This window comes from Thiocapsa sp. (genome assembly GCF_022340925.1).
Lineage (GTDB): Bacteria > Pseudomonadota > Gammaproteobacteria > Chromatiales > Chromatiaceae > Thiocapsa.
Map to the genome: position 1 here is coordinate 1 of NZ_JAJDNA010000100.1, position 97,637 is coordinate 97,637.

Here is a 97,637-nt window from a genome sequence, read left to right on the forward strand (position 1 = left end):
GGGCGCGCGGCTCGGGGCGATGGTTTCCAACTGTGCGCTCGATTTTCGCGACGCCCTCCAGCGCTCGGCAGCGTGCAGTGATGGGGGCAGGTGAATGCGCGGTCTTGAGAGCCTGGCAGCCGCCAGGGAGCTTGGTCGAAATGTTCTCGGGGATGCGTTGACGCTTCGCCTGTTCTGCGGGCTGTTGGCGTTTGACGTTGCTTACATCGGCGTCGTTGCCGCCAAGGCGCTCGGGTTGGTCTGGTTCCATTCCGGCATCGGGAACGCGATTATCGCCGGCCAGCTCGTGCTCCTTGCGCTGCTCCTGCTATCCGGCTGGTGGCATGCGCGCAACGCGGCCCTTGCCAGTCTCTCGCTGGTCGCCGTCCTGATGGCGGTGGAGAAGATCTTCAAATTTCACCGCTTTTTAAAAGGCCATTCGGTCGACCCGCACGCGCCGAGCGGTTTGGGTGCCGCAGCGAGCGGACAGCTGATCGGCTTGTCCGCTTATCTGCTCGTCTTCGGCGGCGTCATCGTCGCGGCCCTCGCAATCGGTTGGCACCGAAGCGATCGGGCCGGACGCGCCTCCATCCTGCTTGTGGGCACCGGCTTCGCCGTCATGGCCGGGACCTCGATCGTCGCTGATGCGATCGGCTCCGTGCTCAGGACCCTGCTCGGTATGGATCGCGATGCGCTCTCTCGCGCCGAGCAGGGACTCGAGCTCTTTGCGGTCTCGGCGTTGCTGGCGCTCGCGGTCGGTGTGGTTCGCGTCGGCTGGCGGGAATAGCGGGTGCGGCATGCCATGCGCCCCGCCAGGTCCGTCGTCTAGAACTCCGGGCGCCATTCGGGGTGGCGATGGGGTTCAGGCTCGTGCGCTGTTGGGTGCGCCCAACGCCCGTCGAGGCGCAGGACATCCCGCCGCTGCGAGCCAGTAGTCCGCTCGGGGCAGACCGCATCCGGGTTCTGTCCGCACTAGACAGAGTGTTCGTTCAGCCACTTGCCGATGGCGGGGGTGACCTCTTTCTGGGCCTTGCCGCTGACATAGATGCCGATGTGTCCGCCGGGGAAGGCGAGCTCGGTATAGTCCTGGCTTTCGGTCAGATCCTTCAGGGCCTTCGATGCGTCGGGCGGAACCAGGTGGTCCTGCATGGCATAGATGTTGAGCACGGGACAGGTGATCCTCTTGAGGTCGACCGCTTGACCGCCCAGCATCACCCCCCCGTTGATGAAGCCATTGCGCTGGTAGAAGTCCTTGATGAACTGACGGAAGGTCTCGCCGGCCTGGTCCGGGCTGTCGAAGATCCACTTCTCCATCCGCAGGAAGTTCTTGACCTTGTCCGGGTCGTCGAGCAGGTCGACCATGTTGACGTATTTCTGCCCGGTGAGGCTGAACGGCTTCAGCGAGAGGAAGGTCCAGTTCAGCAGCTCGCCGGGGATGTTGCCCATGGTGTCGACGGCGAGGTCGATGTCGACGTTCTGCACCCAGGCCGACAGGAGATTGTCCGGGGTCTTGAAGTCCACCGGGGTGACCATGGTGACGAGATTCTTGACCTTGTCCTGGTGCATTGCGGTGTACATGAGACCGAATGCTCCACCCTGGCAGATGCCGAGGAGGTTGATCTTCTCGATCCCATGTGCATCGAGGATATGGTCCACACAGCGGTCGAGGTAGCCGTTGATGTAGTCGTCGAGCGTGATCGCCCGGTCGGCCTGATCCGGATAGCCCCAGTCGATGAGATACACGTCCTGGCCGGTGGCCAATAGACCCTTGATCGTGGAGCGGTCCTCCTGGATGTCGGTCATGTAGGGCCGATTGACCAATGCGTAGACGATCAGGAGTGGTACGGGCTCGGCGGTGGCACCCTCGGGCGTGTCATAGCGATAGAGGACCAGCTTGTCCTCGCTGTAGACCGCATGCTTCGGACTGACGCCGGTGTCGATCGTCTGGGCATTGAGCAGGTTCTCCATGCCCTGGCCCAGCTTACGGGAATAGTCCAGCATCTCTTGGGCGAGCTTGTCGGGCCTGATATCGATTGGGATCACGATTGGGTTCCTCGTGGTGTGCGTCAGGGATGCGCCGGCCCTCGGGCGGCTGGTGTCAGTCGGTCCTGGTTGTCTTGGCGGCGGCCTTCTTCCGCACCTGTGCCTTGGCTGACGGCGCGGCGGCCTTGATCGTGGGCGGCAGCGTAGTCGGCACGGTGGCCGCAAGGGCTGCGACCTGCTTTTCGAGCGCCTGGAGAGTGTGGCGGAGCTGCTTGTTCTCGCGCCGCGTCTCCTGCAGACGATCCTGCAGGGTCCGCAGCTCGCTGCGACTCGGCATGTTCAGGGCGCCGAGGTTCTCGTCGACCATCACGGCCATCCGCCGTTTCAAGGCCATCTGGGCGTTCACCAGGTGCCCATGGATCTTGGCATATTCGGGTGTTGCGACCTCTTCCGCGTAGACCGCCTCGCAGGACATGACCCAGTGATCGTAAAGTGAGCGGGCCGAGTCGATGCTCTTGCCGCTGTCGATGACACCCTGGATGTAGCTGCCCATGCGTTCGACGGACTTGACTCCGAGGCGGGCGTAGAAGCCGGAGTATTCCTGCAGGGCCTGTTGGTAGTCGATCGCCGCGCGGATCAGCTCCTGATACTGACTCTGCTCTTCCCGGGTGTAACCCAGCCCCGGCGCCGACAGGACGCGATTGAGGTGCTCGTGCGGCATGTTGCGCAGGGCGTCGCCGGGCATGGGCGACATCGACGACATCATCCGCTGCCAGTTGTCGAGCGGCATCTCCCAGAAGGACATGATCTGCTGCATGACGTTGTCGCCACCATCCAGCGAACCGGAAAAGCGCTGCCGGATGTCTTCCAGCGCCTGGGTCCAGAATGCCATGCCGTCACTCGCGTAGGCATCGTCGCGTGCGCCGGTGGCGAAGGCTTCCCCGAAGCGGAAGAAGACCTTGCCTTGTTCCATTAGCTTGTCCATGAAGGTCCTGGAAGAATCCGAGACCGCCGGCGAGAGCGCCTTCCACCAGTTGTCGACCGCGCTTTCCCATGGGTTGGTGAGCTTGCCTTCGTCCCCCTCCAAGCCCATCGCCTGCCGGCTCATCTGGGACCAGGTCTCCCAGTACTTGCGCTGCAGGTCGAGCCAACTGTCATCGAAAAAGCCTTCTTCAGCCATGGTCTTGCCCCCTTTGGATCGCATCGCCGCACACGGTATCATGTCGATTTGTGCACTGCAACAAAGCGGCGTAGAATCACCGTGCTCATTACAAGGCGAGCCGGGCGTCCACAGCGCACCGCCGGGTCGCGTGATCGGCCAGCCTTTGCCACTGGGCTTCCACCGCAAACACACGGGCATGCACACCATGAGCGAAAACATCGTGATCGTTGACGCGGGCCGCACAGCGGTCGGCACCTTCGGCGGCAGTCTGTCTTCCCTCCCGGCAACCGAATTCGGGGCCGCCCTGCTCAAGGCCTTGATGGCGCGGACCGGCATCGCTCCTGACCAGGTCGACGAGGTCATCCTGGGTCAGGTTCTGACCGCCGGCGTCGGCCAGAACCCGGCGCGCCAGACGACCCTGAACGCGGGCCTCCCTCACGCGGTCCCGGCCATGACCATCAACAAGGTCTGCGGGAGCGGACTCAAGGCGGTTCATCTGGCGATGCAGGCGATCGCCTGCGGCGATGCGGATATCGTGATTGCGGGTGGCCAGGAAAGCATGAGCCAGTCCTCACATGTCCTTCCGCGCTCGCGTGAGGGGCAACGGATGGGAGATTGGCCGATGAAGGACACCATGATCGTCGATGGTCTCTGGGATGCCTTCAATCAGTGCCACATGGGCGTGACCGCGGAGAATATCGCCAAGCAATACGCCTTGAGCCGCGAGGCCCAGGATGCCTTCGCGGCGGCGTCCCAGCAGAAGACCGAAGCGGCCATCAAGTCGGGCCGCTTCGCCGACGAGATCATCCCCATCAGTGTCCCCCAGCGCAAGGGCGAGCCGGTGGTCTTCGATCAGGATGAGTTCCCGCGCCCCGGCACCACGCCGGAGACACTCGCCAAGCTGCGCCCGGCGTTCGACAAGGCGGGGACGGTGACCGCCGGCAATGCCTCCGGCATCAATGACGGGGCGGCGATGGTGGTGGTCACGAAGGAGTCCAAGGCGAAGGAGCTCGGTCTCAAGCCGATGGCACGCCTGGTTGCCTTCGCGAGCGCCGGCGTGGATCCCGCCATCATGGGTACAGGGCCGATCCCGGCCTCGACAAAGTGTCTCGAGAAGGCCGGTTGGACGCCCGAGGAGCTGGACCTGATCGAGGCCAACGAGGCCTTTGCGGCGCAGGCGATGTCGGTCAACCAGGAGATGGGCTGGGAGCTGAGCAAGGTCAACGTGAACGGCGGCGCCATCTCGATCGGTCATCCGATCGGTGCGTCCGGTGCCCGTGTGTTGGTGACCCTGCTCTATGAGATGCAGAAGCGGGATGCCAGGAAGGGGCTGGCGACCCTCTGTATCGGCGGCGGCCAAGGGGTTGCTCTCGCGGTCGAGCGGGTCTGAGCAGCGGGCCCTGCCAGGCTCGGCGCGGGAGCGCCGGGCCCGCGCGTGGTGCCCCCGTTGGCTGGGGTACACTTATCCAGACCGAAGGACGAATCGGCCCAGCTGCCCATGAAAGACCAGCGCATCATCAAGAAGTACCCGAACCGGCGCCTCTACGACACCGAAGTCAGCCGCTACATCACGCTGGCCGACGTGCGCGACCTCGTCATGAGCTGTGCGAGCTTCAAGGTGATCGACACGGCAAACGACCAAGACATCACCCGGTCGATCCTGTTGCAGATCATGCTCGACGAGGAAAGCGGGGGAGAGCCCCTCTTCACCGCCACGATGCTGTCTCAGATCATCCGTTTCTATGGCGGCACCCTTCAGGGCATGTTCGCCCGATATCTCGAAAGCTCCCTGGATCTGTTCTCGAAACAACACCAAGAGCTGGCGCGGTCCTGGGGTGAGACCCCGTTCGATGCCATGAGCCGCATGACCCGGAAGAACGTCCAGCTTTGGACCGAGATCCAGGGCGAATTCATGCGCGCGGCCGGTTTTGCCGTTGGCGGAGACCGCCCCAAGAAGGCCGAGGCGAAGCAGCCCGGTCCGCGGGACAACGACGCGACAGGGCACGACGAATCCATGTGAGGGCACGGTGCGGATCGGCAGCGGTGCACACGCCCCCCGACTGCAACCCGCTTGCCCGCATCGGCTCACCGCGCCAAGCACCCCGCCTGGCGCGCCATGGGTGACTGCCCGCTGGCCCTGGAGTCGGCGGAGGACCCCGGATTGAGGCGCGCCGCGAGGGCCGTTCTCCACCGGCGGTGCCAGGCCGTGGATTGAATGACAGGGGTTGACAGGTCTCTTTCGAGCCATTATTGTGCGCCGCAACAATTGCTGCACCGCACAACAGCCGGAGTAAGACACATGACGACCAATGACACCCTCACCAGCCTCAACGAGATGACCAACAAGACCGCCGAGCGCATGACCAGCCTGGGTGAGCTCAATGTCCGTGCCTTCGAGAAGCTTTCAGCCCGTCAGATGGATGCGATGAGCCTCTACATGGATCACGCCATGCGGGTCATGAAGCTGGCCACCGAATCGAAGGGCTACAACGAATTCTTCAAGGGTCAGGTCGAGGCGGCCAAGGAGCTGAGCGAGCGAATCCTGGCAGAAGGCAAGACCGGTATGCAGGTCGTAAGCGAGGTCCGGGACGAATACCGTACCTGGTTCGAGAAGAACCTGGCCGACCTCAACGCAGACCTGCGCAAGGCCGTTCCGACCGCCTGACCCAGTCGGTTCCTCGAGACACCCTCTCGCCACAGTCCAAGGACGGACTGCCATTCGCAACCCCTCGCAGCGGGATGTAGTAAATCATGGATTGAGACCCAGACGCGAGCAGCGCTCGAACCGATCATGCGTCGATCGCGGGACGCCCGGTCTGAACACGTGGACCGACGAAACCATAATGACCTGGAGGAATAGAGACATGACCCGTATCGCACTTGTCACTGGTGGTATCGGCGGAATTGGGACCTCGATCTGTACGCGTCTTGCAAAGGATGGCTGCACCGTCATCGCGAACCATCACCCATCCGAGGCAGATGCCGCAGCGGCATGGAAGGCGGATCGCGAGGCCGAGGGTTTCAGGATCGACACGATCGCCGGGGATGTCTCCTCGTTCGACGACAGCGCACGGATGATCAAGGAGATCGCCGACCGTCACGGCAACATCGACATTCTCGTCAACTGCGCTGGCATCACGCGCGACAAGACCTTCAAGAAGATGGAGCTGGCGCAGTGGGAGGCGGTGATCCAGGTCAACCTGAACAGCGTCTTCAATGTGACCCGTCAGGTGTGGGAAGGCATGCTGGAACGCGGCTTCGGGCGGATCATCAACATCTCCTCGGTCAACGGGCAGCGCGGTCAGTTCGGCCAGGCGAACTATTCCGCCGCCAAGGCCGGCATGCACGGCTTCACGATGGCCCTCGCCCAAGAGGGCGCAGCAAAGGGCGTGACCGTGAACACTGTCTCGCCCGGCTATGTCGAGACCGCGATGACCTTGGCAATGGACGACACGGTGCGCAACAGCATCATCTCCGGCATCCCGATGCGCCGGATGGCCCAGCCCGACGAGATCGCCGCGGCGATTGCCTTCCTGGCCAGCGACCAAAGCGCCTATATGACTGGCGCGAACCTGCCGGTGAACGGCGGTCTCTTCATGCACTGAGGCGACCGTTGCATCCATGACATCGACGCTGCAGGCTGGCCGAAGGCCATCCCGGCCCAGCGAGGTTCGATGGATACAGTGTCCTCCTCGTCTCTGTCATCATGAGACGTTTGCAGCCCGGCCCCTCGCCGGGCTTTTTTTTGCGGACTTGGGGTGTACTTTTCCGGAGATCCTGTGCTCAGCAATCAAGGTGATGCACACAGGTCTGCTCCGCGCAATGCGACGATCGCGGCCCCTCAACGGCCCTTGCAGAGCACAGGCGGCCGGATCCGCACAGCGCTGTCGGCTGTTTCAGGCCGCCCGCTCCCGGGCGATGGCCCGGTAACCGATGTCACGTCGATAGTAGCAGTCCTGCCAGTGGATCCCCTCGATCGCGCGGTAGGCGAGGGCCTGGGCTTCCGAGACGCTGTTGCCCAAGGCCGTGACACAGAGCACACGGCCGCCGCTGGTCAAGACCGCCGATCCCTCCGGCTTGGTGCCGCCATGGAAGACCTTGGTCCCGGGGGGCAGTTGATTGTCCAACCCGGAGATGGAGCGGCCGACCTCGTATCGATCGGGATAGCCGCCCGCGGCCATCACCACGCCCACTGCGGGTCGAGGATCCCAGGCAGCCGCCGTGCGATCGAGTCGACCCTCGACCGCGGCCAGACAGAGCTCGACGAGGTCTGATTCCAGGCGCATCAGGAGTGGCTGCGTCTCCGGATCCCCCAGCCGGCAGTTGTACTCGAGGACCTTGGGTGTCCCATCGGGTGAGATCATGAGTCCGGCATAGAGAAAGCCGACGTACTGGATGCCCTCGGCGCTGAGTCCGGTGACCGTCGGCTCGATCACCTCGTGCATGATGCGCTCGTGGACGGCCGGGGTCACGATGGGTGCGGGCGAATAGGCGCCCATCCCGCCGGTGTTGGGCCCACGATCGCCATCGTCGCGCGCCTTGTGGTCTTGTGAGGTGGCGAGCGGCAGGATATGCGCGCCGTCGACCATGACCATGAAGCTCGCCTCCTCGCCGGTCAGCCATTCCTCAATGACCAGCCGTTTGCCGGCGCTGCCGAATCGCCTGACGCTCAGCATGTCGAGCACTGCCGCCTCGGCCGCCGCCAGATCCTCTGCCAGGATGACGCCCTTGCCGGCCGCGAGGCCATCGGCCTTGATGACGATCGGGGCACCCACCTGTCGGAGATACTCGAAGGCGGGCGCGGGTTCCGTGAAGACGTCGTAGGCCGCCGTGGGGATCCGATGTCGCGCCAGGAAGTCCTTCGTGAATGCCTTGGAGCCTTCGAGCTGCGCCGCGACCCTGCGCGGGCCGAAGCACCGCAGACCGGCAGCCTCGAAGGCGTCGACGATGCCCGCGACCAGGGGCGCCTCGGGGCCGATGATGGTCAGACCGATCGCCTGGTCGGTCGCGAACCGCACCAGGGCAGGAACATCCTCGGACGCGATCGGCACATTCTCGACATGGGGTTCCTGGGCGGTCCCGCCGTTACCCGGTGCCACGAAGACACGCTCCGCCAGAGGCGACCGCGCGGCCTTCCAGGCAAGGGCATGCTCGCGTCCGCCGCTGCCGACGATCAGGATCTTCATAGGCGCTTGCTTCCTTCAGCCGAACGAGATCACGCCGCGCCGGCTCGACTGGATGAACTGGACGATCTGTTGCGTCTCGGGGCCGGGGTAGTCCTGCTCGGCGCGCACCAGGGCCTGCGGCAGTCGCAGGCCGGAGCGGAAGATCAGGCGATAGGCGCCCTTGATCCGGTCACGCTGCTCCGGGGAGAAGCCGGCCCGGCGCAGGCCCACGACGTTCAGACCAACGATTCGTGCACGGTGACCGTCGGCCAACGCGAACGGCGGCACGTCCTGGGGTACGCCGGTAACCCCGGCGACCATGGCGTATGCCCCGATCCGGCAGAATTGATGAACCGCGACCTGCCCCGAAATGAAGGTGCGGTCCTCGATCTCGACATGACCGGCCAGCGTGGCGGTGTTGGCGAAGATGTTGTGGTCGCCGACGATGCAGTCGTGACCCGCATGCGAGAAGGCCATCCAGTAATTGTGACTGCCGATGCGCGTGCCCGCCTCGGACTTGAGGCCGCAGCTGATGTTGACGCCTTCCTTGAAGTCATTGTGATCGCCGATGACCAGCGGTCGGGCCAGCTCCGGCCGATAGCCGAGATCCTGGGGCGCGGACCCGAGCGTCACCCCATGACAGACCTGGTTGTGGGCCCCCATGTGGGTCAGGGCGAAGATGCGCACGCATGACTCGATCCGACAGCCCTCGCCGATCACGGCCCCGGACTCGATGATCGAGTAGGGCCCGACACTGACCGTCTCGTGCAGGTCGGCGCCCTCTTCGATGATGGCAGTAGGATGGATTGCCATGGTTGACCTTCTGGCGAGACTCATCCGCAACCACGCCTTGCCAGGGCTTGTTGCCCGAGGCGAGGCTGAGCGCACCGCTAAACGACGCCTTACACTCCGGACGCGGCTTCGCCTCAGTGTCTGAAATGACGCATGCCCGTGACAACCATGGCCATGCGGTGCTCGTTGGCCGCGGCGATGACCTCTTCGTCACGGAGGGAGCCGCCGGGCTGGATGACGGCAGTGATGCCGGCCTCGGCGGCCTGATCGATGCCGTCGCGGAAAGGGAAGAAGGCGTCCGAGGCCATGACGGCGCCGGCCAACTTGAGACCGGACTGCTCGGCCTTGATGGCTGCGATTCGGGCCGAGTTGATCCGGCTCATCTGGCCGGCTCCCACACCAATGGTCATGCCGTTGCGTCCGTAAACGATGGCGTTGGATTTGACGAACTTGGCCACCCGCCAGGCGAAGAGGAGGTCGTCCAGCTCCTGCTGACTCGGCTCGCGCTCGCTGACGGTGCGCAGGGACTCGATCAGCCGGAGGTCCGCATCCTGTACCAGGAGCCCCCCGTTGACCCGTTTGAAGTCGAGACGATGCACCAGCTCGCTGTCCCAGGCGCCGCATTCGAGCAGACGGATGTTCTTCTTGGCCGCGACGGCTTCGCCCGCCCCGGGGCTCACGTGAGGCGCAATGATCACCTCGACGAACTGACGCTCGACGACGGCCCTGGCCGTCTCGCCGTCCAGCTCCTGATTGAAGGCGATGATCCCGCCGAAGGCGGATTCGGGGTCGGTGCTGTAGGCGCGCTCGTAGGCCTCGAGCAGGCTCGAGCCGAGGGCGACGCCGCAGGGGTTGGCGTGCTTCACGATCACACACGCCGGCGCTTCCGCGAATTGCTTGATGCATTCCAACGCGGCATCGGTGTCGGCGATGTTGTTGTAGGACAGGTCCTTGCCCTGCAGCTGGCGGGCGGTGGCGACGCTCTTCTCCGAGAGGCTGTGCTCCACGTAGAAGGCGGCGTTCTGGTGCGGGTTCTCGCCGTACCGCATGGACTGCTTGCGGCTGAGCTGCAGGCTCAGTGTTCGCGGGAAGGCCCCGGGCAGATCGACCGCGAGACGCGCACCCAGATGGTTGGCGATGGCCCCATCATAGCGCGCGGTATGCTCAAAGGCCTTCACCGCGAGATCGAAACGCAGGGCATCGCTCACGCCCCCATGCTCGGCGATCTCGGCAGCGACCCTCAGGTAATCGGCCGCATCCACCACGACGGTGACGCTGACATGGTTCTTGGCTGCCGCGCGGAGCAGGGTCGGTCCGCCGATGTCGATATTCTCGATCGCCGTCGCCAGGTCGCAAGACGGGTCGGCGACTGTCTCCTCGAAAGGATAGAGGTTCACCACGACGAGGTCGATCGTCTTGATCTCGTTTTCACGCATGACCCTGTCGTCGACCCCGCGCCGACCCAATATCCCGCCATGGATGCGTGGATGCAGCGTCTTGACCCGGCCCGCCATCATCTCCGGGAAGCCGGTGTAGTCCGAGACCTCGATCACGGCGATCTCATGCTCGGTCAGCATGCGGGCGGTCCCGCCGGTCGAGAGGATCTCGACCCCGCTGTCCGCGAGGCCGCGGGCGAACGCGATCAGGCCGGTCTTGTCGGAGACGCTGATCAGGGCGCGATGAATGGGTTCCATTTGGATCGATCCGGCTCGTCTGATCTGGGGGACTGGGTTCGGGTCAGCGGTCGCGCGCAATCCCATAGCCACGGAGACGTTTTCGCAGGGTCGCCCGCGTCAAGCCGAGCATTTTCGCGGCAAGGCTCAGGTTCCCGTTCGTGTGCTTCAGAACGGTCTCGAACAGCGGGCGCTCGACCTCTTCGATGACGAGCTCGTAGAGATTGCTCACCTGATGCCCCGCCATGTTCTCGAGGTAGAAACCGAGTGCGTCCTGTACGCACTTGCTCAAGGGGTCGGTACGATCGGCCTCGACGACCTTCAGCTCGGTCGACTGCGACGGTTTTACGCTGTCCAATGCGGCTGTCTTCATGCTGCTCGATTCTCCTTTTCGGGGCCTGGGTCGAAGAACGCGGCCACTTGAGACAACTGCTCGGCCACGGTTTCCGTCCGGTTGATCCTTTCTCTAAAAGCTGCCGCACCCGGCAAGTGCCCGCAGTACCAGGCGATGTGCTTCCGGGCAATGCGCAAGCCGTCTTGGGTGCCGTAAAACAGGTATAGCGCCTCGAGGTGCTCGCTCAGGAGCGCCTGGACCCATCGCCTCGGCGGCTGGACCGGGAGGGTCCCCGAAGCAAGATAGGCCGCGACGTCGCGGAAGAGCCAGGGCCGACCCCGGGACGCGCGCCCGATCATAATAGCATCGGCGCCGGTGCAGTCCAGAACCTCTTTCGCCCTCTGGGGGCTTGCGATGTCGCCATTCGCAATGAGAGGAATCGGCACCCTCTCGCGAATCGAGCGCACTGTCTCGTGCTCCGCCGGCACAGCGTAGTTGCAGGCGCGCGTCCGGCCGTGCACGGCCAGCGCGGCGATCCCGCTCTCCCAGGCGATCTGAGCGATGCGCAGTGCGTTGCGGGTCTCCGGCGTCCACCCGGTGCGGATCTTCAGGGTGACTGGGACCTCGACGGCAGCCACGACGGATGCGAGGATTCGCCCGACCAGGACCTCGTCCCTCAGCAGCGCCGATCCAGCGGCCCGATGGCAGACTTTTTTGGCTGGGCAGCCCATGTTGATGTCGACGATGTGGGCCCCGCGCTCGACATGGACCCGGGCCGCCTCGGCCATTGCGATCGGATCCGTGCCGACGATCTGTACCGAGACGGGCCCGCCCTCTCCGCGATAATCGAGACGCCGTATCGATTTCCGGGTGCCCCACAGCGCCGTGTTCGACGACACCATCTCCGCCACGGCAAGGCCCGCGCCCAGGCGCCGACACAGCGTGCGGAAGGGGCGATCACTGATCCCGGCCATCGGCGCGAGGATCAGATTGTTCTCGAACCGGTATGGGCCGATGGTGAAGTGGCATCTCTCTTGCGCAGTCATCGTCGCAGCCCGCTGATGAGGGCCCAGTCCTCTCTCACCCGCGCGGGTGCGAGCAGGACCGCGCCGGCATAGGCGCGGCTGACCGCCTCCACCTGCCCCGCCAGCACCCCGGAGATCGCGAGCCCGCCCCCCGGGCGCAGGGCTCGCGTCAGCCGGGGCGCCAACTCGATCAGCGGTCCGGCCAGGATGTTCGCGACGGTGACATCGACGCTCAGGCCCGGGAGCTCGTCCGGGCGATAGATCGAGATCCGGTCGGCGACCGCGTTGGCAAGAGCGTTGTCGCGGGTCGCCTCCAGGGCCTGGGGATCATGGTCGACCGCGATCGCCGCCGCGGCGCCCAGTCGAAGCGCCGCGATGGCTAGAATCCCGGAGCCGCATCCGTAGTCGAGAACCGTCCTGCCGGCCAGCGGGACATGGTCGAGCCATTCCAGACAGAGAGCCGTGGTGGCATGCTGACCTGTCCCGAAGGCCAACCCCGGATCCAGCATGACCACGCGCGCGTCGCGGTCATCCGGGGCCTGACCGTGCGGGCAGACCCAGAGGCGGCGGCCGAAACGGGTGGGCTTGAAGGTATCGAGCCAGACCCGTTCCCAGGCCTGATCGGCGATCCGCTCGACCGACGGGTTCGTCCCGAGCTCGCGCGCCAGCGCGTCGACCAAGGCCTCGCCGCTTGCGTCCGCCGTGAACAGCGCGGAGACCCTGACCCGCGTCCACAGCGGCGTCTCGCCCGGACCCGGCTCGAGCTGCGGCTCGTCGCCGGCATCCGCGAGGGTAACCGACAGCGCGCCCGCCTCGTCGAGTCTCGAGGCGATCCGCTCGGCTTCGGGCCCGTGTGCCTCGATCGACAGCTGCAGCCAGGGCATCTAAACCGCGTCCGGCATGAGGTGCGATCTGTCCATCTGGGCTCGACCCTGCGTGAGTCCAAGGGCGCCCTGGCGGACGCGGATCAAGTCTGTCATTCGTAGCTCGATACCCGTCGCATCTGGGTTTTGCATTCAGCGAGTTGCGCTTGATCGTGGGCGAGAAGCAGGGCGCGACGAGGAGTGCCAGCGGGCTCTGTCGCGCGGAGTCGCAACGCGGCCATCGGGTGCGAGAGGCATGCATCGCGGCGGACAATCCATATCTGACGGGCATGAGCCGCGTCTTGCCACGGCATTCGCCTGACCCAAGGCTGAGCTCGCCTCAGCGAAATGCATGTCGTCCAGAAGGCGGCTCAGCTCTGCATGCCGAGCTTCTTCTCCAGATAGTGGATGTTGGCGCCGCCGGCCAGGAAGGCGCCGTCGCTCAGGATCGAGCGCTGCAGCTTGATATTGGTGTTGATGCCGTCGATCACGGTCTCACGCAGGGCGTTGCACATCCGGGCGATCGCGGCATCCCGGTCTTCGCCGTGGGTGATGAGCTTGCCGATCATGGAGTCATAGTATCGCGGTACCGTGTAGCCGGAATAGATATGGGTCTCGAGTCGGACGCCGGGACCACCGGGGGCATGAAACTCTGTGATCTTCCCTGGGCTGGGCATGAAGGTCTCGGAGTCCTCGGCATTGATGCGGCACTCGACCGCGTGCCCGCGGATCTGGACGTCGTCCTGGCAGTAGCGTAACGGCTCGCCGGCAGCGATCAGGATCTGCTCCTTGACGATATCGATGCCCGTGATCATCTCCGTGACCGGATGCTCGACCTGCACGCGCGTGTTCATCTCGATGAAATAGAAGCAGCCGTCCTCGTAAAGGAACTCGAATGTGCCGGCACCCCGATAACCGATGGTCCGACAGGCCTCAGCGCAGCGCTCGCCGATCTCGCGCCTTTGTGCCTCGGTGATGCCGGGGGCCGGGGCCTCTTCCAAGACCTTTTGGTGACGGCGCTGCATGGAGCAGTCGCGCTCGCCGAGATGGATCGCATTGCCCAACTGGTCGGCGAGCACCTGGAACTCGATATGCCGCGGGTTCTCCAGATACTTCTCCATGTAGACCATGTCGTTGCTGAAGGCTGCGGCAGCCTCGGCCTTGGTCAGTGAGATGGCATTCAATAAGGTCGCTTCGGAATGGACGACCCGCATCCCACGTCCGCCGCCGCCGCCGGATGCCTTGATGATGACCGGGTAGCCGATCTCGCGCGCGATTGCCAGGGTGCGCTTCTTGTTGTCGTCGAGAGGGCCATCGGAGCCGGGCACGCAGGGGACGCCCGCCGTCCTCATCGCCGTGATGGCGGAGACCTTGTCGCCCATGAGGCGGATCGTCTCGGGTCTGGGCCCGATGAAGATGAAGCCCGAATGCTCGACGCGCTCGGCGAAGTCGGCATTCTCCGAGAGGAAACCGTAGCCGGGATGGACGGCCACGGTGTCCGTCACCTCGGCGGCGCTGATGATGGCCGGTACGTTGAGATAGCTGTGCAGCGAGGACGCCGGACCGATACAGACCGACTCGTCGGCGAGGAGGACATGCTTGAGGTCGCGATCCGCCTCGGAGTGCACCGCGACCGTCTTGATGCCGAGCTCGCGACAGGCGCGCAGAATCCGCAGCGCGATCTCGCCCCGGTTGGCGATCAGGACCTTCTCGATCATTGCAGCCATGGCGGAGGTGTCTTTGTTCAAGGAGGCCGGCGCGACTGGCGGCGCGGCCCGCTGGTTGGGCGGAGCGGTCCGCCTTTATTCGATCACGAACAGCGGCTGATTGTATTCAACCGGTTGGCCGTTCTCGACGAGGATCCGTCTCACCGTTCCACCCTGCTCGCATTCGATCTGGTTGAGGATCTTCATCGCCTCGATGATGCAGAGGGTCTCGCCGGCCTGGACTGTCTGCCCCTCCTCCACGAACGGCTTGGAACCCGGCGAAGGGGCTCGATAGAAGGTCCCAACCATGGGCGAGCGGACGATCTCCCCGTCCATGGCTTCGAGCTCCTCATCCTCGTCAACGGCGCCCGCCGTCGCTGGGCCCGCGACCGGAGCCGCGGCCATGGGTCCCGCCTGAGGCATGTACAGCGGCATCGTCGCGCTGCCTTGCCGGCTGATGCGAACCGACTCCTCTCCCTCGTGGATCTCGATCTCGGCGACGTCGGATTGCTCCAACAGCTCGATCAGCTTTTTGACCTTGCGGATGTCCATACTCAATGGCTCTCGTTCGGTTGGTCTTGCGCCAGGCGGCCAAGCGCGGCGCGCAATGCGAGCCTATATCCCTCGGCGCCGAGCCCGCTGATCACGCCGACGGCGATGTCGGAGAAGTAGGAGTGCGCACGGAATGGCTCGCGGGCGTGGACGTTGGACAGATGGACCTCGATAAAGGGGATCCCGACCGCGAGCAGGGCGTCGCGAAGCGCGACGCTGGTATGCGTGAAGGCGGCGGGGTTCAAGATGATGAAGCGGACCTGCTCGCTCGTGGCCCGCTGGACGGCATCGACCAGCACATGCTCGGCGTTAGTCTGAAGGAACTCCAGCGTCAACCCGGCCGCCCGTGCCATCTCCTCCAGGCTTTGGCGGATATCCGCTAGGGTTGCACGACCGTAGTGTGCCGGCTCCCGGGTACCGAGAAGATTGAGATTGGGTCCGTTCAGAACCAGGATCGCGGCCATCCGGTCAACTCGCTCTATGTCGATCGGCCACCAGAGTAGCCGCCGATCCGATTGGGAATAGCGGAAAATCGCGCCGAATTGTGCGGATTTTACGCGATCATGTCCAGCTAAGAGGCTTCCTCCGACGGCGCTCCGTGCCCCGCTGCGTTGATCAGTCCGCCGAGCTGCCGCTCGAGCTCTGCGGCCGTGATCTCTCCGGTGCGACTGAAGACACGCCGCCCGCGGCGATCGAAGATCACCGTGAAGGGGAGCCCCTCCACCCGGTTACCGAGTCGCCTCGAGAGGGCCACCGCCTCGGGGTTGGCGATCAGGATGGGGTAGTTGACCGGGTATCTGGCGACGAACTCAGCCACGTCCTCGAGGCGGTCCACGGCGATTCCGACAACCTGCACACCGGCCTTGCCGAGCGTCTCCTGCGCGTGAATGAACAACGGCATCTCGCGCACGCAGGGTGGGCACCAGCTTGCCCAGTAATGGATGACCAGGATCTTGCCGGACCAAGCGCCGCTCTGGACCTCGTGTCCTTCGGTGTCGGTCAGCCGAAAGTCGGGCAGAGTCTGGAGTTGGGCGGCGCCTGACAACTCCGCATTTGGCAGGGGCTCGCTCAACCAGCGTTGGCCCAGCACCGCGATTCCGACGCTGATGCCGCCGGCGAGCACCGCCACGGCTCCGACCTTGAGCGGGCTCATGGCGCGGCCCTGCGCAGATGCTCGACGAAGGCATCCGCGGACTTGAAGCCAACCATGCGGTAGCCCTTGAGCTCGCTCCCTGAGGTGTCGAAGAAGAGGATGGCCGGTGGCCCGGGGATGCCGAAGCGACCCTGCATCAGGGCCCGATCCTCGGCGTCGCTGGCGGTCACGTCCGCTTGCAACAGCACGAAGCGGCTCATCTCGGAGATCACCGCCGGATCGCTGAAGGTGTAGCGCTCCAGCTCCTTGCAGGTGACACACCAGTCGGCATAGAAGTCGAGCATGACCGGCTTGCCGATCTCGCCCGCCTTCGCGATCTCCCGATCGAGATCCTCGACCGTCTTGATGCGTGCGAACGTCGCCTCCGCCGCGACCCCGCCCCCGCCGCCGACGGCGAGTCCGCGCAGCGGCTGGACCGTGTCCTTGCCCCCTGCCGCGGCCCCGAGCAGCATCAAGGCGCCATAGATGAGCAGGAAGACCCCGAGGCCCTTCCAGAGCTTGCTCCAGCCACTGCTGTCGGGCGGCAGTTGGGTCAGCGCACCCATGTAGACTGCCGAGCTGATCAGGAGCAGACCCCACAAGACCATGGCGACCGCCGGCGGCAGGATGCGCTCGAGCATGAAGATGGCGACTGCGAGCAGGGCGACGCCGAAGACGGCCTTGACCGCGTCCATCCAAGCTCCAGCGCGCGGCAGCAGCTTGCCCGCCGAGGTGCCGATCACGATCAGGGGTGCGCCCATCCCCATGCTGAGCGCGAACAGCGCGATGCCGCCTAGGACGGCGTCGCCGGTCTGACTGATGTAGATGAGTGCCCCGAACAGAGGCGGCGCAACGCAAGGGCCCACGATGAGTGCAGAGAGCAGACCCATGATGGCCACGCCGATCAAGGTACCGCCCTCCTGTTTGTTGCTGATCTCGGCGAGCTTGGACTGGAGGCGCGATGGCAGCTGCAGGTCGTAGAAACCGAACATGGACAACGCGAGCAGCACGAAGACCATTGCAAAGGCGCTGAGGATCCAGGGGTTCTGGAAGGCCGCCTGCAGGTTGGCGCCGAACAGGCCTGCCAAGACCCCGATCACCGTGTAGGTCAAGGCCATAGCCAGGACGTAGGCGACCGAGAGCATGAAGGCCTTGCGTGTCGTGATGCCGGGTCCCTGTCCGGCGATGATACCGGAGAGGATTGGGATCATGGGGAAGACGCAGGGGGTGAGGGCGAGCAGCAGGCCGAAGCCGAAGAAGGCCGCGATCACCACCCAGATTCCGCTAGTCGCGAGGACCGAGGCGATCCGGTCCTGCTCCGAGACGGGTTCATCGGCGCCGCTCCGGGCGGTTGGGGGGGCTGACCGGACGGCCGCGGCGCCGGCCGTCGGGAGGGCCGTTGTCACCGTTGTCTCGGGCAGGGTCAGCTTGACCCGCCGCGTCTGCGGGGGATAACAGATTCCGATCTCCGCGCAGCCTTGATACTTCGCGACGAGGGTGATCTCGGTTGGCTCACCGGATCCGCGTAGCAGCGGCACGGTCAAGTCGACGCGATCATGGTAGACCTCGACATCGCCGACGCTGCCGTCCGGGAGGATCGAATCTTTCTTGATGTCGCCCGCAGGGCGCTTGAAATCGCCGATTGCGGCCGTTGGGGCGTTCTCCAGTGCTATCTCGAGCAGGTGGCCGTAGAGGTAGGTCTCGGGAGCGATGTCCCAGGTCAACTGGAGCTCGTCGGGGCCGGCGACCTCGGCAGCGAAGCGGAACGCCTCCTCGGCGGGCAGGATGTCGTCATCCGTGCCGAGGCCCAACGTTTGGCCGAATCCCGCCAAGCCGTTGAGGGATTGCTCGCCTTCAATCGCCGACCCGCCGGGGTCCGCCGCCGCGGCGGGCTGAGCGGACTCGTCTGACGCCGTGGATACCTCCGTCAGGGCGGGCAGCTCGAGCAAGATCCGCTGCCGATGCGGGGGATAGCACAGGCCCGCGTCGGCGCAGCCTTGCGAGGTGGCTTCCAGGGTCAGGATGTTCTCGGCCCCGGTCGAACGGGCGACCGGCACGCGAATCTCGACGCTGTCACGATAGATCTGCACCTTGCCGAAGAACTCGTCCTCCTTCGTCTCCGCCGCCGGCAGGCTCGGGGCGCCGGTCGACATACCCGCTGTGTCCGTCTCGAAGCCGAACTTGCTCTGGTACATGTAATAGCCATCGGCAATCTCCCAGCGCACTCGGACCCTGTCGGGTCCGTCGGCCGCGCCGGAGATCCGGAAGGCCTGATCAGGCAAGAGGAATTCATCCTCGGCCATGGCAGGAGCCGATAGGCCGCCGGCGAGAAGCCAGGTCAGGGCCAAGACACCGAACGGGCGGGGTGCGCCGGTCGACCAGGGCCGGCTTCGGCGACGCTTGTTCTGGTCGGCACCCACGTGCATGGTCGCGGGTCGCGGCGTCTCGACTGCGGGCCCGGCGGAGGAGCTTAGTCGTCGTTGTTGGTGCATGTCGTTACCCAGCTCAGATAGTCGGGGAGTCCCTCGGTGATCGGGACCGCGATGATCTCCGGCACCGCGTAGGGATGCAATTGGCGCAGTCGTCCGGTCAGTGCCGCGACGCGCTCGACCGTGGTCTTGATCAAGGCCAAGACCTCGGGATCGCGCTGCATCCGACCTTCCCAGAGGTAGATCGAGGTGATGCCGGGCATCAGGTTGACGCAGGCGGCAAGTCTTTCCTGGATCAGGTGCTCCGCAATCCGGAGCGCGGTGTCCTGATCGGGGCAGGTGCACAGGATCAATCGGTGACTTGGCGTCATGCTAACGGGTCCTTGATCGAATCGCGCCATGAGGATCTCCGAATCGCCGGGGCTGAGCAATCCGCCGCAGCCGGGGCCATCGGGATGCGTCTCGGGCAGGGGCCGTCTCGGATGCGTCCGTCGCCAAACCGATCCGATCGAAGGCCAGACGGCATTTCATCGTGACCAGGGTTGCACTATCCTGCATCCGATGCGGGTTCTTCTACCACCGTGCTCATCGGTCATATCGGCGTCAGCCGACCGACCGAACGACTCCTGGGACCATCGTCGTGCCTGTTTTGCTTCTGCTTGTCGGCCTGCCGTTGCTCGAGCTGTACGTCCTGATCCGGGTCGGCTCCGAGATCGGGGCGTTTCCCACCATTGCCCTCTCCGTCCTCACTGCCGTGATCGGGACCTGGCTGGTCCGACGCCAAGGCTTCGGCCTGCTGCTGCGGGTCCGCGAGATGGCCGACCGAGGCGAGATTCCGGCCCTTGAAATGCTGGATGGTGCGCTCCTCATCGTGGCAGGACTCTTTCTGCTTCTGCCGGGCTTCATGACGGACGCCGCCGGCTTCTTGTTGCTCGTCCCGGCCTTGCGAAAACGGCTCGTCGGGCGGGCCGTCCACGTGATTCCGGCCCGTCCGCATGGCTCCCTCAAAGGGGAAGACCGCCCCCGGATCATCGAGGGCGACTATCGGCGCGAGGATTGACGGCGCGTGTGACCTCAAGCCTCGAGCGGCGATCAGGCCTGGTGGATTGTCCGGATCGAGCCGCGGCCGAGGCGGTGTTGCAGGATCCCGAGTCTTTGGCTCGTGACGCCCCCCAACCGGTTCAAAACGGCGCTCCGCGTGGCGCTCAGCGCTTGACAGGTGATGATTTGGCTCTACTATTAGCACTCGTCTGAGTTGAGTGCTAACAGTCTGGCCAGGCCTGCTCGGGTGCACTTCAAACCTGTCAACTGCACGAGGAGATCCCCTAATGAAGATTCGCCCCCTGCACGACCGCGTCGTTGTCCGTCGTATGGAAGAAGAGCGTACGACCGCCGGCGGCATCGTGATCCCGGATTCTGCGACCGAGAAGCCGATCCAGGGCGAGGTCATCGCCGTCGGCAAAGGCAAGATTCTCGACAATGGAGAGAGCCGTCCGCTCGACGTCAAGGTCGGTGACCGCGTCCTGTTTGGCAAGTATTCCGGCACCGAGGTGAAGCTCGACGGTAACGAGCTCCTGGTGATGCGCGAAGAAGACATCATGGGCGTCGTCGAGGGTTGAGGTCAGCCCCCGCTTTATCTGAGCCACGCAAGCTCTCTCAGAGAACCGTTAAGAATCGAGGTAAGACACCATGAGTGCAAAAGACGTGAAGTTCGGCGGGGATGCCCGCGTTCGCATGATGGAGGGTGTGAACATCCTCGCCAACGCCGTAAAGGTCACGCTGGGACCCAAGGGCCGCAACGTGGTCCTCGAAAAGTCCTTCGGTGCGCCGACCGTGACCAAGGACGGCGTTTCCGTCGCCAAGGAGGTCGAGCTCCAGGACAAATTCGAGAACATGGGGGCGCAGATGGTCAAGGAGGTCGCTTCTCACACCTCCGACGTGGCGGGCGACGGCACCACCACCGCGACCGTTCTTGCCCAGGCCATGGTCCGCGAAGGGCTGAAAGCGGTTGCCGCCGGCATGAACCCGATGGATCTCAAACGCGGGATCGATAAGGCTGTCGAGGCGGCTGTCGAGGAGCTCAAGAACGTCTCCAAGCCGTGCACCGAAAGCAAGGCCATCGCCCAGGTCGGCACCATTTCGGCCAACGCCGACGAGTCGATCGGCCAGATCATCGCCGAGGCGATGGAGAAGGTCGGAAAGGAAGGCGTCATCACCGTCGAGGATGGCACGTCCCTCCACAACGAGCTCGATGTGGTGGAGGGCATGCAGTTCGATCGCGGCTATCTCTCTCCTTACTTCATCAATAACCAGCAGAGCCAGAGCGCCGAGTTGGAAGACCCTTACATTCTGCTACACGACAAGAAGATCTCCAACATCCGTGAGCTGCTGCCCGTGCTGGAGTCTGTCGCCAAGGCCGGGCGTCCGCTGTTGATCGTCGCCGAGGACGTCGAGGGTGAGGCGCTGGCCACGCTGGTCGTCAACACGATCCGCGGCATCGTCAAGGTCTGTGCGGTCAAGGCGCCCGGTTTCGGCGACCGTCGCAAGGCCATGCTGCAGGACATCGCGATCCTCACCGGTGCGACCGTCATCTCCGAGGAGGTCGGCCTGACGCTTGAGAAGGCCAGCCTGAATGATCTGGGTACCGCCAAGAAGGTGCAGATCGGTAAGGACGAGACCACCATCATCGACGGCGCCGGCTCCGAGATGGACATCAAGGCACGCTGCGAGCAGATCCGCGCCCAGGTCGAGGAGACGACCTCCGACTACGATCGGGAGAAGCTCCAAGAGCGCCTGGCCAAGCTCGCCGGCGGTGTGGCCGTCATCAAGGTCGGTGCCGCGACCGAGATGGAGATGAAGGAGAAGAAGGCACGGGTCGAGGATGCCCTGCACGCGACCCGAGCAGCGGTCGAGGAAGGGATCGTTCCCGGCGGCGGTGTTGCCCTCGTGCGCGCCCAGACCGCGATTCAGGCCCTTACCGGCGCCAACCATGACCAGGATGTCGGCATCACGATTGCCCGCCGCGCCATGGAAGAGCCGCTGCGTCAGATCGTCGCCAATGCCGGCTGTGAGCCCTCCGTCATCCTTCATAAGGTGGTCGAGGGATCAGGTAACTTCGGTTACAACGCGGCCAACGGTGAATACGGCGACATGGTCGACATGGGCATCCTTGATCCCACCAAGGTCACCCGCTCGGCGCTCCAGAATGCCGCGTCGGTCGCCGGTCTTATGATCACCACCGAGGCGATGGTCGCCGAGGAGCCCAAGGAGGAGGCCCCGATGCCCGGCGGCGGCGGAATGGGAGGCATGGGCGACATGGGGATGATGTAAGGCCCCGGCTCACGCAGATGTGCGATCAAAAACCCCGCTTCGGCGGGGTTTTTTGTGCTCAGTGCTGCTGAATATGACATTGCAGTGATACCCGATGATCCGCTTGAGATCCCAGACAGCCCGTTTGCTGCTGCCTCCTCGTGTCGCCCTGCCGGCGGCCTATTCGCTGCTCGTCGGTGTTGCGGTGGCCTGGCCCGAGCTGCGGGCACAGGACTCGGGCATTGACCTGGCGTCGTTGAGAGTGGCGGTCCCGATGGCCGGTCATCCTGACCGTCGATCCCCTGCTCGGATCCTAACAGGCCCTACGAAGAGGTCGTGAAACCAATCGGTTGGGATCTGACATGCGGAATGAGTGGGCTCCGTCTAGACTGTGGGAGGGCTCGCGCGACACGGTCGCGTGGCGCTCCTTTCACCTCGGAACGACAACCGGAGGCCAGCCATGTGGGGCTATCTTAGAAGCTTCGACAGCGATCTACTCAGTCAGCTCGAGGGCATGCGCCAGGACATGGACGCCCTCTTCGGTGGCCGACCGGCCCCCTCGGGGATCCGTTCGGTCGCCTCGGGGACCTACCCGGCGATCAACGTTGGGGCATCGCCCAGTCGGGTGGACGTTTATGTGTTTGCCGCGGGCGTCGACCCGAAGAGTCTGGAGATCTCGATCCAGCAGAATCTGCTGACCATCGCAGGCGAGCGCAAGGACGCGTTGCCGGATGACATCCAGCTCTACCGGCGCGAGCGTTTCAGCGGTGGTTTTCGCCGAGTCATCACGCTGCCCGAGGATGTGGACCCCGACAAGGTGCAGGCGGACTATCGTGATGGTGTGCTGCACCTGACGGTCGAGCGGCGTGAGGAGGTCAAGCCGCGGCGGATCGAGGTCAAATAGTCCGCCACGGCCAGCCATGCGCTTGGGCAAGGTCTTACGAGGACCGAATCAAACACGAACGATATCGAGGAGTTTCACGATGAACGAGAAAAAATCGGTGCAGGCGCGAGAGTCAGGTGAGACGCAGCCCGCTCGCGGCGCGGGATCGGCTCTCTTGCCGCCGGTCGATATCTATGAAGACGCCACGGGCATCACCCTCAAGGCCGACCTCCCGGGCGTGTCGCGCGAGCGCCTTTCGGTCCAGGTCGACCAGGATACCCTGGTCGTCGAGGGCGAGGCGGCAATCGAGATGCCCGCCGACATGGAAGCGCTCTATGCAGACCTGCGCACCACTCAGTTCAGGCGCAGCTTCACCTTGAGCCATGAGCTGCAGGCCGACCAGATCGAGGCCCAGATGCAGGACGGAGTGCTCACCCTCAGGGTCCCGAAACGGGCCGAGCTGCAGCCCCGTAAGATCCAGATCAACGTGGGTTGAAACGGCGCGCAGGGCCTGCGGCCCTGCGCGTCGCAAGCGTGGTGGGGATGGCGTGACAATCCGCCGCGCCTCGGCAAGAATCGCATAGGCCTCCTGTCTTGACCCGCTCCCGCGACCGGCGGGGCTTGGCGAGTGATGGGGTCCCTGTTTCCCGTATTCATGCGGGTACCTCTTGCGCCGGACGAGCGGATCCGCGCCGTCCGGCCGCGCCGCTGCGACTCGGTTCCTGTGAGCACTGCGATCGACATCTTCTAGGCTGACTGCCCACCCGGGTCGGAGGATCATCCATGGACATCGAGGCATTGAACGCTGAGCACGGCATCGACGGCGTTTTGCGATTTACGAAAGGTCGTGGCGGTTTCGTCATGATTGAGATCGCCAACGCGCATGCAACGGCCCTGATCTCACCCTATGGTGGCCAGGTGTTGGCGTACCGACCTGTCGACGCGGCAGAAGACCTGTTGTTCGTCAGCGATCGCGCCTACTTCAGCGAAGGAAAGGCGATCAAGGGCGGGATTCCCGTCTGTTGGCCCTGGTTTGGTCCGGACCCGGAGGGTAAGGGTCGACCCGCACACGGTTTTGTTCGTGCATGGCCGTGGACGGTGCTTACGACCGAGGCGCTTGACGACGGCTCGACTCGGGTCCGGCTCGGGATCGCGGACGATAAGGATACACGGGCGATCTGGCCCCAGTATTTCAATCTCTTGGTTGATATCCGGCTGGCCGGAGCCCTCGCAGTGGACTTGGTCACGCGTAACGCGGGCGATCGGCCGTTTCGGATCACGCAGGGCCTGCATGCGTACTTCAAGATCGGGGATGTGGACGGTGTCCGGGTCGAGGGTCTCGACGGCTGCCGCTATATCGACCAGGCGAAGGACGGCGCCGGGGCCGTCCTGACGCAGCACGGCCCCGTGGGGTTTGAGCGCGAGGTCAACCGCATCTACGAGGATGTCCCCTCAGTGCTCAACATCATCGATCCGGCCATGGGTCGGCGCATCCGCATCGAATCCGAGCAGAGCCGCACGGCCGTCGTCTGGAACCCATGGGCGGAGACCGCAATGGCCATGGACGATCTCGATGACCAAGACTATCGGCGCTTCATCTGCGTCGAGACGGTCAACACGGCCTCCGAGGTGATCGAGATTCCAGCTGGCGAGGACTATCGTCTTGGGGCCTGCTATGCCGTCGAGCCACTCTGACCAGCGGCTGATGGACGGCTTTCGGAATCTGGATCCGATCACCGAGGCCCACTGGCAGACCTGGCTCGACTGGGCGCTCGAGCAGGGCGTCGAGGTGCCCGGCGAGTTGGAGTTCGCGTCGGCGCGGGCACGTGTCTGGGAGGCCAGCGAGTACGTCGCCATCACGGCCGCCCGGCATCCTGAGGTGCTCGCCGATCTGATCGCGACCGGGGATCTGGAGCAGGTCCACGACCCCGTCTACCTCGCCCGGGGATTGGATGCGGCGCTCTCGGGGGTCACGGATGAGACCGGACTCCAGCGGGCGCTGCGTCGGTTCCGCCGGCGCGAGATGATGCGAATCATCTGGCGCGACGTCACCGGGCGCGCCGCCCTGGGGGAGACCCTCGAGCATCTCACCGAGCTGGCCGACCTCTCTGTCCGGCGCGCGCTCGACCGGTTGCATACCTGGACCTGTGCCGAGCTCGGCACACCACGGGATAGCGAGGGACGCGAGCAGCAGATGCTGGTGCTCGGGATGGGTAAGCTCGGTGCGCGCGAGCTGAACCTGAGCTCCGACATCGATCTCATCTTTGGCTTTGCGAGCAACGGAGAGGTCGAGGGTGGTCCGCGTCGGTTGACCAACGAGCAGTTCTTCCTCAAGCTGGGTCAGCGGCTCGTCCAGGCATTGGGGAGCCACACGGTGGACGGCTTCGTGTTCAGGGTCGACACGCGCCTGCGGCCCTTTGGTGAGTCCGGGCCTCTTGCGATGAGCTTCGATGCCCTGGACGACTACTACCAGAGCCAGGCCAGAGAGTGGGAGCGTTACGCCATGATCAAGGCGCGGGTCGTGGCAGGTGCCCCTGCCGATGCGGCCCAGCTGATGGCCCTGCTGCGCCCGTTCGTCTATCGTCGCTATCTCGACTTCGGTGCCATCGAGTCGCTGCGCGATCTCAAGCAGATGATCGCCAAAGAGCTCTATCGTCGCGGGATGGACGCGAACATTAAGCTGGGGCCGGGCGGGATCAGGGAGATCGAATTCATCGGTCAGTCCTTCCAGTTGATCCGTGGCGGACGTGACCCGGATCTCCAGATCCGTCCTATCCGCGAAGTGCTCGCTGTGTTGGCTCAGAAGCAGCTGATGCCTGCGTCCGCTGTGCAGAAGCTCGATGCCGCGTACTGTTTTCTCCGCCTGGTGGAGAATCGCCTCCAGGCTCATCGTGACAGACAGACCCATCTGCTTCCCGCGGACGACATGGGACGGACACGTCTCGCGCGTGCGATGGGATTCGCGGATTGGCCGGCGTTTGACTTCGTGTTGCGGGACCACCGTAGCCAGGTTCAGGAGCAGTTCGACGAGGTCTTTGCCGCCCCTGAAACCGAGGGGCCCTCACACGCGTCCGGATGGGTCGCCCTCTGGCATAACGAAGCTCAATCGTCGCACGATGTCCCCGCGCTCACCGAGGCGGGCTTTACCGATCCGGAGGCGGCCCAAAGCCGACTCGGGCAGTTCCGCGATGCCATCGCTCGCAAGGGACTGAGTCGCCGCGGCTACGATCGACTGGAACGGCTGATGCCGCTCGTGATGCAGGTGACCTCCGCCAGCCAGTACCCGGACCTCGCCCTGGAACGGGTGCTCAAGGTGCTCGAGGCGGTCGCGCGGCGGACGTCCTACCTGGCCATGCTCGTGGAGCATCCGGTGATCCTTTCTCATCTTGCGCGCCTGGCGAGCATGAGTCCCTGGTTCACCGATCGGATCTGCCGTCACCCCCTGTTGCTGGACGAGATGATTGACCCGCGGCGGCTCTATGCGCCTCTCCGTCGCGGCGACCTGGAGGCTGAGCTCGACGCCCTGCTGCTGCATGTGGATGCGGATGACCTGGAGCAGCAGATGGAGCGTCTACGCCAGTTCGCGCAGGGAAACATGTTGCGGGTCGCCGCTGCGGATCTGACCGAGGTGATCCCGCTGATGGTCGTGAGCGACTATCTGACCGAGATCGCAGAGGTCTCCATCCGCTGTGTGCTGCGGCTGGCCTTCGAGCACCTGGCCCGGCGCCACGGCCGGCCAACCCAGCTGCTCGGGGATGAGACCGGATTCCTGGTCCTCGGTTACGGAAAGCTCGGCGGGATCGAGCTGGGTTACGGCTCGGATCTCGATCTGGTCTTCATCCACGGCACGCTGGGGCAGACGGCCATGACCGACGGTGGGAAGCCGATCAGCAACGAGCAGTTTTTTGCGCGTCTGGGCCAGCGCATGATCCACATGATGACAACCCAGACCCCCTCTGGCGTCCTCTATGAGATCGATATGCGCCTGCGCCCCGATGGGAACCGGGGTCTTCTGACCCGCTCGCTGAATGCATTCGCGGCGTACCAAGTGAGCGATGCCTGGACCTGGGAGCATCAGGCACTGGTTCGGGCGCGCCCGGTGGCGGGCGATCCCCTCTTGGCCCGGCGCTTCGCCGAGCTGCGTCGCGGGATCATCTGTCGCAAGCGCGATGCCGCACAGTTGCGCGCAGATGTGCGGGAGATGCGGGCCAAGATGCGCGCCAATCTCGACAAGAGCGGAGGCGGCCGCTTCGATCTCAAGCAAGGTGCAGGCGGTATTGCCGATATCGAGTTTATGGTTCAATACACGGTCCTGCGCTGGGCTTTCGAGCATCCGGAGCTGTCCGACTGGACCGACAACGTGCGTCTGCTCGACGCGCTGGGACAGCTCGATCTGCTGCCCGGCAAGGCGGCGGCCGACCTCACCGCGGCCTATAAGGCACTCCGTGCTGCCTATCATCGCAGCGCCCTGCAGGAGCAACCCAAGACCGTCGGGGATGACGAGCTGCACTCGGAGCGCGAGCGGGTGGCGTGTCTATGGCGCGAGCTGATGGACGAGCGGCCGCGCTGACGGGATGGTCTCTCGAATCGAACCGGGGCCCGTGTGTCCCGATGCAACCGGAGTGAGCACGACATGGCAACGATGGCGGACCGTGATGGCCTGATCTGGCACAACGGCGAGATGGTGCCCTGGCGGGAGGCCCAGACACATGTACTGACTCACACCTTCCATTACGGGATGGGCGTCTTCGAGGGGGTGCGCGCCTATCGGACCGACAGCGGCACCGCGATCTTCCGCCTGCGCGACCATACCGACCGGCTCTTCGATTCCGCCCATATCCTGGGGATGAAGCTGCCTTACGATCGCGAGACCATCGACGAGGCCCAGCGCATCGCGGTGCGTGAGAACCGCCTCGATTCGGCTTATATCCGTCCGATGTTCTTCTACGGCCCCGAAGGCATGGGGCTGCGTGCCGATAATCTGCAGGTGCATTGCATCGTCGCGGCCTGGGAGTGGGGCGCCTACCTGGGCGAGGAGAACATGACCAAGGGCATCCGGATCCGGGTCTCGTCCTTCACCCGTCACCATGTCAACATCACCATGTGCCGGGCCAAGGCAAACGGCAACTACATGAACTCGATGATGGCCCTTCAGGAGGCCCTGCGCGACGGCTATGACGAGGCCCTGATGCTGGATGCCTCGGGCTATGTGATGGAGGGCAGCGGCGAGAATGTCTTCATCGTGCGCAACGGTGTGCTCTACACCCCGGACCTGACCTCGGCACTCGACGGCATCACCCGTCGCACCGTCATGAGCCTCGCGCATGAGTTGGGGATCCAGGTGGTGGAAAAGCGGATCACGCGGGATGAGGTCTATATCGCCGACGAAGCCTTTTTCACCGGAACGGCCGCGGAGGTGACGCCGATCCGCGAGGTCGACGGACGCGCCATCGGCAGCGGGACCCGTGGCCCGATCACCGAGCGGCTCCAAGGTCTCTACTTCGATCTGGTCCATGGTCGCCTTCCGGCCCACCCCGAATGGCTGACCCTGGTATGAAGCCCGTGCAGTGCGACCTCCACGGGTTTCCGCCCGAGCTCGATCCCGCCTTGCCGCGCAGCCGCAGACGCGATTTGAAGCTGAGGAAGGTCTGCTTCGGACCGCGTTCACCGCACCGCTCGGTGAGTCGTTGAAGTGTGTTTGTGCGATCATCGAAGCCTTGGTGCCTATGCATGACGCGGCTTGAACCGGGATCGGGGGTATTGCGCTTGATCTCGAGCGCCAATCCCGGATAACCAACGCGATGGAGAAAGAGTCGATGTCAGACGCCGCCCTTGAGACGCGGGCCGAGCATGGGTTGATCGAGGTCAGCCGCAAGGATCTGCCACTCTCCTGCCCTTTGCCCGATGCCCCCGTCTGGAATATGCATCCGCGGGTCTATCTGCCGATCGAAGACGAGCCGAGCCGTGAGGCCGTCTGTCCCTATTGCGGGGCGCGCTATCGGTTGATGGACTGATGCCTCCGACATGACCCCGGACACCGAGATCCGAATCGCCCGACCGGACGACTGGCATCTGCATCTCCGCGATGGGGCCGTTCTGGCGGATGCCCTCGGGCACACCGTCCGGCGCTTCGCCCGGGCCATCGTCATGCCGAACCTGAAACCGCCGGTGGTGAATACCGCCATGGCGCTGCGCTATCGGGAGCGCATCCTCCACGCGCTGCCGCCCGGCAGCGAGTTCCAGCCCTTGATGACCCTCTATCTCACAGATGAGACGACGCCGGCGGAGATTGCCACGGCCAGGGCAAGCGGACAGGTCTTAGGCTGCAAGCTCTATCCGGCGGGTGCAACCACCAACTCGGAGAGCGGTGTCACCGACCTGCCCGGACGCTATCGCGTCTTCGAGGCCATGCAGCGTGAGGGCCTCCGTCTCCTGGTACATGGGGAGGTGACGGACGATCGGGTCGATATCTTCGATCGCGAGCGGCGCTTCATCGAGGAGCGCCTTGAGCCGATCGTGCGCGAATTTCCCGGACTCAAGGTCGTGTTCGAGCATGTCACGACAGCGGAGGCGGTGGATTTCGTGCGCGGGGGACCCCCGACCCTGGCCGCGACCGTCACGCCCCATCATCTGCTTTACAACCGCAATGCCATGCTGGCGGGCGGGATCCGACCTCATCTCTACTGTTTGCCTGTCCTCAAGCGCGAGCCGCACCGCCTGGCCCTGGTCTCGGCCGCCACGAGCGGCCACCCCAGGTTCTTCCTGGGTACGGATAGTGCCCCACACCCGATCGGCGACAAGGAGAGCGCCTGCGGCTGCGCGGGGACCTTCAGTGCCCACGCGGCCATCGAGCTCTATGCCGAGGTGTTCGAGCAGGCGGGAGCCCTGGATCGTCTGGAGGGGTTCGCCAGCCATTACGGCGCGGATTTCTATGGGCTCCCCCGCAATCGCGGGACTATTTGCCTGCGACATGAGCCCTGGACGGTGCCGCCGTCCTATCCCTTCGGTGCGAGCCGGGTGGTGCCACTGCGTGCCAGCGAATCTGTCGGGTGGCGGCTGGGCGCCTGAGCCGCAGCGGATCGGCGCGGGCCGATCGGCTGCATCTAACGGCGTGGTTCGGGATTGGTATCGAAGTCGACCTCGTCCCAGAAGTCCTCTTCGCCCTCCGGCGGATTCCCGTCGTGCACCCGGTAGTGACGACGCTGCAGGTACGCATCGCGCAACAAAATATAGGGGTCGATGGCTGCGTCCTCGAGGATCTCGGTCGTGGTCAGGAGGTTGGCTCGGCGATCGATGGCCCGCAGTCCGACAAGACCCCAGTAAACTCCGTCGCTCTTGAGGTTGAACACCGGGTCGAGATTGAACAGCGGATCGGTGAACAGATCCCCGGCCTCGCCGAACGCGTCGCGCACGCTGCTAGGCCCCAGGAACGGCAACATCAGGTAGGCGCCGGAGTCCAGGCCCCAGTAGCCGAGCGTCTGACCGAAGTCTTCCTTGTAGCTCGGCAGACCGACATTGGTTGCGACGTCAACGAAGCCCAGGACCCCCACGGTGGAATTGATGAAGAGTCGACCGACGTCGCTGCCGGCACGCGACATCTTGAATTGCATGACGTTGTTGATTGCCGACGTCACGTCGGCGAGGTTGCCGAAGAAGTTGGTGATTCCGCGCTCCACCGGATCCGGAGTGATTGCGCGATAGCCTTTCGCAGCCGGCTTAAGGAATGCCTTGTCGAAGTCGGTGTTGAACCGATAAACGGCTCGATTGAAGGGCTCGAGCGGATCGCGGGGGTCCGTAATCCGACTCGGCGCCGATGCGCACCCGCCCGTGAGCATCAGTATCCCCAATGCTGCCAGCAAAGGCCGACTCCGGCAGGCGCGTGAATCAGGGTCCGGCATGCGTTGCAGGTCTCTCGCAGCAGATGGGCCGAATCCTATCACAGCCTGCGCCGACGTCGACTCAAGACGCTCAGAAGACCGCCGACACCTGATAGTCTTTGCGGCGCAGGAGCTCCACCACCCCCAGCTCACCTGACATGTGCAATGCGCCGACGGCAATAAACCAGCCGCCCTGCGCGATCAGTGGCGCCATGCGCTCGACCATCCGATGGTTGCGCGAGTCGATCACGACTGTCCGGAAGAGGCCTGCCAGCCCGGGATCGGTTTCGGCGAGATAGGATTCGCTCAGCGCCTTCAGTCCTGCCATGTCGCGCTCGAGATAGGCGGTGATCAGCCCTTCGAGGATCGCGGGCAGATGTTCTCGGGCAGCCAGGGTTTCGCGCAGCAGCGCGATCTGGTCGGGCTCGGCGAGGTCATCGAAGACGGCGAGCTGCTCCGCCATGGTCTCCAGGCCCCGGATCTGCTTGCCGTCGGAAACGGCGTTCCGATAGAGGAGCATGTCCAGGAACTCACCCGTATCGGACGGGGGTGCGCTGAGCAGTGTCACCACGGCCCAGGGTTTCAGATCTTTGAAGGCCTCCTCGGACATCCCGAGATCGCCGAGGGCGAGGGTCGCCTCCCGATAGAGGTCCGGCGGGAGCGTATCGCGCAGCAGCCGCCCGTCGGTATAGGCCATGGTCACCATCGCCTTGATGATCGCCGGGCCGTCCGGAACGACCTCGAGGGCGAGGCCTGGACTTGCAGCGAAGGCCTCGCGAACCTGCTCCGGGAGCTCCACGACACGCCGATCGTCACTATGGATGGTTCCGAACAGAAAACACGGGGTGGTCCCGCTCCCGGAGCGGATCTCGTAAAGGATCGCGTGCGCCTCGGATGTCTCTGCGGTGGACGGTGCACCCCCGATCGCAAGGCAGGCGCCGATCAGGCCGAGAAGCAGATGTCGGATGGTCATCAGACGCGTCACGCGGTGAGAATCAGAGTCTCCGCAGGGTCGTGGCCGGCGCGATCGAATCCGCTGGCGGGTCCTAAGCGTGAGCCGAATCGCTGTAATCGGAGTGACCGGGTTTGGCATTCATCTTCGTGCCACTTATGCTGATGCGATGAAACAGGAGCCAAAGACCAGAGAGGGCATCGCGGCCCGCTTCCGGGGTTTTCTGCCGGTCGTCGTCGACGTCGAAACGGGCGGTTTCGATCCGCAGCGACACGCGCTCCTGGAAATCGCGGCCATCATCATCCGGATGCTGCCGGACGGGCGACTCGAGCCGGGGTCTCCTATCGCCTGCCATGTGCTGCCGTTTGTGGGCTCGGAAGTTGATCCAAGCGCACTGGCTTTCAACCGCATCGACCCCGACCACCCTTTTCGCGATGCCGTGTCCGAGTCGGACGCCTTGAGCCGCATCTTGACACCGATCCGAAAGGCCGTGAAGTCGACTGGTTGCAATCGGGCCATCCTGGTGGGGCACAATGCGCATTTCGACCTGGGCTTCGTCAAGGCGGCCGTAGAGCGGACGGGCTCCAAACGCAACCCGTTCCACTCTTTCAGCGTCTTCGATACCGTGACGCTCGCCGGTCTGATGTTTGGACAGACGGTTTTGGCGCGCGCATCGCGAGAGGCGGGTCTGGGGTGGCAGACCAGTGAGGCGCACTCCGCTCTCTACGACGCAGAGCAGACGGCGCGTCTGTTTTGCACCATCGTGAACCGGTGGCGCGAGCTGGATCCCGTTCGTGCGTGGGAGACTGGCCCACAACCCTGAAGGGACGTCCCTCAGGCCGGCCCTGGCGTCTCCCCGGCGTACAAAGGTCGCGCGGCGCCGACGCTCAGCCGGCCTGCGTCCCACGCTTTGCGGCCGCCTCCTCCATCATCGGCTTGAGCTGGCCGCCGGCGTGCAGCTCGAGCGTGATGTCGCAGCCGCCGATGAGCTCGCCGTCGATGTAGATCTGGGGAAAGGTCGGCCAATCCGCGTAGCGCGGGAGATTCTCGAAGATCTCCGGATCCTGCAGCACGTTGACGTACGCAAAGGGGACGCCGCACTCCTGCAGGGCGGCAGCCGCCCTCATCGAAAACCCACACTGGGGGAACTGAGGGGTGCCTTTCATATAGATCACCACTGGGTTGTTCTTGACCTGTTCGCCAATGCGCTCCAGCACGTCCATCGCTCACCTCATCAGACCGTTCGATTTAACCTCTGCAGACTGTCGGGACGGGAGTGGCCATTTCAAGCGTCCCGCAAGCGGACCCAAGTGTCGACGGCGGTGTCCCCTCGGAGGCCGTCCATCCGCCATTCTGCCTGGGCTGACTCTCGGGCCTTCAACAGGCCGAATCGACGTTGCGCTGCAGCCAGAGCTCGAGCAGCGCAAGGTGCCAGAGCTTGTTGCCTTGGATGCGGGTGTGGTGCATGTCCGGGGCGGCGAGCAACTCGTCGAGATACGGCTTTCGATAGAGGCCGCGTTCTCGGCAGGCGCGTGATCCCAGCACGTCCCGCATCATCTCCAGGAACGGACCGCGGACGTACTTTAGCGCCGGCATCGGAAAGTAGCCTTTCGGTCGATCGATGACGGCGTCAGGCAACAGTCCGCGCGCCATCGCCTTGAGCGGGTACTTGCCGCCATCCCGGAGCTTGAGCTCGGGCGGGCAGCTCGCGGCCAGCTCGACCAGGTCATGGTCGAGAAAGGGTACCCGGGCCTCGAGCCCCCAGGCCATCGTCATGTTGTCCACCCGCTTGACCGGGTCGTCGACGATCAGCGTGGTCACGTCTAGCCGTAGGACGGCGTCCATGAGCTCGTCGGCATCGGGCTCGGCCAGTCGGGCGCCAATCAGTGCCGAGGTGTGGTCCTCGCAGGCGTAGGCGTCGTTGACCATACGCAGGTACTCGTCATGATCGCGGTCGAAATAGTGCCTGCGGAACCGCTCGAGCGGCGACCCCTCGCGCTCCGCCGCGATGCGCGGATACCAGAAATAGCCCCCGAAGACCTCGTCCGCGCCTTGACCCGACTGCACAACCTTGACCTCCTTCGAGACCTGCTCGGCCAGCAGATAGAAGGCCACGGCGTCCTGGCCGAACATCGGCTCGGTCATCGCATCGATCGCCTCCGGCAACCGCTCCAGGACCCGCGCGTTCGGGACTCGCAACCGCCGATGCCGCGTGCCATAACGGGCGACGACGAGATCGGAGTACTGGAACTCACTCCCCGCTTCTTCCGGGGTATCTTCAAACCCGACGGAGAAGGTCCGAAGGTCCGCCACCCCCGCCTCGGCAAGGAGTGCAACCAGCAGGCTTGAATCCAGACCGCCGGAGAGGAGCACCCCCACCGGGACGTCTGCCACCTCGCTGCGGATCCTCACCGCATGGCGCAGCGCCTCGTGGATCGCCTCCAGCCACTCCGGCTCGCTCCGCGTCTGCGCCGGGCGTGTCGCCGACAGGCGCCAAAAGGCTGCCTCCGACCGCGCGCCTCGGGCATCGATGCGCAGCCAGTGTCCTGGGGCGAGCTTGCGGATTCCGCGCAAGACGGTGCGCGGCGCCGGGACCACGGCATGCAGGGTGAACAGGTGGTGCAAAGCGACCGGATCGATCGTGGTGTCCACCCCGCCGCATGCCATGAGTGCCTGGGTACTCGACGCGAAACGCAGCGTCGAGCCTTGGTCTGACCAATAGAGCGGCTTGATCCCGAAACGGTCCCGGGCGAGAAAGAGCGCCTGTTGATTGGCGTCCCAGACTGCGAAGGCGAACATCCCGTGCAGATGCGCGCAGCAGTCGGTACCCCAGGCATGCCAGGCCTTCAGGATCACCTCGCTGTCCCCGTTTGAGAAGAAACGATAACCCCGCTCCTCCAGCTCGCGACGCAGGGCGCGGTAGTTGTAGATCGTCCCGTTGAAGACCAAGGCGAGTCCCAACTCGGCATCGACCATGGGCTGGTTGGAGCGTACAGAGAGGTCGATGATGGAGAGCCGCCGGTGTCCGAAGCCGAGCGCCCCGTCGCTGTAGCTTCCGCCATGGTCCGGACCGCGCCGGACCAGCTCGCCCATCATCGCCTGGATCGCCGCCAGGTCGACCGGCGCCCCGTCGAGCCGCAATTCACCGCAGATGCCGCACATTTGAGCGCTCTCCTACAGGGTCGACCCGGTCGAATGGATGAACTCAAGGGGCCAGACGCATCCGCGCGCGCTCAAGCCCTTGAGGATGGTGAAGATCCTTCGCCTGCACTCGGCGTCAGACATGGGGATGGACAGATCGGCTCAGGCGTCTGTCGCGGCCTCCGCTCCCCAGCCACCGCCTCCCGGCGTCTCGATCGTCAGGCGATCCCCTGGCCCCACTCGGACGCTGATTTTTGGGGGGAGATCTCTCTCATTCAATGTGTTGCAACCACGCGCGCCCGGGCCGCCGCCTGCCATTCCCCAGGGGTCGAAGCGCCGACGCTCGGTCAGGAGTGTGACGTCGGCCGGCGCGAGGAAGGTGAGCTCGCGGACCAAGCCATCTCCGCCCCGGCGAACGCCGTCGCCCCCAGACCCCCGGCGCAAAGCGTAGCGCTGCACCCGCACCGGATACCGCGCCTCCAGGACCTCGATCGGCGTATTGAGCGTGTTGGTCATGTGCGTATGGACGCCGGACCACCCCCCGCCGACGCTGCCCGCACCCATTCCGCCCCCAATGGTCTCATAGTAGTCCCAGAATGCGCCGCGTTCGGTGCTGCCGAGCGCGAGATTATTCATGCTACCTTGGCTGGCGGCCGGAATCAGGTCGGGGATCGCTCGGCCGAGCGCGCCCGTGACGACATCCACGACCCGGGTGCTGGTCTCGACATTGCCCGCGGCCACTGCTGCGGGGCGCCGCGCATTGAGCAGGCTGCCGGCAGGGGCCGCGATGCTGATCGAACGAAAGGTTCCGGCGCAGGCCGGCGTCTGGGGCGGCATCAGGCAGCGAAAGGCATAGAGCACCGCCGCGGCAGCAACGGAGAGCGGGCAGTTGATGTTGCCCGGCACCTGGTGTGCCGTGCCGGCGAAGTCGACGTGGATCCGCTCTGGTGAAGCCTCGATGGCGACCCGGATGGGGATCGCCTCGGTCCCCTGACCGTCATCGTCCATGACATCCTCGAAGCGATAGATCCCGGGCGGGATCTGCCGCAGGGCGACACGGGCAAGTCGTTCGCCGTAAGCGTTGAGATCCTGGATCGCCGCCTCGAAGGCAGACGGGCCGAGGGCCTCGATCAAGCCTCCCAGACGCGATTGTCCGGCCCGATTCGAGCTGATCTGGGCCAAGAAGTCACCGCGAGCGTCATCCGGATTGCGTGTCGCGTCGAGGATACGCCCCAGTTGGGCCTGGTCGAGGTGGCCCCGGCGGATCAGAAGGCTGGGCGCAAGCACCAGGCCCTCCTCGTCAAGCGTACGTGAGACCGGCATCGAGCCCGGTGCAATGGCGCCGATGTCGGCATGATGAGCGCGATTGGCCAGAAAGGCGATCACACGCCCGCCCGCGAAGAGCGGTGCGATGAGGGTGACGTCCGGGAGATGGGTCCCCCCGAGGAATGGGTCGTTGAGCACCACCATGTCGCCTTCGGCCCATTCGCAGGCGCTCACGATATCCGCCATGGCATAGGCCATGCTGCCCAAATGGACCGGTATGTGCGCCGCCTGGGCGCTGAGATGTCCGCCGCGATCGAAGACCGCGCAGGAGAAATCGAGCCGATCGCGGATGTTCGTCGAGAAGGCGGCCCGGCGCAGGACGAGCCCCATCTCCTCACAGACGGCCTGGAGGCGGCTGGCAAAGAGGCCCAGCTCGATTGCGTTCATTGCCAAACTCAGCCCCCGGCGCCCGCCGGGCGCCGTCAAAGATCCACTCGTCACGGATCCGCTCATGGTCAACCGCCGGGTTGGCGTCGCGACTCACCGAAGGCCGCGGCCGCAGGGAAATGTCCCTCACCGCCCCCGATGTTGGCCCGCGATCGGCTTGAGATACCTGAACGCGGGCCAATCTTGCCCTTTGTGTAGAAGATTCCAGTCCACACCAGATCGGAGGCCTCACGATGGTTCACGAGCTACCCGCATTGCCGTTCGAAAAGGATGCCTTGGAGCCTGTCATCTCCGCCGAGACCATTGAGTACCACTACGGCAAGCATCACCAGACCTACGTCAACAACCTCAACAACCTGATCCCCGGAACCGAGTTCGAGTCCATGAGCCTCGAAGACATCATCATGAAATCGTCCGGGGGGGTGTTCAACAACGCGGCTCAGGTCTGGAACCACACATTCTACTGGAACTGCCTCAGCCCGAGCGGCGGCGGGGCGCCGACCGGTGCGCTAGCCGACGCCATCAACGCCAAGTTTGGCTCCTTCGATGAGCTCAAGAAACAATTCTCGCAGGCCGCCGCAACCAACTTCGGGTCGGGCTGGACCTGGCTTGTGAAGACTGCGGATGGGTCGATCGACATCGCGAACACCTCCAACGCCGGCACCCCTCTCACCGAGGGCAAGACTCCGCTCCTCACCATCGACGTCTGGGAGCACGCCTACTACATCGATTATCGCAACGCCCGTCCGAGGTATCTCGAAGCGATCTGGGACAAGGTCAACTGGGGGTTCGTCGCGGCGAACTACACGGCTTGACCGACCCAGCTCGGTGGCCCGCATTGAAAGGCCGGGACTGGGCGGAGTCTGTGCGGTGGCTCAGCTCAACGGCGTTCGATCGCGCTCAGGATGCTGCTCCGGCGGAACCCGTACCGCGGGTGGCGCGACGCGCGGGCTGATCTGGTCTGCTGGGAGCCTGTCGGACTGAGGGGATCGAAGCGAGGGCGTGGGAGAGCGAGGTCCGATTCGACCGGTTGTGAGACGCGCAGCGGGCCTGTGTGACGAGACACCGGGGGGTATAGGCCGCTCTCCCGCCGGCGCAGTCGATCGGCCTCACGTCCGACAGTCTCCCAGACCGTGGGACGGGCACAAGACGTCACCCGACCTCGGCCTCGTCGCCCCGCGGCCCACCCCCTTATCATCGACGGTGTCGCACTCCGCCGGCCGGGACGGCTACGGGTGGTTCGGGCCACACCTCTGCGATCAGGCCCGCCGGCCGCCGGGTTGCAGCCGGCGTCCTGAGTTGCGCCGCCACGGGCTTCGTCATCCGACCGATCGAGACGTGCGCGACCTTATCGACACCTTTTGGAGGCCGACATGGAGATGCTTCGCTACAGCCTGGTCCAGCGCCTGTTGCACTGGCTGATCGTGATCCTGGTGCTGGCTTTGATCGTCATCGGCTCGCTGCTGGGAAGGCTGGGTTTCGACGGCGTCAAGGACCTGGTGGGGATCGAGATGACCAATCAGCTGTATACCTACCACAAGACATTCGGGATCCTGGTGCTCATCCTCATGGTGCTGCGCCTGGTCCTGAGACGGGTCCTCGCGTTCCCTGCCTACCAGCCCCCTCTACATTGGTTTCAGCGGGCGGCCAGTCTCACGGTTCACAGTCTCTTGTATGTCGCGCTGATCCTGATGCCTGTGCTGGGCTGGTTGGCGACCGCCGCCGGAGGCTACCCGGTTCAGTTCTTCGGCGCCACCCTTCCGGGGCTGATCGGCAAGGACGAAGCCCTCAGCGAGACCTTGTTTCAGTATCACGCGTGGGTCGGCTGGACGATCCTCACGCTGATCGTCGTTCATGTGGCGGCCGCGGTCTATCACTGGAAGATCAGACGTGACGGTGTCATGCAGCGGATCAGTCTAATCTGACGCGCCCTGCACGCTCGGGAGGTCGCTTGACGCTGTGACGGGGCGGCGCTCCCGGGCAGCCGCGCTGCTCGTTCGGCCCCGTGGTCATCTTCTTGTCGGCCGAGCGGCTTTCGCGTTATATTCACGCACTTCGCCTTTGAGTAGAGGCGGTTTCCCTTGTGGAGGAACCGCCTCTTTTGTTTTTGAAGACTGGGCGGTGCCTGCCGACATGAGCGAACCCTTGATGGCCACCTACACGCGCTTGCCTGTTGCCTTCGCGCGCGGTGAAGGCGTTTGGCTTTGGGATACGGAGGGCCGGCGCTATCTCGATGCCCTCTCGGGGATCGCTGTGTGCGGGCTTGGTCACGCGCACCCGGCGATCCGCGAAGCGATCTGCGAGCAGGCAGGTCTGCTTGTTCATACCTCGAATCTCTACCGGATTACCGAGCAAGAGCGCCTGGGAGCCATGCTGACCCAGATGTCCGGAATGGATCGCGTCTTCTTCGCCAACTCGGGGGCGGAAGCCAACGAGGCCGCGATCAAGCTCGCCCGACTCCACGCCCATCAGCGCGGCGTGGATAATCCGGCGATCCTGGTCACCGAGAACAGCTTCCATGGCCGCACGCTCGCGACCTTGTCGGCGACCGGGAATCGAAAGGTCCAAGCGGGATTCGAGCCTCTGGTTCAGGGGTTCGTCCGGGTTCCCTATGATGACGTGGCAGCGATCGAGACAGCGGCCGCCAATCGTCCGAATATCGTCGCGATCTTGGTCGAGCCGATCCAGGGCGAAGGCGGCATCCGGATCCCATCCCCGGATTACGGGCGGCGTTTACGTGAGCTCTGCGACCGCCAAGGATGGTTGCTGATCTGCGATGAGATCCAGACGGGGATGGGGCGCACCGGCCGCCTTTTCGCCCATCAGCACGGTGAATCGGCCCCCGACGTCATGACCCTCGCCAAGGGTTTGGCGAATGGCGTGCCGATCGGGGCGTGCCTCGCACGAGGTGCCGCGGCTGAGGTCCTGGGTCCTGGCTCCCATGGGTCGACGTTCGGGGGCAACCCGTTGGCGTGCCGCGCCGCGCGCGCCGTGTTGGAGTCGATTGCCGCCGGCGAGCTGGTCGCCAATGCAGCCGAGCAGGGCGCCTATCTCCTCGCGGGGTTCCGGGAGGCGTTGGGCGATGTCGCGGGTGTGGTCGAGATCCGTGGGCGTGGTCTGATGCTCGGGATCGAGGTGGATCGCCCCTGCGCCGACCTGGTTGGCCAGGCACTTGAGGCGGGGCTGCTCATCAGTGTGACGGCAGAGCGGGTCATCCGGCTGTTACCGCCGCTCATTCTGACTCGCCAGGAGGCCGACCATCTGCTTCAAGGGTTGACTGCCCTGATCACGCGCTATCTGGATCACGACTGAGCGTGCCATGCGGGAGACATGATGCTCATGGGTACCTGTCGATCACGCTGCCGACACTTCCTATCCTTGCTCGATCTGAGCGCCGATGAAGCCCGGGCACTCATTGCGCGTGCGATGGAGCTCAAGCGCATGCTGAGATCCGGCGAGGAATATCGCCCCTTTCCGGGTCGCACACTGGCGATGATCTTCGACAAGTCGTCGACCCGCACCCGGGTGTCGTTCGAGGCCGGGATGGTCCAGCTGGGCGGCCATGCCCTGTTTCTGTCACCGCGCGACACCCAGCTGGGCCGCGGCGAGCCGATCGAGGACAGTGCCCGGGTCCTCTCCCGCATGGTCGATGCCGTGATGATCCGGACCTTCAGGCAGGAGACGCTCGAGCGTTTCGCTGCGCATTCCGAAGTCCCGGTCATCAATGGTCTGACCGATCGCTTGCACCCCTGCCAGCTGCTCGCCGACCTGCAGACCTATCAGGAGCATCGTGGGGACATCCGCGGGCGGCGCGTGACCTGGGTCGGAGACGGAAACAACATGTGCCACTCGTTCATGGAAGCCGCTCGTCTGTTCGATTTCGAGCTCTCGATCGCCTGTCCGGAGGGCTTCGACCCCAACCCCGACCTCTTCGCCGCCGTCGATGATCGATGCCGCATCGTGCGAGACCCGGCGGAGGCGGCCGAGGGGGCCGATCTGGTCGCGACCGACGTCTGGGCGAGCATGGGTCAAGAGGACGAGCAGGCCAGGCGTCAGGCCCTGTTTGCGCCTTTTCAGGTCAACGATACCGTGATGTCTCGGGCCGCGACCGATGCGCTCTTCATGCATTGTCTGCCGGCACACCGTGGCGAGGAGGTCGCCGCCTCTGTCATCGACGGTCCTCGGTCCGTGGTCTGGGATCAGGCGGAGAACCGACTGCATGCCCAAAAGGCCTTGCTTGAGCTCCTCCTGCTTCCGATGCCGTGACACGCGCCAGGCCCTCGCGAAGATGCCCTTCCGATCGGTCCCCCGCGTGGCCCGGCCAGAACCGCCCCGCGATTCCCGCGCACAAACCATGCGTAGACGAGGACGAGCCGTGAGACGTGCTGTGCTTCTTTCGATCTTTCTCGCGGGCGTCCAGGCTGCCCAGATCCCGGTGCTCCACGCTGCGACGCGTTATGTGACGGATGCGCTCGAAGTCACCTTGCGCACGGGTGAGAGCAATCGCTATCGCATCATCCGGATGCTTCCGAGCGGCACACCGCTGGAGGTCTTGAGTGTCAACAAGGCGACCGACTACGCCCGTGTGCGCACCGAGGACGGGACGGTCGGCTACGTCCTCGAGCGCGAGCTCCAAGACGAGCCAGCGGCACGCGATCGGGTCGTCGAGCTCGAAAAGCGGCTGAGCGAGCTGCAGGCGGAGCCGGACGCACTCGCCGCGCGGCTTGCCGCCTTACAGGCCGACCAGACCCGCATCAATGCGGAATTCCAGAATCTGCAGCGCGAGAAGCAGCGGCTGGAGCAAGAGCTGGCGACCATACGCCATGCGTCGGCCAATATCCTCGACATCACCAGCGACCGGGAACGCCTGCGTATCCAGGTGAGCGAGCTCACGCGGGAGCGAGCCGATCTCGAGCAAGCAAACCAGGATCTCATTAACCAGACCAATCAGCGGTGGTTCATGATCGGTGCCGGAGTGATCCTCGTCGGTGTCCTGATCGGTCTCGTCCTTCCGCATTTCAGGTTTCGTCGCCGAAGCTCCTGGGGGTCTCTCTGAGTCTGCCTACTTGGCATGGCGGTCGCCGGCTTTCAGGCCTGATTTGGAAGCAGTTTTTCAGCATTTTCGCTCGGTCGCATGATCCGGGCGCGATAGGCTGCGATTCTCAGCTGGTTGAGAGCGGATGACTGCCCGCACACGGGCCCGTCTGGGTTCGGCGCCTCTGCGCGCCCCTTCTGATCTGGACGATCGTTGCGATGTCGGATACTGTATGAATAAACAGTCATTCGCATGCAGGCACTTTCGTGTCCGTCGCGTACGCCGAGCTCTGCTGCCGTTCAAACTTCTCCTTCCTGCGCGGCGCCTCCCACCCCGAGGAGCTCGTCCGGCGTGCCTCTGATTTGGGCTATCGCGCGCTTGCTCTGACCGACCGCTGCTCGTTTTCGGGTGTGGTGCGTGCACACGCGGAGGCCAAATCACTCGGTTTTGCGCTCATCATCGGGAGCGAGCTGCCCTTGGAATCTGGCCTGCGTCTGGTGGCGTTGGCTGTCAACCGCGACGGCTACGGCAACCTCTCGATGCTGATCTCACGCGCTCGACGGCGTGCCAAGAAGGGGGACTTCCGTCTCCTGCCATCCGATCTGGATGATGGTCTCCCCGACTGCCTGCTGCTCTGGCTTCCCGATGTGGAGACCGATCCCGCGACCGGCTACAGGCTGGCCGAGCGTCTGCGGGGCCGGTTGTGGATCGGGGTGAGCCTGCTGCGTCGCGGCGGGGATCGGGCGCGTCTCGAACGCCTGCAACGGCTCGGACAGGCCTGCGGACTCCCTCTCGTGGCGGTGGGCGAGGTCTCCATGCATGTGCCGAGCCGCCGGTCGCTGCTCGATACCCTGACCGCAATCCGACTCGGGGTGAGGGTGGACAGTGTCGGTGCCGCGTTGGCGCAGAATCGGGAGAACCATCTGCGTCGCCTGCAGGATCTCGGGCGCTTCTATCCCCCGTCGCTGCTCGCCGAGACACTGGAGATCGCGTCCGCCTGCCGTTTCACGCTCGACGAGCTGCGTTATGAGTATCCGGATGAGCTGGTCCCGTCCGGCATCTCCCCAAGGATTCATCTGCGCCGCCTGACCGAGCAGGGCGCCCGTGAGCGCTTCCCGGGCGGCGTGCCCCCAAGTGTACAGTCGATGCTTGAGCATGAGCTGAACTTGATCGGCGAGCTCGCCTATGAGCCCTATTTCCTTACGGTTCATGACATCGTTCGGTTTGCACGCTCACGCGGGATCCTGTGTCAGGGCCGCGGGTCGGCGGCCAACTCGGCGGTCTGCTATTGCCTGGGGATCACCGAGGTTGACCCATCGCGCATGGAGATGCTCTTCGAACGATTCATCTCGCGCGAGCGCGGCGAGCCGCCGGACATCGATGTGGACTTTGAGCACCAGCGGCGCGAGGAGGTGATCCAGTACGTCTATGCCAAATACGGCCGCGAGCGCGCCGCCTTGGCGGCGAGCCTGGTCTGCTATCGCCCACGGAGCGCGGTGCGTGACGTGGGCAAGGCGCTCGGCATGGGTCCGGATCAGGTCGATCGTCTGGCGCGCAATCTCAACTGGTGGGATGGACAGGCGATCGCGCCTGAACGGCTGCGTGAGGTGGGGCTGGATCCGTATGACCCGTTGGTGCTCAAGACCATGCGTCTGGTCCATGAGCTGTTGGGTTTTCCCCGGCATCTCTCCCAGCATGTCGGCGGCTTCGTCATCGCGCGCGATGATCTGCACCGGCTCGTGCCGATCGAGAATGCGGCCATGGACAGGCGCACCGTCATCCAATGGGACAAGGACGACCTGGAGTCGCTCGGGCTGCTCAAGGTCGACTGCCTGGCGCTGGGGATGCTCAGTGCCATTCGTCGAGCACTGGACCTCATCAACGGCTTTCGCAAGACCGACCTGCGCCTCGCTGATATCCCGCCGGAGGATCCTCTGGTCTACCGAATGATTCAGCGCGGCGAGACTACGGGTGTCTTCCAGATCGAGTCGCGCGCGCAGATGGCGATGCTGCCGCGGCTCAAGCCGGCCTGCTTCTACGACCTGGTGATTGAGGTGGCGATCGTCCGCCCGGGGCCCATCCAGGGCGACATGGTGCACCCCTATCTGCGGCGCCGTCAGGGATTGGAGCCCGTGACCTATCCGTCCGAGGCGGTCAGAGAGGTGCTGGGCCGTACCCTCGGGGTTCCGATCTTCCAGGAGCAGGTGATCAAGGTGGCCACGGTGGCGGCCGGTTTCTCGCCGGGCGAGGCGGATGAGGTCCGCCGCTCGATGGCTGCCTGGCGCCGTCGCGGAGGGCTCGAGGGACTGCGCGGACGCCTGGTCGGGGGCATGGTGATGCGCGGTTACACGCTGGCCTTCGCCGAGCAGATCTATCACCAGATCCTGGGCTTTGGTGAGTATGGTTTCCCGGAGTCCCACGCGGCAAGCTTCGCCTTGCTCGTGTATGTTTCCGCCTGGCTCAAGCATCACGAGCCAGCCGCCTTCTTCGCCGCCCTCCTCGATAGCCAGCCCATGGGTTTCTATGCCCCAGCCCAGTTGATCCGGGAGGCACGTCGCCAGGGAGTCGAGGTGCGACCGGTCGATGTCTGTGCGAGCAACTGGGATTGCCGCTTGGAGCCGGCTCGCGATGGCGCGGCAACGCTGCGGCTCGGCCTCTGCATGGTCAAGGGGCTCTCGCAGGCCGGCGCGGAGCAACTGGTCCAGCAGCGCCAGGAGCGTCCTTGGTCGTCCCTGGCCGACCTGGAGGAGCGGGTCGGTCTGACCCGCAAGGACCTCAAGGCTCTGGCCGGTGCCGATGCACTGGCCGGTCTGACCGGAAACCGCCGCCTGGCCTTGTGGCAGGTTTGCGGGCTCGGCACGGACCTGCCCCTGGCGCCGCCCCCGCGCGATCCTGGCGCACTGCCCCTGTTGCCGGTCCCGAGCGAGGGTGCGGAGATCATTGCCGACTATCAGGCTTGCGGTCTTACACTGCGGCGACATCCATTGGCACTGCTACGACCGCGGCTCGAGCAGCGGCGTCTGCTGTCGGCGCGTGAGGTTGGCGAGGCACCACCGGGTGCACAGGTCCGGACCTCGGGTCTGGTGATCAACCGTCAGCGGCCGGCCTCCGCCAAAGACGTCACCTTCGTGACACTCGAGGACGAGACCGGCTACGTCAATCTGTTGGTCTGGCCGGACTTGGCCGAGCGGCAGAGGACAGTGCTGCTCGGCGCCCGCCTGTTGTCAGTGGTCGGCGAGGTGCAGCGCCATAGCGGTGTGACTCATTTGATTGCGCGAAGGTTGGGCGACGACTCGGCGTTGCTCGGCGGACTCCTGACCCGGTCGCGCGACTTTCGTTGAGGGGATCTCGCCGCTGGAGCAGCCCAGGGCGATCCCGCCACGCGGCAGACGCTGAAGTGGCGAGACCTTCGATCGGCGGGCCGCTTCGCATCGGATGCGCCCGCTGTCTGCTCCGCCTGCCCAGCTCAACGGAACCAGGGTGTATGATCTCGAGCCCACATCCCTGTCTCCCAGTGCCGCGCTTTTCGGCATCGCCTGGTCGGTGAGGGTGAGCGAGCCTGCGAAATCCCCACTTGCAGTGAGTCCAATCCGTGGGTCGTCAAGGCGCACATGCTTTGGCTCTGTCCGGACTCGCGGTGGGCCGGCAACGGGACGAGTCGAGGATCGGCCTATGCGACGGATGTCACTCGGGTGGATGAATCCATTACAGCTCCCAAGGAGTGCACATGTTAAGAGATTGGTCTGACGCTTATCGGATCGGGATCGACGAGATCGATCAGCAGCATCAAGGCTTCTTCGCCGCATCACACCAGTTGTATGAGGCGATCCTCAACCGCGAGGGCCGGGAGGGCGTGATCGAGGCCCTCGCCTTCATGCGTGACTATGCCGAGACGCATTTCACCACCGAAGAAGACTTCATGCGCAGGCATGCGTACCCGGATCTCGCGGCGCATTTGCGGCAGCATATTGCCTTCATGCGTCATCTTGACGCACTGGAGGACGATCTTCGCACCTTCGGCGCCTCTCAAGAGTTGGCGGATCGGGCCTTGGACCTGACCCAGGATTGGTTGATCGATCACATCGCAGACGAGGACGTCCTTTACGCCCTGCATGTCAAGGCGGGGGGGCTTGGGGAGCGAAGGGCCGCGCACCTCGAACGACCGACAGATCCGGATCTGTGAGGACCGGTTGCGGCCTTCATCTCCGCTTCATCCGCAGCTGACCGGACGGAACCGGTCGCCTCTTGCTCTCCCGGGCGTCCATCATACCGTTGGGCGACGGCGCTGCCCGCCGGCACTTGCGGCTCCGCTGGCCGTGGGTGCCGGCGGGCAGTCTCACTCAGGACGCCTTCTCGGCACCGTCCTTGACACTGACCTCGGGGCTGACCGCCTTCATCTTGCCCGAGCTGCGGCAATGGCTGGAGACTTCGATTCCATCCTTCCGTGTATAACCCGCTTGCCAGCGGCAGTCCTCCGTAGTCTCGCAGACTTCCTGTTCCAGAGCTTTGCACGTGGATGCGGCCAAGACCTGGGTGCTGATTGCGAGCGCGATTGCTGCACTGGAGAGCGTGAACAGGAATGTGGAACGAAGCGTTGTGGTTCGCATGAGCGTGATCCTTGGTTGCGGTTTCGGGATTCACGTTGTCGTTTGTAAACGAAACGTGCTCGACAACCATAGAACCAAAGTGTACACAAATCAAGTACGATTTTCGCGCGCGAGCGGCTCGCTCAAGACGGCGGAAGGGCTAGCCCGCCGGCTTATCCGCGAGTCCGAGATAGCGCTGATGGAGCCGCTCCACCTGGGCCAGAAGTGCGCGGCGATCGCCGCTGTTGTCGATGATGTCGTCAGCCCTGGCCAGGCGCTCGGCGCGGCCGATCTGGCTTGCGACGATGTGTGCGATCTCGGTGTCCGCTAGACCGCTGCGTCGACGGACGCGCTCGAGCTGAACCGCTTGGGGAACATCGACGACCAACACGCGATCGGCAAGGTCCTGCTGATTGGTTTCGAACAGCAAGGGGATGACGAGCACCGCATAGGGTGTGTCGAGCGCCGCCAGACGCTGGAGCATCCGGCGTTTGATCCGAGGATGCAGAATGGCTTCCAGACGGCGGCGGGCCTCCGGGTCCCGGAACACCAAGGTGCGCAGGGAGTCCCGATCGAGGCTGCCATCGGGGCGGATGACCTCTGATCCGAAGGCGGCGGCGATCTCGTTGGCGGCCGGGCTGCCCGGCGCAGCCAGCTCGCGTGCCAAGACGTCCGTGTCGATCACCCCCGCGCCGCGGGCCGCCAGCGCGTCCGCCACTGTCGATTTGCCGCTTCCGATGCCGCCAGTCAGTCCAATGACCAACACGATCGACGCCTAGCCGAGGCCAACCGTCTGGAGATAGACTCGGTTGATCTGCTCCCCCCAGATCAAGCTGATCCATCCCGCGACGGCGAGAAAGGGTCCGAAGGGTATGGGTGAGCCCCGTGCATGTCGCCCGCTCAGGATCAGGATCACCCCAAGCGACGCCCCGGTGAATGCCGACAAGAGGACGATCTGAGGCAGAGATTGCCAGCCCAGCCAGGCGCCGAGGACCGCCAGGAGCTTGAAGTCGCCGTAGCCCATCCCTTCCTTGCCGGTAATCAACCGAAACAGGTGGAAGACGATCCACAGGCTGAGATAGCCGGCGACGGCGCCGATAATGGCCGAGTGGCTGTCGGTGAAGACGCCGAAGAGGCTCAGGATCAACCCGAGCCAAACGAGCGGCAAGGTCATGCTGTCCGGCAACAGCTGGGTATCATAATCGATGACCGCGAGTGCGATCAGTGCCCAGGTCAAGAGCAGCGCAGGGGCGGTCTGCACGCTCAGACCGAAGTGCAGGATGACCGCGACGGTCAGCACCGCGGTGAAGCCCTCCACCAGCGGGTAGCGCACGCCGATTGTGCCGCCGCACGCCGAGCAGCGCCCGCCCAGGAGCAGATAGCTCAGTAGAGGGATGTTCTCGTAGGCTCGAATTCGATGCCCGCAGTGCGTGCATGTGGAGGGCGGGTGCGCCAGTGAGATGCGTGCCGGCTCCGGGTGGTCGGTGCCAGCGCCGTCGTCGCCCGCCAGTTCCGCGCAGTCTCGTGTCCAAGCCGCCTCAAGCATCCGAGGCAGCCGCAGGATCACCACGTTCAGAAAGCTTCCGGCGACCAGGCCAAGCAGGACGGTGGTCCCGTAGAGCAGCGGCGGGCTGTGCTCGGCGATATCAATCCAGCTCATAGGGCGCCTCCATGGCGGCAGATCGTAGGGTCAGACCACGGCGGCCAGTTTGAAGATCGGCAGATACATGGCGATGATCAGGCTGCCGACGAGCCCGCCGATCACGACCATGATCATGGGCTCGAGCAGACTGCTCAGGCTGTCAACCGCGTTATCGACCTGTTCTTCGTAGAAGTCGGCGACCTTCGCCAGCATCTCATCGAGTGACCCGGATTCCTCCCCGATGGCGGTCATCTGAATAACCATGTGCGGGAACAGTGCCTGCTGGCGCATCGACAGCTGCAGGGACTGACCGGTGGCCACCTCCTCGCGCATCTTCAAGACGGCATTCTGGTAGACGATATTGCCGGTCGCACCCGAGACCGAGTCGAGGGCCTCGACCAGTGGCACCCCCGCCGCGAACATGGTCGAGAGCGTGCGGGCGAAGCGCGCCAGCGCGGCCTTGTGCAGGATCGGCCCGATCACCGGGATCCTGAGAACGGCGCGATCGACGATCTCGCGGAAGCGGCGTGATCGCTTGAACACATTGGCGACGACGTAGGACGCGGCGCCCAATGCGAGAAGGACCACCCACCACCAACGGCGCAGCATGTCAGACAATCCGATGACCAACAGCGTGAAGGCGGGGAGATCGGCGCCGAAGCTCGAGAACAGCTCCTTGAACTGGGGGATCACGAAGATGAGGAGGACCGCGCTAACGATGATGGCCACCGCGATGACCGCCAGTGGATAGAACATCGCCTTCTTGATCTTGCCCTTGATGGATTCGGTCTTCTCCTTGTAGGTCGCGATCTTGTCGAGGAGGACGTCCAAGACCCCGGCCTGCTCGCCGGCGGCGACCAGGTTGCAGACCAGGTCGTCAAAATAGAGTGGATACTTGCCCAAGGCGAGTGCCATGGATGTGCCGCTCTCGATATCCTGCTTGATCGCCAGGATCATGTCCTGCATCGCCGGATTCTCATGCCCGCGGCCGACGATGTCGAAGGCCTGCACCAAGGGCACCCCGGCGGACATCATAGTGGCGAGCTGGCGGCTGAAGATGGCGAGGTCGGCGCTGGTGATCTTCCTCTTGCCGCCGAATAGCGGCTGGGGCTTTTTCTTGACCTTGGTGAGGCTCACGCCCTGCCGCTTCAGGTCGGCCCTGACCAGTGTCATGTTGGGTGCGCGGGTCTCACCGGTAATTCGGGTGCCACGACGGTCGCGGCCTTCCCAGGTGAAGACATAGGCCTTCTCGGCTTGGGGCTTCGTCCTGAGCTTCCTCTTCACTGCCGTTGCCATTTCCGTTTCCCTTGCAGTCATTCCTTGGTGACACGGTGGAGCTCTTCGAGGCTCGTCACCCCTTCCTTAACCTTGTTGAGACCGGATTGTCTCAGGTCGTAGACGCCCTCTCGCTGAGCTTGGTCAGCCAACTCCATTGAGTTGCCGCCATCGAGGATCAGCCGCCGAATGGCATCGGAGACTGGCATGACCTGGAAGATGCCGACGCGGCCCCGATAGCCATTCGTGCAGCGCTCGCAACCGACCGGTCCGTAGACCACGACACCGTTTTCGATCTCCTCCTCGCTGAAACCTTCTTGGACCAGGACCTCATGCGGGAGGTCCTCGGGTGCCTTGCAGTGCGGGCAGAGCCTTCGTGCGAGGCGCTGTGCCATGATGAGCAGCACCGATGACGCGATGTTGAACGGCGCCACGCCCATGTTGGCGAGACGCGTCAGGGTTTGAGGGGCATCGTTGGTGTGCAGCGTGGACAAGACCAGGTGTCCCGTCTGCGCCGCCTTGATCGCGATCTCGGCGGTCTCGATGTCGCGGATCTCACCGACCATGATGATATCGGGGTCCTGGCGCAGAAATGCCCGCAGGGCGGCGGCGAAGGTCAGCCCCGTCTTCGGGTTCATGTTTACCTGGTTGATCCCGGGGACCTGGATCTCAACCGGGTCCTCGACGGTCGAGATGTTGATATCGGGCCGATTGAGGAGATTGAGGGCGGTATAGAGCGACACTGTTTTCCCTGATCCGGTGGGGCCGGTGACCAGGATCATGCCATACGGCTTCTGAATGGCATTGAGAAATGCCTCACGTTGCTCGGGCTCGAACCCAAGGGACTCAATGCCCACCTGAGCCGACGCGGAGTCCAGGATGCGCAGCACGACCTTCTCGCCATAGAGGGTCGGCAAGGTGTTGACCCGGAAATCGATGTCGCGCGACCGGCTCACCTTGAGCTTGATCCGCCCGTCCTGAGGCACGCGGCGCTCGGCGATGTTCATCCTGGACATGACCTTGAGCCGAGCGATCAGGCGGCCGGCGATCTTGAGAGGCGGGCTCGCGATCTCGCGCAACATGCCGTCCTGCCTGAAGCGTACCCGGAAGAATTTCTCGTAGGGCTCGAAGTGGATATCCGAGGCGTTGGCCGCGATGGCGTCGACCAGCACCTTGTTGACGTACCGCACGATCGGCGCATCGTCGACGTTGAGGTCAGCGTCGTCACGCGACTCTTCGGCATCCGGGGCAATCTCGAGTTTTTCCAGGTCCGCGTCCATGAGGTCGTTCATGGTCGTGTCCTGGGCCTCAATAGCGGCGTCGATCGCCGCCTTGAGCTTGTCCTCCTCCACCAGGACGGCCTCGGTGGCCAGACCGGTGTTGAATCGGATCTCCTCGAGTGCCTTGTCGTTGGTCGGATCGGAGATGGCAAGGAACAGCCGGTTGCCGCGGCGGAAGACCGGCAGGGCACGGTGTTTGCTGATCAGGCGCTCATCGACGAGACTGATTGGGAGGTTGAGAAGGTCAATGGCATGCAGGTCCAGCAGCGGAACGCCGAACTCATGGGATGCGGCGATCGCGATCCGCCGGCCGTCGAGCAGCTTCTGCTGAACCAGATAGGGCACGAAAGGCTGACGGCGCCGCGTCGCCTCTTCATAGGCGGCGATCGCCTGCTGCTCCGTGATCAGATGATCGCGCACGAGGCGCCAAGCGAGTCCTGAGAGCTTGTCTTTGGCTTCGACTTGATCCGTAGTCATTGGGGGGCGCACTCCGGCGTCACCGGTTCACGGAAAACGCGAGTCGGACATTGTTGGCCACCAGGCCGTTGTCTTTTTGGTCACTCTCGTTGAGATAGAACTCCAGGACCGTTTCTCGGTTCATAAGAAGGTCCTCCGTGACCTCGTCCGCCAACTCATTGACATGAAGAAAGACACTGGTATACGGGGAGTCCTGTTCACGCGGATCCGTGACCCAGAGCCTTGGTGAGATATGGTCCATGATCCGGAGGAACCCGTAACCCTTGTCGGCAAACCATTTGGTGCAGACACCCCTCACACAGGAGCCGGTTTTTCCCCATTCATTGCGCGGCTCGTAGGCGATCGGCAAGAGATCGGGAATCAGGAACCCGGAATAGTAGGCGTCGACCTGCTGCTGAAGTTGGCGCGAGACATTCTTGAAACCGATCAGCTCGACTCGGCACCCGGTGTTCTGCAGTGCATCGACAACCTGAAGAAAATCCCCGTCTCCTGTGACCAATAACACCTGGTCCAGCCTGTTCGCCTGCAACATTGCGTCCACTGCCATATCGAGGTCCGCATTGGCCTTGGTCGTCACGGTGCCATTCTCATCAGTATAGCGGCGAACCAGCTTGACCGTGATCTTCCAGCCGAAGTCCCGCACCATTTGCTGGTAGGTGTGGGCCTTCTTCTTATATTCGTGATCCTCGCGCGCCCGCTCAGCGTCGAACGCCATATAGGTGTTCAGCCGCTGCAGGATGCCGCCGTCGCGCGCGGCGAAACGTCGCAGGACGTCATAGCGCATCTGGTAGCCGCCGTTGTAGCGGACATTCTCCGCGTCGACGAAGACCCCTACTCTAAAACTGGAGCTCATGGATGGTGGCGTCACATTCAGTGCGCGGCGCGCGGAGATTGTCTTCTTGTCAATCGGGTACACTCCCCGCGCGCCGCGGTGTTCCTTTGGCTGTCAGCTATCCGTGCCACGGTTTGACTGGCGGGTCATGATCACGCACCGCGTGGACCTACGGCGCCGTGTCCGGACTCGGGAGTGCGTGTCGGCCGGCCCCAGTCCGCTGACAGCTGATTGCTTTCCTCTAACGATTGACCCGGTTGTCGATCAGATCCTCGACCACCGTGGGATCGGCCAGTGTCGAGGTGTCACCGAGCGTGCCGATCTCGTTGGCCGCGATCTTGCGGAGGATCCGGCGCATGATCTTCCCCGAACGGGTCTTGGGCAGGCTGGGCGCCCACTGGATAATGTCGACGATCGCAATCGGACCGATTTCGCCCCGCACCATCGCGACCAGCTCCTTCTTGAGATCGTCTGTTGGGTCGACACCAGCCATCGGAGTCACGTATGCATAGATGCCCTGACCCTTGAGGTCGTGGGGATAGCCAACCACGGCCGCCTCGGCGACGTGCGGATGCAGCACCAGGGCGGATTCGATCTCCGCGGTGCCCAGACGGTGTCCCGAAACGTTAAGCACGTCATCAATTCGGCCAGTGATCCAGTAGTAGCCGTCCGCATCGCGGCGTGCGCCGTCGCCTGTAAAGTAGTAACCCGGATACTGCTTGAAGTAGGTGTCGATGAACCTTTGGTGATCGCCGTAGACGGTCCGCATCTGCGCAGGCCAGGGCTGGCTGATCACGAGGGCGCCCTCGCCCGGACCCTCGATCAGCGTGCCCTCGGCAGGATCCACCAGTGCCGGGACGACGCCGAAGAAGGGGCGGGTGGCCGAGCCCGGCTTCAGGGGCGTCGCACCCGGCAGCGGGGTGATGAGATGACCGCCCGTCTCGGTCTGCCACCAGGTGTCGACAATCGGGCAACGCTCCTCCCCAACCACCCGGTAGTACCACTCCCATGCCTCGGGATTGATCGGCTCGCCGACCGAGCCGAGGATGCGGAGCGACTTGCGGGAGGTCTTCTTGACAGGCTCTTCGCCGGCCCGCATCAAGGAACGAATGGCCGTCGGCGCCGTGTAGAAGATGTTGACCTGGTGCTTGTCGACGACATCCCAGAAGCGTGACATGTCGGGGTAGTTCGGGATGCCCTCGAACATCAGCGAGGTTGCGCCGTTCGCCAGCGGTCCATAGACGATGTAGGTGTGGCCGGTCACCCACCCCACGTCGGCGGTGCACCAGTAGACCTCGCCCTCCTGATAATCGAAGGTGTACTTGTGGGTCATGGCGGCAAAGACCAGATAACCCCCGGTGGTGTGAAGGACGCCCTTGGGCTTCCCGGTGGAGCCGGAGGTATAGAGGATGAACAGCGGATCCTCCGCATCCATCTCCTCGGGTGGGTACTCCGATGAAGCCGCGTCCACTGCCTCCTGGTACCAGATGTCGCGGCCTTCGGTCCAGTCGACGTCACCGCCCGTGCGCCTGACGACCACGACCGTGTCGACGTTGGGGCATTCCTGCAAGGCGGCGTCGGCGTTCCTCTTAAGGGGGATGTGGCGTCCGCCCCGCACGCTCTCGTCGGAGGTGATGACCAGCCGGCATTCCGAGTCGAGCACGCGATCACGCAGCGAGTCGGGCGAAAAACCGCCAAATACGATGGAGTGGACGGCTCCGACGCGCGTGCAGGCCAGCATGGCAACCGCAGCCTCCGGGATCATCGGCAGATAGATACAGACCCGGTCACCTTTGTTGACACCGCGCGATTTGAGCACATTCGCGAGCTTGCACACCTCCGTATGCAGCTCTCGATAGGTGATTTTACGGTCCTCCTCGGGGTTGTCGGCCTCCCAGATGATGGCCACCTGATCGCCTCGGGTCGCGAGATGTCGATCCAGACAGTTGAAAGAGACGTTGAGCTTGCCGCCCGGGAACCACTTGATGTGCAGGTCCTCGGCCTGGTAGCTGTATTCCATGACCGAACCCCATTTCTTAGACCAGGTCAGGAACTGCTCGGCCTGCTCGGCCCAGAAGCCCTGCGGGTCATCGAGGGATCTCTGATACATGGCGGCATACTGCTCGGCATTGACATGGGCCTTGGCGGCGATCGCCGCCGGTACATCGTAGACCTTCTCTTCCGACATGGTTGTCGTCTCCTCTGAATCGTTGCAGTGATCGACGCCCGTGCCCTGTCCCGCTGGTCGCGGCGCCCGGTGGTGGCTTGCGGTAGCACTCCATCTTAAACGCTCCAATAGAGCGCATCTAGCCGGAATGTCTCCCGCAATTCCGAGCCTCAGCAGAGGAAGTCGCGCAGCGGCAGTCCACTGCCGTTATCCCGATAGGCAGCCTGGGCGAGAAACAGCTCGGCGGAGGCAAGGGCGTCGCTCAGGGCATTGTGGGCACCGTAGTGGGGCAGATTGTACCGGTCGCCGAGTGCATGCAGGCGCAGATCAGATGCCTTGAAGGGGATCTGTCTCCGCTCGAAGGTGCGAAACGCGAGGGCCTGGGTATCGACGACGGGCATCATGAGTCCGCGTCTCCAGAGCTGCCTGCAGGCATTGGAGAGGAAGCCGCGCTCGATCCGCGCATGGTGGGCGATCATGACCTTTCCGGCCAACGCCTCGAGCAACTCCTGCATGATCGCTTCAAGCTCGCCGCCCAAGGCGGCCTGATCGTCGGTGATCTGATGGATGACGGCCGTGGCCTCAGGGATGGAGCGGTCGATCCGCACCACCCGGTGGCGGGCGGTGGAGAGGTCGATCGACGTGCCCTGGACTCCGACATACCCGACACTCAAGATAGCGTCATTGGCGATGTCGAGACCGGTCGTCTCGAGATCGATGGCGAGATACTCAACCTCGCGGTAGTCCCGCTTTGCGGGAGGAAACGGGTGCGCCAGATAGGCCCGCAGAGGGCCAGGCGGGACGCGGCGCAGTTGCCAACGGCGGCGCCATTCGAGCAGTCGTGACACAGTCGATCCTTACGCGAAACGGCCGGCCTGGTAGCGCTGCCCGAGTGATTCTTGCATCGTGTTGATCAACAGAAACGCGTCTTTCAAATGGCCACGTTCGAGCGGCGACAGCTCATCCGGCGATACGAAGTTGTCGGGCTGTTGCCCCCGGGTGAGCTGTTTTGCCTGATGGCGCATACGCAGGGTTCCGATGAACTCGATCGCGTCGATCAGATTGGCGGCGCCGTCCTGGCTCAGTGCGCCGTATTCGGCGGCGGAGCTCAGGCGCTCGATGGTATTGGTCTCCGGCAGCCCGGCTGACAGGACATACACCCGCGCCAGGTCGATGATGGGCACGGTCCCACGGTGCTTGACGTCGAAGGTATGGTCGTGATCACCGCCTTGGATGAGCACGATGTTGCGAAAGAATCCCAATGGCGGTCGATACTTGAGTGCGTTGGCCGCCAGATACGCGATGAAGATGCGATTCGCCTTGCAACGCTCCAGCACGCGTTCCTGCAGCTCGCCGAAGAGGCTGGCCCGATCGTGCAGGGCGCGCAGGTCAAAAAAGACGCTGGAGAGCATCAATGCCATCGGCTCGGGCTTCAGGATCCAGTTCACAAAATATTTGTGCCAGATGCGCAGCGGTTGACGCCACTTTGGATTGGATGCCATCACGTCGCCCGGGCAGTAGATGAAGCCGCAGGCGTTGAGGCCGTCATTGACGAATCTGGCAAGCGCGGCGAAATAGGCGTCGTCCTCCGGCTTGGCGTGATCGGCGATCAGGAGCGCGTTGTCCTGGTCGGAGTGTGATGATTGCTCCCGTCGTGCCTGAGAGCCTCCGACGAGCCACGCATAGGGGACCGGCGGGGGGCCGAGATCGGCCTCAGCCAGCTCGATCAGGCGCAGCGTGACGGCATCGGTGACGGCGCTGATTGCCTGTCCGACGTGGTTCGCGGTGGCGCCGCCGTTGATGAGGTGAATCTGCAGCTCGGGGATCTTGGTGCTGATCTGAGCCAGCGTGTCGATCGAGCGCGCGCGGTGGATGTCCCCCACCAGATAGACCGCATTGGCGCTCTGGAACCGGGTGAGGTCGGTGGTCGAGATCAGGCCGACCACGCGCCTGCCATCGAGCACTGGCAGATGGTGGACATTCAGACGGGTCATGGTGATCAAGGCCTGGAAGCCCAGGGTGTCGACCTGTGCCGTCTCCAGCTCCTCGGTCATGATGTCGCGAACCGGGCGCTCGGCGGACAGCCCGACGGCGACACAACGGCTTCGCAGATCTCGGTCGGTGACCATGCCGGCCAGTCGATCGCCTTCCATGATCAGGAGGGACGAGACCCGGTGCTCCGACATGAGCCGGGCGGCTTCGCGGATGCTCGTCTCCGGACTCGCGACGATTGGGGCGCGGTTGATCATGTCACCGATCTGGACCGTCATCAGGCCGGTGCCGGCAGCCGGCGAATCGACCACGATGTCCAGCGCCTTACGCAGCCGGCTGGAGATGGATTGCTCAAAATGCTCGGCGAAGCTCGGGTGGTCCGCGCGCAACAACTCCAGGTCGGTGCAGGGGAGGGCATAGACGAGCGTGTCTTCCGAGGTACTGCCATGGTAGCCGTCGCCGTCAGGTCGGAGGCGACAGCGCATGTCGTACAGATCGCCTTCGGCCAGCTTGCCAACCAATTCGTCTTGCGCGTCGCGCAGCTCGACCGCGCCGCGGCGGATGACATACGCACAGGGCGGATCGGGTTGGTCGGGCGGAAAGGGTGTGCCCCGACGAAAGTAACGCACCGATAGACGCTGGGGCAGGCGTTGGAGCGTGTCCTCCGGCAGTCGATCGAAGGGCGGGTGACCGGCCAGGAAGTCTCGGATCTCGATCAGCTCGATGTCCATCGTGCGATACCCTGTGGTCCGACCGGCGTCGACGGAACCCTTAGGGAAGCGCTGAAGCACTCAGCGCTTCCGGTGCGGGGCAGGAAGCCTCGCCATTTTCCGCCGCGTCAGCGGCTGAAGATGGAGGAAAGCGGAAAACCGCTTTTTCGCTGTCCGTGCTGTTTGTTGGCCAGGATGATGGCCGATGAATCAGCGTCGTCTTGGGCGATTTCTGTCAAATCACATACCAGCTGGCTTGGCCTTGCACCCGCCTTCTGCGTCGCGCCGGCAGTCACATGGCCCGACCATGCTCCTGTCGCCAGTCCTTGATGGCGAGCGCAATTCCGGCGCCATCTGGCCCATGATTTTTCGGCAATCGCCTTGTCGTCAACGAACAGCCCCGCCGAAGCGGGGCTCGAGACCGCGCGAGTGTCCCCGAGGTCTTCTCCTCGGGGCACCCGATCAGGCGTCGTTCGCGCTTTCGTCTTGAGCGCTTGCCGATTGGCGTGACGCCTAGTGGCCGGTTGCGGTGCCGGAGCCACGCGGGATCCGCACATCCTCCACCAAGTGCTGGATGTGCTCCGGGGGCGGTGCAGCCAGCTTGGACACCACGGCGGCGACGACGAAGTTCACCAAGGCGCCCACCGCGCCGAAGGCGTTCGGCGAGATGCCGAAGAACCAGTCCGGGCCCATGCCCAGCTCGGGCATCAGGAACTCGGTCCCTTTCACGAAGAAGATGCCCTTGTGCTGGAACACGTAGAGCAGGGTCACGGTGATGCCTGCGATCATACCGGCGACCGCGCCCAGCGAGTTCATGCGTTTCGCGAAGATGCCCATCATCAGCGCCGGGAAGATCGACGAGGCCGCCAGACCGAACGCGATTGCAACGGTTCCCGCTGCGAATCCCGGTGGATTCAGACCCAGATAGCCGGCCAGAACGATGGCGCCGATCATCGCCAGGCGCCCGGCGAGCAGCTCTGCCTTCTCCGAGATCTTGGGTATGAAGACGCCCTTGAGCAGGTCATGCGAGATCGACGAGGAGATCGCCAGCAGCAGACCGGCCGCCGTGGAAAGCGCGGCCGCGAGGCCGCCGGCCACGACCAGCGCGATCACCCACGCGGGCAGCTGCGCGATCTCGGGATTGGCCAGCACCATGATGTCGTTGTTGACCGTCACCATCTCATTGCCCTTCCAACCCCACTCCTGCTCGGCCTTGGATGCAAACTCCGCGTTCTGATCGTCGTAGTACTGGATCCGGCCGTCGTTGTTCTTGTCCTCGAACTTCAGGAGTCCCGTGGTCTCCCAACGCTTGAACCAGTCCGGACGCTCGTCATAGACCAGGTTGCCCGTCTCGCTTCCGACCGGGCCGATCTGGATGGTGTCCATGAGGTTCAGCCGGGCCATGGCGCCGACCGCGGGCGCGGTGGTGTATAGGATCGCGATGAAGACCAGTGCCCAGCCGGCCGAGTAGCGCGCGTCTCTGACCTTGGGGACAGTGAAGAAGCGGATGATGACATGCGGGAGGCCGGCGGTGCCGATCATCAACGACAGGGTGTAGACGAACATGTTGAGCGAGCTGCCCATGACCTGGGTGGTGTACTCCTTAAAGCCCAGGTCGGTCACCACCTGGTCGAGCTTGCCCAGGAGGGTCATGCCGCTGGCGACGCCGTCGCGCGCGTATTCGCTGCCAAGACCGATCTGCGGCAAGGGGTTGCCCGTGAGGTTCAGGGAGATGAAGACCGCCGGGACCGTGTAGGCGAAGATCAGCACCACGTATTGCGCGATCTGGGTATAGGTGATGCCTTTCATTCCGCCCAGGATGGCGTAGATGGCGACGATACCCATGCCGACGATGATGCCCATCTCGTAGGACACGCCGAGGAATCGGGAGAAGGCGACGCCGATACCGGTCATCTGGCCGATGACATAGGTCACCGAGGCCAGGATCAGACAGATGACGGCCACGACGCGTGCGGTTTGGGAGTAGTAGCGGTCGCCGATGAACTCCGGCACGGTGAACTTCCCGAACTTGCGAAGGTAGGGGGCCAGGAGGAGCGCCAGCAGGACGTAGCCGCCGGTCCAGCCCATCAGGAAGACCGATCCGCCGTAGCCGCCGAAGGCGATCATCCCCGCCATGGAGATGAAGGAGGCCGCCGACATCCAGTCGGCAGCCGTGGCCATGCCGTTGGCAACCGGGTGCACCCCGCCGCCGGCGACATAGAAGTCCCCGGTGGTCCTGGCACGGGCCCAGATGGCGATCCCGATGTAGGTGGCGAAGGTGAGCCCGACGATACCGTAGGTCCAGATCTCGAGTGCAGTCATGGTGTGCGCTCCTTTATTCCTCGCCGACGTCGAATTTCTTATCGAGTCTGTTCATCGACGCCGCGTAGATGAAGATCAGCGCGACAAAGACATAGATCGAGCCCTGCTGGGCGAACCAGAAGCCGAGCGGGTAGCCGCCGAGAGAAAAGGCGTTCATCGGCTCCACCAGCAGGATTCCGAGTCCGTAGGAGACGGCGAACCAGATGATCAACAAGACAGTGAGAAGGCGTAGGTTCGCCCCCCAGTACTGCGCGCGTTTTTCAGGTGTCATGGGTCGAGTCACTCCGTGTTGTCGAGTTGGTATTTGGGTCGGGGTGACGGGGCGATGACCGCACCCGTGTTTCGGGCAGGGCCGTCAGGCGGAATGCTTGCCCCCTCAGTCGATCTGCATCGTTGTAATTCGGCTGAACGAATCAACCTGTCGCGCAACCCAAACCCGTCCTGGTCGAGTTGCGAAGCCGGGACATCCACGCAGGCGTCTCCGGCACCCTCGAGCGCTGCCCGCCACGGATCCCCGGGGCAAAGCTTCAGCATTGTCTGGCCCGCCGCGCCGTGCTGTCAACGACCCCGGTGTCGTTCGGCTCGGCGGATGGCATGGTTCTCGCCCGCCCCGCCAAGCGCTGCGGCATCCCGGTTGCCAAGCGCCTCGGGGTTTCTTAACCTGCACCAACGGTTTAAGGTGGCGGATCGGCGTAAGGGTCGGAATCGATATGCAGTACGTGAGCACGCGCGGCGGGATCGCTCCGGTCGGCTTCGCCGAGGCGGTGCTGATGGGTCTCGCCACCGACGGCGGTCTCTTGGTGCCGAAGCATCTGCCCCGCATCGCTCCGGCGACGCTGCGTGCCTGGTCGGGTTTGCGCTTCCAGGACCTGGCCCTGGAGGTCATGGGCCCCTTCGTCGGCGACGAGATCCCACCGGAAGACCTCCGTGGGCTCATCGAACGAGCCTATGCCTGCTTCTCGCATCCGCAGGTGACACCCCTCGTCGAGGTCGCCGGTCTCAGGGTTCTTGAGCTCTTCCATGGGCCCACCGCGGCCTTCAAGGACGTTGCCCTTCAGCTCCTGGGCAATCTGTTCGAATACCTCCTGGCTCGGGACGGCGGTGAGCTCAACATCTGCGGCGCCACCTCGGGGGACACCGGGTCTGCCGCGATCTATGGGGTTCGAGGCAAGGAGCACATCAGCATCTTCATGCTCCACCCCAGAGGACGCATCTCGCCGATCCAGGAACGTCAGATGACAAGTGTCCTCGATGCGAACGTCCACAATATCGCCGTGCGCGGCAGCTTCGATGACGCCCAACGGCTGGTCAAGGCCTTGTTCAACGACCTGCCGTTCAAGTCGGAGTTCAGCCTGGGTGCGGTCAACTCGATCAATTGGGCGAGGATACTGGCCCAGATGGTCTACTACTTCTACGCTTGGGCGAAGCTCAGCAAGGGTGATCCCGCTCGCCGCGTGAGCTTTGCCGTCCCGACCGGCAATTTCGGGGACGTCTTTGCGGGTTATCTTGCCAGGCGGATGGGTCTGCCGATCGACCGCCTGGTCATCGCGACCAATCGCAACGACATCCTGGTGCGTTTCGTCCACACTGGGGTTTATCAGGTCGGCGAGGTCCATCAGACCCTCAGCCCAGCCATGGACATCCAGATCGCATCCAACTTCGAGCGGTACCTCTACCTGCTCTACGACGGGGATGCGGATGCGGTTCGGGGGTTGCTAGAAGACCTGCAGCGGAGCGGCCGCCTGCAGGTGGATGCGACTCGTCATGCGTGCGTCAAAGTCGATTTCGATGCCGTCTCGGTCAGCGATCCCGAAACCCTAGAGCAGATCCAGGCGACCTACGCGGCGAGCGGCTACATCCTCTGCCCGCATACGGCAGTGGGTGTCAAGGCGGGTGGGTCCAGGGGGAATCTGGTGTGTCTCGCGACTGCTCATCCGGCCAAGTTCAATGAGGCCATCCGCTTGGCCATCGGACACGATGCCCCCTTGCCGCTCTCTCTGCAGGGCCTGATGGATCAGCCGGCACGCTGTGTTGAGCTCGACGCCAGTGCCGATGCCCTCAAGGCGCTGATTCGGTCCACCTTGAATGCAGCCTGACGCGGATCACCACAGTGCCGATGCAGATCGCGAGATCCACCAGATGACACAGCCAGGCCGTCATGTCGACATCATGGATACCACCCTGCGCGATGGCGAGCAGACGCAGGGGGTCTCCTTCTCACCGGACGAAAAGGTCAATATCGCCAAGGCCCTGCTCGAGCTCGTGCGGGTCGATCGTATCGAGGTCGCATCGGCGCGGGTCTCCTCCGGCGAGGCGCACGCGGTGGCGCAGATCATCGGCTGGGCGGAGGAGCGCGGTCTGGCGGGCCGGGTCGAGGTGCTGGGTTTCGTGGACGGCGGGCGCAGCGTCGATTGGATCCGTGGGGCGGGCGGGGGGGTCATCAATCTGCTCGCCAAGGGCAGCGAGCGGCACTGTCGGGGTCAGCTCGGCAAGACCCTGGATCAGCATGCCGCGGACGTCCGGGAGACCATCGCCGTCGCCCTGCGACGGGGTCTCGCGGTCAACCTCTATCTGGAAGACTGGTCCAACGGCTATCGGGACGATCCGGGGTATGTATTCGGGCTGGTGGAACGGCTCGCCGATTGCGGGATCGGCCACTTCATGTTGCCCGATACCCTGGGTGTCATGACACCCGAGCGGGTGTTCTGCGCCTTTACGGACATGGTGCGGCGTTTTCCGACCCTCAAGTTCGATTTCCACCCGCACAACGACTACGGGCTCGCGACCGCGAACGTGCTCGCCGCTGCCCAGGCCGGTGCGGCGGCCGTGCACTGCACGGTCAACTGCCTTGGCGAGCGCGCCGGAAACGCATCCCTGGCGGAGGTTGCAGTCAATCTGCGGGACCAGCTCGGCGCGGAGGTCGGCATCGACGAGACCCATTTGGCGCGCGTCAGCGAGCTGGTCGAGTATTTCTCCGGCAAACGGATCGCCGACAACGCCCCGATCATCGGTGCCGATGTGTTCACCCAGACGGCAGGTATCCATGCCGACGGAGACCGGAAAGGCAGTCTCTATCACACCCGGCTCTCACCGGAGCGCTTCGCCCGCCGGCGCAATTACGCCTTGGGCAAGCTTGCCGGCAAGGCGTCCCTGGCGAAGAATCTCGAGCGTCTCGACATCACCCTGTCGGAGGAAAATCAAGGCAAGGTCCTGAGGCGGATCGTCGAGCTCGGCGATTCAAAAAAGAGCATCACCATCGAGGACCTGCCCTTCATCATCGCCGAGGTGTTGGAAAGCAAGGACTACAATCACGCCGAGCTGCTGGCCTGCTCGGTCTCGTCGACCCTGGATCTCGAGTCGATGGCCAGCATCAAGCTGCGTCTTGCCGAGGACGTCTTCACGGCTGTGGGCAGCGGCAATGGCGGTTTCGATGCCTTCAACAACGCGCTGGCCAAGATCGTGAAGAAGCGGGGTCTGGCCTTGCCGCCCTTGATCGACTACGAGATTCGCATCCCCAAGGGCGGTCGCACCGATGCGCTCACCGAGTGCAGCATCACGTGGGATACCCCGCATGGCGAGCTCCGAACGCGGGGGGTGCATGCCAACCAGGTCTTCGCGGCCATCGGCGCCACCGTCCGGATGGTCAACATCGTGATGCATCGCGCGCTGACCGAGCGGACAGCCGCCGAGACCACTCCCTCGGCGGCCTGACGAGCGCCTCCATCGGCGTCTTCATTCGGCTGGAGACCGGAGGCTCTCCAACGAGCGAAGCCCACGAAATCATCCCAGGAGAGACCGTTCATGAATCCCGAGAAGGTCGTCTTTGGCTTTTTCATCGTCTTGGCCTTGACCCTGAACTTCGGCTTTTTCATCGGCGAGATCGACAACCCTGAGCATCACCATGCCTGGGAGCTGTTTGCGGTCGTCCTGGTCAACCTGATCGCGACGGTGCTCAAGTTCGGCGATCGCACCCACATGGGCGCCCTCTTGCTCGCGACGAGCCTGGTCGCGATCCTGCAGCTGGTCACCGCCTCGTTGATCTGGGCGATCGCGGCGCACGCCACGACAGGGGGTGTGACCTCGAGCGTCACGGCGAGCATCGTGTCGCTCAGCGGGGGTGCGATGATCGCCAATGTCATCTCAGTGGTGCTCCTGGTGATCGAGACCTATACGCTGCGCCGATAAGCTCGGGCGGCACGCCTCGCGAAGCTGGTCATGGACAACATCGTCTACCTCATCATGCGGCGCATGCGCGTGCCGCTGCTGTTATTGATCGGTGTGTATGCGGTGGCGATGGCGGGAATGGTCTTGATCCCGGCGCGGGACGCGGCGGGGGACCCGGTCCCCATGAGCTTCTTCCACGCCTTCTACTTCGTCAGCTACATGTCGACGACCATCGGTTTCGGCGAGCTGCCCAACGAGTTCACCGACGCTCAGCGGATCTGGGTCGCCTTCTGTGTATTCGCCACCGTCGCGGTTTGGGTGTATGCCGTCGGGACCCTGATTGCCCTGCTGCAAGACTCGACGTTCCAACGGGCGATCACGGAACGTCGCTTCCGGAAGCGGGTTCGGCGGTTGCGCGACCCCTTCTATCTCGTCTGCGGCTACGGCCAGACCGGCGGCGCCCTGGTGCGCAGCCTCACCGATCGCCACGACCATGCCGTGGTCATCGACATCGATCCGGAGCGGGTGAACCTGCTGAAGCTCGACGATCAGCGCGAATACGTCCCGGCGCTGTGCGCCGATGCGTGCCAGCCCGCAAATCTCGAGGCCGCCGGTCTGCAGCACGCGCTCTGCAAGGGTGTCGTCGCTTTGACCAACGTCAACGAGGTCAACCTGCAGATCGCGATCGCGGCTAAGCTGATGCATCCCAGGATTAAGGTGATCTGTCGGGCGGATTCACATGAGATCGAGGCCAACATGGCCTCGGTTGGAACCGATCATATCTATGACCCTTTCGATACCTTTGCCCTCGACATGGCGATCGCGATCCAGGCCCCTTGTCTGACCCTGCTGGGCGACTGGCTGTCCGGGGTCGAGGGCGAGCCGCTGGGAGAGCCGATCTACCCGCCGTCCAAAGGTCGTTGGGTCCTCTGCGGGTACGGCCGATTCGGCAAGGCGATGTACCGATACCTCAGCGAGCAGGACCTGGCGCTGACGGTCATCGAAGCCCTTCCGCATAAGACGGGCGTCCCGAAAGAGGGCGTCGTGCATGGGCGCGGGACCGAGGCGGTCACCCTGGAGCAGGCCGGTATCCAGGACGCCGTCGGCCTGGTCGCCGGAACCGACAACGACGCGGACAACCTCTCGATCATCATGACCGCCCTGGAGCTGAATCCCGACCTCTTCGTGGTGGCCCGTGAGAACCATCTGCACAACCAGATCCTGTTTGACCGAGTCGGCGCGAAGGTGGTCATGTTGCCGAGCCGCATCATTGCCGAGCGCATCCGGGTGCGTCTTGGCACGCCGCTGCTCGCTGAGTTCCTCACCTTTGCCCGCTACCAGGAGGATAACTGGGCCTGTGAGCTGGTGAGCCGGATTGCGGCGTTGGTCGATGATGAGGCGCCCCATGTCTGGGAGGTCAGAGTCGACGAGGTCGATGCGCCGGCGCTCTGCGACGAGGATCGGCGCGGTACCGCCGTCACCATCGCGCAACTGTTATGCGATCCTCGGGCCCGCGAGAGGTCATTGCCGGTCATCGTCCTCATGCGCCTTCACAATGATGCGCGTCGCCCGCTGCCTGAGGGGGCCGAGCGCATCCGCACCGGCGACCGCCTGCTCTGCTGTGGCCGTGCGGAGGCGAGTCGATGTATGACCTGGACGATGCGAAACCCGTGGGTGCTGCGGTATGTCCGGACGGGGGAGACCGGACCCGATGGCGGGGTCTGGCGTTGGCTTGCCCGGCGTCGCGAGCAGGCGCACAAGGCAGCCCCGGCGAAGCGGTGACCGAGTCCGGCCGGCGTTTGGTAACGGTGGCAATGATGTCATACTGGCAGCACGCGGACCGCTGCAACGAGGAGATGTCACATGCCTCCGGTAATGACCCGACTCGGCCAGGATCACGCCCGTCTGGCAAGGCTGCTCGATCTGTTCGAGGAGTTGCTGGACCGTTTTCACGAGGGCGCGGAGCCCGACTATGAGCTCATGAGTGAGATGCTCGAGTACATGGACAGCTATTCCGACATCGTCCATCACCCGACCGAGGACCTCATCTTTCAGCGTATCTTGGACAAGGGCTCCGAGCGACATGACGTCTTCGAGGTCCTGATGCGGCAGCACAGGGTGCTGGGTCAGCTCAACAAACGCTTTCGCCAGTCGCTCGACGGCATCCTGCATGAGGAGGTTCTATTGCGGGAGGACGTGGAGGCGCATGGACGCGAGCTGATCAGCACGCTGCGCAGCCATATGCGGCTCGAGGACGAGGAGGCCTTCCCGATCGCGCTCGCCCGCCTGTCGGCCGGCGACTGGACGGAGCTCGAGGTCATGGCCCCGACGGTCGAGGATCCGCTCTTCGGGAACCCGGATCCGCTGCGTTACCGCGCGCTTTATGCGCAACTCGCGGCGCAGGCGGAACCCTGAGACGTCCCGGGTGGTCCTCGCTCCCGACACCGTCTGTTACGGGATGAGGCGTGCCGGAACGCGATGGCAGCGGTCGTCGCCACCATGTCGAGGTGGTTGAGCGCCTGGACATGGAGGCCGCAGCTCGCCCCATCCGGGCACAAAATGGTTTCCGCAGCGGCGCCTGAGCATGATTCCTCCGGCCGAGCGGGTCCACTCCAAAGCCGAGACGGAGTCATGACATTCGTAGGCACACCTGATTTTCGCCATGATGCCCCGGAATGTCTGGGGGTCCTGCTCGTCAACCTGGGCACGCCCGAGATGCCCACCGTGCCGGCCGTTCGCCGCTATCTGGCCGAGTTTCTGTCCGACCCCCGCGTCGTCGAGCTGCCAAGGGCGCTCTGGCTGCCGATCCTCCATGCGGTGATCTTACGCGTGCGCCCCGCCCGGTCAGCAAAGGCGTATCAGGCGGTGTGGGGCCAGGATGGCTCTCCACTCCTGAGCATCGCCAAGCGCCAGTCCGCCGCACTGCAAGCCCGTCTGAGCGAGGACTGCGTCGGATCGGTCAAAGTCGCGTTGGGGATGCGCTACGGCAACCCATCCATCCCTTCGGCGCTCGCCGAGCTCCGCCGGGCGAACGCGCGTCGACTGCTGGTCTTCCCGCTCTATCCGCAATACTCGGGGTCCACGACGGCCTCGGTCTTCGATGCGGTGACGCGGGAGCTCTCACGCTGGCGCTGGATCCCAGAGGTCAGATTCATCAGTCAGTATCACGACGAGCCGCGCTACATCGAGGCGATCGTCGAGAGCATCCGCAACCACTGGACGGCGCAGGGTGAGGCCGAGCGCCTGCTGTTTTCGTTCCATGGCATCCCGAAGGACTACTTCGACCAGGGCGATCCCTACTTCTGCCAGTGCCAGAAGACGGCGCGCCTGGCCACCGAGCGACTCGGTCTGGCGCCCGAGCGTTGGGCACTGGCCTTCCAGTCACGGGTTGGATTCAAGGAGTGGCTCCAGCCCTACACGGACGAGACCCTCAAGGCGTGGGCGGCGGAGGGGGTGCGCTCGGTCCAGGTCCTCTCACCCGGCTTCTCGGCCGACTGCCTCGAGACCATCGAAGAAATCGACGCAGAGAATCGGGGTTATTTCCTGGGCGCCGGCGGCGAGCGCTTCAGCTACGTCCATTGTCTCAATGACAGTCCCGCCCACATCGAGATGCTCGCCGGGATCATTCAGCGGCACAGTGCGGGGTGGCCAGAGCAGACCCGTCCCGCTGCCGATGGGGCCGAGCTCGCCGCACGTCGGGAGCGCGCCGTGGCCTTGGGGGCCACGACTTGATCATCCGACGACGGCCATCTGAGCTGCACCGGCCCGAACGACCCAAGGCATCTGAGGCCGTTGCCGCGGACCCCGGGGGAAAGATGGGTTGAGTTCCCCCGGGGTCACGATCCGCTGCGTCCGGAGTGCCTTTTCAGCTCAGGAGTGTGCTCCGGGCAGACTGTCGATCGCATCAATGCGAACCCCGCTTTGAGGTCAGACGTATGGAACCACGCGCTTTACCGATCGAGATCAACCTGCATCAGCAGTCCCGGATCCTCGAGATCGCCTTCGACGACGGGGCGCGATTCAGGTTGCCGTGCGAGTATCTGCGGGTCTATTCCCCGTCGGCCGAGGTTCGCGGCCACTCGCCCGCCACGGCCAAGCTCCAGGTCAAGAAGGAGTCGGTCACGATCACGGACCTCCAGCAGGTCGGGAATTACGCGCTCAAGATCTTCTTCGATGACGGTCACAACTCGGGTCTCTATGACTGGCAGTATCTCTACAAGCTGGGTCGGGCCTGGCAGCCCTTGTGGCTCGACTATCTCGACAGGCTGAAGGGGGCGGGATACGCACGCGGTGGGCCTGACCCCTTCGAGGCGCTGAAGTCCCGCGGCGAGCTGCCATCTGAGCTTCCCGAAGGCGTGAATGAGGAGGGATCCGTGGCGCCGGTGCCGGGGGCGGCCACGTGATCCGCCGTGCTATTTTGGTGGGTCTTGCCGCGCTGCTCCTGGTTCTGCTCTCCAATGCCATGCCCGTCGGTGGGCCTGTCAAACCCACTGCGGATGTGCCCGAGGCGGAGGGCTGGAGGGCCGAGGTGGTGGTGGACGGGCTCGAGCACCCCTGGTCGATCGCCTGGCTGCCCGACGGATCGGCGCTCATCACCGAGCGCCCGGGGCGCCTGCGGATGCTGCGCGATGGCATCTTGGTGCCTGAGCCGATCGCCGGTCTGCCGCCCATCCTGGTCCATGGGCAGGGTGGACTGTTGGACGTCGCCTTGCATCCGGACTTCGATCGCTCCCGCTGGGTCTATCTGACCTTCGCGTCCGGGACCCCGGACGCGAACCGCACCGCGCTGGCACGCGGACGGCTCGACGGCACTCGGCTCGTGGACGTCGAGGTGATCTTTACGAACGCCGATGCCAAGAGCGGCGGCCAGCATTTCGGGTCGCGGCTGGTCTGGCTGCCGGACCAGAGTCTGGTGATGAGCATCGGTGACGGCGGCAATCCACCGATCGCGTTTGCGGGCCGCGATGTTCGTGATCAGGCACAGCGGCTCGAGACCCATTTCGGCAAGGTCTTGCGGCTAACGGAAGACGGGCGTCCGCACCCCGGCAATCCTTTCACCGGTCGTGAAGGTGCACGTCCTGAGATCTACAGTTACGGCCATCGCAACATCCAGGGCCTGACGCGCGACCCGGCGAGCGGACGCGTCTGGGCCAATGAGCACGGCTCGCGCGGCGGCGACGAGCTCAATCTGATCGAGGCAGGAAAGAACTACGGCTGGCCCGAGGTCACCTACAGCCGCGAATACTGGGGTCCGCCGGTGTCGGATGTGACCAGTCGACCGGACGTGCAAGATCCGCTGATCAACTGGACGCCCTCGAAGGCGCCGAGCGGGCTCGCCTTCTATACGGGTGATCGCTATCCCGACTGGCGGGGAAACCTCTTCAGCGGTGCCCTGGTGTTCGGTCAGGTCCGGCGGATCGTCCTGGATGGGGCGCGGGTGATTGACGAGCAGAAGCTCACCATCGAAAACCGCGTGCGTGATGTTCGCCAGGGGCCGGACGGCTATCTCTATGTCCTGACCGATGCCCCAAACGGGGCCTTGCTGCGGATCCTGCCGGACTGACCGGTGTCGAGCTCAAGCACAAAGGGTTCGGCCGGGGGCGTCGCTCGGCCGCCGCCGGAGGCGCCGTGCCTGCCCACCCGCGGTTTACAGGATGATCTGCCCCTGCCCGAAGGCGCGTTCAGGTTGGTTCGCGCTTGCGAGGGCGCACTGTCGCGCGTGACTTGCGGGACTCGCCGCTGGCTTCTACCTGCGCTTGCGTCCGGCTACCCTCAGTCGCAGGGCGTTGAGCCGGATGAATCCGGTCGCGTCCTTTTGATCATAGGCCCCCGCGTCTTCCTCGAAGGTCGCGATGGAGGCGTCGAAGAGGCTGTCGGTCTCTGACTTGCGCCCGACCACCATGACATTGCCCTTGTAGAGCCGCAGGCGCACCACGCCGTTCACCACATCCTGGGTCGCGTCGATTGCGGCCTGGAGCATGCGCCGTTCCGGCGAGAACCAGTAACCGTTATAGATCAGGCTCGCGTAGCGCGGCATCAGCTCGTCCTTCAGGTGCCCCGCCTCGCGGTCCAGCGTCAAGGACTCCATCGCGCGATGGGCCTTGAGCAGTATGGTGCCGCCAGGGGTCTCGTAGCACCCGCGCGATTTCATCCCGACATAGCGGTTCTCCACGATATCGCTGCGCCCGATGCCGTTGGCCCCGCCGATGCGGTTGAGCTCCGCCAGGACACCGGCCGGGGTCATGCACCGGCCGTCGATCCCGACACAGTCGCCCCGCTCGAACATCAGCTCGATCGGGGTCGCCCGATCCGGTGCCTCCTCCGGGGTGACGCTCCAGCGCCACATGTCGGCGCCCGGCTCGACCCAGGGATCCTCCAGGTCGTCGCCCTCGTATGAGATGTGCAGGAGGTTAGCGTCCATCGAGTAGGGCGACTTGGTGCCCTCACGCTTCATCTCGACCGCGATCCCGCGGCTCGCCGCATAGTCCATCAGTCGCTCGCGCGACAGCAGATCCCACTCGCGCCAGGGGGCGATGATCTTGATGTCCGGATTGAGCGCATAGGCGGTCAGCTCGAAGCGGACCTGGTCGTTGCCCTTGCCGGTGGCGCCATGGGCGATGGCGTCGGCCCCCGTCTCGGCGGCGATCTCGATCAGGCGCTTGGCGATCAGCGGTCGAGCGATCGAGGTGCCGAGCAGATACTCGCCCTCGTAGATGGCGTTGGCGCGGAACATGGGGTAAACGAAGTCGCGGACGAATTCCTCGCGCAGATCGTCAATATAGATCTCCTTCACCCCTGCCGCCTCGGCCTTCGCGCGTGCCGGCTCAAGCTCTTCGCCCTGGCCGATGTCGGCCGTGAAGGTCACGACCTCGCATTGATATTTCTCCTGCAGCCATTTGAGGATCACCGAGGTATCCAGCCCTCCGGAGTAGGCCAACACCACCTTCTTGACCGCGCCTTGCGACATCGCTCTGCTCCAAGCCGAGAAAAGCCAGCAGTATATACCCAGTTGACGGGACCGAAGTCGATCATCCTGGATCCGGAAATCAGAGACCTAAGCCAGCGCTTGCTGGGACATCCGTCGGTTCGTGCGCGGCCTCGCCAACGCGAGCAGAGCGCATGTCATGCCGGACGCGGGTCAGCCGTGATAGACCGCCGGGTGCTCCCGGACCGTCCAGCGGATGATCTCCGCGACGGCTTTCCCGATCCCGGGCACGTCGGTCAGGACATCGGCCTCCGCCGCGATCACCGCCTCGACACTGCCGAAATGCGCGAGCAGTCGCTTCGCCCGTTCGGGTCCGATTCCGGGCAACCCTTGAAGGACGTGGCTCTGGAGACGCAACTTCCCGCGCGGTCGCTTGCCGGGCCGAGGCCGCGCTCCCAGGGCGAACGCGCGTCCCTGGCGTGCGGCGAAGAGCATCAGCCGCGCTGTCTCCTCCGGATCCCGTGATCGGAGCAGCGGTAGACCGAAGAAAAGCGTGAGCGTTACCAGCGCACCCTGGATTGCCTCACGTCGCATCCGGCTCTCGGCCAGTCCCCGCGCGGTGCCTTCGAGGATCAGGGCACCGCGCGGCGCGGCATTCGCGAGACGTTCACCCTGCCCGAAGAGACGCCCGTCCTTGATCGAGCGAGTGAGATCCAGCAACGTCTTGCGCTCGAAGAGGAGGGCGTCGTCGACCAGGAAGTCGCCAACCGGGAGCCGCTCGACTTTGATCCGGAATTCCGGATGTTGCCGCAGGGCCTTCGCCACGGTCTCGGTTGCCTCGCGGTCGTCGACCAGGATCGAGAACGTCTGTTTGGTGGCCATCATGTTGCCTCTTGAGGTTCGACCATCCGCTGTGACGCCACCAACGACAGTCGGCCGGGATCGACGCGGCGAGACAAAGCCTCACGGCCTCGGAAGCATGAAGAGACTTGACAGCGTCTGCGGCGTTCGTGGGTTCATCCGCGGTTGGCACCCGGACGAAGACACCGCATCTCCACACTGGATGCGGTTAACCAAGGAGCCTCTTCCACCAACGGCGCCGGCTCTTCGGTAGCGGACGCGTGCTTGGCAGGTCGACCGGCGGGATCAGGCTCATCACCCAGCCCGGCAAGGGCGGCTCGTCGCTGAAACCGCAGACTACCCCGAGATTGCCCGGATCATAGATCTTGATGAAGGTCGGTGCGCGCAGGTCGTTGGCGTAGACGATTCCGCAATAGTCCTCGCGATGCTCTGCCCGCAGGAGCCGGTCGATCTCGGCGATGAAGTTCCTGACGCGCTCCGCGTCTGCTGCAACCATCGGCGGCGGCTCGCCGACGGCATAGAGAAACCATCCGGCATCGGCGTGCTCGAGGATTCGCGCCCAGAGGTCGTCGAGCTGATGCCAGCGCAAGGCGGAGGTGAAGCTGCCGCGAAAGGCCTGCAGATAGGGGTCCTGCGTCGTGCCGAGGCCGTTCATGAGGGGCTTGGCGCTTGAACTGGAAGGATGCTGATGACTGTCACTGGGCCGCTCGGACACAAACTGCGCGAGATCTCGGCCCGCAGGCCGACGATGATCGAAAGACACTATGTCACGTGGCGCGCTGTCTCGACCTTCGGTGGGACGCGGATCTTCCTGACAGGGATGGCGCGGATCCGACGATCAGATTGTGGATCCGCGTTCGGTCCCGAGCAGGATACCCTTGGCGCGCAGACCCTCCATCAGCTCCGATCCGAATGTGACCACCTGGTCGGGTTCGGGATGACCAAGCTCCGCGGCGATCCGCAGCAAGACTTGACGCCCCGACCGCGGTGGATCCTCCTCAAGCAGGATCAGCAGTCGCTGGGTGACGGCATTGATCTCCAGGAACTGGATCCTGTCGTCCCACCCACGATAGACCAGTAGTTGGGTCGGTTCGGGCGGGGGCGTCGCGGGCTGCAGATCCGGACCAAGGCGGTGGACCGGGAAGCGGTAGGTCAGATGCCAGGCCAGCGGGGAGATCACTGGGCGACCCGCGGTCAGGTCGCCCTCCGGGTCGATGCGCGCCGGATCGGGCGCCTCATCGCTGATCTGAAGCGCCAGCTCCACCCACTCGTAATGCGCCAGCTCCAACAGGAACGGCGGGTCCCGCGGATCGTCCGCGCGGGCAGTCTGGAGAAAGTCGAGAAACTCCTGCGCAAGCTCCAGAAAGAGCGGTGTCTTCGCACGATGACGAACAAAGAAGTCTCTGACCAGATCGTTCCAATGCTCCTCGGGGAGGGTCCGGTGAAGGACCGGGAAGCTTCCAGCGAGCAAGGACGAGACGTTCCTGAAGACCAGGTCGCGATAGATCGCCGTGCGGCGATCCTCGACATCATCCGGTCCCGGCACACGACTCGGATCGCGCAGATGGGCGGCGAAGGCGAGCTGCCGACTGATGAACTCGGGCTGCTCAACCATGGGTCAGACGCCTCTCGGACCGCGCCACACAGGTGTGCTGGATCCGCTGTATCTGATCGACCTCCTGAAGCAACTGGTCCAGTGGGGGGATGTTGAAGTCACGCTCCAGGAGCGTGGGGAAGACTCCGAACCGCTGATAGGCAAGGTCCAGGAGCCCCCAGACCGGGTCGATCACATCCGCGCCGTGCGTATCGACCCGCAGGTCCTTCGCTTCCTCATAGTGGCCCGCGATGTGCGCATAGCAGATCCGTTCTCCGGGCAGCGCGGCCAGGAAGGCCTCGGGATCGTAGCCGTGGTTGATGCTGTTGACATAGGTGTTGTTCAGGTCGAGGAGGAGGTCGCAGTCTGCCTCGTCGATGACTGCATTGATGAAGTCGATCTCAGACATCTCCTGTCCCGGCGCGCCATAGTAGGAGACATTCTCCAGCGCGATCCGCCGCTCCAGGATCTCCTGCACCTGACGCACGCGGCCGGCGACGTGCCGCACAGCCTCTTCGGTGAAGGGAATGGGCAAGAGATCGTAGAGGTGGCCGTCATCCGAGCAATAGCTCAAGTGCTCCGTGTAGGCGCGGATCCCGTGCGTATCCAAGAACCGCTTGACCTCTGTCACGAGGCGCAGATCGAGCGGCATCGGACCCCCGATCGAGAGCGAGAGCCCATGGCAGACAAACGGCTGGGTCTCGGTCAAGGAACGCAGGCGGCGTGCGTTCACGCCGCCCATGCCGATCCAGTTCTCCGGGGCGATCTCATAGAAATCCACCTGTGCCGGAGGCCGCTCGGCAAGGGCGCCCAAAAAGGACCGCCGCAGGCCGAGGCCGGCGCCATGAACCGGATAACGAGCCTGGTTCATGGCCCTGGACGGCGGAGGGTCAGGACGTGCTGCCGCACTTCCCTTCCTTTTCTTTGTCCGACCCGCACTTCCCTTCCGACCCCTTGTCTTCACCGCACTTGCCCTCGCCGCACTTCCCTTCCGTATCTCCTTCGGCGATCTGCATGTAGCCGGCATCCAGCGTCTGGGCGACGAAGGGGTTGGTGCCAGCTTCAGCGCCGTTCAAGGTGCCCAGGCTGCCGACAAGGGCAGCCCCAACCAGGGCGGCAGCGGGGGTGATGGCCTTTTTCGTCATTCGCATTGTCCTCGGTCGATTGATGAGAGAAAGCTCATGGCAGGTCCGGTCTCAGGGCACTGGGCCGATGGTATCGCACCGCACCGCCCCAGTAGTGATGGCAATCCGGGCCGATTTCCAGGGCCGGCGCGACGATCGGGTTGTCGCCACGGCGCACGGTCGCCCAGACCCCGGACGGTCTCAGCAGCTCAGACCCTCCGCCTCGCGGGAATCTTTCAGCCTGGATCATCTAATCGCCGGCCGCTGCCGCGATTTCGGACAGTGCCTTTTCGACGTTCGCGAGGACGGCTGCACATTCCTCGAGGCCATGTCTGTCACTGAGCCAGGCAGGGTCGTTGTAGGCGACCTGGGTGATGCCCTCGGGGCCCCGCCAAACGAGCAGCTTCAGGGGGAGATCGATGGCGACCGTCGCTCCGCAGTGCATGAGCCGGGTTCCCGCCGTCGGGTTGCCGAAGATCAGCAGCTCCGTCGGCGCCAAGTCCAACCCCGCTTTCAGTGCGCCTTCCGCGTGGTCAATGCGCGCGAAGACGCCCAGACCATGCTCGGCGATCGCTGCCGCGGCGCGATCAGCGGTCTCCGGGACACTGTGACGGCTGGTCGTGATCACCATGCCCTCACCGTCGAGCGCAGGGGCCGCAGCGGCAACCGCCAGCAAGGCCAATCCGAGAAATCCCCGTTTCAGCATGTCCTATTCTCCGATGAAGGCGGCAGAGTCGCCGCGCCCAAAGTGTGCCTCATTTCGCTCGCCAAGTCTGGTCTGCTCGGGCGGGTTTCCCCGAGCAGATCCAGCAGTCGATGAACCGCCATCGGCTTGCTCAAGATCGCGTCGAACGGGTCAGCGGCGGCGTTCTTCGCCATCCAGTTCGCTGTCCGTGCGGGCCTGATGGCGCTCTGGACCATCTTTCGCGATCGGCCTGCCTGGGTCCCCAGCGGATCCCGGGACTGGCCGGACCTGGGTCACAGGATTCGCGCACCTCCCGGATTCCACGACGCGTCAGGTCGTACCCCGGCTCGAAATTCATCGCATCTTCACGTTTCGTCAATACAGCGGCAATGGAGGTCCGGGAACATAGCCGGAATCTCAGCACTTGAGGCCGGTAATGCGATGACGTACATCAAACGCATGAGCCCCCTGAAGTACCGGAGCATCTTTATCTCGGACATTCATTTGGGTTTTCGGGGCTGTCAGGCCTCCCTCGTGCTCGACTTTCTCCAATCGACTGAATGCAAGCAACTCTATCTCGTTGGCGACATTGTTGACGTTTGGGCCATGAAAAACGGTGTCTACTGGCCGGAGGCGCATAATCAGGTCGTTCGCGAGGTCCTCGATAAGGCCAGGAGAGGCACTGAGGTCATCTATACTCCAGGCAATCACGACGAGGTCTTCCGTACTCATCTTGGCGCCGACTTCGGCAATGTCGCCGTTCGCGAAGAGGTCATCCATACCACGGCCGACGGGCGACGCTTCCTGGTCATGCATGGCGACGCATTTGACGCTGTCGTTCAGAATGGCAGGTGGCTTGCCAAGATTGGCTCCCGCATCTACGACAACCTGCTCGTGTTGAATGGGCACATCAGCCGCATCCGCAGTCTGCTTGGTCTCAAGTACTGGTCGCTCGCCGGATACCTGAAATACAAGGTCAAGAATGCCGTCAGCTACATCGGCAGCTTCGAGGCGGCGGTCGCCGATGAGGCGGGGCGGCGGCAGGTCGACGGCATGATCTGCGGGCATATCCACCACGCGGAGATGCGTGAGATCGAGGGGGTTGCCTACTGCAACTGCGGAGACTGGGTGGAGAGCTGCACCGCCTTGGTCGAGCACCATGACGGACGCTTGGAGCTGCTGCGCTGGACCGACGCGTATCCACAATCGCTGGAGGTGGCGCAGACCGAGTTGGCACTGGCCCGTGCCGGTTAGAACAAGGCCGATCCGCGAATCGACTCCCGATACCGTAACCAATCGAAAGCTGGCCCCGGGTCGGTTTTGCGACCTGGGGCAATCTCGCTGTGTCCGGCGATCCGCTCTTCGGTAATCCCGCGATAGCGATGCATGATGTGAATCGTGCATTCGGCGAGACGTTCGTATTGCGCCTCGGCAAAAGGCGCGTCGTCCGTTCCTTCCAGCTCGATCCCGATCGAAAAGTCGTTGCAGCGATCCCGCCCCGCGAATCGGGAGGCCCCGGCGTGCCAGGCACGTCGCTCGAATGCGACGTACTGAAAGAGTCTCCCGTCGCGTCTGATCAACAGGTGGGCCGAGACGCGCTGCCCCGCAATGTGGTGAAAATAAGGGTGCGCGCCCGCGTCGAGCCGGTTGAGAAAGAGGTCGTCGATCCAATCACCCGAGAAGTTTCCCGGCGGCAGGCTGATATTGTGGATGACCAACAGATCGATGCCCGTGCCCGGCGGGCGAGGGTCATGGTTCGGCGAGGGCCGGCGCTCAGCTCCAGTTAGCCAGCCTTCGATATCGACCCCAGCCTCGCGCGTGTGGCATTGCTGATGCCCAGTGCCGAGTCTCTGCGCAGCGGCCGGTGTCGTTCGCTTAGGTGTGATGATCATGGATGCCTGCCCGCCGACTCGTGTCTTCTTCCTCGAGATCCGCCCGATAGATGGTGACACCGGTCCGTGCATTGCTTACCATCTCGACGACAAACTCCACCACGTTCCAAAGGTCCGGTCCGGACCACGCTCTCTGGTCGCGGATGGTGGCATGACCGGCAACCGGCGTCGAGATCCCATTGGTCGAGTCCCATCCCATCAACTCCTTCCGTTCGTCCAAGGAGCATTCCTTCTCTGCGCCGAGGCGTTTCGCGGCGGATTGTATCCGCTTGCTCCGTGACCTTCTGCCACCTTTGTGGGAGACCCTGTTCGGGAAGCTCGACGAGGCGCTCTACAATCTTGCGGACAGATCCACGAATGATCTGAGCTATCGGGTGTACTTCGATGCCCAGAAGCTCCTCCAACAGCAATGCAATCGTCTGCGGATCGAGTTTCTGCGCCAGGTCCAGCAGGGGGCCGCAGACCTCGTCTCCCGGCTCCGGGAACATCAGTCTCGGCTCGAGCCAAGACTGGGATTCGGGGATCTTGCGTTGGTCGCGGATGCGGAGCTGGAAGAGATCCTCGTCATCGACAACCTGGTTTCGAAGGCGGAGTCCCGATACCGGAAAGAGTTGCTCGAGACCGATCGTTTGATCGCCTGCTTGATGGGGTGGAGCGAGGTCGGTCTTGCCGAGAATCCGTTTGGGCCTTCCGCGCTGTGCAGCGCGTTTCGCGGTGCATTGGAGGCGGTTCCCGAGTTGGAGCCTTCGATCAAGCTCGCCATTTACAAGCTTTTCGACAAGCATGTGATGGACCATCTGGGCGATTTCTACTGCGGCTGTTTGAGCGCGGCCGACTGTCATTGGGAGCCGAGTCGAGCCCCGGCTGCGCCGACGCTCGGGACGCCTGATCGAGCCGCTGACGCGCGGACGTCAGGCGCCGGCGAGGCTGTCGCGCCGGGGGAAACCGTTCTCGCTGGACCCATCCCTGAGGCTGTTTCGATCCCGTTCGATGTCTTGCAAGGCCTGCTTGCGCGACAGCGACCGCCGGTTCGCCCGGAGGCCAATCGCGGCGTCGTGATTCAGACCGCCGAGCTGGTGGCCTTGTTGGACAGTCTGGACGTCACACCGGTCGACGCGGGCGGGTCGCCGAGCGCTGAGAGCCAGCTGCGTGAACGATTGTCCGCATCGCTCGCGGGGCCGACCGGGGATGAGCCGCGCCGCACCCTGGCAGAGCGTGATGCGGACACCCTGGACCTCGTCTTTCTCTTCTTCGAGCACCTGCTCGGAGGCAGTGAGCTTCCGGATCCCATCAAGACACTGATCGCGCGAATGCAGATACCGGTTGCCAAGCTCGCGCTGCTCGACAAAGCGTTCTTTGCGGATCAGGAGCACCCGGCGCGGCGCCTTCTCAACGACATCGGGGAGGCCGGTGTCGGTTGGAGCGAAGACGACGGCCGAGGCCCCGACAGCCTCTATGGCATGATCGAGCGCGTCATCGAGCGACTCGTCCTCGATTTCGATGGTGATACCCGGCTGTTCGCTCGCATGGACCGCTATTTTCGAGCCTTCATCGCGCGCGAGCAGGCGCGGGCGCGGGCCGCCGGCCTGCTCGATACTCAGCCCGATCGCGCGCGGCTTGCGCCCGAGCAGGCCACTGTCGCCGCTGCAATCGCCGAGCGCTTGGCGACCTATGCCCGGGTGCCGGTGGTCATCGAGACGATTCTGAATCGGGGCTGGTCACTTGTCCTGCTTCAGATCCATCGGACTCATGGCCCGGGCAGCCGCGAGTGGCAATATGCGTTGGAGTTGATCGATCGGTTACTCTGGAGCGTTCGAGCGAAAGGCAACGCCGAGGAGCGGCGCCAGTTGCTCAAACGGATCCCCGGTCTGCTCGAAACCTTGCGGCAGCGCCTGTCGGAGGTCGGCTGCGATCAGCGTCAAATGGCCTCCTGGTTCAAAGAGCTGCAGGCGCTTCATTTGGATGTACTCCAGGGGGCAGGTAGGGGCGCGGAGCTCGCGACCCAGGGGCCTGCGACCGATCTCCCCGATGCCACCTCGCCTGATTGTGCAGTGGGCGATTGGATCGACTGGGTGCGTGACGACGGGGGAAGGGTCCGTCTCCAGCTGGCTGCCTGGCACCCCGATCGAGATGATTTCGCCTTTGTGGATCGCGCCGGCCGGATTCGCGCGCACCTCACCGGGGGGGAGCTCGCCGGTCTGATTCAGCAGGGTCGGGTGACCGTATTGGCCGGTGGTCAGCCGCCGATCGCGGATCGGGCCCTGAGCGCGCTTTTGACGAGTCTGGAGTCGGAGTCCAACTGATCGGCTGAGCCTTCGCTGGAGCAACCTCGATGTCTGAATCTGAACAGCCTCGGAAGCGCCCGCAACCCCCGGCCGGGGCTGTCCACCTGCCGGATGTCGAGCTGATCGAGGTGCAGGTTCGAGCGGCATTGAGCGAGGACGTCGGTTCGGGTGATCTCACTGCCGCCCTGTTGGCGCCAGGTGCCCGAGGGCGTGCCGAGCTGATCACCCGTGAGCAGGCGATCCTGTGCGGCTGCGCTTGGTTTGACGCGGTGTTTCGGCTCCTCGATCCGCTGGTCCAGGTCCACTGGGAGGCGGCGGACGGCGATCGTATCCAGCCGGGTCAGCGTCTATCGATCCTCGAGGGTTCGGCGGCGACGCTGCTGACTGGCGAACGCACCGCGTTGAACTACCTTCAGACCCTCTCGGGAACGGCGACGCGGGCCGGGAATTTCGCTGCTGCCGTTGCGGGGCTTCCGGTCCGCATATTGGACACCCGTAAGACCCTTCCAGGTCTTCGCGTCCAGCAGAAATACGCCGTGGCCTGCGGTGGCTGCGACAATCACCGCATGGGGCTGTTCGACGCGATTCTGATTAAAGAGAACCATATCCTTGCGGCGGGCTCGATCCCAGCGGCGCTGGCTGCGGCGACGGGCGCCGGGGCCCAGGTCGACATTCAGATCGAGGTGGAGTCGCTCGAGCAACTCAAGGTTGCCTTGGACGCGGGCGCGGTATCGATCCTTCTCGACAACTTCACTCTGGAAGATCTCCGTCGAGCGGTGACCCTGAACGGCGGTCGCGCCTGCCTCGAGGCATCCGGCGGTGTCACGCTTGAGAGCATTCGAGCGATTGCGGAGACAGGTGTCGACCGCATCTCGGTCGGTGCTCTCACCAAGGATGTGACCGCGGTCGACCTCTCCATGCGGTTCTCTTCATCGTCAGGCTATTCAGAGTCGATGACGGGCCGCAATCAGGCGGGTGGATAGACCAATCGCAGACCGGAAAACATCTCGCGAGTCTCGGGCTTTTCTCCGAATCGGTAGCTGGTCTGGCCCAGAGAGCTGCGGGTGTGGAGCATGCCCCGCGCAGGACACCTTGACCGAGCACGAAGCCGGCCTCTGAAGTGCCGCCATGCGGGAAGGGGCGGAAATCAGGATAGGCATGGAAGGGGTTGGCGCACCATTCCCACACGCGTCCCTTCGCCCTGATCAAGCCCCGGCGTGCGGCGACTTCCCACGGATACTCGTGCTGGAGAATCGCACCGCTGTGCGCGCCGCCGAGACTCGCAACCCAAGTCGTATAGGCAGGCGCCCCATGGCGGTTGATTCCTGCCACCGGCTCATCCGGGGGGAGTGCGCAGGGCCCATTCAGTCCGAGCTGATACCAAGAGCCGCCTGGGTCAAGGCGCCAGCCGAGAGGTGATCTCGGCGGCCTTTCCTGCTGCCGTTGCCATGCGAGACCGGCTGGGTTCCAGAATGCCGGCTCCCGGTAGCCTCGACCGGCAGGTCCCCGGGGTGGGCGCGCGCGGTGGCATCGGCAAGCGGGCCCTCTGCGTCGGGATTATGGGAGCTCGCGGCGGCGCTGTCCCACTTGGTGCTCGAGGATACGGAGCCGTTCCCGCAGGGATTCCAGCTCGTCGAGGAGGTCAAGGGCCAAGGCGGTCCCCGCCAGGTTCAGCTCGAGGTCGCGCTGCAAGCGGACGGCGCGCCGCGCGCGGCGCACTTGGAAGCCGTCGAACCGCCAATCCTCCGGCCGTTCGCCCTTCGGTCTCAACAAGCCCTCGGTGACCATCAGCCTCACCGCGCGCCCGCTGGAGCCGCACAGCTGGGTGAGCTCGGAGAGGGTCACCGTGAGTCCCTCGTCGAGCACGATCCCTTCAATGCGTGTCTCGGTCCGCGTCATCGGTCAGACTCCCAGTTGGGCTCTAGGGTTGAAGTGTAGACGCTCGGCCATGTCGAGGTAGACCGCTTTTGCGGCATCCGTCTTGGCCGGGGGGGTGACGATCTCGAGGATCACCAGCTCATCCCCGGGAGGATTACCCGGGAGGCCTCTGCCCTTTAAGCGCAGGCGCTGTCCCGACTGAGATCCCGCCGGAACCTTCAGCTTCACTGTTCCGCCCAGCGTTGGTGCCGAGACAGTGGCGCCCAGGGCAGCCTCCCATGGGGCGATCGGCAGTCGCAGCAGGACGTCCTTGCCTTCGTGTGTGAAGATGCAATGGGGGCTGATCTCGACCTCGAGATAGAGGTCGCCGGGATGGCCGCCGTTGAGGCCCGGGGCGCCCTGGCCGGCCAGCCGGATCTGGCGGCCTTGCGTCACGCCGGCGGGGATCCGGACGTTCAGCGTCCGAGCCCTTGATGTGACCAGTCCGTCGGCTCCGATTTCCGGCACATCCAGACGTAATTGGCGGGTCCCGCCGTGATAGGCCTCCTCCAGGTCAATGCTGATCCGGACGGTCTGGTCATGGCCGCGCCGGCGCCGATGATCGTCGGCACCGGTGTGGAGCTCGCGGCCGAAGATGCTGGCGAAGAAATCGCTGAACTCGGCTGCCTCATCGGGGCCGAAGTGGAACTCGCGATGGAACCCGCCGGATCCGGGCGGTGGTCGAAAATCCTGCCCGGCACGCCAGTTGCCGCCGAGCGCGTCGTAGGCGGCGCGCTTCTCCGGATCGCGAAGGACCTCATTGGCCTCGTTGATCTCCTTGAACCTGGCCTCGGCGTTCGGCTCCGTGCTGACATCGGGGTGGAACTTGCGCGCCAGCCGCCGATAGGCCCGCTTGATCTCGTCCTGGGTGGCATCCCGCGCCACACCAAGGGTCTTATAGTAATCCTTGTATTCCATCGCAGCGCCTCAGCGGAGTTTCAGACGATGATCCCCCTTCCTGGCGCGATCTATGGGCTTTCAGGTGCCATTGCACCGTACCGTCCAGCGGCGGGCTGTCGAGCCCTGTTACGCGGGGCGCTGGGCGCTCTGCGCTCGGGTTTGCGGCGCGGCCCGGTTGGATTCGTTTGCACCTGGCCGCGGCACCTGACTCTCCCCCTTTCGCCCTGACCTGCGCGGCCTGGTCTGATCCGCGTCTTCGGACCCGTGTGCCTGCAACTCGCGTCCGACGGCCCAGGCCCGCAGCGCATTCAGCTGCTCATGCATGATCACCGAAAGGGGTTGCGTGCTCTCGATCCGATCGCTCCAGAGGACGCAGGGTGACAGGACATCCGCCGTGGCGAGTGCCTCGCGGAGGTTTTTTTCGCTCTCACCGATATACTCGTCGTAGAGCCTACCGAAGGCGAGCCGCAGCAGCGGCACCCCGAAACGGCCTCCATGCGCGAATCGCCTACAATGCCCTGCAGGAGAGCAGGCACGATCGTCCCGGCATCCTCGTCAATCCAGAGGGCATCCATGAGCGCAACAGACCACCTGATCATTTTCGACACCACCCTCCGGGACGGCGAGCAGAGCCCAGGGGCATCGATGACCCGTGATGAGAAGGTGCGGATCGCCAAGGCCCTGGAGCGCCTGCGTGTGGACGTCATTGAGGCGGGCTTTCCCATCGCGAGTCCGGGTGACTTCGACGCGGTCAAGGCGGTGGCCGAGACGGTCAAGGAGAGCCGTGTCTGCGGGCTGGCACGTGCGCTGGACAAGGACATCGACCGGGCCGGCGAGGCGATTGCGGGGGCTGCAGCCGGACGCATCCACACCTTCATCGCCACCTCGCCGATCCACATGGAGAAGAAGCTGCGGATGACGCCCGATCAAGTGCTCGCGCAGGCCGTGCATGCGGTCCAGCGGGCGCGCCGCTATACCGACGACGTCGAGTTTTCGCCCGAGGACGCGGGTCGCTCTGAGATCGATTTTCTCTGCCGTGTCTTGGAGGCGGTCATCGCCGCGGGTGCGGGAACCGTCAACATCCCAGACACCGTCGGCTACAGTATCCCTGATCAATTCGGCAGTCTGATCGCAGCCTTGCGCGAACGCGTCCCAAACGCCGATCACGCCGTGTTCTCGGTCCATTGTCACAACGACCTTGGCCTTGCGGTGGCGAACTCACTGGCGGCGGTCCGGAACGGCGCACGTCAGGTCGAATGCACGATCAATGGCCTGGGCGAGCGGGCCGGCAATGCCGCGCTCGAAGAGATCGTCATGGCGGTGCGCACGCGTCAGGATCTATTCGACTGCAAGACCCGACTCGACACCACGCAAATCATGAGCTGCTCTCGTCTGGTGGCGGGGATCACCGGTTTCGCGGTGCAGCCGAACAAGGCCGTTGTCGGCGCCAATGCATTTGCTCATGAGTCCGGGATTCACCAGGACGGCGTTCTCAAGAGCCGTGAAACCTACGAGATCATGCGTGCGGAGGACGTGGGCTGGAATGCGAGCCGCATGGTGCTCGGCAAGCATTCGGGTCGCAATGCCTTTCGCACCCGTCTCCAGGAACTGGGGGTTGTGATGGGTTCGGAGGAAGAGCTCAACGCCGCCTTCTCGCGGTTCAAGGAGCTCGCGGACAAGAAGCACGACATCTTCGACGAAGACCTTCAGGCGTTGGTGACGGATGCAACCCTGGATGCGTCCAATGAGCGGGTGAAGCTGGTCTCTCTGCGGGTCTGCTCGGAGACCGGCGAGACACCGCTCGCCGATCTGGTCCTCGCCTTCGATGGCGAGGAACGGAGTGCGACCGCGATCGGTGGCGGGCCGGTGGATGCGACCTTCAAGGCGATCGAGTCGATCGTGGAGAGCGAGACGGCGCTGAAGCTTTATTCGGTCAATGCGATCACCAGCGGCACGGATGCACAGGGCGAGGTCACGGTCAGGTTGGAGCGCGGGGGACGGATCGTCAACGGTCAAGGTGCCGATACCGATATCGTGATCGCTTCCGCCAAGGCCTACATCAACGCCTGCAACAAGATTCTTCAGCCCGTTGCGCGGGCGCATCCTCAGACCGGCGACGTCTGAGCGGTTGGCGATGGACGAGCGGCGACGTCTGGGATACCTCGATGCGATAGGCATCGATGTCTGGGTCCGGCGCTGCCCAGAGGAGAGGTTGGTCGTTGCGCGCCGCGCATCGTCGGTGGCCGAGCCGGCTTCGAGCGTCGCGCGGCTCGGAGAGCCTCGGCGACCCGTGTCGGTCCCGGCGACCGATTGGCCGATCGCGCGCGGCGGACCGGATGCGCAGCCGCTGGAGGGTTGGACGTCCGGCGACATCGCAGCGATGGATTGGCGGGCACTCGAGATGGCGGTGGCCGGCTGTCGTGGCTGCCCACTCTGCGAGACTCGCACGCAGACTGTCTTCGGGGTTGGCAATCGCGCTGCCGATCTCATGATCGTCGGAGAGGCACCCGGCGCCGAGGAGGATCGCGCGGGGGAACCCTTCGTCGGTCGCGCCGGCCAGTTGCTGAATCGAATGCTCTCTGCCATCGGCCTCGCGCGCGAGCAGGCCTATATCGCCAATGTGCTCAAGTGTCGCCCACCAGGGAATCGCGACCCGCGCCGAGAAGAGGCCGAACGGTGCGAGGCGTATCTGATGCGACAGATCAGCTTGACTGGTCCGCGTCTCATTCTCTGCGTTGGGCGCGTTGCGGCTCAACATCTCCTGGAGACGGATGCGCCTGTGGGTACCCTCAGGGGGCGGTGGTTCGAGCTCGGCGGCGAGAAGGTGCCGCTGCGTGTGACCTATCACCCCGCCTATCTGCTCCGTTCGCCCGAGCAGAAGGCGAAGGTCTGGGCGGATCTGGTCGCGGTCGCGCATCGCCTGAACGAGGCGGGGCGGGTTTCACGATAGATATTGAAAATGGAACATCGCTTGGCGATCGCGATTAATTATTTCCTATTTCATTAAGTGCTAATATAATGTCCCACGTGGTTGTTGATAAGGCATCCACGCTTGCTGCCCAACACATAAATCGACCGGAGAAATCAAAATGAAAAAGCTTGCTACCGCTGCTGCCATCGCCGCCCTTCTGGGCGCTTCCGCTTCCGCTTCCGCTTGGTGGGGGCCCGGCTACGGCGGCTACGGCCCCGGCTACGGCTCGGGACTCGGCGATGTCTTCAGCGACATGTTCGGTGACGGCTACGGCGACTTCAACTTCGGCATGAGCGGCGGTGGCACTGGCCGCGGCTACGGCCGTGGATACGGTCGCGGTTATGGATACGGCTACGACTATCCCTACTATGGCGGTTGGGGTGGTCCTTACGGGTACGGTGCCCCTTACTACGGGGGCGGCTATCCCTACGCCTTCCCGTATGCGGCTCCGGTCGCTCCGGTCGCGCCGGCCGCGCCGGCTCAACCTGAAGCCAAGTAGGACCCCAAAAAGAACAGGGTGCACATGGGAAGTGCCGCGGCTGCAAAGGCCAGGCGTCTGCCTGGTCTTTTTTCGTTGTCGGATCTCGCTTGCCGGTCGCGGTGCGGACGTTACAGGGTCCCGGCCGATGCCTCGCGATCCTTGTCCCGCGTTTCCTGCTCAGGGCGTCCGATCAGTGGCTCTAGTTTGGATTCAGGCGACCATCACGATGCTGGTGAAGGCGAGGCCGAGTCCGATGAGTGTGGCGACAAGCACGTCGCTAGGGTAATGCAGGCCGAGGACGATTCGGGAGCTTGCGACCAGCATCGTAAACGGAACCAGCATCCAGGCCAGCCCCGGAAAGTGGTAGATGGCAACGGTCGAGAAGCTCACTGCGTGGAGTGTGTGGCCAGAGGGGAAACTGTAGCGGTCGAGAGGGGGGACCAGGGCGATGATCTCGTTCGCGTAATGGCAAGGACGCTCGCGCCGGGTAATCCCTTTGAGTGATTTGTACAAGGCTAGCGCGACACCGGCCGTCGCGAGCATATGCAGGCTGGCCTTGAGTCCCGCCAAGCCCTGCACCAGCGGAAGGATGGCGATCAAGCTGTACCAGAAAACGCCGTCGCCGAGGCGACTGATGGCGGCGAACGGCCGCTGTACCCAACGGCGCTGACCACCGCGGCTCCAGGCTCGGCAGACAGAAACCTCGATGTCATTCAGATGTTGTAGCCATAGTCGCACGGCAAGCCTCCGTTCCACCCGACCGGTGGATCACCTGATAGAGACGCTCCTCGACCCCTCGGATCACACGATCCCAACTGATTCCCTCAGCCGTCTGTCTAGCCCGCTCTCCGAGATTCCGGAGACGTTCGAGATCTCGGGCCAGCTCGCACCCGGCAGCGACAAAGGCATCGCGATCCGCACCCTTTAATGTAACCCCGTTACTCCAGGGATCAATAAGCGATCCGGCTGCCGCGTAGCCGAAGGCGACGACCGGCAAACCGCTTGCCATGGCCTCGGGTACGACGTTCCCGTAGGTCTCTGTCAAGCTTGGGAAAAGGAACAGGTCGCCGGATGCGTAATACCTGGAGAGCTCTTCTCCAACTCTAGCCCCCGGGCAGATGTATTCCGGATTGTCACGCCGAATCTGTTCCAAGAGGGGCCCGTCGCCGACCAGGACGAACCGGGCGGTCCGCCGAACGGCCCGAATCGCTCGATAGGTCTGGCGTGCGAGCGCTAGGTTCTTCTCCGGTGCGATCCGCCCAACGTAGAGGATCGCCAAGGTGTCATCATCGCACCCCCACTCGCGACGAAGCCCCGGATCGCGCCACGCGGGGGAGAAGAGATTCACATCCACGCCGCGACCGAAGACATGAACATGTCGGAAGCCTTCGTTCGACAGCTCCTGCTGCAGCTCGGCTGTCGGCACCAGCGTCATATCCGATCGGTTGTGGAAGTGGCGAAGGGTTTCGGCGATCTGCTGCGTGAAGAAGCCGAGCCCGTAGTGCTGGCTGTACTGCTGGAACTGTGTATGAAAGCCCGTGACGGTAGGAATCCGATGGGCGCGCGCCGCGGAGAGGGCGGCATGGCCGAGTGGCCCCTGGGTCGCGATGTAAACGAGATCGGGGGTGCTGCGACTCCAGAGGCGACGCAGTCGCCAATACACGGGAAGCCCGAATCGAAGACCCTGGTAGCCGGGAATCGGAAGCCCGGGAACCAGATGCACGGCGATCCGATCGGAATCGAGTGGACGTTGCTCTGCCTGTTGTCGCGGGCGGATGAGTTGAAGGCGATGGCCACGCCGAGCCAGACCCTCCACCAAGTGTCGCATCGTATTCGCGACACCATTGATCTCGGGTGGGTAGGTCTCGGTGACGATCGCCAGATGGAGTCCGCCGACCCGCTTGGGGCGCGCTGCATGCGCAGTGTCAGGCAGCATGGGGGGCTTCGACCAGCGCCGACTCTGGCTCGCTCCGGTCGGCGTCAGAATGGCCGTCGGCGCCGCGCCACCCCTCCGCCGGATCCATGCCGAGTGCCTGGGTGATCGCCAGGCGTGTGCGCTCGGCGAGGACCCGCCGCTGGACACCTTGATCGACTGGCAGCGGCGGCAGGAAATGGACCGTGACCACGAGGTCCGAGTGTCGGATGATCCGCAGGAGACTCTCGAGCAAGGTGTCATCCCCGATGAAGGCGGCGATCGGGTCCGGTGCCTTGTCCTCGCCGCGATGGTAGGCAATCGCGACCGGCTGAATGCGGAGTCCGGTCTCTTGCACGAGTCCGAAGAGCCGCGGATGAAACCGAAGCACCGACGTGCCGTCGCTCGTCGTCCCTTCCGGAAAGATCATGAGCGAGTGGCCTTGCGTTATTCTTCGGAGGAGCACCTCCGAGATCGCTTGGGCCTGGTGTGCGCCGCGTTCGATGAAGTGCGTGCCCGCGATTTCGGCCAGCCATCCAATCAGAGGCCAGGCCCTGACCTCTGCCTTTGACAGAAACCCGATCTCCCCATGTGCCCCGACGACTGGGATGTCGAGCCAGGAGATGTGGTTCCCGACCAGCAGGGAGTCTTCATCGACGCGGCCATGAACCCGCATCCGGATCCCCAGAATGGAGCATAGCCGGCGGTGCCACCAACGCACTGCGGCGGGGACCCACGTCGGCCTGCCGACGAGCCGCGATCGCAGGCCGATGTAGAGGGCGATCGTCGAACCCGCGGCCAAGTGGCCGATGATTTGCGGGATCTTCCAGAGCGATCTCGGTGCCGTCATCGCATCATAGACTCGCTGCACGCTCGAGGAAATGGCGCGAGTAGGTCGGATTGAGCTCATCGACATCGAGCAGCATCAGCACGTCCGCGACCTCGAAATCCGGATCCCGGCAAGGTTCGCCGCAGACTTTGGCGCCCAGTCGAACGTAGGCGCGCAACAAGGCCGGCAAGGGCGCATCCAGGATGTCGTCGGGCACCCGCGTCGTGCGCAGCGGCACGCGCGGCACCACCCGCAGGTCCTCCGGGGCCATCGCGTGCCGCCGCAACCGGTTCATGATCGCAGCCGCCTGGATATCCTGCTCGCCCAGGGGCACGCTTGCGCATCCGAAGAGGTAGTCGAAGCCATGCAGTTGGATGAAGCTGGCCAAGCCCGACCATAGCACGGCGATCGCCGAGCCCTGGCGAAACTCCGCGGAGACGCAGGTCCGGCCGACTTCCAGAAGGCGGCCGTCCAGCCTCGGAATCGCGCCGAGATCAAACTCGTCCTGGGAGTAGTAGCGTCCCAGGCGCGCCGCATTCTCGTCGGTCAGGATCCGTGTGCACCCGACGACCTGACCCGTCCTGGTATCGCGCACCAAAAGGTGTTGGCAGTAAGCATCGAACTCGTCGATATCCAGGCCGCCGACCCCTTGCTTCAGCTTTGCGCCCAACTCCTCGCCGAATACGCGGTATCTGAGGCCTTGGGCCTCGCTCACCTCCCGTTCGGACGAGGCGAGCTCGACGAAGAGGCGTTCGCCGCGTTTGGCGGCCAACGCTGGCGCACTCGCAACCATTTCATGTCCCCGGAAAAGAGCCATTGGGTAACTGGTAATGGTAGGTCCAGACTGTTGCAGCCGTGTGTGGGACGCATGACGGCACTGTGACCGCTCGGGGTATGGCTCGTCTGGGCTCAGCATCTTAGCGAGATGATCGACCATCCCCGTTCCACCGCCGCTTCGCGTAGGCGCGGATCCGGGTCGACGGCAATCGGCCGATCGACCCGCTCCAGAAGCGGCAGATCGTTGTGCGAATCGCTGTAGAAGCAACTCCCGGCCAAGTCCGTCTGCTGTTGCTCGAGCCACGCTTCCAGCCGACGGACCTTGCCTTCCCTGAACGCCGGCGGACCCTCGGGCTCGCCGGTGAAGTGCCCTCCCTCCTCGGCCGGTTGCGTCGCGATCAGATGCGCAACGCCGAAGCGGGCAGCGATCGGCGCTGTGACGAATTCATTGGTCGCGGTGATAATCAGCAGGATGTCTCCTGCCTCGCGGTGCCTTTCCACGAGCTCCTTGGCTGCCGGCAGGATGATCGGTTCGATCTGCTCCGCGACGAAGCGTTCACGCAAGGCTTCGAGGCGCTCCCGGGCGTTATCGCGCAAAGGACGCAGGGAGAACCGCAGGAACTCTCGGATATCCAGTGTTCCGGCCTTGTACTCGCGGTAGAAGCGCTCGTTTTCGCGTTCGTACTCCGCCCTGTCGACAATTCCCTCGGCCGCCAGGAACCGTCCCCAGAGGTAATCCGAATCGCCTGCCAGTAAGGTGTTGTCGAGATCGAAGATCGCCAGGGCCATGTCAGTTTCGTTCCGATGCCGATCGGGGTGTCAGGCAGGGGCCGGGTTGCGCGTGAGCGGGGCCATCGCCGCCCGCAGGGAGCCCGCTTTGATCGATGGTGGCGAAATGACCTCTGGGTTTCAAGGCGTTCCGGGCCGCCATCACCGAAGTCGCTCCCCGGGCAGGCGCCGGCGACCCACTCGCTCGGAGGAAAGCCGTTGATTGGCAATCGCTTATAGACTCCTTCGCTTGCCGGTGATGCGCCCGATGTGGAAGAATGGGGCAACATGGCCTTGCGGACCGCCTCCCTTGATCGATCACGACGGTTTCAGACCCAACGTCGGCATCATCCTGAGCAATCGGGACCGTCGTCTGTTCTGGGGGCGTCGGATCGGCCAGAATGCGTGGCAGTTCCCCCAGGGCGGGATTCGTTCCGACGAGACTCCGCAGCAGGCAATGTTTCGCGAGCTCGAGGAGGAGGTCGGCCTCAAGGCCCAGCAGGTCACAGTCCTTGGATCCACGCGTGGATGGCTTCGATATCACCTCCCCAAGCGCTACATCCGTCGGCACTGCGGTCCGACCTGCATCGGGCAGAAGCAGGTCTGGTTCATGCTGCGGGTCGACTGCGGGGAAGACGCCTTCTGCCTAGATAAGACCGACAAACCCGAGTTCGACGCCTGGCGCTGGGTCCGGTACTGGCAGCCCCTGCATGAGGTCGTCTATTTCAAGCGCCGTGTCTACCTCCAAGCCCTTGAGGAGCTGGCGCCGATCCTGTATCCCGAGGGGCCGCCGGCCCGTGACGCGGCTCAGCCACGGGTGGCCGGCTTTTTGCGCCAGCGCAGCCGATGACAGGTCGTCTCGCTGAGCATGCGGATCGCGCGCATCTCGAAGAAGAGCCGATCGGGCTGGACGTCGGTGCGGCGTTCTCACCGGCATCCGCAGGCCTGAGTCAGCGGTTGCCTATGCTCGAGTCGCTCCGCCGGATCGTTCAGGAGGTCAACAACGCCCCCGATCTCGAGCAGGCCCTGAGCATCATCGTGCAGCGCGTCAAACAATCGGTCGGTGCTGACGTCTGCTCGGTCTATCTCAATGACTTCGATAACCGCATGCATGTCCTGCACGCCACCGAGGGGCTGCGCTCCAAGGCGGTCGGTCGCGTCCGCCTCGAGATGGGGCGAGGGCTGATCGGGCTCGTCAGTGAGCGCGCGGAGCCCATCAATCTGGATGACGCGGTCAGTCATCCCCGCTATCAACGCATCACGGACACCGGCGAGGATCGCTATCATGGATTCCTCGGTGCACCCATCATCCAGAATCGCAAGGTTCTGGGCGTGCTGGTCCTGAGGCAGCGCGACAAACGGCACTTCGGGGAAGATGAGGTGACCTTCGTTGTCACCTTGGCGTCTCAATTGGCCGGTGCCATTACCTTTGCGCGGGCCAACGGTGAGCTCGCGCGCCTTCAGGACGACGGGATCCCACAACGTTTTCTTCCGGGACTGCCGGCATCGCCGGGGATCGGGATTGGGACCGCGGTCCTCGTCTATCCGCCCGCTGACCTGAATGCCGTCCCGGACCGGCGGCCGGAGAACCCCGACGGCGAGGTCCAGGATTTTCTCGGGGCAGTCGAGCATGTCGCCGAGGATCTGGACCGTTTTGCGATCCGGACCCAGCCTCATCTCAGCGCCGAAGACATGGCCTTGTTCGACGCCTGGCGTCTGATGCTGGAGAGCGATACGCTGATCGACGGGACCTTGTCACGGATCCGGGCGGGCAATTGGGCGCCGGGTGCGTTGCGCGAGACCATCGCCGAGCACGCGAAGGTGTTCGACAACATGGATGACCCCTATCTGCGCGAGCGTGCGTCCGATGTCCGTGACCTGGGGCGCTGTATCCTGACTCGCCTCGAAAAGCTCACCGCGGCGCCGATCCAATACGTCCCCAACACGATCCTGGTCGGCGACGAGCTGAGCGCCATGCAGATCGCCGATGTGCCGCGCGAGATGCTTGCCGGGATCGTCTCGACAACGGGTTCCGGCTCCTCGCACGTCGGCATCCTGGCGCGTGGGATGGGCGTGCCGGCGGCAATGGCCGTTGCCGACTTGCCGGTCGGTCGCGTCGAAGGGCGTGAGCTGGTGGTGGATGGCTACCGCGGGCGCGTCTATGTGGCGCCGGGCCCGACCGTTCGAACCGAATATCTGCGCCTCGCCGCCGATGATGCGGCGCTGACGAATGAGCTGCAAGCCCTCCGCCACTTGCCGGCGGAGACGACCGATGGCTATCAGGTCCCGCTGTATCTCAATACGGGTCTGGTCTCTGAGGCACGGCCGCTCGGCATCGAGGAATCCGCCGGTGTCGGTCTATACCGGACCGAGCTGCCCTTCATCGTCCGTGACACCTTTCCGGGCGAGGCCGCCCAGATGTCGAATTATCGACGTGTCTTGGAGCTGTTCGCCCCGCGGCCAGTCACGATCCGTACCCTGGACATCGGCGGTGACAAGCCGCTCCCCTATTTTCCGATGCAAGAGGCTAACCCGTTCCTTGGGTGGCGAGGCATCCGTATCACGCTGGATCAGCCCGAGATCTTCCTGACCCAGATACGCGCGATCCTGCGCGCCTCGATCGGGCTCGACAACCTGCAGATCCTCTTGCCCATGATCAGCACGGTCGGAGAGGTGGATGAGGCGCTGCTGCTCATCCATCGCGCGCACGAAGAGCTCCGCGAAGAGGGATATCAGGTCCAGCTGCCGCCGATCGGCGTCATGATCGAGGTTCCAGCCGCAGTGTACCAGTGCGAGGCACTTGCACGACGCGTGGATTTCCTGTCCGTCGGCACCAATGACCTGACCCAGTATCTGCTGGCCGTCGACCGGAACAACGCCCATGTCGCCAAGCTCTATGACGAGCTCCATCCGGCGGTCCTGCGTGCGCTTCTGCAGATCCTGGCCGGTGCCCGGGTCCATGGCCGGGAGGTGAGCGTGTGTGGCGAGATGGCGGGCGATCCGCTGGCGACATTTCTTCTTCTCGGCATGGGTGTTCACAGCCTGAGCATGGGTGCGGGGAGCCTGTTGCGCGTCAAGCGGGTGATTCGCAGCATCAGTCGGGCACGGGGACGCGAGGTCTTGAAGGTCGCCTTGAATTGCGAGGATGCAGCGGGTGTGAGGCGTCTACTCCTGGACGCGCTTGAGGCGGTCGGTCTAGGCGGCTTGGTGCGTCCCGGGAAATAGTGGGGGGATGCCGGCCGTTTGCAGGCTCCCTCGATCGTCCCGCCGCGCGATCCTGCGCCTCGATGGGCGGCGCGACTCGTTCAGCCGAGCGTTTCCGGCAGAGCCTTTCCAGGATTGAGGATGCCAGCCGGATCGAACTGCCGTTTGATGTCGCGCATGAGGCTGAGAACCGGCATGTCGATCTCGCGGCTGATGAAATCGCGTTTCTCGAGGCCCACGCCATGCTCCCCCGACAGCGTGCCGCCGAGCTTGAGCACCAGTGAAAAGATCGCATCCAAACACTGCGCTGCGCGGGTCATTGCGCCTTGGTCATCCGGGTCGATCAACAGATTGACATGGATGTTGCCGTTGCCCGCGTGACCGAAGTTGACGATGGCCACGCCGCTCTCCCGAGACAGCTCGTCCAATGCATCGATGAGCTCTCCCATACGCGAGACTGGAACGACCACGTCCTCGTTGATCTTTTTGGGCGCAATTCGACGGAGGGCCGGCGAGAGGGCCTTGCGGGTACTCCAAAGCATGCCGATCTCCTCGGCGGTGGCGGCTTGACGCAGCTCGATCAGGCCCTTGTTGCGCGCTGCCTCTGCCACAGCCGCGGCGGCTCGATCGATGCAGGCCGCCGGCCCGTCGACCTCGATCATGAGGAGCGCACGCGCATCCTGCGGCAGTGCGAGCCCGCCGTGGCCTTGGACCGTTCGAATTGCCGCGGCGTCCATCAATTCCAAGGCGCAGGGCGTGACCGGCTGTGCCATGATCGCCGACACGGCCGCAGCGGCGCCGTGGATGTCGGCATAGGTGGCTCGGAGGGTTCGTTGCGCCTCGGGCAGGGGTGTGAGCTTCAGTGTCGCCTCGGCGATGAGGGCCAGGGTGCCTTCCGATCCGATGATGAGGCGGGTCAGGTCGTATCCGATCACCCCTTTGGTGGTTGTGACGCCGGTCTTCAGCCGCTCGCCCCGCCCGCTGATCGCCACCAGACCGAGTGTGTTCTCACGCGGTGTCCCGTATTTCACCGCCCTCGGCCCGGCGGAGTTATATGCGAGATTGCCGCCGATGGTGCAGCTCGACGCGCTGGTCGGGTCAGGCGGCCAGAAAAAACCGAATGCGCCGACCGCCTGTTGGAGCCGATCGTTGATCACCCCCGGCTGCACGACCGCGAGGCGATCGTCGGGGGCGATGCGCAGGATCTCGTCCATGCGTTCGAACGAGAGCACGATGCCTCCGCGGTCCGGCACTGTGGCGCCAGTCGTGCCGGTGCCGCGCCCGCGGGCGATCAACGGCACCCCGGCGTCATGGCAGAGCCTTGCCAGTGACCTGATCTGACCCTCGTCGGCGGCGAAGATCACCGCCTGGGGCAGTGCGTGGCGGCGACTGTTGTCATAGCCATAGGGCCAGCAGTCGGCCGGATCGGTCAGCAGGTGCCCGGCCCCGGCGATTTGGGTGAGGTGTCTCAGGAAGCCCGGCGAGAGCTCAGCTGCCGCGGTCGACGTATTCAAAGATCTTTACTACGCTTTTGACGCCGGGTACATAGCGCACTTTCTCGGTTGCCGCATCGGCCTCAGCGGGACTCAAGATCCCCATGAGATAGACGGTTCCGTCCTCCGTCACGACCTTGACGCGGGTGGGGTCGAATCCGGGCAACGCGACGTCGATCAAGGCCGCCTTAACACGTGACGTGACGTATCCGTCCTCGGTCTCGCGGGCCAGGCTGAGCCGGGATCCGACGACGATCTCATCGATGACCCGTTGAACCTTGGGTAGACGACTCACCAAGCTGCTGGCCCGTTCGGCAACCTCGTCCGTGTCGGCCTGTCCGGTCAACAACACCTTGCGATTGTAGCTGGTCACAGAGATGCGCGACGCCTGGGCGGCCCGTGGGTCATTGAGCAGTGCGCTCATCGCCGCCAACTCGATCTGTTGATCGTCGATGAAGGCGTCGTAGGTGCGTCGGTCGTGAACCGCGGAGGCGGCGCCCACCGCCGCCCCGCCAACCAGCAACGGGCCGCACCCCTGCAACAGACTGCCCCCGATGAGCAACAGGATCAGGACCGCTGGGGAGGACGCCATCCGCCGAGCGGGAATGCGCGCGAGCGGTCGAGCACACCTGGCGGCTTGGTGGTCGCGGATCTGCGGGACGCGACCTGCCCGGAAGCTAGATCTCGACCAGAAAGGCATTCTTGATCCAATCAATTCGGTCTTCAGCTCCGACCGCAACCACGTCGAAGCGACAGGGTAGCATGTTCGGGTGGCGTTGCAGGTAGTGGCTTGCGGCTGCCGCCAATCGCCTTTGTTTGCGCGGGTTCACCGTCTCGGCCGGCGTACCGTAGCGGTCCGAGCGGCGGTATCGGACCTCGACGAAGACCAGGGTCTCGCCATCACGCATGACAAGGTCGATCTCGCCGTGACGACAGCGATGGTTGCGCGCCACCGGATGCAGCTTGTGCCGTCTCAGATAGTCCTCGGCGAGCCGCTCCTTGGCGTCACCGATGCCGGTTGATCCCTGATCCGTTCGGGTCCTGCCCGTTCGTTGCGGTCGCTCGGCATTCACCGGGACGCGGTCGTGGCCGCGACCTTGGCGGCTTCGCGCACGTCCGTCTCGCTGAAGCGCCCGAGCGCGAGCTGACGCTGGACTCGACCCAGCGAGTCGATCGAGAGGCCGCCGGTCTGGCCGGGGTAGAATGCACCTGGGCTCTTGGCCAGGGCCGGGAGTCGCGGCGCGAGCCGGTAGGCATCGATGCCCATCGCGTAGAGACGGGCCAGCGGGTTCGCCACCTCAAATGAAGAGCTGGTCAGACGGCGTCGTGACAAGGGGCCGTCCCCACCGCTGTCGAGCATCCATGGGATGTCGACGAAATAGAGTCCCGCCAGCACCGGATCACGGGCGGGATCGAAGGCGCCGGAGTAGACATGCGAGGTGCCGATCACGGTCAGCGGGGATGAGGCCAGTCGAATCTGTGGATAGAGTCGTCGCGCGAGATCATTGGTCGCGACCAGGAAGAGAACATCTGCGTCGGCGCCGCCGACAAGGTTGGCGACCGTCCTTTCGTAGCTCCTCGCCGTCGGGTTGTAGACCGCCTGGCCTGCCAGTGCTGTTCCACCCAGCCTACGCCATTGACTGCGGAAGGAGCTAGCCAAGCGCTCGCCCCAAGCACCCTCAGGGTAGAGGACGAGGGCCCGCCGGTGGCCCATCTCGGCGGCCTTGATCGCCACCTCTGCCGCCTCGTTCTCCGGCGAGAGCGCGAACTGGAAGAGATTCCCGGCAGCGCGGCTGTCCCGGGTCGTCTGGTTCAAGGCCAGCGTCGGTACCGTGAGAGCAGGTCCGGCGGCCAAGGCATCCACCGCTTCCTTTTCCAGGGGGCCGAGCACATAGTCGGCGCCGCTTTTCACGGCGTCCGCGTGAATGGCCCTGGTGCGCCCCGCAGAGGTGCTGTCGACGAGACTGAGCACTGGTTGGTGCCCGCTCGTGTCCGCCTGCCTGGCGGCCTCGATCCCCTCTTTGACCGCCCTGCCCGCCGGCGCGAAACGGCCGCGGCGCGGAAGCATGACCGTCACGCTGTCGCCCGTAGCGTACCCGCCCGAAAGCATTTCGATGTAGGCTTGGGCGAGCCGGGGGTGGGCGCGGTTGCCCGGTCCGCGGACCTCCTGGCGATAGCGGCTCTGAAATTGCGCCGGATCCCCGCCCGCATTCCGCGCGAGGAGCGCAATCTTCGCCCAGTCTTTCATGGCGCCGCTGCCGCTGCGCGCGAGCTCGCGCAGCTCGTCGCTGCTCAACGCGCTCAAGGTGGAGATCAGCGAGACCTGGTTGAGCAGGCGGTCTTCGTCATCCTGGAGCAGCCGATCGAGCGCGTCCAGCGAGTCGGCAGCCGCGATGGGGTCGTTGGACAGGCGCTGCGCAGCGGCGAGGGTGCCCAGGCGTGTCATTTTGGTATCTTTGGACAGGGTCTGGACCTGCATGGATTGGAGGCGCCCGATCGCGTCCTTCGGACGTCCGTCCAGGAGAGCCAGGTCGGCCTCGACGAGGCGGAGTTGCTCGCGCTGGCCGCTCGTGAGGCTGCGACGGGAGACCTGCCCCAGAACCTGCTGCGCCTGCTGGGTATCGCCCGTGTCCAGATAGGCACGCGCCGCCTTCAATTGCAGCTGCTCGCGAGCAGGCGGTCCGACGCCTTTGGCGATGTCCAGATAGGCTTGGGCCGCGGATCGAGCTTGACCCTGGGCTGCGAGCGCGTCGGCTTGTCTCAATCGCTCGCCCGCGACCGGTGCGAGCAGACTTGCTTCCTCCTGAGTCGGGTTGACCGCGCATCCGGCGAGTGTGATGGCGACTAGGAGCAGGCATGACAGCGCCGGCGGCGTGGACAAGCGACGGCGGTCAACGCGATTCTTGGGCATGGTCCGTTCCGATGCGAGAGAAGTGGGGCGTAGGGTGCAGCAACGACGCGGAATACTATACGTGGTCGCGACCCCGATCGGCAATCTGGGCGACATGACCGATCGCGCACGTAAGGTGCTGAGCGACGTAGATTTGGTTGCTTCGGAGGACACCCGACAAACGCGACGGCTGCTGGCGCATTTCGGGATTTCAGCCAAGCTCGTCGCCTATCACGACCACAATGAAGCGGTAGCCGCCCCGCGCCTTCTGGCGGCTCTCGAGGCGGGTCGCGACCTGGCATTGGTCGCGGATGCGGGCACTCCCTTGATCAGTGATCCCGGATTCAGTCTGGTGGCCGCCGCTCGGGAGCGCGGCTTGACCGTTGTGCCCGTTCCGGGCGCGAACGCCGCGATCTGCGCCCTTTCGGCGGCCGGCCTGCCGACCGACCGCTTTCTCTTTCTCGGTTTTCCTCCCCGTACGCCGTCGCAACGGCGTTCTTGGCTCGCCGGCCTCGCCAATGAGCGGGGGACCTTGATCTTCTATGAGAGCGGGAAGCGAGTCGTCGCGACACTCCGCGATTGTGGCGAGACCCTGGGGGAGACGCGGCGTGTCGTGGTCGCGCGCGAGCTGACGAAACGTTTCGAGACCTATCTGCACGGCTACCCGGCGGAGTTGGTGCGGCGGCTGGAGGCGGAGACCGAGCAACGACTGGGCGAGCTCGTGGTCCTCGTCGAGGGGCGGGCCAATCAGGGGGGCGGTGAGCGCATGGAGCAGCAGCGCGTGCTAATGATCCTTGCTGAGACCCTGCCGCTGTCCCAGGCAGCCGCAATCGCGGCCCGCCTGACCGGGACGAAGAAGAACATGCTCTACCGCTTGGGTCTCGAGCTGGGCTTGGGCGGGGCGGAGGGCTAGGAGCCTGTCCGACTTAAGGATGAATCGGCTACGGAAGCGGGAGAACGGTCCATTTCGCCCCGCT

The 97,637-nt window shown here is 64.3% G+C and carries 91 protein-coding genes; 40 read left to right on the forward strand and 51 right to left on the reverse strand.

Going from position 1 to position 97,637, the window contains the following annotated elements:
* Positions 1-94 precede the first annotated feature (94 nt).
* The gene (locus LJE61_RS11995) at positions 95-766 is read left to right on the forward strand and encodes a hypothetical protein (protein ID WP_296918505.1); all 672 of its coding nucleotides are present in this window, start codon (positions 95-97) and stop codon (positions 764-766) included.
* Positions 767-951: 185 nt separating this feature from the next.
* On the opposite strand, the gene LJE61_RS12000 is transcribed toward LJE61_RS11995, so the two are convergent.
* Positions 952-2,022 (reverse strand): class III poly(R)-hydroxyalkanoic acid synthase subunit PhaC, encoded by a 1,071-nt coding sequence (locus LJE61_RS12000; RefSeq protein WP_296918506.1) that lies wholly within the window; start codon positions 2,020-2,022, stop codon positions 952-954.
* 55 nt (positions 2,023-2,077) lie between these two features.
* Positions 2,078-3,142, reverse strand: coding sequence for a class III poly(R)-hydroxyalkanoic acid synthase subunit PhaE (gene phaE / locus LJE61_RS12005; protein ID WP_296909336.1), 1,065 nt, complete (start codon positions 3,140-3,142; stop codon positions 2,078-2,080).
* A gap of 187 nt (positions 3,143-3,329) precedes the next feature.
* Between phaE and LJE61_RS12010 the strand changes: the two genes are divergently transcribed.
* From LJE61_RS12010 to phbB, 4 genes are all read left to right on the forward strand, one after another.
* Complete coding sequence (locus LJE61_RS12010; protein ID WP_296909335.1) at positions 3,330-4,514, forward strand: acetyl-CoA C-acetyltransferase; 1,185 nt, start codon at positions 3,330-3,332, stop codon at positions 4,512-4,514.
* A 108-nt stretch (positions 4,515-4,622) separates the two neighbouring features.
* Entirely contained in the window at positions 4,623-5,144 is a 522-nt protein-coding gene (phaR, locus tag LJE61_RS12015; protein WP_296909334.1) for a polyhydroxyalkanoate synthesis repressor PhaR, read from the forward strand.
* A 279-nt stretch (positions 5,145-5,423) separates the two neighbouring features.
* Positions 5,424-5,789 carry a phasin family protein gene (locus LJE61_RS12020; protein WP_296909333.1) on the forward strand — a complete coding sequence of 122 codons (366 nt, stop codon included), beginning with the start codon at positions 5,424-5,426 and terminating at the stop codon, positions 5,787-5,789.
* Between the two features lie 199 nt (positions 5,790-5,988).
* Positions 5,989-6,729, forward strand: coding sequence for an acetoacetyl-CoA reductase (gene phbB, locus LJE61_RS12025; protein ID WP_296909332.1), 741 nt, complete (start codon positions 5,989-5,991; stop codon positions 6,727-6,729).
* A 291-nt stretch (positions 6,730-7,020) separates the two neighbouring features.
* Here the strand turns inward: phbB and purD are convergent, their stop codons facing one another.
* The 12 genes from purD to cutA all read right to left on the reverse strand — a co-directional run bounded on the left by purD (position 7,021) and on the right by cutA (position 19,166).
* The gene (gene purD / locus LJE61_RS12030) at positions 7,021-8,310 is read right to left on the reverse strand and encodes a phosphoribosylamine--glycine ligase (protein WP_296918507.1); all 1,290 of its coding nucleotides are present in this window, start codon (positions 8,308-8,310) and stop codon (positions 7,021-7,023) included.
* 15 nt (positions 8,311-8,325) lie between these two features.
* On the reverse strand, positions 8,326-9,102 hold the full coding sequence (lpxA, locus tag LJE61_RS12035) for an acyl-ACP--UDP-N-acetylglucosamine O-acyltransferase (protein ID WP_296909330.1): 777 nt from the start codon (positions 9,100-9,102) through the stop codon (positions 8,326-8,328).
* A 113-nt stretch (positions 9,103-9,215) separates the two neighbouring features.
* Positions 9,216-10,775, reverse strand: a complete 1,560-nt coding sequence (gene purH / locus LJE61_RS12040; RefSeq protein ID WP_296918508.1) for a bifunctional phosphoribosylaminoimidazolecarboxamide formyltransferase/IMP cyclohydrolase — start codon at positions 10,773-10,775, stop codon at positions 9,216-9,218.
* 43 nt (positions 10,776-10,818) lie between these two features.
* Entirely contained in the window at positions 10,819-11,127 is a 309-nt protein-coding gene (locus tag LJE61_RS12045) for a helix-turn-helix domain-containing protein (RefSeq protein ID WP_296909328.1), read from the reverse strand.
* Entirely contained in the window at positions 11,124-12,134 is a 1,011-nt protein-coding gene (gene dusB / locus LJE61_RS12050; RefSeq protein WP_296909327.1) for a tRNA dihydrouridine synthase DusB, read from the reverse strand. Before dusB ends, LJE61_RS12045 begins: the two co-directional genes overlap by 4 nt.
* Positions 12,131-12,997 carry a 50S ribosomal protein L11 methyltransferase gene (gene prmA / locus LJE61_RS12055; protein ID WP_296909326.1) on the reverse strand — a complete coding sequence of 289 codons (867 nt, stop codon included), beginning with the start codon at positions 12,995-12,997 and terminating at the stop codon, positions 12,131-12,133. Before prmA ends, dusB begins: the two co-directional genes overlap by 4 nt.
* Positions 12,998-13,347: 350 nt before the next feature.
* The gene (accC, locus tag LJE61_RS12060; protein WP_296909339.1) at positions 13,348-14,694 is read right to left on the reverse strand and encodes an acetyl-CoA carboxylase biotin carboxylase subunit; all 1,347 of its coding nucleotides are present in this window, start codon (positions 14,692-14,694) and stop codon (positions 13,348-13,350) included.
* 84 nt (positions 14,695-14,778) lie between these two features.
* Positions 14,779-15,234, reverse strand: coding sequence for an acetyl-CoA carboxylase biotin carboxyl carrier protein (gene accB, locus LJE61_RS12065; RefSeq protein WP_296909325.1), 456 nt, complete (start codon positions 15,232-15,234; stop codon positions 14,779-14,781).
* A 2-nt stretch (positions 15,235-15,236) separates the two neighbouring features.
* Complete coding sequence (aroQ, locus tag LJE61_RS12070; protein ID WP_296909324.1) at positions 15,237-15,698, reverse strand: type II 3-dehydroquinate dehydratase; 462 nt, start codon at positions 15,696-15,698, stop codon at positions 15,237-15,239.
* Positions 15,699-15,805: 107 nt separating this feature from the next.
* Positions 15,806-16,387 (reverse strand): TlpA disulfide reductase family protein, encoded by a 582-nt coding sequence (locus tag LJE61_RS12075; RefSeq protein WP_296909323.1) that lies wholly within the window; start codon positions 16,385-16,387, stop codon positions 15,806-15,808.
* A complete protein-coding gene (locus tag LJE61_RS12080) occupies positions 16,384-18,669 on the reverse strand; it encodes a protein-disulfide reductase DsbD (RefSeq protein WP_296909322.1) in 2,286 nt (761 codons plus the stop codon). The genes LJE61_RS12075 and LJE61_RS12080 overlap by 4 nt, the downstream gene beginning before the upstream one ends.
* Before the next feature lie 167 nt (positions 18,670-18,836).
* On the reverse strand, positions 18,837-19,166 hold the full coding sequence (gene cutA, locus LJE61_RS12085) for a divalent-cation tolerance protein CutA (protein ID WP_296909321.1): 330 nt from the start codon (positions 19,164-19,166) through the stop codon (positions 18,837-18,839).
* A 269-nt stretch (positions 19,167-19,435) separates the two neighbouring features.
* Here cutA and LJE61_RS12090 point away from each other — a divergent pair, with 269 nt between their 5' ends.
* The 10 genes from LJE61_RS12090 (at position 19,436) to pyrC (ending at position 30,055) form a co-directional block, all read left to right on the forward strand.
* Positions 19,436-19,855 carry an FxsA family protein gene (locus LJE61_RS12090; protein ID WP_296909320.1) on the forward strand — a complete coding sequence of 140 codons (420 nt, stop codon included), beginning with the start codon at positions 19,436-19,438 and terminating at the stop codon, positions 19,853-19,855.
* Positions 19,856-20,123: 268 nt separating this feature from the next.
* Complete coding sequence (gene groES, locus LJE61_RS12095) at positions 20,124-20,414, forward strand: co-chaperone GroES (protein ID WP_296909319.1); 291 nt, start codon at positions 20,124-20,126, stop codon at positions 20,412-20,414.
* Positions 20,415-20,484: 70 nt separating this feature from the next.
* Complete coding sequence (groL, locus tag LJE61_RS12100) at positions 20,485-22,125, forward strand: chaperonin GroEL (protein ID WP_296909318.1); 1,641 nt, start codon at positions 20,485-20,487, stop codon at positions 22,123-22,125.
* A 439-nt stretch (positions 22,126-22,564) separates the two neighbouring features.
* Complete coding sequence (locus LJE61_RS12105; RefSeq protein WP_296909317.1) at positions 22,565-23,008, forward strand: Hsp20/alpha crystallin family protein; 444 nt, start codon at positions 22,565-22,567, stop codon at positions 23,006-23,008.
* 79 nt (positions 23,009-23,087) lie between these two features.
* Complete coding sequence (locus LJE61_RS12110) at positions 23,088-23,483, forward strand: Hsp20/alpha crystallin family protein (RefSeq protein ID WP_296909316.1); 396 nt, start codon at positions 23,088-23,090, stop codon at positions 23,481-23,483.
* 287 nt (positions 23,484-23,770) lie between these two features.
* Positions 23,771-24,682, forward strand: coding sequence for a D-hexose-6-phosphate mutarotase (locus tag LJE61_RS12115; protein WP_296918510.1), 912 nt, complete (start codon positions 23,771-23,773; stop codon positions 24,680-24,682).
* A 10-nt stretch (positions 24,683-24,692) separates the two neighbouring features.
* Entirely contained in the window at positions 24,693-27,557 is a 2,865-nt protein-coding gene (gene glnE, locus LJE61_RS12120; RefSeq protein ID WP_296909314.1) for a bifunctional [glutamate--ammonia ligase]-adenylyl-L-tyrosine phosphorylase/[glutamate--ammonia-ligase] adenylyltransferase, read from the forward strand.
* A gap of 63 nt (positions 27,558-27,620) precedes the next feature.
* Positions 27,621-28,544, forward strand: coding sequence for a branched-chain amino acid transaminase (locus LJE61_RS12125; RefSeq protein WP_296909313.1), 924 nt, complete (start codon positions 27,621-27,623; stop codon positions 28,542-28,544).
* A gap of 259 nt (positions 28,545-28,803) precedes the next feature.
* Complete coding sequence (locus LJE61_RS12130; RefSeq protein ID WP_296909312.1) at positions 28,804-29,001, forward strand: zinc-finger domain-containing protein; 198 nt, start codon at positions 28,804-28,806, stop codon at positions 28,999-29,001.
* 10 nt (positions 29,002-29,011) lie between these two features.
* Entirely contained in the window at positions 29,012-30,055 is a 1,044-nt protein-coding gene (gene pyrC, locus LJE61_RS12135) for a dihydroorotase (RefSeq protein WP_296909311.1), read from the forward strand.
* A 35-nt stretch (positions 30,056-30,090) separates the two neighbouring features.
* Here the strand turns inward: pyrC and LJE61_RS12140 are convergent, their stop codons facing one another.
* Entirely contained in the window at positions 30,091-30,822 is a 732-nt protein-coding gene (locus LJE61_RS12140; protein ID WP_296909338.1) for an MlaA family lipoprotein, read from the reverse strand.
* A gap of 133 nt (positions 30,823-30,955) precedes the next feature.
* Positions 30,956-31,837: a TraB/GumN family protein gene (locus LJE61_RS12145; RefSeq protein ID WP_296909310.1), complete on the reverse strand. Its 882-nt coding sequence runs from the start codon at positions 31,835-31,837 to the stop codon at positions 30,956-30,958.
* Between the two features lie 148 nt (positions 31,838-31,985).
* Between LJE61_RS12145 and rnt the strand changes: the two genes are divergently transcribed.
* On the forward strand, positions 31,986-32,639 hold the full coding sequence (rnt, locus tag LJE61_RS12150) for a ribonuclease T (protein ID WP_296909309.1): 654 nt from the start codon (positions 31,986-31,988) through the stop codon (positions 32,637-32,639).
* 64 nt (positions 32,640-32,703) lie between these two features.
* On the opposite strand, the gene grxD is transcribed toward rnt, so the two are convergent.
* The 3 genes from grxD to LJE61_RS12165 form a co-directional block, all read right to left on the reverse strand.
* Positions 32,704-33,039, reverse strand: coding sequence for a Grx4 family monothiol glutaredoxin (gene grxD, locus LJE61_RS12155; protein WP_296909308.1), 336 nt, complete (start codon positions 33,037-33,039; stop codon positions 32,704-32,706).
* A 154-nt stretch (positions 33,040-33,193) separates the two neighbouring features.
* A complete protein-coding gene (locus LJE61_RS12160; protein WP_296918511.1) occupies positions 33,194-34,978 on the reverse strand; it encodes an N-acetylglutaminylglutamine amidotransferase in 1,785 nt (594 codons plus the stop codon).
* A 141-nt stretch (positions 34,979-35,119) separates the two neighbouring features.
* Positions 35,120-36,670: a hydantoinase B/oxoprolinase family protein gene (locus LJE61_RS12165; RefSeq protein WP_296909306.1), complete on the reverse strand. Its 1,551-nt coding sequence runs from the start codon at positions 36,668-36,670 to the stop codon at positions 35,120-35,122.
* Positions 36,671-36,903: 233 nt separating this feature from the next.
* Here LJE61_RS12165 and LJE61_RS12170 point away from each other — a divergent pair, with 233 nt between their 5' ends.
* The 7 genes from LJE61_RS12170 to LJE61_RS12200 all read left to right on the forward strand — a co-directional run bounded on the left by LJE61_RS12170 (position 36,904) and on the right by LJE61_RS12200 (position 45,888).
* A complete protein-coding gene (locus LJE61_RS12170) occupies positions 36,904-37,485 on the forward strand; it encodes a superoxide dismutase (protein WP_296909305.1) in 582 nt (193 codons plus the stop codon).
* A 558-nt stretch (positions 37,486-38,043) separates the two neighbouring features.
* A complete protein-coding gene (locus LJE61_RS12175) occupies positions 38,044-38,595 on the forward strand; it encodes a cytochrome b (protein WP_296909304.1) in 552 nt (183 codons plus the stop codon).
* A 208-nt stretch (positions 38,596-38,803) separates the two neighbouring features.
* Complete coding sequence (locus LJE61_RS12180) at positions 38,804-39,982, forward strand: aspartate aminotransferase family protein (protein ID WP_296909303.1); 1,179 nt, start codon at positions 38,804-38,806, stop codon at positions 39,980-39,982.
* Between the two features lie 27 nt (positions 39,983-40,009).
* Positions 40,010-40,936 carry an ornithine carbamoyltransferase gene (gene argF, locus LJE61_RS12185; protein WP_296909302.1) on the forward strand — a complete coding sequence of 309 codons (927 nt, stop codon included), beginning with the start codon at positions 40,010-40,012 and terminating at the stop codon, positions 40,934-40,936.
* 109 nt (positions 40,937-41,045) lie between these two features.
* Entirely contained in the window at positions 41,046-41,726 is a 681-nt protein-coding gene (locus tag LJE61_RS12190) for a TIGR04211 family SH3 domain-containing protein (RefSeq protein WP_296909301.1), read from the forward strand.
* A 245-nt stretch (positions 41,727-41,971) separates the two neighbouring features.
* Positions 41,972-45,046: an error-prone DNA polymerase gene (locus LJE61_RS12195; protein ID WP_296909300.1), complete on the forward strand. Its 3,075-nt coding sequence runs from the start codon at positions 41,972-41,974 to the stop codon at positions 45,044-45,046.
* Positions 45,047-45,432: 386 nt separating this feature from the next.
* Positions 45,433-45,888, forward strand: a complete 456-nt coding sequence (locus tag LJE61_RS12200; protein ID WP_296909299.1) for a bacteriohemerythrin — start codon at positions 45,433-45,435, stop codon at positions 45,886-45,888.
* Positions 45,889-46,045: 157 nt separating this feature from the next.
* Here LJE61_RS12200 and LJE61_RS12205 read toward each other — a convergent pair whose 3' ends face one another.
* The 11 genes from LJE61_RS12205 to LJE61_RS12255 form a co-directional block, all read right to left on the reverse strand.
* Positions 46,046-46,312: a hypothetical protein gene (locus tag LJE61_RS12205; RefSeq protein WP_296918512.1), complete on the reverse strand. Its 267-nt coding sequence runs from the start codon at positions 46,310-46,312 to the stop codon at positions 46,046-46,048.
* 139 nt (positions 46,313-46,451) lie between these two features.
* A complete protein-coding gene (coaE, locus tag LJE61_RS12210) occupies positions 46,452-47,057 on the reverse strand; it encodes a dephospho-CoA kinase (RefSeq protein ID WP_296911620.1) in 606 nt (201 codons plus the stop codon).
* 9 nt (positions 47,058-47,066) lie between these two features.
* The gene (locus LJE61_RS12215; protein ID WP_296911622.1) at positions 47,067-47,951 is read right to left on the reverse strand and encodes a prepilin peptidase; all 885 of its coding nucleotides are present in this window, start codon (positions 47,949-47,951) and stop codon (positions 47,067-47,069) included.
* A gap of 30 nt (positions 47,952-47,981) precedes the next feature.
* On the reverse strand, positions 47,982-49,229 hold the full coding sequence (locus tag LJE61_RS12220) for a type II secretion system F family protein (protein ID WP_296911624.1): 1,248 nt from the start codon (positions 49,227-49,229) through the stop codon (positions 47,982-47,984).
* A gap of 17 nt (positions 49,230-49,246) precedes the next feature.
* The gene (gene pilB, locus LJE61_RS12225; RefSeq protein WP_296911626.1) at positions 49,247-50,965 is read right to left on the reverse strand and encodes a type IV-A pilus assembly ATPase PilB; all 1,719 of its coding nucleotides are present in this window, start codon (positions 50,963-50,965) and stop codon (positions 49,247-49,249) included.
* A 19-nt stretch (positions 50,966-50,984) separates the two neighbouring features.
* On the reverse strand, positions 50,985-51,818 hold the full coding sequence (locus LJE61_RS12230) for a LabA-like NYN domain-containing protein (protein WP_296911656.1): 834 nt from the start codon (positions 51,816-51,818) through the stop codon (positions 50,985-50,987).
* A 220-nt stretch (positions 51,819-52,038) separates the two neighbouring features.
* On the reverse strand, positions 52,039-53,985 hold the full coding sequence (acs, locus tag LJE61_RS12235; protein ID WP_296911628.1) for an acetate--CoA ligase: 1,947 nt from the start codon (positions 53,983-53,985) through the stop codon (positions 52,039-52,041).
* 149 nt (positions 53,986-54,134) lie between these two features.
* Entirely contained in the window at positions 54,135-54,812 is a 678-nt protein-coding gene (locus tag LJE61_RS12240; RefSeq protein WP_296911630.1) for an exonuclease domain-containing protein, read from the reverse strand.
* Between the two features lie 9 nt (positions 54,813-54,821).
* The gene (locus LJE61_RS12245) at positions 54,822-56,687 is read right to left on the reverse strand and encodes a putative nucleotidyltransferase substrate binding domain-containing protein (protein WP_296911632.1); all 1,866 of its coding nucleotides are present in this window, start codon (positions 56,685-56,687) and stop codon (positions 54,822-54,824) included.
* Positions 56,688-57,179: 492 nt separating this feature from the next.
* Positions 57,180-58,988 (reverse strand): sodium:solute symporter family protein, encoded by a 1,809-nt coding sequence (locus LJE61_RS12250; RefSeq protein WP_296911634.1) that lies wholly within the window; start codon positions 58,986-58,988, stop codon positions 57,180-57,182.
* 13 nt (positions 58,989-59,001) lie between these two features.
* Positions 59,002-59,259 carry a DUF4212 domain-containing protein gene (locus tag LJE61_RS12255; protein ID WP_296911636.1) on the reverse strand — a complete coding sequence of 86 codons (258 nt, stop codon included), beginning with the start codon at positions 59,257-59,259 and terminating at the stop codon, positions 59,002-59,004.
* A gap of 439 nt (positions 59,260-59,698) precedes the next feature.
* Between LJE61_RS12255 and thrC the strand changes: the two genes are divergently transcribed.
* The 8 genes from thrC (at position 59,699) to LJE61_RS12295 (ending at position 68,715) form a co-directional block, all read left to right on the forward strand.
* On the forward strand, positions 59,699-61,084 hold the full coding sequence (gene thrC / locus LJE61_RS12260) for a threonine synthase (protein ID WP_296918513.1): 1,386 nt from the start codon (positions 59,699-59,701) through the stop codon (positions 61,082-61,084).
* Positions 61,085-61,127: 43 nt separating this feature from the next.
* Entirely contained in the window at positions 61,128-62,699 is a 1,572-nt protein-coding gene (locus LJE61_RS12265) for a hydroxymethylglutaryl-CoA lyase-like TIM-barrel protein (RefSeq protein WP_296911640.1), read from the forward strand.
* Between the two features lie 90 nt (positions 62,700-62,789).
* The gene (locus tag LJE61_RS12270) at positions 62,790-63,173 is read left to right on the forward strand and encodes a DUF6394 family protein (RefSeq protein ID WP_296911642.1); all 384 of its coding nucleotides are present in this window, start codon (positions 62,790-62,792) and stop codon (positions 63,171-63,173) included.
* 30 nt (positions 63,174-63,203) lie between these two features.
* Positions 63,204-64,934, forward strand: coding sequence for a potassium channel family protein (locus LJE61_RS12275; RefSeq protein WP_296911644.1), 1,731 nt, complete (start codon positions 63,204-63,206; stop codon positions 64,932-64,934).
* Between the two features lie 81 nt (positions 64,935-65,015).
* Positions 65,016-65,567, forward strand: coding sequence for a hemerythrin domain-containing protein (locus LJE61_RS12280; RefSeq protein ID WP_296911646.1), 552 nt, complete (start codon positions 65,016-65,018; stop codon positions 65,565-65,567).
* A gap of 216 nt (positions 65,568-65,783) precedes the next feature.
* The gene (hemH, locus tag LJE61_RS12285) at positions 65,784-66,884 is read left to right on the forward strand and encodes a ferrochelatase (RefSeq protein WP_296911648.1); all 1,101 of its coding nucleotides are present in this window, start codon (positions 65,784-65,786) and stop codon (positions 66,882-66,884) included.
* A gap of 203 nt (positions 66,885-67,087) precedes the next feature.
* On the forward strand, positions 67,088-67,555 hold the full coding sequence (locus tag LJE61_RS12290) for a gamma-butyrobetaine hydroxylase family protein (RefSeq protein ID WP_296911650.1): 468 nt from the start codon (positions 67,088-67,090) through the stop codon (positions 67,553-67,555).
* 59 nt (positions 67,556-67,614) lie between these two features.
* Positions 67,615-68,715 (forward strand): PQQ-dependent sugar dehydrogenase, encoded by a 1,101-nt coding sequence (locus LJE61_RS12295; RefSeq protein ID WP_519972644.1) that lies wholly within the window; start codon positions 67,615-67,617, stop codon positions 68,713-68,715.
* 183 nt (positions 68,716-68,898) lie between these two features.
* Here LJE61_RS12295 and LJE61_RS12300 read toward each other — a convergent pair whose 3' ends face one another.
* From LJE61_RS12300 to LJE61_RS12330, 7 genes are all read right to left on the reverse strand, one after another.
* On the reverse strand, positions 68,899-70,119 hold the full coding sequence (locus LJE61_RS12300) for an argininosuccinate synthase (protein ID WP_296918514.1): 1,221 nt from the start codon (positions 70,117-70,119) through the stop codon (positions 68,899-68,901).
* A gap of 171 nt (positions 70,120-70,290) precedes the next feature.
* A complete protein-coding gene (locus LJE61_RS12305) occupies positions 70,291-70,962 on the reverse strand; it encodes an ERCC4 domain-containing protein (RefSeq protein ID WP_296911654.1) in 672 nt (223 codons plus the stop codon).
* Positions 70,963-71,146: 184 nt separating this feature from the next.
* The gene (locus LJE61_RS12310; RefSeq protein ID WP_296918515.1) at positions 71,147-71,593 is read right to left on the reverse strand and encodes a hypothetical protein; all 447 of its coding nucleotides are present in this window, start codon (positions 71,591-71,593) and stop codon (positions 71,147-71,149) included.
* Positions 71,594-71,776: 183 nt separating this feature from the next.
* On the reverse strand, positions 71,777-72,553 hold the full coding sequence (locus LJE61_RS12315; protein ID WP_296914224.1) for an HvfC family RiPP maturation protein: 777 nt from the start codon (positions 72,551-72,553) through the stop codon (positions 71,777-71,779).
* Positions 72,546-73,403 carry an HvfB family MNIO-type RiPP peptide maturase gene (locus LJE61_RS12320; protein WP_296914220.1) on the reverse strand — a complete coding sequence of 286 codons (858 nt, stop codon included), beginning with the start codon at positions 73,401-73,403 and terminating at the stop codon, positions 72,546-72,548. Before LJE61_RS12320 ends, LJE61_RS12315 begins: the two co-directional genes overlap by 8 nt.
* A 19-nt stretch (positions 73,404-73,422) precedes the next feature.
* Entirely contained in the window at positions 73,423-73,677 is a 255-nt protein-coding gene (locus LJE61_RS12325) for an HvfA family oxazolone/thioamide-modified RiPP metallophore (RefSeq protein ID WP_296914218.1), read from the reverse strand.
* 229 nt (positions 73,678-73,906) lie between these two features.
* Positions 73,907-74,362, reverse strand: coding sequence for a DUF302 domain-containing protein (locus LJE61_RS12330; protein WP_296914215.1), 456 nt, complete (start codon positions 74,360-74,362; stop codon positions 73,907-73,909).
* A gap of 420 nt (positions 74,363-74,782) precedes the next feature.
* On the opposite strand from LJE61_RS12330, the gene LJE61_RS12335 reads away from it, so the two are divergent.
* The gene (locus tag LJE61_RS12335) at positions 74,783-75,595 is read left to right on the forward strand and encodes a UDP-2,3-diacylglucosamine diphosphatase (RefSeq protein WP_296914213.1); all 813 of its coding nucleotides are present in this window, start codon (positions 74,783-74,785) and stop codon (positions 75,593-75,595) included.
* Here LJE61_RS12335 and ampD read toward each other — a convergent pair.
* Together ampD and LJE61_RS12345 are read right to left on the reverse strand one after the other, a co-directional pair.
* Positions 75,592-76,233 (reverse strand): 1,6-anhydro-N-acetylmuramyl-L-alanine amidase AmpD, encoded by a 642-nt coding sequence (gene ampD, locus LJE61_RS12340; protein WP_296914209.1) that lies wholly within the window; start codon positions 76,231-76,233, stop codon positions 75,592-75,594. The genes LJE61_RS12335 and ampD overlap by 4 nt on opposite strands.
* Complete coding sequence (locus tag LJE61_RS12345; RefSeq protein ID WP_296914230.1) at positions 76,217-76,453, reverse strand: hypothetical protein; 237 nt, start codon at positions 76,451-76,453, stop codon at positions 76,217-76,219. Before LJE61_RS12345 ends, ampD begins: the two co-directional genes overlap by 17 nt.
* Between LJE61_RS12345 and LJE61_RS12350 the strand changes: the two genes are divergently transcribed.
* Entirely contained in the window at positions 76,413-78,536 is a 2,124-nt protein-coding gene (locus tag LJE61_RS12350; protein WP_296914206.1) for a DUF1631 family protein, read from the forward strand. The genes LJE61_RS12345 and LJE61_RS12350 overlap by 41 nt on opposite strands.
* Before the next feature lie 29 nt (positions 78,537-78,565).
* A complete protein-coding gene (gene nadC, locus LJE61_RS12355) occupies positions 78,566-79,501 on the forward strand; it encodes a carboxylating nicotinate-nucleotide diphosphorylase (protein ID WP_296918516.1) in 936 nt (311 codons plus the stop codon).
* Between the two features lie 574 nt (positions 79,502-80,075).
* On the opposite strand, the gene LJE61_RS12360 is transcribed toward nadC, so the two are convergent.
* The 3 genes from LJE61_RS12360 to LJE61_RS15395 form a co-directional block, all read right to left on the reverse strand.
* Positions 80,076-80,417 carry a chaperone modulator CbpM gene (locus LJE61_RS12360; RefSeq protein WP_296914201.1) on the reverse strand — a complete coding sequence of 114 codons (342 nt, stop codon included), beginning with the start codon at positions 80,415-80,417 and terminating at the stop codon, positions 80,076-80,078.
* A 3-nt stretch (positions 80,418-80,420) separates the two neighbouring features.
* Complete coding sequence (locus LJE61_RS12365; protein ID WP_296914198.1) at positions 80,421-81,353, reverse strand: DnaJ C-terminal domain-containing protein; 933 nt, start codon at positions 81,351-81,353, stop codon at positions 80,421-80,423.
* 108 nt (positions 81,354-81,461) lie between these two features.
* Complete coding sequence (locus LJE61_RS15395; protein ID WP_519973025.1) at positions 81,462-81,815, reverse strand: hypothetical protein; 354 nt, start codon at positions 81,813-81,815, stop codon at positions 81,462-81,464.
* Between the two features lie 93 nt (positions 81,816-81,908).
* On the opposite strand from LJE61_RS15395, the gene LJE61_RS12375 reads away from it, so the two are divergent.
* The 3 genes from LJE61_RS12375 to LJE61_RS12385 all read left to right on the forward strand — a co-directional run bounded on the left by LJE61_RS12375 (position 81,909) and on the right by LJE61_RS12385 (position 84,805).
* Positions 81,909-83,459 carry a 2-isopropylmalate synthase gene (locus LJE61_RS12375; RefSeq protein ID WP_296910943.1) on the forward strand — a complete coding sequence of 517 codons (1,551 nt, stop codon included), beginning with the start codon at positions 81,909-81,911 and terminating at the stop codon, positions 83,457-83,459.
* 10 nt (positions 83,460-83,469) lie between these two features.
* Positions 83,470-84,285 (forward strand): uracil-DNA glycosylase, encoded by an 816-nt coding sequence (locus tag LJE61_RS12380; RefSeq protein ID WP_296910941.1) that lies wholly within the window; start codon positions 83,470-83,472, stop codon positions 84,283-84,285.
* Between the two features lie 139 nt (positions 84,286-84,424).
* A complete protein-coding gene (locus tag LJE61_RS12385; RefSeq protein ID WP_296910939.1) occupies positions 84,425-84,805 on the forward strand; it encodes a sulfur globule family protein in 381 nt (126 codons plus the stop codon).
* A gap of 192 nt (positions 84,806-84,997) precedes the next feature.
* On the opposite strand, the gene LJE61_RS12390 is transcribed toward LJE61_RS12385, so the two are convergent.
* The 5 genes from LJE61_RS12390 to LJE61_RS12410 form a co-directional block, all read right to left on the reverse strand.
* Positions 84,998-85,525 (reverse strand): phosphatase PAP2 family protein, encoded by a 528-nt coding sequence (locus tag LJE61_RS12390; RefSeq protein WP_296910937.1) that lies wholly within the window; start codon positions 85,523-85,525, stop codon positions 84,998-85,000.
* Positions 85,497-86,723 carry a glycosyltransferase family 4 protein gene (locus tag LJE61_RS12395; RefSeq protein WP_296910934.1) on the reverse strand — a complete coding sequence of 409 codons (1,227 nt, stop codon included), beginning with the start codon at positions 86,721-86,723 and terminating at the stop codon, positions 85,497-85,499. The genes LJE61_RS12390 and LJE61_RS12395 overlap by 29 nt, the downstream gene beginning before the upstream one ends.
* Positions 86,713-87,549: a lysophospholipid acyltransferase family protein gene (locus LJE61_RS12400; RefSeq protein ID WP_296918517.1), complete on the reverse strand. Its 837-nt coding sequence runs from the start codon at positions 87,547-87,549 to the stop codon at positions 86,713-86,715. Before LJE61_RS12400 ends, LJE61_RS12395 begins: the two co-directional genes overlap by 11 nt.
* A gap of 4 nt (positions 87,550-87,553) precedes the next feature.
* The gene (locus tag LJE61_RS12405) at positions 87,554-88,321 is read right to left on the reverse strand and encodes a GNAT family N-acetyltransferase (protein ID WP_296918518.1); all 768 of its coding nucleotides are present in this window, start codon (positions 88,319-88,321) and stop codon (positions 87,554-87,556) included.
* 116 nt (positions 88,322-88,437) lie between these two features.
* A complete protein-coding gene (locus LJE61_RS12410) occupies positions 88,438-89,094 on the reverse strand; it encodes a histidinol-phosphatase (protein ID WP_296910928.1) in 657 nt (218 codons plus the stop codon).
* Between the two features lie 289 nt (positions 89,095-89,383).
* Here LJE61_RS12410 and LJE61_RS12415 point away from each other — a divergent pair, with 289 nt between their 5' ends.
* On the forward strand, positions 89,384-89,923 hold the full coding sequence (locus LJE61_RS12415; RefSeq protein ID WP_296910926.1) for an RNA pyrophosphohydrolase: 540 nt from the start codon (positions 89,384-89,386) through the stop codon (positions 89,921-89,923).
* A 113-nt stretch (positions 89,924-90,036) separates the two neighbouring features.
* Positions 90,037-92,298, forward strand: a complete 2,262-nt coding sequence (gene ptsP / locus LJE61_RS12420) for a phosphoenolpyruvate--protein phosphotransferase (RefSeq protein ID WP_296910946.1) — start codon at positions 90,037-90,039, stop codon at positions 92,296-92,298.
* Between the two features lie 80 nt (positions 92,299-92,378).
* On the opposite strand, the gene LJE61_RS12425 is transcribed toward ptsP, so the two are convergent.
* From LJE61_RS12425 to LJE61_RS12440, 4 genes are all read right to left on the reverse strand, one after another.
* Positions 92,379-93,791: an FAD-binding oxidoreductase gene (locus tag LJE61_RS12425; protein ID WP_296918519.1), complete on the reverse strand. Its 1,413-nt coding sequence runs from the start codon at positions 93,789-93,791 to the stop codon at positions 92,379-92,381.
* Positions 93,766-94,362 carry a BON domain-containing protein gene (locus LJE61_RS12430; protein ID WP_296910922.1) on the reverse strand — a complete coding sequence of 199 codons (597 nt, stop codon included), beginning with the start codon at positions 94,360-94,362 and terminating at the stop codon, positions 93,766-93,768. The genes LJE61_RS12425 and LJE61_RS12430 overlap by 26 nt, the downstream gene beginning before the upstream one ends.
* Before the next feature lie 85 nt (positions 94,363-94,447).
* On the reverse strand, positions 94,448-94,783 hold the full coding sequence (locus tag LJE61_RS12435) for a YraN family protein (RefSeq protein ID WP_519972640.1): 336 nt from the start codon (positions 94,781-94,783) through the stop codon (positions 94,448-94,450).
* Between the two features lie 56 nt (positions 94,784-94,839).
* Positions 94,840-96,681, reverse strand: a complete 1,842-nt coding sequence (locus LJE61_RS12440; protein WP_296910918.1) for a penicillin-binding protein activator — start codon at positions 96,679-96,681, stop codon at positions 94,840-94,842.
* Between the two features lie 34 nt (positions 96,682-96,715).
* Here LJE61_RS12440 and rsmI point away from each other — a divergent pair, with 34 nt between their 5' ends.
* On the forward strand, positions 96,716-97,573 hold the full coding sequence (gene rsmI / locus LJE61_RS12445) for a 16S rRNA (cytidine(1402)-2'-O)-methyltransferase (protein WP_296910916.1): 858 nt from the start codon (positions 96,716-96,718) through the stop codon (positions 97,571-97,573).
* The last annotated feature ends 64 nt before the right edge of the window (positions 97,574-97,637 follow it).

Excerpts from the sequence above, each read along its gene's own strand:
- LJE61_RS12175 (WP_296909304.1), top strand. The coding sequence starts at position 38,044 with ATGGAGATGCTTCGCTACAGCCTGGTCCAGCGCCTGTTGCACTGGCTG.
- LJE61_RS12290 (WP_296911650.1), top strand. The coding sequence starts at position 67,088 with ATGGAACCACGCGCTTTACCGATCGAGATCAACCTGCATCAGCAGTCC.
- pyrC (WP_296909311.1), top strand. The coding sequence starts at position 29,012 with ATGACCCCGGACACCGAGATCCGAATCGCCCGACCGGACGACTGGCAT.
- LJE61_RS12265 (WP_296911640.1), top strand. The coding sequence starts at position 61,128 with ATGACACAGCCAGGCCGTCATGTCGACATCATGGATACCACCCTGCGC.
- LJE61_RS12335 (WP_296914213.1), top strand. The coding sequence starts at position 74,783 with ATGACGTACATCAAACGCATGAGCCCCCTGAAGTACCGGAGCATCTTT.
- grxD (WP_296909308.1), bottom strand. The coding sequence starts at position 33,039 with ATGGACGTGCTGGAGCGCATTGGCGAACAGGTCAAGAACAACCCAGTG.
- ptsP (WP_296910946.1), top strand. The coding sequence starts at position 90,037 with ATGCTCGAGTCGCTCCGCCGGATCGTTCAGGAGGTCAACAACGCCCCC.
- LJE61_RS12250 (WP_296911634.1), bottom strand. The coding sequence starts at position 58,988 with ATGACTGCACTCGAGATCTGGACCTACGGTATCGTCGGGCTCACCTTC.
- LJE61_RS12320 (WP_296914220.1), bottom strand. The coding sequence starts at position 73,403 with ATGAACCAGGCTCGTTATCCGGTTCATGGCGCCGGCCTCGGCCTGCGG.
- LJE61_RS12400 (WP_296918517.1), bottom strand. The coding sequence starts at position 87,549 with ATGACGGCACCGAGATCGCTCTGGAAGATCCCGCAAATCATCGGCCAC.
- LJE61_RS12220 (WP_296911624.1), bottom strand. The coding sequence starts at position 49,229 with ATGGCAACGGCAGTGAAGAGGAAGCTCAGGACGAAGCCCCAAGCCGAG.
- ampD (WP_296914209.1), bottom strand. The coding sequence starts at position 76,233 with ATGATCATCACACCTAAGCGAACGACACCGGCCGCTGCGCAGAGACTC.
- LJE61_RS12305 (WP_296911654.1), bottom strand. The coding sequence starts at position 70,962 with ATGATGGCCACCAAACAGACGTTCTCGATCCTGGTCGACGACCGCGAG.
- LJE61_RS12160 (WP_296918511.1), bottom strand. The coding sequence starts at position 34,978 with ATGTGCGGCATCTGCGGTGAATTGCGGCTCGACGGGGCGCCGGTCGAC.
- purH (WP_296918508.1), bottom strand. The coding sequence starts at position 10,775 with ATGGAACCCATTCATCGCGCCCTGATCAGCGTCTCCGACAAGACCGGC.
- rnt (WP_296909309.1), top strand. The coding sequence starts at position 31,986 with ATGAAACAGGAGCCAAAGACCAGAGAGGGCATCGCGGCCCGCTTCCGG.
- hemH (WP_296911648.1), top strand. The coding sequence starts at position 65,784 with ATGACATTCGTAGGCACACCTGATTTTCGCCATGATGCCCCGGAATGT.
- LJE61_RS12230 (WP_296911656.1), bottom strand. The coding sequence starts at position 51,818 with ATGAGCTCCAGTTTTAGAGTAGGGGTCTTCGTCGACGCGGAGAATGTC.
- LJE61_RS12405 (WP_296918518.1), bottom strand. The coding sequence starts at position 88,321 with ATGGTTGCGAGTGCGCCAGCGTTGGCCGCCAAACGCGGCGAACGCCTC.
- LJE61_RS12075 (WP_296909323.1), bottom strand. The coding sequence starts at position 16,387 with ATGAGCCCGCTCAAGGTCGGAGCCGTGGCGGTGCTCGCCGGCGGCATC.
- LJE61_RS12280 (WP_296911646.1), top strand. The coding sequence starts at position 65,016 with ATGCCTCCGGTAATGACCCGACTCGGCCAGGATCACGCCCGTCTGGCA.
- lpxA (WP_296909330.1), bottom strand. The coding sequence starts at position 9,102 with ATGGCAATCCATCCTACTGCCATCATCGAAGAGGGCGCCGACCTGCAC.
- thrC (WP_296918513.1), top strand. The coding sequence starts at position 59,699 with ATGCAGTACGTGAGCACGCGCGGCGGGATCGCTCCGGTCGGCTTCGCC.
- purD (WP_296918507.1), bottom strand. The coding sequence starts at position 8,310 with ATGAAGATCCTGATCGTCGGCAGCGGCGGACGCGAGCATGCCCTTGCC.
- LJE61_RS12325 (WP_296914218.1), bottom strand. The coding sequence starts at position 73,677 with ATGACGAAAAAGGCCATCACCCCCGCTGCCGCCCTGGTTGGGGCTGCC.
- LJE61_RS12020 (WP_296909333.1), top strand. The coding sequence starts at position 5,424 with ATGACGACCAATGACACCCTCACCAGCCTCAACGAGATGACCAACAAG.
- pilB (WP_296911626.1), bottom strand. The coding sequence starts at position 50,965 with ATGACTACGGATCAAGTCGAAGCCAAAGACAAGCTCTCAGGACTCGCT.
- LJE61_RS12200 (WP_296909299.1), top strand. The coding sequence starts at position 45,433 with ATGTTAAGAGATTGGTCTGACGCTTATCGGATCGGGATCGACGAGATC.
- LJE61_RS12205 (WP_296918512.1), bottom strand. The coding sequence starts at position 46,312 with ATGCGAACCACAACGCTTCGTTCCACATTCCTGTTCACGCTCTCCAGT.
- glnE (WP_296909314.1), top strand. The coding sequence starts at position 24,693 with ATGGACGGCTTTCGGAATCTGGATCCGATCACCGAGGCCCACTGGCAG.
- LJE61_RS12275 (WP_296911644.1), top strand. The coding sequence starts at position 63,204 with ATGGACAACATCGTCTACCTCATCATGCGGCGCATGCGCGTGCCGCTG.
- LJE61_RS12385 (WP_296910939.1), top strand. The coding sequence starts at position 84,425 with ATGAAAAAGCTTGCTACCGCTGCTGCCATCGCCGCCCTTCTGGGCGCT.
- LJE61_RS12115 (WP_296918510.1), top strand. The coding sequence starts at position 23,771 with ATGGACATCGAGGCATTGAACGCTGAGCACGGCATCGACGGCGTTTTG.
- LJE61_RS12300 (WP_296918514.1), bottom strand. The coding sequence starts at position 70,119 with ATGTCGCAAGGCGCGGTCAAGAAGGTGGTGTTGGCCTACTCCGGAGGG.
- LJE61_RS11995 (WP_296918505.1), top strand. The coding sequence starts at position 95 with ATGCGCGGTCTTGAGAGCCTGGCAGCCGCCAGGGAGCTTGGTCGAAAT.
- LJE61_RS12215 (WP_296911622.1), bottom strand. The coding sequence starts at position 47,951 with ATGAGCTGGATTGATATCGCCGAGCACAGCCCGCCGCTGCTCTACGGG.
- groES (WP_296909319.1), top strand. The coding sequence starts at position 20,124 with ATGAAGATTCGCCCCCTGCACGACCGCGTCGTTGTCCGTCGTATGGAA.
- LJE61_RS12430 (WP_296910922.1), bottom strand. The coding sequence starts at position 94,362 with ATGGCGTCCTCCCCAGCGGTCCTGATCCTGTTGCTCATCGGGGGCAGT.
- LJE61_RS12110 (WP_296909316.1), top strand. The coding sequence starts at position 23,088 with ATGAACGAGAAAAAATCGGTGCAGGCGCGAGAGTCAGGTGAGACGCAG.
- nadC (WP_296918516.1), top strand. The coding sequence starts at position 78,566 with ATGTCTGAATCTGAACAGCCTCGGAAGCGCCCGCAACCCCCGGCCGGG.
- LJE61_RS12395 (WP_296910934.1), bottom strand. The coding sequence starts at position 86,723 with ATGCTGCCTGACACTGCGCATGCAGCGCGCCCCAAGCGGGTCGGCGGA.
- LJE61_RS12105 (WP_296909317.1), top strand. The coding sequence starts at position 22,565 with ATGTGGGGCTATCTTAGAAGCTTCGACAGCGATCTACTCAGTCAGCTC.
- LJE61_RS12165 (WP_296909306.1), bottom strand. The coding sequence starts at position 36,670 with ATGAACGCAATCGAGCTGGGCCTCTTTGCCAGCCGCCTCCAGGCCGTC.
- LJE61_RS12360 (WP_296914201.1), bottom strand. The coding sequence starts at position 80,417 with ATGACGCGGACCGAGACACGCATTGAAGGGATCGTGCTCGACGAGGGA.
- LJE61_RS12010 (WP_296909335.1), top strand. The coding sequence starts at position 3,330 with ATGAGCGAAAACATCGTGATCGTTGACGCGGGCCGCACAGCGGTCGGC.
- aroQ (WP_296909324.1), bottom strand. The coding sequence starts at position 15,698 with ATGGCCGCGATCCTGGTTCTGAACGGACCCAATCTCAATCTTCTCGGT.
- phbB (WP_296909332.1), top strand. The coding sequence starts at position 5,989 with ATGACCCGTATCGCACTTGTCACTGGTGGTATCGGCGGAATTGGGACC.
- LJE61_RS12255 (WP_296911636.1), bottom strand. The coding sequence starts at position 59,259 with ATGACACCTGAAAAACGCGCGCAGTACTGGGGGGCGAACCTACGCCTT.
- LJE61_RS12125 (WP_296909313.1), top strand. The coding sequence starts at position 27,621 with ATGGCAACGATGGCGGACCGTGATGGCCTGATCTGGCACAACGGCGAG.
- LJE61_RS12270 (WP_296911642.1), top strand. The coding sequence starts at position 62,790 with ATGAATCCCGAGAAGGTCGTCTTTGGCTTTTTCATCGTCTTGGCCTTG.
- LJE61_RS12130 (WP_296909312.1), top strand. The coding sequence starts at position 28,804 with ATGTCAGACGCCGCCCTTGAGACGCGGGCCGAGCATGGGTTGATCGAG.
- cutA (WP_296909321.1), bottom strand. The coding sequence starts at position 19,166 with ATGACGCCAAGTCACCGATTGATCCTGTGCACCTGCCCCGATCAGGAC.
- LJE61_RS12330 (WP_296914215.1), bottom strand. The coding sequence starts at position 74,362 with ATGCTGAAACGGGGATTTCTCGGATTGGCCTTGCTGGCGGTTGCCGCT.
- LJE61_RS12315 (WP_296914224.1), bottom strand. The coding sequence starts at position 72,553 with ATGGTTGAGCAGCCCGAGTTCATCAGTCGGCAGCTCGCCTTCGCCGCC.
- LJE61_RS12170 (WP_296909305.1), top strand. The coding sequence starts at position 36,904 with ATGGTTCACGAGCTACCCGCATTGCCGTTCGAAAAGGATGCCTTGGAG.
- groL (WP_296909318.1), top strand. The coding sequence starts at position 20,485 with ATGAGTGCAAAAGACGTGAAGTTCGGCGGGGATGCCCGCGTTCGCATG.
- LJE61_RS12140 (WP_296909338.1), bottom strand. The coding sequence starts at position 30,822 with ATGCTCACGGGCGGGTGCGCATCGGCGCCGAGTCGGATTACGGACCCC.
- phaR (WP_296909334.1), top strand. The coding sequence starts at position 4,623 with ATGAAAGACCAGCGCATCATCAAGAAGTACCCGAACCGGCGCCTCTAC.
- prmA (WP_296909326.1), bottom strand. The coding sequence starts at position 12,997 with ATGCCCTGGCTGCAGCTGTCGATCGAGGCACACGGGCCCGAAGCCGAG.
- LJE61_RS12180 (WP_296909303.1), top strand. The coding sequence starts at position 38,804 with ATGAGCGAACCCTTGATGGCCACCTACACGCGCTTGCCTGTTGCCTTC.
- LJE61_RS12375 (WP_296910943.1), top strand. The coding sequence starts at position 81,909 with ATGAGCGCAACAGACCACCTGATCATTTTCGACACCACCCTCCGGGAC.
- LJE61_RS12080 (WP_296909322.1), bottom strand. The coding sequence starts at position 18,669 with ATGGCCGAGGATGAATTCCTCTTGCCTGATCAGGCCTTCCGGATCTCC.
- LJE61_RS12440 (WP_296910918.1), bottom strand. The coding sequence starts at position 96,681 with ATGCCCAAGAATCGCGTTGACCGCCGTCGCTTGTCCACGCCGCCGGCG.
- dusB (WP_296909327.1), bottom strand. The coding sequence starts at position 12,134 with ATGACTGCGCAAGAGAGATGCCACTTCACCATCGGCCCATACCGGTTC.
- accB (WP_296909325.1), bottom strand. The coding sequence starts at position 15,234 with ATGGACATCCGCAAGGTCAAAAAGCTGATCGAGCTGTTGGAGCAATCC.
- LJE61_RS12245 (WP_296911632.1), bottom strand. The coding sequence starts at position 56,687 with ATGGACATCGAGCTGATCGAGATCCGAGACTTCCTGGCCGGTCACCCG.
- LJE61_RS12045 (WP_296909328.1), bottom strand. The coding sequence starts at position 11,127 with ATGAAGACAGCCGCATTGGACAGCGTAAAACCGTCGCAGTCGACCGAG.
- LJE61_RS12365 (WP_296914198.1), bottom strand. The coding sequence starts at position 81,353 with ATGGAATACAAGGATTACTATAAGACCCTTGGTGTGGCGCGGGATGCC.
- acs (WP_296911628.1), bottom strand. The coding sequence starts at position 53,985 with ATGTCGGAAGAGAAGGTCTACGATGTACCGGCGGCGATCGCCGCCAAG.
- LJE61_RS12295 (WP_519972644.1), top strand. The coding sequence starts at position 67,615 with ATGCCCGTCGGTGGGCCTGTCAAACCCACTGCGGATGTGCCCGAGGCG.
- LJE61_RS12145 (WP_296909310.1), bottom strand. The coding sequence starts at position 31,837 with ATGACCATCCGACATCTGCTTCTCGGCCTGATCGGCGCCTGCCTTGCG.
- LJE61_RS12310 (WP_296918515.1), bottom strand. The coding sequence starts at position 71,593 with ATGAACGGCCTCGGCACGACGCAGGACCCCTATCTGCAGGCCTTTCGC.
- argF (WP_296909302.1), top strand. The coding sequence starts at position 40,010 with ATGGGTACCTGTCGATCACGCTGCCGACACTTCCTATCCTTGCTCGAT.
- LJE61_RS12380 (WP_296910941.1), top strand. The coding sequence starts at position 83,470 with ATGGACGAGCGGCGACGTCTGGGATACCTCGATGCGATAGGCATCGAT.
- accC (WP_296909339.1), bottom strand. The coding sequence starts at position 14,694 with ATGATCGAGAAGGTCCTGATCGCCAACCGGGGCGAGATCGCGCTGCGG.
- LJE61_RS12410 (WP_296910928.1), bottom strand. The coding sequence starts at position 89,094 with ATGGCCCTGGCGATCTTCGATCTCGACAACACCTTACTGGCAGGCGAT.
- phaE (WP_296909336.1), bottom strand. The coding sequence starts at position 3,142 with ATGGCTGAAGAAGGCTTTTTCGATGACAGTTGGCTCGACCTGCAGCGC.